The sequence below is a fragment of the Bacteroides sp. ZJ-18 genome (assembly GCF_011038705.2).
GTDB lineage: Bacteria > Bacteroidota > Bacteroidia > Bacteroidales > Bacteroidaceae > Bacteroides > Bacteroides hominis.
Genome location: NZ_CP072198.1, coordinates 4498380 through 4613722 on the forward strand (window position 1 = coordinate 4498380; position 115343 = coordinate 4613722).

Below are 115343 nucleotides of genomic sequence, written 5' to 3' on the forward strand. Positions count from 1 at the left end.
TGAGTATATTCAACCCGACTACGTGTGTCCGTTTGCGGTACGGGTACCATTAAGATTAAGTTTAGCGGATTTTCTTGGGAGTATGTTTACACGCACTATTACCGTTTTCCGAGGAAATTGGTATACTATCAGGTTCGACTCTTATCCCGGATTTGCCTGGGACAATCAACATCTACACCCTTTAACGGACTATTCCGTCAGTCCGCGGCGTTGTCACTCCTCCGTCTCCACGTCACTCTTAATGCTAGTACAGGAATATTAACCTGTTCTGCCATCGGCATCACCGTTCGGCTGAGCCTTAGGACCCGACTAACCCTGATCCGATTAGCGTTGATCAGGAAACCTTAGTCTTGCGGCGAGGGGGTTTCTCACCCCCTTTATCGTTACTTATACCTACATTTGCTTTTCCACACGCTCCAGTAAAGCTCACGCTTCGCCTTCAACGCAGAGTGGAATGCTCCCCTACCGATACTTACGTATCCCATAGCTTCGGTAAAACACTTAATGCCCGATTATTATCCACGCCAAACTCCTCGACTAGTGAGCTGTTACGCACTCTTTAAATGAATGGCTGCTTCCAAGCCAACATCCTAGCTGTCTTAGCAATCTGACTTCGTTAGTTCAACTTAGTGTTTATTTGGGGACCTTAGCTGATGGTCTGGATTCTTCTCCTTTAGGACATGGACCTTAGCACCCATGCCCTCACTCCTGAGATCGAACTAATGCGCATTCGGAGTTTATCAAGACTTGATAGGCGGTGAAGCCCTCGCATCTTATCAGTCGCTCTACCTCACATTAGTAATTCTCAAGGCTGCACCTAAATGCATTTCGGGGAGTACGAGCTATCTCCAAGTTTGATTAGCCTTTCACCCCCACCCTCAGGTCATCCGGAAGCTTTTCAACGCTTATCGGTTCGGTCCTCCAGTTAGTGTTACCTAACCTTCAACCTGCCCAAGGGTAGATCACTTGGTTTCGCGTCTACTCCTTCCGACTATCCGCCCTGTTCAGACTCGCTTTCGCTTCGGATCCACATCTCAAGATGCTTAACCTTGCCGGAAAAAGTAACTCGTAGGTTCATTATGCAAAAGGCACGCCGTCACAGCATAAGCTGCTCCGACCGCTTGTAGGCGCATGGTTTCAGGGACTATTTCACTCTTCTATTCGAAGTGCTTTTCACCTTTCCTTCACAGTACTGGTTCGCTATCGGTCTCTCGGGAGTATTTAGCCTTACCGGATGGTCCCGGCTGGTTCACGCAGAATTCCTCGTGCTCCGCGCTACTCAGGATACCACTACGCTTCAGTTACCTTAGAATACCGGGCTATCACCGTCTATGGCGCGACTTTCCAGTCGCTTCTTCTCAATAACTTTCTTGCGAGAGCGTGGTCCTACAACCCCACACATGCCGTAACATGGGTGGTTTGGGCTATTCCCCGTTCGCTCGCCACTACTAGGGGAATCATTATTTATTTTCTTTTCCTGCAGGTACTAAGATGTTTCAGTTCCCTGCGTTAGCCTCCAACTTGGTTGGATGACATTCCTTCAGAATGCCGGGTTGTCCCATTCGGAAATCTTCGGATCAAAGGTTATTTGCACCTACCCGAAGCTTATCGCAGCTTATCACGTCCTTCATCGCCTCCGAGAGCCAAGGCATCCGCCATGCGCCCTTATTTACTTTCTTTTATCGCCAGGGTCATCTCCTTTTCTTAAAAAGGATCTGAACCAAATGGTTCGATATATACTTTTAGCTCTTACTAAATTTACTTTTTTTTGTACATCATGTCAAAGATCGTATGATAACATTCGGCAACTTGTGTTGCCAGAGTATCAATGGTGGAGAATAACGGATTCGAACCGTTGACCCTCTGCGTGCAAGGCAGATGCTCTAGCCAGCTGAGCTAATCCCCCAATCATACAAGATATCAATCTCGTCTTGGTAGTCCCAGGCAGAGTTGAACTGCCGACCTCTACATTATCAGTGTAGCGCTCTAACCAACTGAGCTATAGGACTAGTTCAACCGTGTCCTGTCTTTAGACTCGGCTTCTGTTTTCTCTTGTTTATCTCTATCTATATTGCTATAGACGGTCGATCTATATTCTATAAATAAACAAGTACCAGTAGTACAATTTTAGAACCGATGAACGTCGTTTTCAACATCGCTCCAGAAAGGAGGTGTTCCAGCCGCACCTTCCGGTACGGCTACCTTGTTACGACTTAGCCCCAGTCACCAGTTTTACCCTAGGACGCTCCTTGCGGTTACGTACTTCAGGTACCCCCGGCTCCCATGGCTTGACGGGCGGTGTGTACAAGGCCCGGGAACGTATTCACCGCGCCGTGGCTGATGCGCGATTACTAGCGAATCCAGCTTCACGAAGTCGGGTTGCAGACTTCGATCCGAACTGAGAGAGGCTTTTGGGATTAGCATCCTGTCACCAGGTAGCTGCCTTCTGTACCCCCCATTGTAACACGTGTGTAGCCCCGGACGTAAGGGCCGTGCTGATTTGACGTCATCCCCACCTTCCTCACATCTTACGACGGCAGTCTCTCCAGAGTCCTCAGCATGACCTGTTAGTAACTGAAGATAAGGGTTGCGCTCGTTATGGCACTTAAGCCGACACCTCACGGCACGAGCTGACGACAACCATGCAGCACCTTCACAGCGGTGATTGCTCACTGACATGTTTCCACATCATTCCACTGCAATTTAAGCCCGGGTAAGGTTCCTCGCGTATCATCGAATTAAACCACATGTTCCTCCGCTTGTGCGGGCCCCCGTCAATTCCTTTGAGTTTCACCGTTGCCGGCGTACTCCCCAGGTGGAATACTTAATGCTTTCGCTTGGCCGCTTACTGTATATCGCAAACAGCGAGTATTCATCGTTTACTGTGTGGACTACCAGGGTATCTAATCCTGTTTGATACCCACACTTTCGAGCATCAGTGTCAGTTGCAGTCCAGTGAGCTGCCTTCGCAATCGGAGTTCTTCGTGATATCTAAGCATTTCACCGCTACACCACGAATTCCGCCCACCTCTACTGTACTCAAGACTGACAGTATCAACTGCAATTTTACGGTTGAGCCGCAAACTTTCACAACTGACTTACCAGTCCACCTACGCTCCCTTTAAACCCAATAAATCCGGATAACGCTCGGATCCTCCGTATTACCGCGGCTGCTGGCACGGAGTTAGCCGATCCTTATTCATATTATACATACAAAACAGTATACATACTGCACTTTATTCTAATATAAAAGAAGTTTACAACCCATAGGGCAGTCATCCTTCACGCTACTTGGCTGGTTCAGGCTCGCGCCCATTGACCAATATTCCTCACTGCTGCCTCCCGTAGGAGTTTGGACCGTGTCTCAGTTCCAATGTGGGGGACCTTCCTCTCAGAACCCCTATCCATCGAAGGCTTGGTGAGCCGTTACCTCACCAACAACCTAATGGAACGCATCCCCATCCTTTACCGGAATCCTTTAATAATCAAACCATGCGGAATAATTATCCCATCGGGTATTAATCTTTCTTTCGAAAGGCTATCCCCGAGTAAAGGGCAGGTTGGATACGTGTTACTCACCCGTGCGCCGGTCGCCAGCAAAGAAAGCAAGCTTTCTTCCTGATGCCCCTCGACTTGCATGTGTTAAGCCTGTAGCTAGCGTTCATCCTGAGCCAGGATCAAACTCTTCATTGTAAAAGTATTGTTATATATCCCAATAAGGGACAATATTAGCTCTGTTCAGGATGTCGAAAATTTATTGACGGTCATTTTTTCATATACCTATATAATAAGTATTGACGGTTCTAAATTTACTTGTACTACTTGTATTGTTTATCAATTTTTCAAAGAACTCTTCTTTTCGATTGTGCTTCGTTTCAAAAGCGGGTGCAAAGGTAAAAGGTTTATTTTAAAACACCAAATGTTTTGGAAGTTTTTTTTTAAAATGTTCTCCCGGTCTGTTCTCTGGCTCTCTTAGCGAAAGGGAAAGGCACCGGAATAAACGCCTTTTATCGCGAATCGGACTGCAAAGATAACGAATTTTAATATTAAACTCCAAAGAAAAAGGAAATTATTTTTGTTGTTCGTTAAGGCAATCAATACGCGGCTGCAACATGTCAATTTCAATCGGCTCTCCCTCTCTTGGAAAGCGGGTGCAAAAGTACGCGATTTACCAATACAAGGCAAATATATAAGGAAGTTTTTTTGAATAAAAATATAAATTCAGATGTAAATGGCTGAGGGAGAGGTAGGTTTTAGAGCATACTTTTAAAAGAAGGAAAAAGGGAGGGCCAAGGGGACACATTATTATAATATATAGAGGGGGAATTTTCAGGAGATAAAGGAAAGGATATGTGCTACGAAAGGGAGGAGAACGAGTGTTTTGGGGTGGAATTGCGGAGAAAAATAGGGGATTTAACGGGAGCTTGACGGAATTTAAACGGGAGTTAAACAGAAAATACGGCGGGATTTTGACGGGAATTGAATGGGAATTGAACGGAATCCAAACGTTAACATTGTTAATGCAGTTGGGGAGACATTTATTTCAGGGGCGGAAATAACAAAGCTTTTGCTTCGAAAAGACTTGTTATTTGAAGACAAAAGGCTTGATTTAACTCCCTGTTAAATCAAGTGACGGGAGGAGAAGAAACGAAAGAGAGAAAAGGATTGAGAATGAATACAATAGAGAGACAAGGGGTTATTTTTTAGAAAAAGAGATAAGTAGTGGGCCGAAAGGGATAGTTGCGATTAGAACAAGTATGGGTGCAGCGGATTTTCAAAAGTAAGGTTTGGAGCGGAAGCGGGAGGAGTGCAATTACAAAAGACAAGAGAATAGCAGGACAGGCACAAGTTAAAGAAAGAAAGTATCAAAGATTGGATCATAGATTAAGAATCGGACATAAAAAGAAAGCACGTCTTCAAATATCCCTAAAGCAAATGTCTTCCTGTTAAAATCACCCTTTCAGGAAACAAAATCCCCTGCCCCATGTTACTTAACCAACTTAATTTTTATAACCTAAACCAAAAGAATTATGGCTAAAGAAAGTGTAAAAATCCTGCAAGGAAAGCTCGATGTAAAAAGTTTGATTGATCAGCTGAATGCTGCATTATCTGAAGAATGGTTGGCATACTATCAATATTGGGTAGGTGCATTGGTAGTGGAAGGTGCTATGCGCGCAGACGTACAAGGTGAGTTCGAAGAACATGCTGAAGAAGAACGTCACCACGCACAATTGATAGCAGACCGAATCATCGAATTGGAAGGTGTTCCGGTACTCGATCCGAAAAAATGGTTTGAACTGGCCCGCTGCAAATACGATTCTCCAACAGCATTCGACTCTGTCAGCCTACTGAACCAAAACGTTTCTTCAGAGCGTTGCGCCATTCTCCGTTATCAGGAGATTGCCAACTTTACAAACGGTAAAGATTACACCACATGTGACATCGCCAAACATATCCTGGCTGAAGAAGAAGAACATGAACAGGACTTACAGGATTATCTGACTGATATTGCCAGAATGAAAGAATCGTTTCTTAAGAAATAAATAATGGTTTCTTCAAGAATGGAAAGAGGGAATACTCCGTCCGGGGTAGTTTCCTCTTTTTATTGTTACTCCTCACTGTAATAATCACCTTTCCTCTACTCCGCAGACATACCTAAATAATCATATTTTATGCACTCCAACCGTGACAAAACAAAAAACTATGCGACTTATGGGATGAATTTCAACTCAATTATTTATCTTTGTTAGCTTTAAAAAAGCTGGCATAAAAACAATATGTACAATGAAAGATTTCTTTAAATTTACGCTTGCTACATTGACCGGTATCGTACTATCGGGCATTGTTTTGTTTATCATCGGAATTGCGACGCTTGTCGGCATCATTTCGTCATCGGATACCGAAACAGTAGTGAAAAAAAATTCCGTAATGATGCTCGACTTAAAAGGCACATTGGTAGAGCGCACTCAAGAGAGTTTAGAAGGGCTATTGGGAAAATTCACCGGTGAAGCGGGCAACACATACGGACTGGACGACATATTAGCTTCAATCAAAAAAGCTAAAGAAAATGATAATATAAAAGGCATTTATATACAGGCTTCATGGCTGGATGCCCCTTATGCCTCATTACAGGCAATACGGACCGCTTTGGAAGATTTCAAGGAAAGTGGCAAATTCGTTGTAGCATACAGTGACAATTATACGCAGGGGCTTTATTACCTATCGAGTGTTGCCGACAAAGTAATGCTTAACCCTAAAGGCATGATTGAATGGCGAGGACTCGCTTCAGCTCCCATTTTCTACAAAGACCTATTACAGAAATTGGGAATTGAAATGCAGGTATTCAAGGTAGGTACTTACAAATCGGCTGTAGAACCGTTCACTTCAACCGAAATGTCTCCGGCCAATAAAGAGCAAGTTACGGCATTCATCGGTTCAACCTGGAACCAAATACTGGATGGTGTTTCGGCTTCACGCAAAATAGAAAAAGACTCACTGAATGCGTATGCAGATCGCATGCTTATGTTTTACCCATCGGACGAAAGCGTGAAATGCGGATTGGCCGATACCCTGATTTATCAGAATAACGTACGCAGCTATCTGAAAACACTTGTAAAAATCAACGAAGACGACCGCCTGCCGATATTAGGGCTCGATGATATGATCAACATCAAAAAGAGTGTACCTAAAGATAAAAGCGGTGATATTCTGGCTGTCTACTATGCATCCGGTGAAATAACTGACTATGACGGATCGGCGACATCCGACGAAGGAATTGTAGGGAGCAAAATGATTCGTGACCTGCGTAAGCTAAAAGAGGATGATAACGTAAAGGCAGTCGTACTGCGTGTTAATTCTCCGGGAGGAAGCGCATTTGCATCCGAACAGATCTGGCATGCCGTAAAAGAATTAAAAGCTAACAAACCAGTAATTGTTTCGATGGGTGACTATGCCGCATCCGGCGGATATTACATCTCTTGCGCAGCCGACAGCATCATAGCCGAGCCAACTACCTTAACCGGTTCTATCGGAATTTTCGGCATGATCCCGAACGTCAAAGGATTGACGGAAAAGATCGGACTAACATTTGACGTGGTAAAAACCAATAAATTTTCAGATTTCGGTAACCTGATGCGTCCTGTGAACGGTGATGAAAGAGCATTACTGCAAATGATGATCAGCCAGGGATATAACCTGTTTGTAAGTCGTTGTGCCGAAGGTCGCCATATGACCAAAGAAGGTATTGAAAAAATAGCTGAAGGACGCGTATGGACCGGAGAAATGGCCAAAGGAATCGGACTGGTAGACGAACTGGGTGGAATCGACAAAGCACTGGAAATTGCAGCACGGAAAGCCGAATTGAAAGGCTATACCATTGTATCTTATCCTACCAAAAAGGATATTCTATCCACATTACTCGATGTCCAACCCAATAACTATGTAGAATCCCAAGTGCTGAAAAGCCAGTTAGGAGACTATTACAAGGATTTCAATCTATTAAGAAATATAAAAGAACGCGCCATGATTCAGGCACGTGTCCCGTTTGAACTGAATGTGAAATAGCGAACTACATGGAAGAAAGCTCTATTAAGATACATAAATGGCTATATCCCGTTTCATGGCTCTATGGAATGGGAGTAGCACTGAGAAATAAACTCTTTGACTGGGGTAAACTTCAGTCAAAGAGTTTTGACATTCCCGTGATTTGTATCGGGAATATCGCCGTGGGCGGCACAGGCAAAACACCGCACACAGAGTATCTGATAAAGCTGCTCCATCGCAACTTCCGGGTAGCCGTACTGAGCCGTGGATACAAGCGCCATACGAAAGGATTCATACTTTCAACAGCAGAGAGCAATGCTCGTAGCATTGGTGACGAACCCTATCAAATAAAATCGAAGTTTTCCGACATACGAGTTGCAGTGGACGAAGACCGTTGTCATGGTATCGAAAAATTGCTCACATTGCAAGAGCCTTCTATCGAAGTTATCTTACTGGATGATGCATTCCAACACCGATATGTGAAAGCGGGACTGAATATTCTTCTGACAGATTATCATCGCCTGTTCTGTGACGATGCTTTAATGCCTGCCGGACGTTTACGGGAATCTACCCGGGGGAAAAACAGGGCACAAATAGTCATTGTAACCAAATGTCCGCCGGATATCAAGCCTATCGATCATAATATCATCGCAAAACGGTTGAATCTATTCCCCTATCAACAACTTTATTTCTCGTCATTCCGATACGGCAAATTACAAGCGGTCTTTCCTGTTTGTACTGCCGTAAGAGAAAGGGAACTATCGTCCTTGCAAGCAGATGAACAGATACTAGTGATAACCGGAATCGCGTCTCCGGATGCTATCATCCGGGAACTGGAAATGTATACACGGAACATCGACCTACTCGCTTTTGACGATCACCATAGCTTCAGCCAGCGAGACATGTCGCTAATTAAAGAGAAGTTCGGTAATTTGAAAGAAGGACGGCGTCTGATTATCACTACCGAGAAAGATGCCACCCGTCTGATAGACCATCGGGCACTGGATGCAGAACTAAAACCATTTATTTATGCCCTGCCCATCGAAGTAGAAATATTACAAAATCAACAAGATAATTTTAACCAACACATTATTGGCTATGTTAGAGAAAATACAAGAAACGGCAGCCTTCCTGAAAGGGAAGATGCACACAAGCCCTGAGACAGCAATCATTCTGGGAACCGGACTTGGCAGTTTGGCAAACGAAATTACTGAAAAGTATGAAATAAAGTATGAGGATATTCCCAACTTTCCTGTGTCTACCGTAGAAGGGCACAGCGGAAAACTGATTTTCGGTAAACTCGGCAATAAAGAAATCATGGCGATGCAAGGCCGCTTCCATTACTACGAGGGGTACTCCATGAAAGAAGTGACTTTCCCGGTACGTGTGATGCGTGAGCTGGGCATCAAAACTTTATTTGTATCCAATGCCAGTGGCGGTACTAATCCCGACTTCGAAATCGGAGATCTGATGATTATTACCGACCACATAAATTATTTCCCCGAACATCCCCTACGGGGTAAAAACATTCCGTATGGGCCGCGTTTTCCGGATATGAGTGAAGCCTACGACAAAGAACTGATACGCAAGGCAGATGCTATTGCAGCAGAAAAAGGTATTAAAGTGCAACATGGCATATACATCGGTACACAGGGTCCAACATTCGAAACACCGGCTGAATACAAGTTGTTTCATATCTTGGGTGCCGATGCAGTAGGTATGTCTACTGTCCCCGAAGTAATTGTTGCCAACCATTGTGGCATTAAGGTATTCGGTATATCAGTAGTGACTGATCTCGGAGTAGAAGGCAAGATTGTAGAAGTATCACACGAAGAGGTTCAGAAAGCAGCCGACGCTGCCCAACCGAAAATGACCACCATTATGCGTGAGCTGATAAACCGTGCATAGATACTTTTTTTCATAAACTAAGATATATGAGAACAGAAATAGCAACCTTGGGTGAGTTCGGTCTGATCAAGCACCTCACCGAAGGAATTAAATTAGAAAACGAATCGAGCAAATATGGTGTGGGTGACGATGCCGCCGTCCTCTCCTATCCTGCCGATAAGCAGGTATTGGTCACCACCGACCTGTTAATGGAAGGGGTACATTTTGACTTGACTTACACACCGTTGAAACATTTGGGTTACAAAGCCGCTGTTGTCAACTTCTCCGACATCTATGCGATGAACGGGACACCGAAGCAGATCACAGTTTCACTTGCCCTCTCCAAACGCTTCAGCGTGGAAGATATGGATGAATTTTATGCCGGTCTCCGTTTGGCGTGTCAGCAATACAAGGTGGATATCGTAGGTGGTGACACTACTTCTTCCTTGACAGGATTTGCAATCAGCATCACCTGCATTGGTGAGTCAGATAAGGATAAAGTAGTTTACCGCAACGGTGCTAAGGACACCGATCTGATTTGCGTCAGTGGTGACTTAGGTGCGGCCTATATGGGGTTGCAACTGTTAGAGCGTGAAAAAGCGGTCTTTAAAGGTGAACAGGATGCTCAGCCGGATTTCTCCGGAAAAGAGTATTTGTTGGAACGTCAGCTCAAACCCGAAGCCCGCAAAGACATTATTGAGAAACTGGCTACTGCAAATATCGTCCCGACTTCAATGATGGACATTTCTGACGGTCTTTCCTCGGAACTATTGCATATTTGCACTCAAAGTAAGGCAGGTTGCCGCGTCTACGAGGAACACATCCCCATTGATTATCAAACAGCTGTTATGGCAGAAGAGTTCAACATGAATCTCACCACATGTGCCATGAATGGCGGTGAAGATTATGAACTGCTTTTCACCGTTCCTATTGCCGATCACGAAAAGATATCGGAAATGGAAGGTGTTCGTTTGATCGGTCACATCACAAAGCCCGAATTAGGCTGTGCACTTATCACACGCGATGGCCAGGAATTCGAGCTAAAAGCTCAGGGATGGAATCCGCTACAAGAGAATAAATAAAAAAGTTCAGTAATAAGAACACTGATAATAAGCAATATAGCTTTTTATCAGTGTTTTTTATTGTGCTAAGATTTGCAGAATTAAAAACTTTCACTACCTTTGCAACCGCAAACAAGAAAGGTGCCATAGCTCAGTTGGTAGAGCAAAGGACTGAAAATCCTTGTGTCCCCGGTTCGATTCCTGGTGGCACCACTTTTTAAGAAAAAAAACGATGTAAATCCTTGAATTTCAAAGAAGTTCAGGGATTTTTCATTTCCAAGAATAGGAAAATAAATGGGATTAGAGCGGATCAAGGCGCATGGTAATACGGGATTATGGCAGATAGGATTAGATAATGCCTGGATTCTGGTGAATCCTATTGCTAATATAAAGAATACAGAGGTAATTGTAGAGAAAGACACGTTAACGCCTAACAAAATCATCAAAATCTATAAAAAGAATTTGAGATAGAGCGGCTACTGGTTTATCGGGATATCTTTGTTTCCTGTTATTTCACAGAATTAGCTTTCATAAATGTATTTAACCCGAAACCAAGCCATATTATGGCTGACAGCGAAGGCAATCAGTGGATACAAAAGAAAAGAGAAAAGACTGATATTAAAGCAAATACTCCATTAAACATACTAAAGAAATATGAAGAACATCCTAAATGCCTGGAAATAGAGAAACTTTTGTCTTGTACCTGCAATCAAAAACCTCACAGTCAGACATCCACAAAATGTTTCATGGAAAGAAAACGGTAATTTTACGCTTGTCATTCCAGACCCAAGATATGAAAAGGATCCGGAAACATACAAATATCTGGGACATGATAGTATAGTCATCATCGAAGAGGAGATAGAAATTATGCTAAAAACTGAACTACACAGCATGATGCAAAAATATCATATAGATGAAAAGCATGAAGATACTTTCATGAAATCGTTCCAGAAGTATAAAAAGAGAGTGGAGGAGGAAAGAAAAGGTAAAATATTTACATATATAAATTTTCATTACCCATGCTTGCAACAAAAAGCATTCAGGGCATGGGCTCTTTAAAACGTATGATTTCTGTCAGTCAGGATTGTCTCCCCTATTTAAACAGTACAAGGGTGATGAGGGGCAGATCAACAACCTAACCTTTAGTACATACAATGAATAAAATTACCATTGCATTTATTTTATCTTTAAAACCGAGAATCAAAATGTAACTACTGATTCATAAAAATATTGAATTTTTATTTAAATACTTGGAGCGATTAGGACATTCAATTAGTTTTGTACCCCATGCAAAAGTACCATATTAGTGGTAAATTCATGCAATGTGTAACATAAACGTTAAAAACATCAAGAAGAAGCCGTCCGTTTTTAAAGCAGATTGGGCGGAACGGAAAAAGTGAACATTGCTGTTATTTTTATACCTGAGAATTTGGACATTACAAAGTTCTCTATATTCACACACCGATATATTTATGCTAATAATATACCTGGAAATCATTAAATTAGAACATTCTCCCCCACCCACACTAAAAAGAGGAATAATTTTGTTTGGGGGAGATCTTGTGTTTAAATTCCCCGCATCATGAATAAAACAAAATTTTATACAGTGGCCGGGCACACTTTCCGCATAACGATGGCGGAGAGTGAAAATGTATGGCAGGGCATGGCTCCTGCTTATTCTCCGTTCGAGATATTGCCAGACCGCCAAGTTCTTTTCGTATTAACGGTAGGCGACTTTATCTCCCCAAAAGAAGCAGACCTTATTCTCAGAGATTCCAACCTAAGAGAAGAAGAAGCAAAGCTGGATGTGTATCGTACTACTTGTGGCTACCTATTCGAAATGCGCACTCCTTTTACCAACAAACTGAACAGCCGATTACAAATAAGCGATGATTTCCACACAGCCGAAGTAAACCTTTCGGGCCATGACATGCAGCGGTTATACGGTTTGAACAGTGCCTTGATGCTTTGCTACATGCTTTCCACCACCTCTCTGGACACACTATTGATGCATGCCTCGGCAGTGGTGAATGAGGGCAAAGCCTATCTCTTCCTAGGGCGTAGCGGCACAGGAAAGAGTACCCATAGCCGCCTGTGGCTTCAAGGCATTAGTGGAACGAAGCATCTCAACGATGACCATCCCGTCATACGTATAGACCCACAAGGAAATGCCATCGCTTATGGCAGTCCGTGGAGTGGGAAAACATCTTGCTACCACAACGAAAGCGCCCCCATCGGTGCTATCGTGAGAATAAAACAAGCTCCTGCCAACTCTATCAGAATTCTTTCCCCCATTGAGTCGTATGCCTCACTGTTCACAAGTAGCACAGGCATCGCATGGGAAAAAACACTGGCTGACGGAAAAGACCGCACCTTACAAAAGATCATTTCCCGCGTATCTTGCCTGCGGCTGGAATGCCTGCCCGATAAAGCAGCAGCCCGGCTCTGCGCATCGGTGGTCAGAAAGGAGAAACAATGCAAAGAGTGACTTTACCCAACAATGTGCTGTTGCCCGAAATTATCCACCTGCTAAAAGAGGGTGACACCGTAATCATAAAAGTAAAAGGAAACAGTATGCTACCCTTTATTACGGGCGAACACGACAGCGTGGTGCTGCAAGCGGCAAACATATCGAAATTAACGATAGGAGACATCGTACTGGCAACACTGGATGACAGCCGGTATGTACTTCACCGCATCATCGCTATGCGCCATGGCTATATCACCCTGATGGGCGACGGCAATCTGTGCGACAAAGAAATATGTACCGAAGAAGCCATTGCAGGACAGGCCATCCGGATTATAAAAAGGGAAAAAATAATAGACTGCACCGCCCCTGCCCAACGAAGGAAAGCAGCAGTCTGGAAAGCATTACTACCCATCAGAAGATATCTGTTGGGCATATATAAACAAATAAACTGAAAAACAAATCGATATGAGAATTATAGAAGGATTCAGGCTGCGCCAGGTGATGGGACAAGCCACCATCATAGGCGAAGGCATTGGACAGATTGACTTTAACAAGCTCATCACGCTTAATACCACGGCAGCCTATTTGTGGCAATCGGTAGAAGGCAAAGTGTTTTCGATAGATGATTTAGCCGTTTTACTAACGGAACGCTTCCGCATTGATCCAGCTATAGCTCAAAGGGATGCCTTTGCTATTGCCCGCGAGTGGATAGCAATCGGAATCGTACAAGAGTAGGCCAATGAACAGCGAACAACAAAAATTTCTGGCATTGCTGCGTGCCGGATTATGGAATACACCCGCAGACGTAGCATTGTTTTCCGGTCAGACCGACTGGGAAACTATTTTTATACATGCTGCCCGACAAACTGTATTGGGGCTTGTAGCTACAGGAACAGGGATGCTGCCCTGTTGTTGCTCCCCCCCTGTATCGGTTGCAAAGAGGTTGCGTGATGTAACAACTGTGACTGTCCGTAGCCATGCTCTTCTAAACCGGACATTGGCTGTAGCCGTGAAGCTACTCAGACAAAACGGTATCCACCCGGTATTGCTCAAAGGGCAAGGAGTTGCCACCAACTATATAGAACCCTATCTCCGCATGTGCGGAGATATTGATCTGTATATCGGGCAAAGAGATTACGACAAGGCCTGTGAAGTCGTCCGGCAGTGGACAGGGACTAAAGAAGGTATAGAAAGCGAAAAGCATTATCATTTCAAACACGGGGACGTAACGGTGGAGTTACACCGCATAGCCGAACGCCTTGTTCTACCATGCCAAAATACCCGTTTCCAGCGTTGGACTCACAAGCATTTACACAACGACCATTTGCGTAGCGTCGAGATAGAAGGCACAGCCATATCGCTTCCACCGGTAAATTTCGACGCACTCTATATTTTCAATCATGCCTGGCATCACTTTTCGCAAGGAGAAGGGATCGGATTGAGGCAGTTATGTGACTGGGTCCGCTACCTGCATATCTTTCGTAGCGAGATAAACCGTATAGAAATGGAAAGAGATCTGAAATCTTTCGGTTTATGGTATCCTTGGCAAATATTCGGGCCTATTGCCGTCGATATGCTGGGACTTCCCCGTGAAGAATATCCTTTCTACACCGATCGCTATGCAAGGCAGGCTGCACGGGTTATCAGTATGATTGAGGTAGACGGTAATTTCGGTTTTTTCGCTCCGTCACGAATGAAGCGTCCCGAAGGGTATATAGCCGGTAAAGTGCATTCGTTCAGACGAATGAGCAATCGTTTCGGAAAGCTCTTTCTCATTAGTCCTAAAGAAGCCGTATCCGCATGGAGTAATTACGTGTATATAGGTATAAAACAGGTAATTACCGATACGTTAAATCCTCTCAAGACATGAGAACCGCATTGTGCATCAGCTGGCTTTGGGGTACTTCCAACGGAATTCGTTCCCATATTGTCCTGAGCAGCATTTCAGGAATGGGATATGTATGTGCCTCACTCGCCTTTGTCTGGGTGAGCAAGCGTCTGGTAGACATCGCCACCTTCAAAGCCGGAGGTGGGCTTTGGAGTTACGCCGCATTGATGGGATGCTGTATCGTAGTTCAGCTCTTTTGTTCGGCGATAGGCTCCCGAATCGATTTACTGAACTCCGTGCGGTTGAAAAACACGCTTCGCCATCGCCTTTTTGCACGTATTATGGAAAGCCCACTGGCCGATAAGAAGCAACTCCATACGGGCGAAATGCTCAACCGCATGGAGGAAGATACCCGCATCGTGACCGATGTGCTGTGTACAGCATTACCCTCGGTTATTGGAATCGTGGTACAACTTGTGGCAGCTTTCTGTTTTCTGGCAGTGCTCAACCTCTCGCTGGCCTGGATACTGGTCGGTATCATGCCTGTGGCATTGCTACTAAGCAAAATCTACCTGAGGCGCATACGCCACTTTACAGGCGAAATACGTTCCACCGAAGAGCACATACAATCGTATGTGCAAGAGGGGCTGCAACACCGTACGCTTATCCGCTGTCTGGAGCACATACCACATACCACTACTGCTCTTAGTGGTTTGCAAACCACCCTTTACCAGCAAGTAATGCGCCGCACGGACTTTACGCTCTTTTCACGTACTGTGGTACAAGCAGGTTTTGCCATCGGATATGCTACCACTTTTCTATGGAGCATTCAAGGATTGTTCAGTGGGGCGGTCACTTTCGGTATGATGACCGCTTTCCTGCAACTGGTGGCGCAAGTACAACGTCCTGTGGTCGAACTGAGCCGTTACATCCCTTCTTTCCTCCAGTCAGTCACTTCGGTGGAGCGGCTGGAAGAACTTGATGCGTTACCGCCGGAAAAACAGGGTAAGCCCATACTTCTGCCGGGTAGTGTGGGTGTTCGTTTGGAGGAGGTCAGCTTTAGTTATCCAGATGGATCTCATAAGGTTATCAATAACTTTACATACAATTTCACTCCCGGGAGCTTCACCGCCCTTGTGGGGGAAACAGGAGCCGGGAAAAGTACACTAATTCGATTGATACTGGCATTATTTACTCCCGAAAAGGGGTACATTACACTTTATAACGACACAGAAGAAGTGGCTGCCTCCACACTTTCCCGTTGCAATCTGGTGTATGTACCGCAAGGCAATACCTTGTTGAGCGGAACGATACGTGAGAATCTGTTGTTAGGTAATCCTCATGCTACGGAAGCCGAACTAAAGGAAGTACTTTACGCAGCAGTCGCAGAGTTTGTGTTCGATCTGAAAGACGGGTTCGATACCCATTTAGGTGAGGGAGGTGCTGGGTTGAGCGAGGGACAGGCACAACGACTTGCCATTGCCCGAGGCTTACTTCGTCCAGGTGGCATTTTGTTGCTGGATGAGCCCACTTCGTCTCTCGATGGTAAAACAGAACGTACATTACTTAAGCGGCTGGCTACGAGAATGACTGGAAAAACCGTTATACTGATCACGCATCGCAATCAGGCAGCAAGTAGCTGCGCTGCTACTATTACAATAGAAAGAAACCAATAATGGTTCTTATTTTTTTTATTAACTTTTAAAAAACAAAGAGAATGAAACAAGAATTTGAAAATGGTACGCAAGACGTACATATGGAACAGTATGAAACTCCTCGTATGGAGGTGATTGAGATGGAAATCGAAGGTCCCATCCTACAGATGTCGGGTGAACATGGCGGCCGCCAGGACTGGTAATAATTAAAGTAAAAAAACGAGAATGAAAACAAAACTCTTTGCGGCAGGAGCCGCTTTATGTATGCTCGGAATGACCGGGTGCAACAAAGACATGATGGAGGATACCAATGTGCAGGTAGGCCAACAGATAACGATGGACATGCAGGCCTCCGGACCGCAAACTCGTGCGGACTATACTGATGACGGCAGTACGATGAACTTCTCCTGGAGCGATGGTGATGCAATCAGTGTAGTGGTGAACAGTGTAGCTGGCAATGGGAACTGTAGGTTGACCACCTCTACTGCCGGCAAAAGCGTACCCTTTAGTGGCAAGGTAGTCGGATGGGCAGAAGGTGATAAAACAATCTATGCTTTTTATCCCTATAACTCAACACCATATACCGTTACCGGAGGCGATAACCCAGCAACAGCCACTACTCTTTTGACTCTGCCTAATCCGCAAATGTACACGGTGGGTGGTGCCATCGGCAACAGTTTTATGGTAGGAGCGGGTGCGGCTACCGCCACTAACACGACCATCAATGCCTTGGCAAGCATGAAGCAGGTGATGAGCATCGTGAACCTGAATATCACTAAAGCACCCGGCAAGGTGAAGGGCGTGAAACTGAGTTGTACAGAGGCCGTTTTCCCTACTACGGCAACCGTCACACTTAGTACTGCTGAAGTTTCGGCATCCGGCACTTTGGCTAATGAACTCTCCATGACTGTGACCGATAATACAACGGAAGCAACTAAGGTAGTCTCTTTCGCTATGTTTCCTGCGGACCTGAGCGCTAAGAAAATCCACATTGAAATTACGTTTGAGGGTGGTAAATCGAAAATCATTGAGAAAGACGGAACTAAATTTTTGCGCAACACGCATTACGTGATGGGGTTCGATGGGACCCCCAAGCCTGAACCTGTGGGAGATGTCGTCCTTTTTGCTGAAGGAGTGGGTCTCGAATCGGGATGGTATGATCAAAATAAGTCACGCGTGGGCGATAGTCAGCTATGCTGGGCTTGTACCGAAAGTAATATGATTCAGTGGTGGCAGGACCGCTATATTGCTGCGGGAAAAACACTTCCGTCTGACGCCCCAAATGGAGTTATACCAGGTCGCGAAAATGCAGTATCCAGAAGACTGGCAATATTTGAAGATTTCCATATGCGTGAATTTGAAAACAGAGGGGGTGCTATCTTAAGGGGAATCCCTCAATACTTCACGACCTATTATCCTGAAATATTCTCAGACTTTAAACCTTTTTTTTCTGAAGGCACATATGCCAGCAGTAAATCCTTTCGGAGTTTGAAAGAATTCTCTGATTTTGTAGTGACCGGACTAAAAGAACATGGGATTGTTGGCTTAGGACTTACCGGGCATGCAACGACTCTTTGGGGAGTCACATACAATACTGAAACAGGACTTGTAAAAGATATATTTATGACTGATTCGGACGATAGGGATAACGGTAAGATTTATCATGGGTTATGGGAAAATCGATCTGTCAAAGAGCGAGCTGATGGCAGACCTATATTGGGAGGAAGAGGTAAACTGATTGAAGACGCAACTATACTGTATGCATATCCCGGAAAAGCTGATTAAGGATATTTTCCGGGGCTAAACTTTGAAACAGCTCAGCAGAGAATAAGTCTCTTTTCGCTTTTCCTTCTTGGGAATCATAATTAGAATAACGAGTAGCTTTTTATGATTCCCAATCTTTCTAATATACTGATTTTATAAAAGATTAAAAAGCAAACAAAACAAATAACTGAATAACAAGACTTTAACCCAAACAAAAAACAGTCATTTATTTCAACAACAGATTCGTATCAACTTAAAAAAACAAAGAAAATGAAATAAGAATTTGAAAATGGTACGCAAGACGTGCATATGGAGCAATATGAAGCTCTTCGTTTAGAAGTGATTGAAATAATTGAGGGTTCCATCCCACAGATGTCTGGTGAAAATGGCAACCGTCAGAACTGGTAATAATTAAAATAAAAAAACAAGAATGAAAACAAAACTCTTCGCAGCAGGAATCGCTGTATGTATGCTCGGAATGACAGGGTGTAACAAAAACATAACGGAAGATATTGATGTGCAGGCAGGCCATCAGGTAGTAATGACCATGCAAGTCATCGGACCACAAACTCGTGCGGACTATACTGACGATGGCAGTAGGATGAACTTCTCGTGGCGCGATGGTGATGCAATCAGTGTAATGGTGAACAGTGTAGCCGGCAATGAAAATTGCCGGTTGACCACCTCTACTGCCGGCAAAAGTGTACCCTTTAATGCCAAAGTAATCGGATGGACGGAAGGTATCAAAACAGTCTATGCTTTCTACCCGTATAATTCAACATCCTATACTGTTACCGGAGGCGATACCCCGACAACAGCCACGACTTTGTTGACTTTACCCAATCCGCAAACGTACACAGTGGGTGGAGCCATCAGCAACAGTTTTATGGTAGGAGTGGGTACAGCTACTGCCATCGGCGAAGCCATCAATGCCTCGGCAAGCATGAAGCAGGTGATGAGCGTCGTGAACCTGAATATCACCAAAGCTCCCGGCAAGGTAAAGAGCGTGAGGCTGAGTTGTACAGAAGCCGTTTTTCCTACTACGGCAACCGTAGGGCTCAATACTGCTGAAATTTCTACATCCGGCACTTTGGTTAATGAGCTCTCTATGAGCGTGACCGATAATACAACAGAAACAACTAAGGTAGTCTCTTTCGCAATGTTTCCTGCGGATCTGAGCTCTAAAAAGATTCGTGCCGAAGTTACGTTTGAGGGTGGTAAATCGAAAGTCATTGAAAAAGAAGGAGTTAACTTTGCACGCAACATGCACTATGTGATGGAGTTCGATGGTTCACCGCCTTATTATACGGAAATCAACGGTTTAAAGGTGGCGCTTGGTAACTTGGTAGCCGACGGGGATAATGGCGCAAAAATTGGCGCACCTACCGATAGCGGTTTGTTCTTCCAATTTGGTTCACTCATTGGTTGGAGTTCAACAGCCCCCCTTTCTATCGTTGTAAAACCAGCCAATTTTAACGGTAGTGCGGATTGGAAAGATACAAAAAAGATTTGGCAAGGTACAACGGGCACTGTTCCATTTACAGCTACTGGCTCTGATAATGAGAAAGCAGGGGTTGGTGATCCATGTCGCTACTACCTAAAGGGCAGCTGGAGATTGCCGACCAAAGAAGAATTCACGAAGTTATTCAAAGGCTCTAATTATCCTAATCCCGGCCCTTGGACTTGGGCTGGCTCTTTTGCTTCTCATACGTCTGGCGCGATACTCCAGGCTTCCGGCAGACGTCACTACGCCAATGGTAACCTGGAAAATGTTAAAGTAGAAGGTTACTACTGGAGTACGTCGTCCCTCAATCATCCCGTAGGATATGGGGTTAGCCTATTTTTCTACAACACCTACTTAGCATTAAATAGTAGCCGTAATCGAGCGTACGGGTTTCCTGTTCGTTGTGTACAAGAATGAGCAAGTAACAAACTTGGAGATTTTATAAAGGGACAGCGAAAAAGGTCCGCTAAGTTTTTGTATCTTTCTTTAATTGAGATTTGCACATGCAAAGAATGAAGAAATCATAGTGATAATTTGCAGAAGAAATAATCTTTAATAGAATGATCAGAGGGAGATTATTCGGGTTAAAAAGGAGTTTGAGCCTATGTCGTAATACTTTATTATATTGAACTCAAATTAAATAATAACAAAAAAGATGTAATTGAAATAGAGAAATTCAGAGAATAAAATAAATTAAGCCAACTTACTCATTTGAAAGCAGTTGGCTTATTTTATATATTTAATCCTTTTCGTTTTTCTGTTTTGTGATTAAATCTCTCAAATTCTTCTATGCCATCTCTTTTTCTACTATTTAATTATTTTCCACGGTTTTTAAATTCATTTTACAACTCTTTAGCTATATCTCTTTTGCTGGAGAAATTAGAATTTTATTATCCAATTTAGTGGATAAAAAGTTATAAATTCAACGCACCGGAAACACAATCCAAGTGAATGCCAATGGTTTGAAGGAATCAATTTTGATATTTCTGAAACATGATGGACTGCAAGCATTAATAGCATGACGGAATATATCAAGACTACGAAAATATGGAGTATGCTTCCGGCAAAATCATATAAAAATCCAATTGGGTACATTTTGACTATTTACCCACGCTACAGAGACTTGTAACGTGGATAAAATTATCTGTTTCAAAAAAACATCCAATAAAAGTAAGTGCATCTCCCTATCCACCGATAAAAAGATGCACTAACACAAACAAAACAAACAATAAGCGACCTTCACAGGCAGCGAAAAATCCATTATTAATCATTTTTCATAGGTTAAAATGACAGGGAAAATGGATCCTTTAGGAAACAAGCAGCTTCACAGCAACTTGAAAATTATAAATAATTTAATTAATCATCCCATTCCAAATGTTCAAAAAAGGTCTTGGCCAATATATTATCATATAAAATCATATTCAATCAATAAACAGTGTCATACATTCAGTTATTTCCTGTTCAATTCCAGTCATCTTCCTCTTCCTTAAAAAGTCCGTATTTCCTCACCAGTTCCGAGAGTTCTGGATCGAGGTTCGCCCGGAATTTCATTTGGGCGTTCATATCCACCGCACCGAGCAAGAGCCGTACCGCTTGTTCTTCATTCCCCAAGCGTGCCTGAAGGATGGCCTGCATGTACTTGTTATCGGCCGTCTGGGGCGATTTCTCAAATATTCGCAAAGCAGCCTTGTCATATCCTAAAGACATGTAAGCAATGGCCGTATTCACATCATCATACGGGCGCAGCATTTCCAATGCCTGTTCGTATTTACGTTTCTCCAGATATTCCACAGCCCGGGCATAGGTCGTATCCGGTTCGTTGGTATAGATTGTATCCTGCTTCATTCCCCTGCGCGAGAGACTGAATCGGAAATCTACCGCACGTATTATCGGATAGAGTTTCTCTAACATATAAGCGTATTCCGATTTATATTGGCTTTTTATCAGCCATTCGCGCCGGTCGGGTTCCTGTTCACGGTCAATAATCCTCAATATAGCGTCTTTATGGCCTTTGAAGTCTGCATCACTCACAATCAGGCTGCGTAACTTGTTCCAATCCTCGGGGATGGTGCGTATCTTTATCAGGTTCGGTAAATCCGGAATCTCGTCTTTCACTTCACGGTGAATCAGGTTACCCGCCTCGTCCATCTCAACGTTGACACCGACAGACAATGAATCGTACAGCGCGGTAAACTCCCTTACCAGAACGTCACGGATGGATTTTGCACGCTTCTGGGCTATTTCTCCGTTGACGCGCCAACTGCCTTCGGGCGATGAAGAAGCGAAGAGTGTCAGACTGTCTATCCTGTACACAGGATCGGTCATCAGTGCCAGAGTAAGATCTTTCACTTTCTTTACTCCTTTGCGGTTCACGGCAATGGTTTCGTTCAGGTTGAAGTCGTTTTGCGGAAAGTAAAAATTCACGCTTGTATTGGCTTCCGCATCCCGGGCAATGATTTTTCGCACATAACGCGGAGTCTTGTCAATGAATTTAGTCATAGAACTCACCAGATAAGTCAGTGTATCCGACTTCGGAAGCGGATATTTGCTTCCGTTGCCGCTTAACACATTACCTACCACATACACCTTCATACGTGCCGAGTTTTCATCTGCGGGCACCTTCTGCGAATAGAGAAATTTCACCTGATCGGCAGCATAAATCACCGTATCGAGTTCCGCATCCGGATTGAACGGGAAACGCACGATATCATGGTATTTCTCGTCTTTCATCGCTTTGCGCGCCTCGTTACGGGCTATTTTCTGCGTGTTATAGAACTTTTTCACCAGGTCGGTGGAGTCGAGCGAATTGATATGCGCTATCCAGTTTCCGTATTTTTCCTGCAGAGCGGCATGCCGCACGGCGGGCGGATGTATGTTATACAATTCGCGTATCAAATGGTATTGCGGGTAGACTGACCGTAGACTCTCGTAACAGTGGATATAATGCTTTACCGTTGTCACCGAGTCGAACCGGCTGAGTTCGAGTTCCCTGGACGCTTTACGACTGGGCAGGTGCAGTTGTAGCGAATCGGACAGGTTGCGGTGATAGGCGTACAATGGCAACTTGCTACGGGTAAACCCTGTTTGTTCATCACCCAAACCATAGTATGCGAATATGCTCTCCTCCGAAAAGTTTGCCAATGACTTCTGCCTTGTCTGTACCGTATCCAGCCTTTCAGCCGTCAACCACAAGGGAGGCACGGTGTCCACACCCCGGACATAATAGAGCCTGTGTTCCGCCTGCCGCAAGGGTTCAAACGATACCCTGTCATAAAAATATTTCTTACGGGTAACCAGTTCTCCTGCCTGATAGTTGGTACGAAGTTCCCATTTGTGGTTGAAGTAACGGAAGCGCTCCCGCAAACCGGACCACTGGGGTTGTAAAGTGTCATTCACCCGCTCCAGTGCACGGTCATACTGCCATTGTTGGCGCTCTATCATCAGCCGGGAGTTCTTCAGCATATACTCTTTCAACAGGCTGTCCCGCCGGATTACCTGCCGGTTGAACATCTCAAAACGCAGTAAAAGCGGATCCGGACGGCGTTTTTTAGCATCCTGTATCGCCCATAGCTTTTCCAGTCTACGTTTATACCATTTCAGACGTTCCAGATAGCGTTCAAAAGAACGGTAGTTTACGTAAGTGCGGTAAAAATTGGCGGAATCCGGAATTATTTTCTCTACATAACGGTCGTATCGCCGGTAGTCCCGCTCCTGCAACTCCCGGAAGCGCTGTCCCGTGAAGCGGAGTTCTTTCAGCGAGTCGGGCACGTCGCCCCTCATAAGCACCGGACGGACGTTCACCATCCAGTTCTCCTGTTGCAGAACTTTGGGAACTGTCACTACAAACTCTACATTAATCAGCCCGTTCCGCTCTGCTGTATTACGCGTGGAACCGGCTGATACCACCACTTCATCAAGCGCCACCGTGGTCAGGTTCTCTTTATGGATACTATCCCATTCCACCGACATGCCCACGGGGATGCTGTCACCTTTCGCACTGATGAATGTAAAGTTCAGAACCGGGGGCTGATTGGCGGAATCGCGTTTTGCTATCTCCACCGGCTCACTCCGCCGGTTGGCAGGCAAAGCAAGTGTCACCCTCGACTGCTCCTTGTAGAGCCTGCCAAAGGGGGAACATGCTGTGATAACTATTATCAGAAACAGAATATAGAAAATTTTAGAATGCTTCATGCTTCCTTGCGCCAACTGAAGGGCCGGTCTTAGAACAAATAAACAAGATTAAACGCCACTTTAGGTATCGGCAGGAAATAAGTGCCCGATTTCACCTTACCACCGCAATGCTCGCAACGATATTTCGTGTAGGGGGTAACAAGCAGCCCCAGTCCCGCTTCCACTTCCATGTTCCAGCGCTTACTGAGTAACCAAGAGCGGCCATAGGTCATTCCTGCGCCATAGCCCCATCCTTGGTAGCGGTAATCGAGTACCTTATCCCATGCCACGTTGAAGCGTGCGCCCATGGCATACATGCTGATGAAGTTTCCGGCGTAGGGTTGCCAGAACCAGTAGCGTGTACCGGGTTCTATCAGGAAATGCTTGACCTTTTTAGTGTCACTAAAATTCCACGGATTATAAGAAACACTCATATTCAGCGTCCAGTGTTTATCCAGAAGCATACTGCCTTCAACGTTGAATGTGGTGGTGGCCAGTTTCAGCGTATTGGTTTGTACTGAGTAAAACTGGGCATGCAGACGAGTCGTAAGAGCGCCCGCAAACAGCAGGAAGGAGAATACCAAGCAATATCGTACGAATTGTTTCATGGATGTTTCAATATAGAAAGTTTATGTTAATTTACTGTTAGCTGTTCAGACCATTCGCCGTAACCGGGCCGATAGCAATAGGCGGTGGGTGGCGCTTCAACCTGTATATAGTTGTCTGAAACTAATGTGCTGTAAAATTCAGAGAGTCTGACCAGAAAGCTGTCGGGCACATGTACGCATGGTATGCCTCCTTCATGCTCAGGATCGGTTTTGTTGGTGGCCACTAATACCGGATATATAATACTCAAATAATAAGCGGAGTATCCGAAAGCACACCACTTATCTTCCACATAGAACAAGTAAATGTAATACAGGTTTTGGGACTCCTTATCAATTGCCAAGTTCGGAATTTCCATATTTATCTTTATTATCGGTTAATAATCACTCACACATCTCACCATACCGTTCGCCATACTTTTAGCCTGGGTATCACAGTAGGGCATACCCGGCGCAAAGTCAAAAAACCAGGCTTGGTCCGTACCCTTTTCTGTGGAAGACCAGTATCTTTTCGTCTTACCGGGTTCTTCCATAGGTTTGTCCTTATATACCAAGCCGATGGGTTCACGAAACATCCACATCAGCTGCAACTCGCGTTGAGTGGGAACACGCCATTTCCGCCCTGCACCCGGTGCACCGGCAGCACCATACCAACGGCACCCTGTATCTGCAGTGGTGGTAAAATCCGGATTCTGATTCTGCCCGCCATCATTTACTCCTTGCATTGTCATCCAATTCTTATTATTGTCCCCCACATCTTCGGTTGCCACGATAAAACGAAACGGTATTCTGTCATTGACACTCAAATTCCCACCGTTTCCTTTGGAAACCTGATGCCGGATAGTAGCGCCGTTCCTCATCATCTTTACCCCGGTCCCCCATTGGGCAGCTCCTGCCAATCCGTCCGCATAAATAACGGCATACGTTTTTCCATCGACAGTCTCTTTTCGAATATACTGCCCGGAAACTTCCGAAGGAAAGCCTAAGCAGAATAAAACGATCCATAAAATGGGATAGATTTTGAAACTCTTCATCTTTATTTCTTATTAAGTTGCATTTCGTTTACTTATCGACGTCGCCCACATGGGCGGCTTTATCAGGATCCTGCGAAGCTCTGACGGCATGCGTATTGCCGACGGCATCGGAGTACACTTTCCCTTCATTCGTAACAACAAAGGCTTTATCGGCATTCGGATCGGCAGTAGACGACCAATAGCTGCCCGCCAACTGTTTTTGCGTACTTGAAGAAGAAATCCAGGTTCCTATCAGCTCGCTGACAGAAGGGAGATACCACAGAATATCCTTTGCTGCTACTCCCTGGTCATATCCGTTCGTTCCCCGATAGCAGGTGTAAGCAGCCGCATACTCTTCCCAAGGAACACCGATCGCTTGCAACAGTTCGGTATTCTTATGCCCGTCTGTCATCGAAGTGGCTCCCCTTTTGTCGAACCCTGCTCCTGCATACCATTTCAGGTCTTTCGCTCCCGGCGTTGTGGTGCCGGAGGAGCTTCCCACCGGATAGTATCCATCCGAAAAATGAAGCTCTATCTTGTTCGGGTACTTCCATCTAACGGCATTCACATCATTTACTGACGATAAGGCAATACCATTTGCATCGTATGCCGCAAGTTCTCCCGAGAAATAGCCCGGTATCAACCGGATGACATTGGTATCATCCGGACTGTTTCCTTTCAGGGTAATGTTGTAAGTCAGATCGTAATTGGCGGACACACTGAAATCGGTCGTGAAGTTCTTTCCCAAAAACAACTGATAAATAGAGAAATCTCTTACAATATTCAAATTACCGGAGCCAGGAACCGTAGCATTCTCCAGCCCTATTATCTGAAGGTAAGTCCCGCCCGTCGGCGCGTTATCGCGACGGGTACTCTGTGTAGAGGTGGGCACCGCCTGCTGGAGATTGATCGGGATATATATAGGGTCCGTATTAATCACCGGATTTGCGGCGGTTACTGTTTTGAGTGATTTAGTCCAGAAAAGACCGGTTTTGTCTATCGAACTCTCTGAGGGGAAAATAGCTTTTCTTCCGATTATATTATAGTAACTCTGTGTGGGAATATTCATCAAAGTCACATTCCACGTATGTTCTACATCTATAAAATGTTGATAAGTTGTTTTTATATTAAATGTTACTCTTGCCACCGTACGCTTCAAAGAGACATATAACTGTTTGCCAGCACTGATTTCAGCGGCAGTCTGGCCGCACATGACGATTCCGGTTTTCTCTCCACCGCCATTTGGCAGAGTCACCTTGCTCCTGGGAAAAGTCCCGTCATCGGTCGCCAACGTCATACAAAACTGCTGTAAATCCTCATAGGTCGAACTGCCTACCGTCATAGTTGCAAACTCACTCTCATTGACGTTGGTTAAAATCACAACCATGTTTTTTTGCCCCGCCGGTGTAGGCATGATCTCCACCTCATCTGTCCTGATGGAACCATCCGGAGAAGTAAAAAATTTCTTTTCTACCAGTTTCCCATCCGGTTTTGTCCCGTCAAACTGGAAACCCATATACGAATAAACGGCATTATCTTCAGTGATAACCGCAGACGGAGTTGCCCTTGTGACGGAAGGTGTCGCCACAAGTTCCACATCCATATCCGGAGAGGACATCGAAAGGACGGGAGGCATTTCTTCCATGCGTGTTCTCCCTGCAGACAAAGTATTATAATCGTCTATGCCCAAGGTCAGCTTCACGGTAACCGGCTCTGTGGATAAAGACGTCCCGGAGTCGGGCAACAGGCTATCCTCCGTACATCCTCCCAAGGCCAAGCAGGCGATGCATATCGAAGCTATTGTTTTTTTTATCATGATAATATCGGTCATATTTTGTTATCATACCATTACTTATGAAGCATCACGGACACAGCGCACAGAAGCCGTCATTTTCTTGTCATACGGAGATAGCACCAACTTAGTTGTTACAGTTAGTCCTGTATAATCAATATACATACCCCATGCTTCGTTTTCGTTTACTTCAGTACCGGTCCAATATGGTTTATTTCGATTCGCATCTTGATTAAAGTTCAAATCGGAAAGATTACTTCCATTAGCCGATACCAGTACTAATACTGTCCGCAACTCAGAGGCTCTCGGAAGTCTCCAGTTATGAAAACCGCCCCCGTTATATTTTCTGCAAAGCTCTTTTGCAACCAGCTGCCCGTTTGCATCTTCCCACGGGACAAGTACAGTGGAGATATCGTTTCTGGTTATCTGAATTACAGGATAAGCTTTTTCGTTCTTGTACACGTTTATATCATCCGTTATTTTTAGACCATCGGTGGGCTGTTTGGTGGGATCCGGTGTATTAACAGATACATAAGCTCCGTTACCGCCATAGGCCACAGTAGTAAGATAGTCTTCGAACGGATGCACTCCGGTAGCTAAATAGGTAGTTTTTGGGGGATATGTAGTCTGCCACGAATCACCCGGCTTAGTGGCTGAAGGCCAATAATATTGATTTAAATTCATCCACTTATAGTCCCCGTTCCCGGGAGGCACTATATTGCCTCCAAAATCACCGTCAATTACCTCTGAACTCCAGTTCTGAATACTCAGGCTCAAAGCAGAGTTATTATAGACCAGGTCATATGTATTTTTATATCCCTGCCTGAAACCAAATGACTTACCATCGTCACTGCGGTTAAGATAGATCCTATCGAGCGTAAACAACTCATTAATTCCATTGACATTCAATACGAGGACTATATCGCCGTCACTTACTTTGGTATCCATAAACGATGGAACCAGAAACTCGTAGGTGAGAACTTGCGTAGTAGACAATGCTGCAGCAGGGGCTACTGTTATGCCTATCGGACCGGCGGTAGCTCCATCCTTTGCCAAACCTGTTTCCGGGTCAATTGCTCCTTGGTTCTTAATCCAGCTACCCCCAAGGTTATCCAGGGAGACACTGCTCAACGTGAACTCCGGCCCTTTATCCACGTATTTCGTGATGTTAAGAACGATCCACGTATAGGCATGCCGGAAGTTTAAAGGAATAGTTGCCACAGGGTCACCGGATGGAACGAACGGATAGATGGTGCTGGTATTGTAAAGCAGATCCGTCTGTTTGAGATCAGTCTTGGAGGAGAAATCAAACGGGATACCGTCCGTATAGACATCTTTCGTAGCGGATAAGACGGGCGGATAGTAGGCAACCACCTTTAATGCCTTACCTTCCGGACCCGCGGGTGTGACAGTTGCATTATCGGAATTGTCAGTAAAATACCAATTCCACTGCGTGGAGGAGTTAGGGCGTTCCATAGTCGCTGTCATGTCTGACGATCCTTTGAATATCTCACTCCCGTTCTCACTTTTAGTGAGGGACATGCCAAAGGAATAGGAATTTCCGGTAAAATCGGTTGTGGGCGTTATAATAGTCCTTGATTGGGTGGTCCCCGTCTTTTCTATGGACGCGTTGAAATTCAGAGGGACTTCCTCTGCCGGGGTATCCGGGCCCGGACCGTCATAGTTGTCACAAGCTACTGCCAATAGTAAAGGGCACACTGCCAGGATGATTGCCCGGGGTAAGGTATATTTCTTATTTATATCCATATTCATCTTTATATATCGTTTCAATTACTTATCATTCGATCTCTGCCTTACGCAACGAATTTTCAGTTTTTCCGTTTTCTTATAATGTAATGCATATCCGGGATTAGTGTTAAAATCCACAGCCCATGCCGAACCGGACTTTTTCCTTAGCTCATCTGTTGTACCTTCCAGATACTCACTCCCGCACCAATAAGTACCGGACAGCGGTGTAAACCCGCGCATTTTTTCCAAACTTCCCTGATTCACATAAATAAATGCCAGTTCCGAAAGTCGCGGAAGTCTCCAGTCGTTGTATCCGTTTTCTTCCAAATTGCGACATAAGTCAAAGGCTGTCAACGTAGTTCCGGTCTTCCACTGAACGTTCTCGCTGCCCGATTCATCCACCATATCATCGCCGGAAACCATCAGATTGGGAAAGGTACCTTCATTATCAAAGGCATCTGCCACCGTAGCATATAAGATCCCGTTTTGTCCTCCCGAAATATTCGGAGAGTAAAAGCTATTCCCTTCCTTATAAAATTTATTGTAGTCAAATGAAAGATATATATTAGTACCCCAATAAGATTTTTTCTTGGGAATTTTCTGTGAAGAACCTGCAGCATAACTCCAGTCTACAACCTCTCCATTAAATCCCTGATAAGTCAGGTAGTATCCCGAAATGGAAGGTACGGAGGCCACTTGACCCGTAGTCCATGGTTCAATAATGGCATCGAAGCCTAAATTCTTCGGCATGCTCTTGTACGCAAGTTCGGCAGTGGCATAACCCGCAGCTGCCACGCTCTTGATAGTAAACTGGTATACGTGGTTGCGCAGGATATTCATCTTTTCACCGGAATTGTCGTTAGTAAAGTCCACACGATAGTAGGACATATCCGGAGAGTTATTATAATAGCCTCCTACGATAATTGCCAAGCGGTTGCTATGCTGACCATCATAGACGTTGCCCCACTGCAAGTCAGCTTCGGGCAGGTAGATTTTTTCCTCACAATAAGTCCCGTTCGTTATGTATGAAGTGTCATAAGTCTTTGTGGATGTTGTTCCGGAAGCGGTGGAAGGGTTGTCTATCACTATTTTGTTTGAAGTGATGCCGCCAGTGGTAGCAGTGGTCCAGTGGTAGTTCGCCAGTGCCGGCATATAGGTATATTTCTGCCCTGCTTTCCATACTTGCACCTCAGTCATAACGAAAGGTTGTTTGCCGGTGCCTGTATTGGTCCATGAGACAGTACCGTCCACATTTGTTTTCTTGGTGCCGATACCGATGTCCACACGTGCCACGGCACGGATCAACTCTGTATTGCCGCTATAAGCGGTACCTTCCTGCACCTGTACGGAAGCGCCACCATTCACCACTCCGAACATGGGGTACGGATGAGTGTCATCGAAAACAAGGGGGGCGTCTGTTGCCGTGCTCAGGCTGGCTTGTTGTACTTCCGCGTAGCTCTTGCCGTACAGTCCGTACAGAAAGCCATAGTCAGGGAGATTGGCAAGAATAACAAGCTTGTAGTTATCATTGCTGTTCGCACTCTGCAACAAGGTAGCGGTATAGGTTCCACCGGTATTCTTTTTTCCTTCCGCCACGTAACGCAGAGCCCCGTAAGAGTCACCGTCAGCATTGAACTGAAGAATATAAATTGAAGTGATCTGCGCGTCTGTTCCCGTACCGTTTCCTGAAGCCGTGCCGGCATCGGTAGCAGATACGGAGAGCTTGACAAGGACGGGACCGTCCTGCTGTATGCCGTATCTGTCCTCGTTCTGGCAAGCTCCCAGCAGAATGATTATCCAAAGGAATTTTACCAGTCCGTTCAGTCTTAATATGTATCTATTATTTATCTTCATATTATATTCTTAACCTTTATATCTCTTCAAGGATAAAAGAATCAATTGTATTCTTTCCAGACAACAGTTTCCCCCCAACCTGTAATCTCGATCTCTACACCCACAGAACCTTCAAAATTTAATAAAAGATTAGTGGTTTTTCCAACGATGGGGACAATCGGGCTGCCGCTGCCGTCAGTCGTTACGCTTTTAAGCAAAGACCGATTGTGGTAAATGTCTATCGTAATTCCCTTACTGTTTATTGTAGGGAAAAGCCGGCACATGGAAACCTCAAAGTCTTTGTTCGCGGCAAGAGTCATCGGCGGGGAATAAGAAGCGGGATCGCCTCCGTAATTGCCGCTAAAATCCATCCGGCTGCTTGTTTCACGGATAACGAGCGAGTAATTTCCATCTTCCGCACCTGTGAGTTTTTGCAATCCGCGCAGGGTTATATTCATTGACGCCGTCATACGGGAGATATCCATAATTCGTTCTTCGACATGATCGGACGCTGTATTATTTTCTATTTTAAGCTCTCCATAAAACAAATCGGAGGGAGAGGTGAATATGCTCTGTTCTGCCCTTGTAGATGCAGAAGGTTTCAGTGATATGAAACCGTCGGAGCATGGATCGCCCTTTTTCAGGGGGCTGACGAGCATCGTACCGTCCTGCGTGTTGCACAAGGTTATGCAATGAAGGATGGGAATACCCGGATAATTCAGGGTAACAGGTTCCATACTGTTCACAGGGAGTATGTCAAGCAACAAGTCTTTGTCATCAAATACATAGAGGCTCATATCTTTTATCGTTTCCTGCGGTATGTCTGCAGGCAGATTCACCTTCAGCGGGATACCCTTGAAACAATCATCGGTATTCTCGGCTATACACCCCGATAACAACAGCAGTGTGAACATAAGGTATAATATACCCGGGATGAACCGGAATTTGCAGGCACCTGTCATAATAGAGATTCTTTCTTATTTTATTTCTTTTGTAGTTTAAAATATCTGCCACGGAGACTGCCGTGGCAGATATTTATTAATAAGTATGCATGCCCTGCAGAAGGGACATATCAATCATAATAATCAATGCGGGAATTAGTTCCATTCTTTGTTGATTTCCGGTGCCAGGACCCATGTTGCAGGAGTAACGGTTACCTCTACGGAACTGTTTACTGTCGGTTTAGTCGGGTCCTCGGTACCACCACCACCGCTACCACCTTGGTTGGTAGGTTTAAAATTGCCATTCAATTTTAGGCTTACAGTATACGCCTTACCCGCTTCAAGTTCATTCTTGTCTCCGCCTCCGAAGTAGGTGGTGAAATACATGGTCTGGTTTTCTTCACTGACATTACTATCGGCTTTTACCTTTCTCCATTCCACCTCAACCACAAGTGCTGTCGGATGATTGGCAATGTCCGAAACACCGGTGTTTGCGAAGGTATACCAATGTCCTATATCCGAAATTGTATTCTGTGCAGCACCGCTCCCGGGGATAAATTTGTCAGTACCGGCCTCTATGGTGTACTCATTATTGGGTTTGAACTGATTAGGTGCCTGGCCTGTCCATGGAGCAGCCCATTCTACACCACCGGTATACCGTTTCAAGTCTTGTGTGATATAGTCAGTGCCGCCTGTGGTAGCAGGAAGAAAATGTGTCAATCTCTGTGCGTTCATCAGGTAAACGCGCGTGATGGTAAAGTTAGCATCGGCATTCGTGGCAAAATCATTTGCCTGGGCATATACATTGTCCGTAACAGTTCCACCATTGAATGTAATCTCCTTAAGTTGTATTCTGGCTGACAGAAAGCGCAACGGCACTGTTACAGTAGCTTTCTGACCACCATTACCGTCATCACTGAACGCGCCCAAATCATTTATCCCCGACATATAGAGATTCGCATCCGTATGGGTTACCGCACCGGTTTTATCATCCGGATTGACAAGCATATCTGATAGGACAGCTTTCAGGGCATCCTCGCTTGCAACAGAGGCAAACGCCCCACCTGAAATCGTCAAGTCTCCAGTATTGGCTACAACTGCCACTTTCTTGGCGTCCGTCGTGGTGGATATCGAATTGGTACCACTTGCCGGAGTACCGATATACTGCTTCGTTATAACGAGTCCGCTCTGGTTGAAGACAAACACTGTAAGATTACTTACCGTACCATTTTTTGCATCCAGATCGCCGGGTATCCCCGCTGCCCTGCTGGTTGCCTGTACGCCGGTTCCTTCTAATTTAAGGATAACTTTCGCTTTCGGAGCATCGCTTCCAGTTCCGCCGGGAATTTCATCGTCGCTTTGTGAGCAACTTGCCAATGCCGCTATCGCACACATGGACAATAATAAACTTTTCACTTTCATTGGTTGATGTTTAATTAATAAATATTATAATGTTTACATATTTCAAACTATTTTTCTCGTTTGTTTTTAAAGTTCTATTCTATAATAAAGACTTATTTCCGATAAAAACAATTCTAAGACTATGATTAACAGTTTGTTACAGGTTCCCTATTATGAAGGAATATTAAGTAATTATAGAGATATACTTTAATAAAAAATAGAATTAGCAGTGTTTCAATATTATATGAATTTATTATCGACATGATGTTGAAACATTGCTGAAACAAAACGAAAAAAAACAATAAAAAGAAAAGTCTATGAATAAGAAAACATCACTGAACAAATTGCTCTATATACAAGAACATTTGTCATGTAGAAATTACCGTGAGAAATTGGAAAATGGATTCAAATATATTGAGTTTAAAAAAGATGAAGTCATACTGGAAAAGGAGACTATATGGAATCATATCGTATTCATGCTTGAAGGAGAATGTGTCATCAACTATAATCAGTTCAAAGACCGAAAATTCCAGGCAGGATCAATCATTTTGTTACCTAAAATGGCCACGATAAAAATGGAGGTAAGGGCGGGAAGCCGCTTGCTCTCGTTGTCGTTTGGCATTCCTTTAAATCTTTGTGATAAGTTTACGCTACAGTCGTTGACAGGACTCTGTGATAAGCTCAATTATAATTTTGAACCGGTCGAAATACGTTATCCGCTTCCTCCTTTTCTGGAGCTTGTAACGCATTGTCTGAAGCAGAAAATGGATTGCGGACATTTTCATGGCTTGTTACAACAAGAGCTATTTTTTTTACTTCGCTGTTTTTATACCAAAGAAGAATTGACACTTTTATTTTACCCGATTTTAGCAACAGAGTTATCATTCAAAGATTTTATCATCGGGAACTGTGCCAAAGTAAATAATGTGAATGAACTTATTTCCCTTTCAAACATGGGAAAATGTAATTTTCACTGTAAATTTAAGCAGGTATTCGGAACAACTGCCAAACAATGGTTGCTGAAACAACGTAATCAGCGTATTTTAAATAAGGTAATGGAATCGGAAACTACGATTGGAGAGTTAATGGAAGAGTTCAATTTTGATTCTCAGGCTCATTTTACGCATTACTGCAAACGGCATTTTGATTGTACACCACGAGAATTGATTATAAAGTATCAGACTATGGATCAGTAGTTTTTTGCCTGAATTACGCCTATAAGTACAAAATGTGAAAAAAAACATTCTTTTTGGCAATAAATACAAATAGTGGATGGTCTATCTTTGCATCATAAAACATACAGAATCCATGATTTTGTAGCCTGCATCTCTATTATAGAATAGAGTGTTATAAAAGACACCTTTTTAAAATAAGATGACTCTGCATTATAATAGGCTGTTGATCAAACCATTGATTCTCTTAAGATTACTCCGATCGAGCTCTTTAAGATATACCAAGGTCATTTCTTCTTTCGTGTGTCCTAAACCGGTGCTGATTGTAGCAACGGGTGCGCCATATTCCCTCGCCAATGTTGCCCAAGTATGACGGGCGGTGTATGTTGTCAGTGACGGAGCAATCCCCAATTTTTCGGATATGGTTTTCAGGTGTCTGTTTGTCCGCCCCAAAGCTACGCGGTATTGTTCATATTCGTTTTTATCCGTTTGAGGGTTAATCACAGGTTGGATTATAGGGAATATATAGCCATCCACATTCTCTTTATTAATCCCGTATTCATCCAGAATGGCTTGAATCTGGGGAGTAATTGTTATCTGAATAGTCTGTTTTGATTTATGCCTCCTATAGCTTATTGAATTTCCACAAATATTTTTCCATCTTAAAAAAATAATATCTACAAAAGCCATTCCTTGGGCATAGAAGCCAAATAAAAAGAGAGCCCGGGATTGCATCAGTTCCGGATTGGCTCCAAGATCGGATTGCGTTAACCGTAACATCTGCTCTTTATCCAAGGCCCGTTTTACGGTTTTGCACGGTTTGGTGCAAATGTCTTTGAACGGATAAGTGCATTTAGGCACGAAGCCGTCTTTTACAGCCAGGTTATATAGGGTCCGGAAGTTACGCATATAATATGCCTCTGTATTCTCACTGACTCCATTGCAAGACAAAAAGTCTTTGTAACAGGTTACGAATCGTTGGTTGATCTGGGACATTTTCACCTGCTTTGAGCCGACAAATTTTGCCAGGGAGGAACGTGTGCTACGATAGGCTGCCGCAATACCATCTTTTTTCATTGACTTTTTCCAGGCTATCTGTGAGTCAATAAAATCTAATAAGATGTATTTCCCCGCAGATTTGTGAGCAACAGCGGAAGCTATGTCCTTCACGGTATATTCATCTCCAGTCGCTTCAAGCCGCTTTATCTGCAGATAGAACGATCTGGTCATCTTATGTAGTTCCCGGCTGATCTTGCAATCGGCGTAATTGTTGGAACTGACCTTTTCTAAAACTGGTATAAATTCATTTTCCTTCATACGGTATTTAGTATATACAATCTCTTTTTTTCTCTGGTGAAGAAGTTGGAATACCACAGGGTAACTTCCGTCTTTCAATGCTCTCGATTTGTTTAGCTTTAATTTTACTGTTGCCATAAATTTTAATTTGAGTATAACATAATTAATTTTTCGGCAACAAAGAAAGGTGATTTCGACAAATACGCACAGTACAAGCATCGTCCTTTTTTTATGCTTTAACACCGAGAAAAAAAATATGTCACAAATGTTCTGAACAAGCGCTTTCGGAAACTCTGTTAGGACAGGCGCTGTTCAAAAGGTAATGGCCTGAAATTGGATCCTATCACACCGGTTTTTGCTCATGGATCGAGCAAAACCATCATTGCAGAGTTGCTAATTTGCAACAATCTTCCCAATCGTTTAAGATCACTTCTTAAATTGTTGCAAATATAACCCTATAGATCCACATATAGACTACCAATCAGCGCAGAAATACTGCGAATCAACAACGGGTAATCTATTTAGATATAAGATTGTCTTTATGTCCGTTTCTTACCTGCATCGGAGTCCCCCCTAAATGCTTCTTGCAATAGAAATTAAAGTGTGAGGAGGTGTTAAACTTAAATTCGTACATGATTTGCTTTAATGGAATATCGGGATCCTTTAGTTTCTGAAGGATTTGCTTGACTTTACGTTCTTGCATCCATTTATAAGGGGTTTCATCAAAGTTTTCTTTAAAAAGCTTCTCAAATTGTCTCATACTGTATCCCAACAAGTGAGCTAATTCTTTTGAGGTTTTCACTTTTGAGTAATTACCTAAAATTATTTCGACAAAAAGCGGACTGTTACCCAATGACATATAAAATATCTGTGCTATTTCTTCCTGAGTATAAAAATGCTTGAACAACAGTTGCATTTCTTTGTATTTTAGAAGGTATAGATGGTGACAGTTTATTCCAATATCTACATAGTTTTTAATTTGATAAACCAGACTTTTCATTTCCTCTTTCATAGGAATACCCCGGCATAGGAATTTCACTGTACTTTTCCTCTTGAAAAGTATTTTATTTTTCACATTCGAACATGGAAAAACCGATGCATTGTACCCTGTAAGCATCAGGGTTGTTTTAGTAATTGCTTTCCATTTAAATTTATTATTCTTGGGTAAGAAGAACATTTCATTTTCAGATATAGGACGGTTGATATAGTGATTAAAATCAATGATAATACCTCCCGTAAATAAGAAAACAAAATAATTACTTGTTTTACTGCATAGTTCCAGAGATTCCCCGGCTTTCATTTCGATGTACTGAGGTATAACCTTATAATCCGGAGAATAATAAGGGCATATTAGTTGGTTGGGGCTTAAGTTTTGCATTTATTATATATATATGGGTATATCGCAAGTACATTTACAGTCAGCATACATCTTTTTTCAATAAGGTGCACTCGATATGCTTTTAAAGACAAGCAGCCAATTATCAGAGCTACTGTTTTGTTTGTTTTTCAAGTACTACACATAGCTCCATTATGAAAGGGTCCATCTGATTTATGAACGCAAATATAGATAATAATATTTAATATAAAGAGCTTATAATGACGTTTTTTTCAGAAGCAGTTTCCTTTGACACACACATGATACATTCATTATTAGAATCATAAATTCTCTCTACATTATCTAAATTATGTATTGTTTAGTTTAGAGGTTCTTCTTCAAATTTGGTGGTAAATTCTTTATTTCTTTATTTTCAAGTTGATAATTGTCCTTTTTGCTTGCTTAAAAAAAATAGACACCGGCTGAATAAGATAACTCAAGTTTCAGAAGTGAATTTGTGCCGTCTGAACCGATATCTTCATCCTTATACCTTTCTTCAATTAACATTGTTAACGCCTTTTGCAGGTTGTCAGGTTCTTATGTGCAAATAATAAGGCTTTTGCATTTAAAGAACTTGTTATTCACATCCAAAGAACAAGCTTTAACTCTGTGTTAAAACAAAGCTTTTGAGGATAGAAATCTTACTTTTTAAAGATATTGATTTTCAGATGGTTTATTCTAAAATTCGCTTCTTCACCTCATGGATGGACTCTTCGGGGGAAAGCCGGGATACTTGTTTTTTTGTCAACTATAAACGAGGGCTTACACTTCCGAAATTGAATCCATTGTTTTTCCGGATTTTCCGCCAAAGATATGGTAAATCGGATAATAAAAAAGAGATAGACCGTGCAAGGTTAGAAATAAAAATACCATCTTTGCAGAAGAATCCAATTTCACTGTACTCCAAATATGAATTATAATCTTATGGACACCATCACTTTAGAAACCGAACGCCTCCTTCTCCGCCCTTTCCGGGAAACGGACTTACAGGAACTCTTTGAATGCTGCCAGAACCCGAATCTGGGAAATAACGCCGGTTGGGAACCTCACAAAAGTATCGAAGACTCCAAAGAAATCCTGCATACGGTATTTATGGGGAATGAAGGAGTCTTTGCTATGATTCTGAAAGAGAATAATTCTCTGGTGGGTTCTATCGGCATTATTCCCGATCCCAAACGGGAGAATCCCCGGACACGCATGTTAGGATACTGGCTGAAGGAGTGCCATTGGGGAAAAGGAATAGCTTCGGAAGCAGCACATGCCGTATTGGATTATGGATTTAACGTACTGGGGCTGCATTTGATCTCGGCAAACTGCTATCCGCATAATACCCGCTCCCGACATTTGCTGGAACGGCACGGATTTGTATACGAAGGTATCCTCCACGAAGCGGAAACGACTTATGACGGCCATATATACGATCATTTATGCTTCTACCTGAAAAAGGAAATGTTACGATGACGCCCGCAAATAAAGGACGGACTGGATAGCCAACAAAATCACGAAAAGATATTCCGCCATCAGATAGACAGCCAAAGGGACCCCGGCATATCGGCTCAGCAGATATAAATAGGCCAGATAGACAGCAATCGTTGTCAACTGAAACAGAAAGGCAGTACGGGTTTTTCCCGTACCCGTCACCGCATTGATATACACATATCCCGGCAAGGCAAACACATAATTAAACAGCATCACTATAAAAGGGACGGCTGACATTTCTATCAGTCGGGTACTATCCGTATAAAGCCCGGCAATCTGCCGATGAAAACACGCAGCCAATACTATCAGAGGAAAACCAATTGCATAACCTAACTTCACAATTTTCCGGCAGAGCGGAAACAACAATCGCCTCTCCCCCGCTCCAATCAGGTTACTGACCAGTGCCCCCGTAGTAGCGGCAAACGAATTGACAATAACAAAGAAGACGGTAGAAACGCTCCTTATAATATTGGAAACAGCAAGTTGCACCTCCCCCAACCGTTCAATTGCTACAAAAAACAGAAACCACGGAGCAACGCTGATAAAAGCGTGTAACATGCTCCATAGGGAGAGACGCAGCAGTTCGGCCAACAACCGTTTGTCATATAGTGGTTTAAGTCCGAACTCTCTCCCGTCCACTTTCACCCAAGCATAAACGGCAACGATCAGGAGGGAAGCAGCCTCAGACAGAGAAGAGGCTAAGGCCGCACCTGCTATTCCCTTACCCCAAACAAAAATAAACAGATAGTTGCAGAGGATGTTGACTGAAACAGCCGTCATCGCCGCCCACGACAAAGCATTGGTCCGGGTGATGCCAACATAAAAAGAACGGAAGGCCAGAAACGGGAAAGAGAACAGCAGGCCGAAACATCTCCAATCCAGGTAATCGGTCACGGCACGATAGATCTCAGGCGAGTGAATGAAACACTTCAGGATAAATGGTGAAAAGAAATAAGAAGAGAAGCTCAGAAGGACAGCCAGCGCACTTAAGAAAAACAACCCTTGAAAGAAGGTCCTGCCTGTTCCGGCATAACGCCTCTCACCGTTACGGCGGGCGATCATCACTTGCAGACCCAGACTGAAACCGAATCCCAACATGTAAACAGCGAGATAATAGATGCTGGCAAGAGCGGAAGCTCCCAATTCCACTTCACCGACATGTCCTAAAAAAATAGCATCGGTTATATTGATTAACTGTTCCATCAGGATGCTCAGCATCACAGGATAATTGATAAGTCCTATTTGTCGATAAGTATAATTCATTGCTCAATTGAATGAAAACGGCACATTCAGGTATCAAACAGACATACGAGTCCGGTTGTACCTATATGTACGTAACGGGTAAATAAACGGATATAAAAAACTCGGGGAAAGACGCCGGAGCATCTGTCCGATAGCTGAATAGCTTTATAAATCGGGAGCTATTCGTTGAGCGTAGCTATATGCAGAGTTTCATTCGGAAGATCAATGACTTAATAATGAATATGCGGCAAAGGTAGAAAAAAGAAACAGATAAACAATCTTTTTCTTCAAACGTTCTATCTTCGTATCTACTCAAAAAACAATATTGAATATGGAACAGTCTTTTAAAAAGGGAGCCGTACTCCACCTGCCTTCATTAGTGGAATATTCCGAAGGAGGAATTATCAGTAAACAGTTGATCAAGAGTCCTGCCGGGAATATCACTCTATTCTCGTTCGACAAAGGAGAAGGACTTAGTGAGCATCGTGCCCCGTTCGATGCTTTGGTACAAATATTGGAAGGAAGTGCGAATATGATAGTAAACGGTCAGGAGTTTACGGTGAAAGCCGGAGAAAGTATCGTGTTTCCGGCCAACGCGCCGCATGCACTGACAGCTATTGAAAGGTTTAAGATGTTGCTGACAATGATCAAAGAGTAACATCTGGAGGCAAGGCAGCTGTATACTAATCCATCTTATGAATACTTCGGATATTCCCATATCAAATCATTTTTTGTAAGATGGGCTTATTTGTTTATTTTTCAGAAAGGTCCAAAAGCTTCAAAAAAGGCAGGAGGAGGCTGAATCGTAAATTATTAAATAGGATATCATTCTGCCCCGAATTCTGAAGTATTAGAAGAAAACTTGTTAAAAGAAGCAATTAAACTGTATCTTGGCTGGCAAGATACATATCTTAGCCGCCAAGATGTATATCTTGCCTGCCAAGATGCACATCTTAGCCGCTAAGATGAAGAGTTCGACGGGGAGACAACAATTTATCCAAGAGACAAAAGAAACTTTAGTAAGGTACGTCCGGGGGTTGGGGGTTAACTTCCGGGCAAGTGAATCCAAGGCCATTTGTCCTGTTTTTTTAGGATGTAAATCCGAGTATACATATCCAATCTTTTATATCAAACTTTTAAACTTAAAACATCCCGTTGACGTATCCTATCGGATTTATTCCCGATTCTTTTTATATCTCTTAAAACCAATTCTGCTCCAAGCCTATGAATACCCGAATAGAAAGTAACCGGCAGCCGCGCTCCCTAAATGAATCCGGCAAGCCCTGTTCCCGAATAAGACCAATCGCATTTTTATTTGTATTCCGCAACATCGGACAAGTCCTTTCTCTCTTTTCACCCTATCTTTGCAGCATTGAAATACCAATTGAATCATGGAAGGAAAAAAGACAACGCAAGAAGAGTATCAGAAGTGTGTGAACGCAGTGGTAGATTATATCAATCTCCACTTAGGTGAAGAAATTGACCTGAGATCACTGGCCAGGATTTCCCATTTCTCTCCTTTTTATTTTCACCGCATCATGAAAGCTTTTTTAGGCGAGCCCGTCGGTACTTTTATCGTCCGGACACGCACCGAGGCCGCAGCCCGCCTATTACGCTACTCATCCGCTCCGATAGCTGATATTGCCTATCGGATCGGATATGCTTCTCCATCCTCTTTCTCCAAAATATTCAAACAGATGTATGGTATTTCACCAACAGAATATCGTAATAATAAAAACTTTGTAATTATGAAACCAGCCATTATCAAACCGGATCTGGAATTGAAAAAGGAAATCAGGGAACTTCCCCAACGAAATGCAATTTACATCCGTCTCTTCGGTGACTATAAACTCAATGACTATGCAGGCACCTGGATACGTCTGATTCAGTTTGTGAAAGAACAGAAGCTTCCGATGGGAGATCCTTCACCTCTCTGCATCTACCATGATGATCCTAAAGTGACTCCCGCCGGAAAACTTCGGACGGATGTATGTATGTTGTTACCAACAAGCGCAACTCCAAAAGGAAATGTCGGATTCAAACAATTGCCTGCGGGACGTTATGCAACCTTCCTCTACCAGGGGCCATACGATCAGTTACAAGCTGTATATGATACAATTTACGGCAAATATTTACCCGAAATGGAGTGTACCCTGAGAGATGAACCCAGTGCCGAAAGATACCTTAATGATCCTTCATGTACTCTTCCCGAAGAATTATTAACCGAAATCTACATTCCGGTCGAATAAATTCCAAAGAATACAGGTTGGCAAAACGTGATGCTACTTTGCCAACCTGTTCACAATCTGGAAATGCCATAAGAAAAGTCAGAACAAGCAAGACACTATAAACCTAAAAACCTAACTATCAACCTCATGATTATCCCAATCTCCCTTAAAGCAATAATGTAAGAATCTTATAAATGCTTCGATAGCATACTGCCTTGGGTAACAAGTTTATTATATTGTTGGCAAGCTTTCTCTGATATACTTTTCGTTTTAGGACGATATCAATCAGCTAAACGATAAAACTCATTTTTAAACAAGTCTCTCTCTCGCTGATGCGAATCTGCAGCATATAGGATAATATCATACATATATATATCAGATTGTCTTTTCCTGCACTGCGTAAGATTCATGAGATGGGTTGAACCCACACCATAAACACTACCAGTTATACTTTGCAATTCATCCACAACAACACCTGTAAATCAATGTCCGGAAACATGATTTCACACAATGTTTCTCAAAAGTATTTTTCACTTGCTTTCCTATGACAGAAAAACGCACTATCTTTGCATTCGTTCAGCGAAGAAAAAGAAGGGCAAAACGGACTTTTCTACCATTTAAGTTTCAAACTATTGGTAATCAATTAGTCCAATATGCAGCATCGGTGCAAATAAACAACCTAAGAATCATTACCCTATACCCAATTTGAATACCTAAATATTATGGCAGACAATTATATCGAAAGACAATACGAGCAATACGAAGCCAGAAAAGCGGCTTGGGAAAAAGCACGCAAATATGGCAAAAAGAAAACGAATATCACTCACTCTGCTAAAACGGAACAAGCGGCTCAAACGACAACAGAGCCCTATAATCATAAAAGAGTATTTGTAACGGGAGGAGCCAATGGAATTGGTAAAGCTATTGTAGAAATATTCTGTAAAAATGGGTACCGGGTGGCATTTTGTGACAAAGACGAAATAGCAGGAAAGCGTACTGCAGAAGAAACAGGAGCCATTTTCCATCAAGTTGACATAAGTGACAAGGATATGCTTGAACACTGCATGCAACGCATCATTGAGGAATGGGATGACATTGATGTCTTGATCAATAACGCAGGCATCAGTGACTTCTCTCCTATCACTGAAACAAGCGTAGAAGATTTCGACAGGATTCTATCCATTAATCTACGCCCGGTATTTATTACTTCACACTTCATGGCTGTCCACCGTCAATCACAAACAACGCCCAATCCGTACGGAAGAATCATCAACATCTGCTCTACCAGATATTTAATGAGTGAATCCGGCAGCGAGGGGTATGCAGCCTCTAAAGGGGGAATCTATTCACTAACACATGCGTTAGCCTTGTCACTTGCTCAATTTCATATCACAGTCAATTCTATTGCGCCGGGCTGGATACAAACCCATGACTACGATTGTCTCCGTCCGGAGGATCATGCACAACACCCTTCAAGAAGAGTCGGTAAACCGGAAGATATAGCCCGCATGTGTAGATTCCTTTGTGAAGAAGGAAATGACTTTATCAACGGTGAAAATATCACGATTGACGGAGGGATGACTAAAAAGATGATTTACACGGAATAATATAGTTCCAAACCAAACATACAGAAGTAAAATGGAATATGGTATAATGTACTAAAACCGTCTCCACTTTCCTGCTTCATGATACACTTTATTTTCAAAACAAAGATCGGTCCTTGTCCCTAATTTAAATGATACTCCAAATAAAAAGCTGCCCCCGAAAATCTTCAGGGCACTGAAAAAGCACCCTCGTAAGGATCAGGTTCTTGATTTGTCCAAAGATCTGCTGATCCTTCTAACTAATCGGCAAGACTGTGTCCATAGCAATCGAGAAAGGCATTATGAAATCGAAAGCCATCATAGTTGATGCTACTCATACGGGGGCTCGCAGTTGATCTTTCAAGATATGGAAGACCTTAAAGCCAAGTCCCGTATAAGGTATAAAACAGAAGCGAAAAACACGGAACTAAAGCAGGTATTCGGATACGACAAGGTATTGTCGTACGGGATCTCTTGTATGCAACCGCAAGGCGCTATGGTCATCTTTGCAGCAAATATCAAGAGGATCTTCAAATTAATTTAAGGGAAGCTGCTTTTTTACATAATTAATCAAGATAAGTGTTTGCCTGTCCATACGGACGAGGCTATCAAGCGTTTCAAGAGCTTGCTTTAAAAAAAATAGAAAAGTCGCCAAGTTAGTATTTCTAACTTGGCGACTCTCACTTTTGCTCTTCAAGAAGGCTGATCTGAAAAAACAGATGGTTTTTCAGTACCGAGATGCTTTTCTTTTTTTGAGCCTCTTGTCGGATTCGAACCAACGACCCCGAGATTACAAATCACGTGCTCTGGCCAACTGAGCTAAAGAGGCAAGTGGGTAAGCTTACTATATCGCGCCGCTACAACCAACTACCTTTGCTGCGATCAAGCCCTGGAGGATTCGAAGGGAGCTGGCCGTATAGGACTTACCCGGGTGCAAAGGTAGGTATTTTTATTAAACCTGCAATAGGGAGCTTGCATTTTTTTGTAAGGTTCATCAGTAAGCACCTACTTTTCAGAGATTTAAAATCGAAAAAAAAATGTTTTTTTTCTGTCCGGATAGCTTTATTAACTTTAACAGGCATAAATTCCATACCAACCAATATTATTTGTACCTTTGTGCGCTATTTATTAATAAAATGACAGAGAGCAGAAGTAACTTACAAAAATATGCCATGCATTTTGGCACCTATATGGGAGTATACTGGATACTTAAGTTCATTCTATTCCCACTGGGATTATCTATTCCATTTCTTTTATTCCTGTTTTTCGGACTGACTTTAGGAGTTCCGTTTATGGGATATTATTACGCACGTACCTATCGCGACAAAGTATGTGGCGGTTCCATCCGTTTTCTGCAAGCATGGGTATTTATTGTCTTTATGTATATGTTTGCGGCACTCCTTACGGCAGTAGCTCATTATATTTATTTCCGGTTCATCGACCATGGTTTTATTGTAAACACCTATATGGGAATGTTTGACGAATTGACTAATAAAGATGTACCAGGCGTAGAAGGTTATATCGGACAACTCAAAGAAGTGATGGAAATGATCAGTACATTGACACCGATAGACATTACCATGCAACTGATGTCGCAAAATGTGTTCTATGGCAGCATATTAGCCGTCCCCACTGCCTTATTTGTAATGCGAAAGCCTAAATCACCGGAGGTACAACCTCTATAATTTATAATATCTAATTCACATAAAAAATGGATATATCTGTTGTAGTACCGTTGTTCAATGAAGAAGAATCCATCCCGGAACTTTATGCCTGGATTGAGAAAGTGATGAAAGCCAATGGCTTTTCGTACGAAGTTATCTTTGTAAATGATGGTAGTACCGACCGTTCATGGGAGATTATCGAATCACTCCAAAAACAGTCGAGCACAGTAAAAGGTATCAAATTCCGACGAAATTACGGAAAATCACCTGCTCTATATTGCGGATTCGAACGAGCCGAAGGCGATGTAGTAATCACTATGGATGCTGATTTGCAAGATAGTCCCGACGAAATACCGGAACTATATCGCATGATTACCGAAGAAGGGTATGACCTTGTCTCAGGATATAAACAAAAAAGATATGATCCGCTATCGAAAACTTTGCCTACCAAATTATTTAATGCGACTGCACGCAAAGTTTCGGGAATACATAACCTCCACGACTTTAATTGTGGACTGAAAGCTTATCGTAAAGCCGTAGTGAAGAACATCGAGGTATATGGAGAAATGCACCGCTATATCCCTTATCTGGCAAAAAATGCCGGATTTCAGAAGATCGGCGAAAAGGTGGTACATCACCAAGCACGTAAATTCGGAAAGACCAAATTTGGCGGGTGGAACCGTTTCTTCAACGGGTATCTTGACTTAATCTCTCTCTGGTTCCTTTCCAAATTCGGCATTAAGCCGATGCACTTTTTCGGATTGTTAGGTTCACTGATGTTCATACTGGGATTCATCTCAGTGGTTATTGTAGGAGTCAGTAAGTTATACAATATGAATCACGGCATGCCTTACCGCCTGGTAACAGACTCCCCTTATTTTTATCTGTCACTGACTGCCATGATTATCGGAACACAGCTATTCCTGGCTGGTTTCCTTGGTGAACTGATCTCACGAAACGCTCCGGAACGTAACAATTACCTGATAGAAAAAATAATATAATGAATGATAAATGAAACCTGTACGATGAAAAAATTAATAAAACTGATACTCTTCCTGATGATAGCTTACCCACTGACCGGTGCTATCTTTTCTGCTTGCTCGGAAGAGAGCGACTGCTCCATGACCGGACGTCCGATGGTTTATGCCAATATGTATACCATCAATCCGGAAACAAAAGCCGTACTGAACGACACTCTTGACTCTCTGACCGTAACAGCGTTCGGAACTGACTCAATTATCATCAATAATCAAAAAAAGGTTCATGATATCGCCCTTCCTCTACGCTACACAAGTGACTCTACCATTCTTGTGTTTCATTATACCCCCCTGTTAAGAGATACAATGGTTATCCGACAAACCAATACTCCCTACTTCCAATCTATGGATTGTGGATACAGTATGAAACAAAACATTATCAGTATTCATCCGATCGATTATACAGATACCAATAAAAAGAAATATCATAGCATAGACTCCATATATATCAAATCAAATGCAGCTAACATTAATGGAACAGAAAATCTTAAAATATTCTACCGCTACAATCGTTAGTCTGCTGTGTCTTGCATTCAGTCTTCCGCTCCATGCACAACAACAAAGACCGAATGCACGTCCCTCCACTAAAGAGAAAGCTAAAGAGGAGATAAAAGTGGATACGATTCCATTTTATAATGGTACGTATGTAGGTGTAGACTTATTTGGGTTAGGCAGTAAACTACTTGGAGGGGATTTTCTAAGTTCCGAAGTAAATGTACGGGTGAACTTAAAAAGGAAATTTATCCCCACAGCAGAAATAGGTTTCGGACAGACAGATACTTGGAGCGATAATGGTATCCATTACAAAAGTGCAGCCCCTTACTTCCGTATCGGAGTAGATTATAATGTCGTTAAAGAATATTTGTATGTGGGACTGCGTTATGGATTCAGCAGTTTCAAATACGACATCTCAAGTACACCCTTTTCCGACCCTATTTATGGCGGAAGTATGGCCAATCCAGGATTAATAGACGGTATCTGGGGAGGAAGTGTACCTTATCATTACAATGGACTAAAATCCAATATGCAATGGCTTGAGTTAGTAGCCGGAGTAAACGTTCAAATCTATAAAAGATTCTATATGGGATGGACCTTACGCTTTAAGTTCAAGACCTCGGCTTCAGTCAACGAACATGGAAATCCATGGTATGTACCGGGTTTCGGTGAATATGACTCTTCAAACATAGGTATCACATATACCCTGATTTATAAACTACCATTTTAACGACATGACAGGATTAGAAATTTGGCTGCTTGCAATTGGTTTAGCGATGGACTGTCTCGCTGTCTCTATTGCAAGCGGTATTATTTTAAAACGTATCCAATGGCGGCCTATGCTCGTCATGGCATTCTTTTTTGGACTTTTTCAAGCTATAATGCCTCTATTAGGGTGGCTGGGAGCAAGTACATTCAGTCATCTTATCGAATCGGTTGATCATTGGATCGCCTTTGCGATCTTGGCTTTCCTGGGAGGACGGATGATTAAAGAATCCTTTAAAGAAGAAGATTGTTGCCAAAGATTTAATCCGGCAAGCTTGAAAGTTGTGATAACAATGGCTATAGCAACCAGCATTGACGCATTGGCTATAGGAGTGTCTTTCGCTTTTCTCGGTATTAAGAGTTGCTCGTCCATCCTTTACCCGGTGGGCATTATCGGATTTGTCTCCTTTCTGATGTCTCTTATAGGACTCATCTTCGGCATCCGCTTTGGATGTGGTATTGCCCGAAAGCTCCGTGCTGAATTATGGGGAGGGATTATACTGATCCTTATCGGAACCAAAATATTAATAGAACACTTATTCTTTAATAATTAGCTATCAACCACAAGCCACAAGACTCTGGAAAATCATAAACAGGTTTGTCGCTTGCATACTTTTATTCATTATGGAAAAGAAAACAAGAAAAAGCTTTATTTGGCTGGCTATCCTTCTGTTGGGAACGATCTGGATATTAGCTCAACGCAATAAACAGGTACCTTACAACAGTATCAACGGCCTTGTATTCGGTACTGTATATAATATTACTTATCAATATGACGGTAATCTGAAAACAGAAATTGACGCTGAATTAAAGAGGTTCGACGGTTCCCTCTCCCCTTTCAATGACACGTCTGTTATTACCCGTGTCAACCGTAACGAAGAAATTGTAACGGATAGTTTCTTCCAAACCTGTTTCAACAGATCCATGGAAATCTCAGCCGAAACCCAAGGAGCTTTCGATATTACAGTAGCTCCATTGGCCAACGCATGGGGATTCGGTTTCAAGAAAGGTGCCTTCCCTGACTCAACCATGATAGACAGCCTGCTCCAAATCACAGGCTACCAAAAAGTGAAACTGGAAGATGGCAAAGTAATAAAAGAAGACCCCCGAGTGATGTTAAGTTGCAGTGCAGTGGCCAAAGGTTATTCAGTAGATGTGGTAGCGCGGTATCTGGATAGCAAAGGTATTAAGAACTACATGATCGATATAGGTGGAGAACTGGTCGTAAAGGGACTGAATCCCAAAGATGAAGCATGGAGAATCGGCATTAACAAACCGGTAGACGATTCGTTATCCCTCAATCAAGAGATACAAACAACGCTCAAGTTGACAGATGTCGGCATTGCTACTTCCGGAAACTATCGTAACTTTTATTATAAAGATGGCAAAAAGTATGCCCATACCATCGATCCCCGTACCGGATATCCGGTACAACACAACATTCTTTCGGCAACCGTAGTTGCAGAGGATTGCATGACTGCCGACGCATTGGCTACAGCCTTTATGGTAATGGGATTGGATGAAGCGGAGGCATTTACAAAATCACACCCAAACATAGGTGCTTATTTTATCTACAGTGATGAAAAAGGGGAGTTGAAAAGCTATTTCACAAAAAACATGGAACAATATCTTGATAAATAAAAAGAATATCCCCGGAGAAATATGTATATCCTTTCTCCGGAGATATTCTTTCGGGAGATACCGACGCAAACTGCCTACTTCATAAACACGAAATATACAGCCGCTATCAAACAGACAAAAGCAGCCACATGATTCCAATGTAATGACTCTCCTTTAAACAGTAAAGTAGAAAAGACAGTAAATATGATCAAAGTGATCACTTCTTGTATTATTTTGAGTTGCATTAATGAAAATGGTCCCCCGTTCCCACTAAACCCCAATCTATTGGCCGGAACCTGACAAGAATATTCTGCCAGCGCAATGACCCATGAAAACAAAACCACGCCATACAGAGGCCAATTACTGATCATTTTTGTCTCCTGCAGTTTCAGATGCCCATACCAGGCAAAAGTCATAAAAATATTGGAAACAATCAATAACGAAATTGCATAAACACCTTTCATACTTATATTTGAAATTAAAATTCTACTTCTTTAGGCAGTAACTCTTCCTGTACATTCGTCATGCTTCCCCAAAGGCTATATCGGGCTTCCGGATTCATCTTTTCCAATTGGCGGAGTATTCCTTTCATATCACTACGGCTCGACTGCGATTCATATGGACAGTTTTTTACTTGCTTCCTGTATCCACGTATCTGCGCGAGTTCCAGCAGATCTGCTTCGTGCACCAGACACATCGGACGAATAATAGTCATATCAAACTTATTCATTACTAACCGTGGAGGCATTGTGCTGAATGCTCCTTGATATGTAATATTCATCAATAGTGTTTCCAGAATATCGTCCATGTGATGTCCGAGAGCAATCTTATTGCACCCCTGTTCTTTGGCAACTGTAAACAAGGCTTTTCTCCGATTCCACGAACAAAGAAAGCAAGGAGATTTGCGGGTATCAGTAGAAGGATCAAATGAGGTTTCATAAACAACCAACGGGACTCCATAACTTTCAGCATGTGCACGAAGATAATCCAAATCACTCTGATAGGGAATATTCTTCATAACCACATGTACTGCCACCACCGAAAAACGAGGTTTGAAAATACGTGAACGCTTACCTAATAATTCCACCAATGCCAAAGAATCTTTCCCTCCCGAAAGACCGACAAGCACTTTATCTCCCTCTTCTATCAGTCCATATTGAACTATCCCTTTATTAAACCGTTTTTCGATACGCCGAATGGTTTTCTCTTCTTCCGTAATCTGTGCCATAACTCTTTTAAAAATCGGCTGCAAAAGTAAGAGAAAAGAATGATTTAAAGAAGAATTAACATAATAGAAGAAGAGAAAAAAGGTTTATTTCCAATTAATTTGTATTTTTGAACTTCCGAATAATAACCCGAGACCATTTATGAAGAAAAAAAATATTCTATTCTTTCTATTATGCTTTCTCCTGACAAGCGTATCGGCACAAACCTTGGAACAAGCAAGGGCCATGTACGGTAAAGGACAATATGCTGAAGCCAAACCCGTTTTCCAGAAATATGTTAAATCGCAACCGGCAAACGGTAATTATAATCTATGGTATGGCGTATGTTGTCTTAAAACCGGTGATGCAGCCGAAGCGTTGAAGTATCTGGAAACTGCAGTAAAAAAGCGAATTCCGAGCGGGCAGCTGTACCTTGCGCAAACTTACAATGATCTATACCGGTTTCAGGATGCGGTAGACTGCTATGAAACATACATAGCTGACCTATCAAAACGGAAGAAACCCACAGAAGAAGCGGAACAACTGCTGGAAAAGGCAAAAGGAAATCTTCGCATGCTGAAAGGAGTAGAAGACGTATGTGTCATCGATAGCTTTGTAGTAGACAAGGTCGACTTCTTGAAAGCTTATAAAATAAGTGAAGAGGCAGGTAAACTTTTCACTTACAATGATTATTTCAAAACCAAAGGTTATCATCCGGGAACGGTTTATGAAACAGAAATCGGAAATCGCATTTATTACAGCGAACAAGGAGAAGAAAACCTGAATATCCTGTCCAAGACCAAAATGTTGGATGAATGGAGTCAAGGGAAACCACTTCCGGGAAGTATTAATGCCTCGGGAAACGCCAATTACCCATACGTATTATCGGATGGAGTGACTATCTATTATGCTTCCGACGGTGATGGTTCTATGGGAGGATACGATATTTTTGTGACCCGATATAACACTAATACTGATACCTATCTGGTTCCGGAAAATGTAGGAATGCCTTTCAACTCTCCTTACAACGATTATATGTATGTCATCGATGAATACAATAATCTGGGATGGTTCGCTTCCGACCGTCACCAACCCGAGGACAAGGTTTGTATATACGTTTTCGTACCCAATGAATCCAAACGGACTTATAATTACGAAGCAATGAATCCGGAAGAAATAATCGGGTTAGCTCAACTCCATTCTTTGGAGAGTACCTGGAAAGATCAGAAAATAGTGGATAATGCCCGCCAACGCCTTGAAGCAGCTATTAACCACAAACCTGACATACAACAAAACTTCGATTTTGAGTTTGTTATTGACGACCATTCTACCTACCATCATTTGACGGACTTCAAATCTCCTAAAGCCAAACAACTGTATTTGAAATACGAACAGATGGAGAAAGACTACCGTCAGCAAACTAACAAACTAACTAACCAACGTGAGGGATTTGCACGGTCTAACAAAGACGAACAAACGAAAATGGCTCCGGCTATCCGTGATCTTGAGAAAAGGATATTCCAAATGTCGAAAGAACTGGATAAACAGGCTATCGAAGTCCGGAACGCAGAAAAACAAAATTTAAAATAACCCAATTATGGATGTACTGATCATCATTGCATTGATTGTTGCAGCAGTAATACTCTTTTTAGTTGAACTGTTTGTGATTCCGGGTATCAGCCTTGCCGGTATTTCGGCTTTGGTTTGCATCATCTATGCCAACTATTACGCTTTTGTCAATCTGGGGACAGGGGCGGGATTCACAACACTTATCATTTCAGGAGTTGCCTGCATCGGTTCGCTTGTCTGGTTTATGCGATCGAAAACTCTGGATAAGCTCGCATTGAAGAAAGATATAACATCCAAAATAGACCGAAGTGCCGCCGAAAAAGTAAAAGTGGGCGATACGGGTATCACAATTACCCGCCTGGCTCAGATTGGCAATGCTGAAATCAATGGGAATATCATAGAAGTAAAATCAATGGACGGTTTACTGAATGAAAAAACTCCGATTATAGTCAATCGGATCACTGATGGAATAATCTTTGTCGAAAAACTAAAATCCTAATATTCATTTAAAATCAAGCACAATTATGAATGTCGAACCCATGTATCTGACTATCTTCTTGATAGCAGGAGGTATTATCTTCCTGGTTCTCTTCTTTCATTATGTACCTTTCTTCCTGTGGTTGTCAGCCAAAGTATCGGGAGTTAATATTTCACTGGTACAACTTTTCCTGATGCGTATCCGTAATGTTCCGCCCTACATCATCGTACCCGGTATGATCGAAGCACATAAAGCGGGATTGAGTAACATAACCCGTGACGAACTTGAAGCACACTATCTGGCAGGCGGTCATGTGGAACGGGTAGTTCATGCGCTGGTATCGGCATCAAAAGCCAATATTGAACTTCCATTCCAGATGGCTACTGCTATTGACCTCGCAGGTCGTGATGTCTTCGAAGCCGTACAGATGTCAGTTAATCCGAAAGTTATTGATACACCTCCCGTAACAGCTGTTGCCAAAGACGGTATCCAGTTGATAGCCAAAGCACGTGTGACGGTACGCGCCAATATCCGCCAATTGGTGGGTGGTGCCGGTGAAGATACAATCCTGGCACGTGTAGGCGAAGGTATCGTTTCATCAATCGGTTCCTCTGAAAACCATAAGTCAGTACTTGAGAATCCTGATTCTATCTCAAAACTGGTACTACGCAAAGGACTCGATGCAGGTACTGCCTTTGAGATCCTCTCTATTGATATCGCCGATATCGATATAGGTAAGAATATTGGTGCTGCTCTACAGATAGACCAGGCAAATGCCGATAAGAATATTGCGCAAGCCAAAGCAGAAGAGCGTCGCGCAATGGCTGTGGCTACCGAACAGGAAATGAAAGCCAAAGCAGAAGAAGCCCGAGCTAATGTGATTCAAGCAGAAGCAGAAGTCCCCAAAGCCATGGCTGAAGCTTTCCGCAATGGAAATCTTGGTATTATGGATTATTACAAGATGAAAAACATCCAGGCTGACACCTCAATGCGTGAAAATATAGCTAAGCCGATTGGCGGATCTACCAGCAAACCACTGGGTGATTAAAGAGAAATCATTCACCACAAACTACACAGCATACCACAACTGACTGGAGAAGAATAATCTCTTAAAAAGAGTGGTTAATCTATGTAATTTGTGGTGAACTTATTTATAAAACTAAAACCTTTCAATAACATGAAAAAGTATTTTCCTTCCTCCGAATTAATCATTAATGAAGATGGTTCGGTATTTCATTTGCATGTAAAGCCGGAATGGTTGGCAGACAAAGTTATATTGGTAGGTGATCCCGGACGGGTGGCTCTCGTAGCTTCTCACTTCGAAAACAAAGAATGCGAGGTGGAAAGCCGCGAATTTAAGACTATAACCGGAACTTACAAAGGCAAGCGAATAACGGTCGTATCTACAGGTATCGGTTGCGACAACATCGACATTGTGATTAATGAACTGGATGCTCTGGCAAATATCGACTTTCAGACACGGGAAGAAAAAAAGCACCTTCGGTCATTGGAATTAGTCCGTATCGGTACTTGTGGGGGACTGCAACCCAATACACCGGTTGGAACTTTTGTCTGTTCCGAAAAATCAATCGGTTTTGATGGTCTGTTGAATTTTTATGCCGGACGCAATGCCGTTTGCGATCTTCCTTTTGAGCGGGCATTTCTGAACCACATGGGTTGGTCTGGCAATATATGCGCTCCTGCCCCTTATGTGATTGATGCCAATGTTGAATTGATTGACCGTATTGCTCAAGATGATATGGTACGTGGAGTTACCATTGCAGCGGGAGGTTTTTTCGGACCGCAAGGACGTGAACTTCGTGTTCCTTTGGCAGATCCCAACCAAAATGACAAAATCGAAAAGTTTGAATACAAGGGTTATAAAATAACTAACTTTGAAATGGAGAGTTCCGCTCTTGCCGGCCTCGGCAAGCTGATGGGACACAAGGCCATGACAGTCTGTATGGTTATAGCCAACCGTTTGATCAAAGAAGCGAATACGGGCTATAAAAATACCATCGATACATTAATAAAAACTGTTCTTGACCGAATCTGATGAATCTATCATTTGCCGCCATCGATTTCGAAACAGCCACAGGATACATGGAAAGTGCCTGTGCCGTAGGTATTGTCACCGTTACCGACGGAGAAATTACGGATGAATATTACAGCCTGATTCAACCACCGGAGAATGAATACTGGCGTGCAAATATCCTCGTACATGGAATAACCCCGGAAATGACGGAATCACTTCCGGGGTTTCATGCCATTTATCCTGAAATAAAAAAGCGGTTGCAAGGAAAAGTAATAGTTGCACATAATGAGCAATTCGACCGTAATGTACTAAAACGCACCATGCAGATGTACAGACTGGACTATGACGAACTATTACTTCCGGAACATTGGGAATGTACCTGCCGAATCTACCGTTCTTTGGGATATAAACCAGTCAATCTGAGTGCTTGCTGCGAACGGGAGGGAATTGAACTTAAGCACCACGAAGCCCTTTCCGACGCCCGGGGATGTGCAATACTTTATCTTAATTATCTTGAGAGATACCGTCCGTTTAATACCCTATGGTGAAACGTTCCTGATGATGCTCCGGCTTTTCAAGTTCATCAACCATGGCAGCGGCATAATCTTCTACGGAAATATGACTGTCACCCACAATATCTACAATCATATCATCCTTACCCAGACGGTATCTTCCGGTACGTACTCCCGGAGCCATATCCGCTGCCGGTGAGAAGAAGACCCAATCAATCTCTTTTTCCTTTTTCAAAAAATCAAGGTAGAAATCACTTAAAGCCCTCACGCCGGGCAATATTTTTTCGGGAACTTCTCCCGAATCAACGAGACGAATACCCGGAGCAATAAACAATGAACCGGCCCCTCCCACCATTAAAAAACGGTTGACTCCGGCCTTTTTCACACCATCAATAATCGTTAGATAGACCTCAATGGTTTCCTTATATATATTAGGATTATTCCAACCCGGATTAAAAGCACTAATCACGGCATCGGCACCTTGACAAACTTCACAAACTTCATCTAATGAAGAGACATCGGCTCTCTTCACTTCCAGATTTTCATTCTCAATCTTAATTTTTTCAGGATGACGAACTACCGCCGTCACATGAAATCCACGGTTCAAAGCTTCATTTAGAATAGCCGAACCCACGAAGCCGCTGGCTCCGATTATCACAACTTTCTTCATAATTCAATTTATCTATATAGTATTATTTGTTTTCTACATAACACTCTATATCATAAATTGTTGCATCGAAAAACAGGCTTATCTTCCCTCCTGCAAATAAGCTCCGATAGTTTCTCTCAGCTTTTCCAGAGGATAAGGTTTCGCAATCACTTCGTTACACCCTGCTTCAATAGCCTGCTCCCCTTCCGGACAGAATGCATATGCTGTAACCGCAATAATCGGTACCTCTTGCGAAATTGCACGAATTTTAGCTGTCGCCTGAATACCATTCATCACCGGCATTCGGATATCCATCAGAATCAGATCGGGCTTCTCACGCATGAAACTTTTTACTGCTTCCTCTCCATTTGGCACCCAAAAATTGTATATTCTTTCTTCAAAAAGGCATTAATCTGCAGATAACCGGACTCCACATCTTCGGCTATCAGTATCTTCTTCTGCCGGTTGCTCAGTCCCACAGTAACGGTTGCATTTCCTCTTTCCGCAACCGTAACTTTTTGCTCTTGCTTATTGGGCAGATAAAGAGTGAAAGTGCTCCCCTTCTCAAGCTCGGATTCCACTTCGATCCGACCTCCTAACCGTTCCACAATACTTTTACAGATAGGTAACCCCAATCCTGTACCTTGTACAAAATCATTCAACTTCTCAAAACGGGTAAATATCAAAGGGAGCTTATCTTTAGAAATACCACAACCGGTATCTGCCACATAAAATTTCACCCATTCTTCCTCTTTTACAAGTCCAAAGGTGATGCTCCCCTCAATCGTATTTTTAATTGCATTCGATAAGAAATTAAACAATACCTGTGTTACACGATTTCTGTCCGTCGAAATCCAGATTTCATCTGATGGACGAATCACATTTAGTTGGACCCCTTTCTTCATTTTAAGACGGTGTACCTTATACACTTCATCTACCAGCCCGCTTATTTCTGTCAACTGACAGTGCATTTCCGATTTACCAGACTCTATGCGTGACAAATCAAGAATATCATTGATCAGTTGCAGCAATAGATTACTATTCTGCTGGATAATCCCTAAATACTCCTCTTTCTCCTTTTCATCCTCAGTCAGAGCTATTATCTCCGAGAAACCGACAATCGCATTCAAAGGAGTACGTATTTCATGGCTCATATTAGCAAGGAACAGCGATTTCATCCGGTCCGCCTCTTCTGCCCGCCGTTTAGCATCAAGCAATTCTTGCGAGCGCCGTATCCGGTCACCTATATCATGAATCAGAGCTAATACCTTATTCCCCTCAAACGGAGCAATACGCGCCTGAAAATAATGCCTGCCGGTTTCTACATCTAAAGGATATTCTATTTCTTTCAGTTTTCCACTTTTCAGACATTCACGTATACTACTGATAAACAATTCGCTGACCTCCGCTGAATAAATAGATCTCCCATCTGCTCCTTTCAAGACTTCTACCGGATGTAATAGTTCCGTACCGGGTGCCATCAATACATCCGTGATAAAGAAATTATCATCAAAAATAAATATAAACTCAGGGAGTGCCTCAATGATTTTCCGGTTTCGCTCTTCAAGCTGTCTGATCTGCACTTCTTTTTCACAGCGTGAAGTAATATTGGCAGTATATGCTATAATTTTATCAGAACCATTCTCCTTATTCTTCTTATACGCAATGAAATTATCTTCAAGCCAAATTGTTTCTCCATGCTCTCCCAAGCAACGCACTACTATTTGAGAAGTCTTTGTATCCGACTCAAGCATGCGGTTAAAAGCTGTTTGATAAGAATTAACATCATCCGGATGAGCGAACCGATAAAAGTCATTAATTTCTCTGAAAACAATTCCTGCTTCCTTTAAACCCAAGATACTAAGATATTCATCTGTAAAATTACATTCGCCCGTGGGAATATCGTATTCCCAGAATGCAATCTGATGTCCGGCCAAAACAGAAGTGATCTTCTGGTAATCCTCTTTTAATTTTTCAATATTCTCCATCCCCGAAAATGAATCTTTTGCGTGTCCCATAGCCATAAAATTTGTCTTGCTGTATGCGAGCAAAGATAAAATAATAAAGCATAACTTCTATCTGTTTACTCTGTTTTTTACAGAGAAAGCTCTATCTTTGCCACTCAAAATGAAATAGATAATGAATCAAGACACAATTTGCGCCATAGCAACCGCTCAAGGAGGAGCCATCGGAAGCATTCGTGTTTCCGGTCCTGAAGCAATAACCATCACCAGTCGTATTTTTACTCCGGCTAAATCCGGAAAGCTGCTGAGTGAACAAAAGCCTTATACGCTAACTTTCGGCCGAATTTATAACGGAGAAGAACTGATAGACGAGGTTCTCGTCAGCCTTTTCCGGGCCCCACATTCCTATACGGGGGAAGACAGTACTGAAATCACTTGTCACGGCTCATCCTATATTCTACAGCAAGTAATGCAATTGCTGATAAAAAACGGATGCCGTACCGCACAGCCGGGAGAATACACTCAACGAGCTTTCCTCAATGGTAAGATGGATTTAAGTCAGGCCGAAGCTGTAGCCGACCTAATAGCCTCATCTTCTGCCGCCACCCATCGTCTTGCTCTGAGTCAAATGCGTGGCGGATTTAGCAAGGAATTGGCAATATTGCGCGAGAAACTATTGAACTTCACATCAATGATTGAGCTGGAATTGGATTTCAGTGAAGAAGATGTGGAATTTGCCGACCGATCTGCCTTGCGCCAGTTAGCTGACGGAATTGAGAAGGTGATTGCACGCCTGGTAGACTCGTTCAGTGTAGGAAATGCTATAAAGAATGGTGTTCCGGTAGCTATTATCGGAGAAACCAATGCAGGAAAATCTACCTTACTTAATGTTCTGTTGAACGAAGATAAGGCAATTGTCAGTGACATTCACGGCACAACACGCGATGTCATTGAGGATACTGTAAATATAGGTGGTATCACTTTTCGCTTTATCGATACAGCCGGCATTCGGGAAACTAACGATATGATTGAAAGTCTGGGTATCGAACGAACTTTTCAAAAGCTCGATCAGGCAGAGATTGTACTATGGATAATTGATTCAGCAGACGCAATCTCACAGCTAAAACTACTCTCCGATAAGATTCTTCCTCGTTGTGAACACAAACAATTGATTTTAGTCTTTAATAAGGTAGAACTGATAAATGAAACTCAGAAAAATGAACTTACCTCACAACTTTCCGAGCATGTCGGTTCGGAAATAGAATCTATTTTTATTTCTGCGAAACAACGTCAGCATACGGATGAACTCCAACAAAAACTTGTAGCAGCTGCCCATTTACCAACAGTCACACAGAATGATGTTATTGTAACGAATGTCCGTCATTACGAAGCACTGACACGTGCGTTGGATGCAATTCACCGGGTACAAGAAGGATTGGACGCAAATATTTCCGGGGATTTTCTTTCACAAGACATACGTGAATGTATTTTCCATTTATCCGATATAGCAGGGGAAGTGACCAATGATATGGTGCTACAGAATATATTTGCACATTTTTGCATCGGCAAATAGAAGCCGATAAAAAGCAATTAATCCTTATTAGTGACGATAGTTTGAGATTGTACCAAAACTTATGTAGGCTAATTTTTGCCTACATAACAGCTTACATTAGAATAGAGGTTATCCACTATTTTGTTTATTCCAGCCTTTCACCCGGTTAACTTCCTATTCACCAATAGCTTAATAATAAGTATTTTAATGCTAACCGCTTCATATATGGCAATAAAAAAAGGCTATCTATCCCAGACAGCCAATCTTTTGTTAACCTTAAATCTAATACTATGAAAAACACATTGCAAAGATACGGACTTCTGGTAATTTTGCAAATTTACAAAGCAAAACAGGATATCTTATAACATGGTTTAATAGAAGAACCATGACGTTAACATTTAGTCTTTCTTTCGTTAACATTTAACAGACTTATAAAGATTTAGCGAAATAGAAGATACATAGATGCTAAAGTCAGGCAAATGGTGCTAAAGAGGGTTTATTCGGATAACAAATTCCCCAATAAACTGTTTTTGAGGATAATAATCCTCAAAAATAATCCTATATGAACAGATTTGAAAATAAAACAGCCGTTATCACGGGCGCTGCCGGTGGAATTGGCGAAGCAACCACACGCCGCATTGTATCCGAAGGTGGAAAAGTTGTTATAGCCGACCATTCAAAAGAAAGAGCAGAACAACTTGCTGCCGAACTCAATGCTTCAGGAGCAGATGTACGCCCGATCTATTTTTCTGCAACAGAATTGCAGAGTTGCAAAGAGTTGATCGCCTTTGCCATAAAAGAATACGGGCAGGTAGATGTATTGGTAAACAACGTAGGAGGTACAAATCCTAAACGGGATACCGACATTGAGACACTGGACATAGATTACTTCGACGAAGCTTTCCATCTTAATTTATCTTGTACCATGTACCTGTCCCAACTGGTTATCCCCATAATGAACGCACATGGCGGTGGCAATATTGTGAACGTAGCCTCAGTCAGTGGAATTACAGCTGATGCGAACGGCACTCTTTATGGAGCAAGCAAAGCAGGAGTCATCAATCTGACCAAATACATTGCGACACAAACAGGAAAGAAAAACATACGATGCAATGCTGTAGCCCCGGGACTGATTCTCACACCTGCAGCATTAAACAACCTGAATGAAGATATACGGAACGTATTTCTCGGACAATGTGCGACACCATATTTAGGAGAACCGCAAGACATCGCCGCAACAATTGCTTTTCTGGCTTCCGAAGACGCACGATACATTACCGGGCAAACAATAGTAGTAGACGGCGGTCTGACCATACACAATCCAACGGTAAACCTGGCATAAAAGATTCTCCTTTTACCCCAAACATATTATATCCCAAACAGTAGAAAAGTGCTGTTTGGGAAAAATATTTCTCTTTTCCTCTCGATGTTACCGATAAGAAACATATTTTTGTGACCGATCAGTAACAATAATATAAAGTCATGGAAAAAGAGTTTATCAAAAACAGACAGGTAACAGAGCTAACCCTCATCAAAGCAGTAGACGAATTAATCGAAGAGAAAGGTTTCGAAGGATTAGGCATCAATGCAGTAGCAGCAAAAGCCGGAGTATCAAAAATGTTGATCTACCGTTATTTCAACTCTTTAGAAGGTCTGATAGCAGCATATATCGGCCAACATGATTATTGGATTAACTTTGACGGAGCACTACCGGATAAAAACCACCTTGGTGAATTCATCAAAGAGATGTTCCGGAAACAAATCATAATAATGCGAAAAAGCTACACTTTGAAACGGCTATACAGATGGGAACTCACATCAGACAACAATTTTATAAAAGACCTCCGCGAGAAAAGAGAAGCCAAAGGCATTTGGCTGATAGATGCTGTAAGCAAACTGTCAAAACACCCGCAAAAAGAAATAGCAGCCCTTGCCACTATCATTACAGCAGCCATCAGTTATCTCACGTTGCTGGAAGAAAACTGTTCTACCTTCAATGGTCTCAAACTTCAGGAAGAGAGCGGTTGGAAAGAACTGGAAGACGGAATCAACATATTAGTGGACCTATGGTTAGAAAAGCAATAACAAAAAATGAAAAAGATGATAACGTTTGGAATTTGCATACTGGCAATATTACTCAACGGATGCAATAAAGATATAATAGAATACAGCAATAATGATCTCAGATCGACCTATTAATTATGGAAACAATAACAGATGACTATCTATTCATGATAGAACAAGCCACTAAAGCTCCTTCGGGACATAACACCCAACCTTGGTTATTTCGTATCGTAGAAGCAGGTATTGAGATTCATCCGGATAAAACTAAAACACTATCAATTGTAGATGGAAACCGGCGTGAAATGTTCATCTCCCTGGGATGTGCAACTGAAAATTTGTGCCTGGCTGCACAAACTAAAGGATATTCAGCCCAAGTAAACATTGCAGATAATGGAAATATCACAGTAAAACTCCAGCCCAATGCAGGCGTAATTACCCCTTCTTCTATCATTGTACAAATTGGCAAGCGGCAAACCAACAGAAGTATATATACAGGACAACTGATTCCGGAAGAAATGATACACAAGTTGCTTTCAATACCGAAAGCAGCAACAGTACACCTCCATTGCTGGAAAATCGGAACGCCTGAGTTCGACAAAGTTCGTTACTATGTTCTGAGGGGGAATACAATCCAGATGACCGACTTCCACTTCAAGAATGAGTTGAAAAACTGGATGAGGTTCAATAAGAAGCATGCAGAATCGACTAAAGATGGTTTAAGTTATGCTGTTTTTGGTGCACCTAACTTACCACAATGGTTATCTCGCCGCATCATGAATGCTTGTCTGACTCCCAAAATACAAAATAAAAGTGATGAAAAAAAGCTCCGATCGTCTTCACACATCATGCTGTTCTGTGCCGAGAAAGATACTCCGAAAGATTGGATTAATCTGGGAAGATCTTTAGAGTGCTTTCTGCTGAAAACAACGGAAATCGGTGTGTCCACCGCTTTTATCAATCAACCATGCGAAGTGGAAATCCTCTCTGAACAAATGCAAAGAGAACTGCTAAACAATAAAAAAACTGAAATACCGTGTGTTTTACTCCGTATGGGATATAGCAGTCCAATGCCCTACTCGCCAAGAAAAAATCTTCATGAAGTGCTGATGCCCTAAAAACTTCCTTTTATAAAACCTAAACCTTTGGACAATTGTTAGTATCTTCGCCCTACATTTTAAATCTGAAATATCGTTTTACCAATTAAAAAAATCCAATGATTATTCGTACCATACTCGATACAGACCTTTACAAATTCACTACCTCGTATGCTTACATTAAACTATTCCCGTATGCGATGGGCACTTTCAGTTTCAAAGACAGGGATGAAACTGAATACAGCGACGAGTTTGTAGAAAGACTGAAAACTGAAATCAGTCGCTTATCGCATGTAGCACTGACTGGAGAAGAACTGGAGTACATGGTGAAGAACTGCCGTTTCCTCCCCAGAGTCTATTGGGAATGGCTCTCTTCTTTCCGTTTCCAACCGGAAAAAATAGAAGTCCGTTTGGACGAAAATCGACACCTCCACATAGAGATCAGTGATTACCTTTATAAGGCAACGCTTTATGAAGTACCTTTACTTGCCATCGTTTCCGAGATAAAGAATCAATCATCCGGCAATATCGCCAGTATGGGAGATATCTTGTGTAAACTATCCGAAAAGGCAGAACTATCCAACAAGCATCAACTGTTTTTCTCTGAATTCGGAACACGGAGACGCTTCTCATTCGACGTGCAGGATCAAGTCATCGGACACCTGAGACAAACAGCCCGCTATTGCATCGGCACCTCCAACTGCCATTTCGCCATGAAATACGGCATGAAACCCATGGGTACACATCCGCATGAATGGTTCATGTTTCATGGAGCACAATTCGGTTATAAACACGCCAATTACATGGCTCTTGAAAATTGGGTAAATGTATACGACGGGGACCTCGGCATCGCCTTGTCCGACACCTATACATCTGCCATCTTTTTAAGCAACCTGAGTCGCAAACAAGCCAAATTGTTTGATGGTGTAAGATGTGACTCAGGCGATGAATTCAGGTTTATCGACCGATTGACTGCCCGTTACAAAGAGTTAGGCATTGACTCGACTACCAAGACAATCGTATTCAGCAATGCACTGGACTTTGACAAAGCACTGGACATTCAGGAGTATTGCCGGGGAAAAATCCGCTGTTCATTCGGTATCGGCACAAACCTGACTAATGATACCGGATTCAAGCCATCAAACATCGTCATGAAGCTATCGCAGTGCAAGATGAACCTGAATCAGGAATGGCGCGAATGCGTGAAACTATCAGATGACATAGGGAAACATATCGGCAGCCCGGAAGAGGTACGTGCCTGTTTATACGATTTGCGGCTGGAATAAACTCCAACCGCAAATGCATTTTATCATAACAGTGCTTTGATAGCGTCCGTTATCTCTTTATCGGTTTTCTCCATTCCATATCCCTGAATGACTTTTCTGACCACCCGGTCCTGATCTAATATAAAGAAGAAAGGTGCTGCGCCATATGTCCGGTATGACTTGACAATGCCTTCATCACCACATAGGAATCTATAGTTTATCTGGTTCTTATCCGCATAAGTCCGCAGCGAATGAGGTTTGCGTCCCCAGGTTTCTATAGAAACCACTTCAAATTCATCGGCATTGAACTTCTCTTTCAGCCCGTTCAGAAAGGGGATGGATGCATGACAAGCACCGCATCCGATACCGGTCAGATTCACTAAAAGCACTTTACTCTTAAGATTAGATAACGACACCGGATTCTCGTACATATCTTTCAACATCCAGTCGGGAGCTTTCTTCCCTATAAGTTCTCTTGCCGAAAGTTGGGTAGTCTTTCCTTTCTCACCATACTTGCGGATTTCATAGTCTTGGGGCAAATAATCATATAAGTTAAAATCGGCCATTGACAATTGATTCAACACTACATCCGAACATATATTGGCAGAAATCTGATGCGACATTTCCCTGCGGACTTTATAAGGCAAATCATCCGATTTATTAATCCACAGTTCGTAAATCGAGGTCGGGTCCCCCAGGTCAAAAGGAGGTTTCGGTATATAATATGCCTTTCCAAAAAATTCAACCTGTCTGTCTTCATGTATCACCAACTTGAAGTAATACGCTTCTCCTAAATCCTTCCATTCGGTTGTGATGCTATCCCCCGTACTCAAAGCATATCCGATGATATTCCGGCTGTAACAGAAAAACGGAGGACCCACCAACCTGAAAGGAAGTTTTCTGGTCGTGAAATCATCGATCATAATCCCTTTATGCTCATGAAAACTTATCATTTTCACTTTTCCATCATAACCAAATTCAAATCGCGTCGTATCTTTGGCGTTAAGAGCCACATAACTTGCACCGATAGTCGAATCAGAAGGATTAGTGTATTCTTTAATAAACCGAAAAGAATTAGTTATAGCAGTCGTATCACCGGGTTGCCAGGACTGAGATTGTTCATGATAAGAAGCTGATTCTACCTTATCAAGATTACTTAGAACTTTTTTCAAATAAGTTCTCATATCCACATCATTCTTACCACAGACATTCATGACTAATAAGAATGAAATAACAGATAATAAAATGGACTTCATAGTACTTTATATTTTAGACATACACAAATATAGCCAATGAAAGTAGAAATCAACAACCGGCATCTTAACTTTTATACTTAATAATAATATTATAGTATCTACTAACTTTTCATAGAAAGTCAGAGTTTTAAAAGCCTAAAAACAAACAGATGCATATATCTCTATTTTAACATCAAAAAGAAACTATTTTCCCTTTTTGAACAACACACTTTATATTAAAAACCGGTGCAGCAGAAGAATACAACGCATAGATATGACATTTACATACAGAAAGTTGCATCATATTGAGTAAATATGCTATTTCATATAACAAAAGACCTTACTCTTTTCCAAAAAGAAGTAAGTGTTTTCCCGAAAAGAAGTTAGTCTTTTGTTCGGAAGAAGCTAATCTTTTGTCCGAAAGAAGTTAATAACGCAAAAAGAAGGCGTAAAATACAAGTTTCCTGAAATTATCGGAGGCTTCAGAAGGGATATGTGTCAACTATCATTTTAAAGGTTCAATCCGACCTACAACGACAGAAGATGTCTAAAAACAAGGATCACCAACCATATGCTTGATAAAAAGGTAAAATCACATCATTTTGATTCTGTCTGATGGGAAAATAAGAGTCTTTTCGGAAGCAGTCGCAAACGAGGCCGGAAAGAAACGAATACAGACCGTATTGAAAATACAGAATGATACTTCATTGTGTATCTGTCAAAATGCAAATTTTCGCCTCAGCCGTTTTCCTTTCCTCTGCTCTTTACCACTCTTACTTCTTCCGCACCAAAAACTGCCTGATCTTCTCCCTGTCTCCTACCACCCAAACCAAATCTCCCAATTGGAAAACTATAGCCTGATTCACCGGAACCAATTCACCCTCTCGTTCAAGGGCTACGACGAGACTATCATATCTTTTTCCTAACCGGGACTGGGCAATGCTTTTGTTCAGAAACGGAAAATCTTCATCTACCGTGAATGAATGAAGCGTCACATCTTGTTTTATGTTCTTTTCATCCGGCAAATCCTGTCTGTTCTCAAGTTCCGTCCGGAACTCTTGCAGCTGTCCGCCTGTTCCGACCACTACTAACTTATCCTGCGGATAAATTCGTTCGGAACTTTGTGGAATGTATATTCTCCGCTCCCCTCTGACAATACTTACTATATTGACACCAAACTCCCGCCTGAAAGGGAGTTCATCCAATGACTGACCGATATAAGACGAATAAGGAGATACCCAAACGGAAGTCAGCTCAACATCTTTGTCATTAAACTCACTGTTAAAACGACTTTTCAGAGGATAACGTTTGCGGGCAGCTTCTTCCCTTCCGTTCAGATTGGTCAGGAAGTGTGTTTCCAGATGCGAATATTGCGTGAGGTTCTCCCTGAAAATAAGAATCAATGCCAATACGGCAACGGCTATCACAATGCCTATCCCATAATTGAGGCTGAAGTAACTGATAACGACCCCTGCAATGAAAAAGACGGCAACCGACACACGGAACAAAATCAGCGCGACCAACCGTCCGTGATTGTAATTATCATCATTCCACAACTTAAAAAACACATCCGGGGAATTATACTTATCTGAAACAAGTGCCCACAGGAAAGGTGTCATCAACAGAAGTGTGACCAGACACATCCCTATGTTTACCCATCGCCCGGGAGCATCGAACATCTCGTTTATCGTGGGATAAACGGTTTGCACAGACAATAACCAAATCGCCGTGAGAAGGACACTATAGATAATCACTCTTCCGACAATCGTCTTCAACAACCGCTTCCAATCGCTGTCATGATTGACCGTCTTCTTACCGGAAGCATAGCGATCCAGACTTTTCCTGGTTTTAGGCGGAAGTATTTTATAAAGCCATTCGGCAAACGGATTTGCCAACCGGATGAAATAAGGAGTTGTGAATGTAGTAATCACCGATACCGCAACAATAATCGGAGGGATAAAACTATCCAGTACTTTGAGTGAAGCCCCCAGCCCTGCGATAATGAAAGCGAACTCTCCTATCTGGGCAAGGCTGAATCCTGACTTGACGGAAACCTTCAACGGTTCACCGGATAATAAAACTCCCAATGAAGAAAATATGGATTTACCCACAAGAGTTACCAAAGTAATGATGACCACCGGCCAGGCATACTGCACCAAGACAGCCGGATTGACCAACATACCGACAGAGACAAAGAAAATAGCTCCGAAAAGATCTTTCACCGGCTGGATGATATGTTCTATGTGTTCGGCCTCAACCGTCTCGGCAAGGATAGATCCCATAATGAAAGCACCCAGTGCAGCCGAGAATCCTGTACGGGTAGCCAACACAACCATTCCCAGACAAAGTCCCAGCGAAACGATCAGTAAGGTTTCGTTATTCATCAGCCGTTTTGCTTTTTTCAAAAAGAACGGAAGGATAAATATCCCAATCAGGAACCATAGGATCAGAAAGAAAACAACCTTCAACACACTCATCAACAGCTCTTCACCTACAAACTCCTTACTCACTGCCATTGTAGAAAGGATGACCATCATCAGGATAGCGATCAGATCTTCAACTACCAATGTCCCGAATACAACACCCGTGAAGCGTTGGTTACGTAAGCCGAGATCATCAAACGCTTTGATAATAATCGTTGTTGACGACATGGACAACATACCCCCCAGAAAAATAGAATTCATTGTGCTCCAACCTAACAGATGTCCTACCATATAACCGATCAGCAACATGCTGATAACTTCGGTGGTTGCCGTGATAAAGGCAGCTGACCCAACATTTATTAATTTCTTAAAACTAAACTCCAACCCAAGGGCGAAAAGTAAAAAAACAACTCCTATCTCAGCCCAGATATTGATGTTCTCAATATCACCTACAGTCGGGAAAATCTGCACGTAAGGTCCCGCCAATAATCCGGCGACGATATATCCCAGTACCAAGGGTTGTTTCAACCATTTGAACAAAAGGGTAATGATACTTGCGGACATCAGTATTAGGGCAAGGTCGGCAATTAAGGTAGGTAAGTGTGACATGGCATGTATATTTCGTTAGTAATTCATTCCGTTTATGCTCTTTTATTTGTAAAAAAGAACAATCGACAGTCTATTTGTGTTTCGTCTATATGACATTTATTTTGAAACAAAGCGCCGTTGGTCATTGCACAAAATTGAACTTTTCGTGCAAAAAGTATCCACTCTATCCAATATTTCTCTATATTTGTCCCCGAATTGGTTCGGAATCCGTGGTCAACGGACGAAGATTAAAAGGGAATCGGGTGTAAATCCCGGACAGTCCCGCTGCTGTGAAGCTCTATATAACATCTTATCAATAAACCAATTACAAACCACTGACGGAAAAGGAAACGTCGGGAAGGTCCGATAAGATGTAGAGTCAGTCAGAAGACCTGCCATTCAATGAATAAGAGCTTTTTTACCTCGTGGGTTAGGAAAGAAAGCATCGTTGTTAAGCCCCAAATCGTAGAAATACTGTGTTTTCATCGGGTGGACTCATGTCCGCAGGGTGGAAAGCATGAATATGTGTATTCCATTTAATTGAGAAATGAATATGATTAAAAGAATCTTAGTCGCCAACCGCGGCGAAATAGCCGTGAGGGTGATGCGCTCCTGCCGGGAGATGGAAATAACGAGCATTGCCGTTTTCTCGGAAGCGGACCGAACAGCGAAGCATGTGCTCTATGCCGACGAAGCTTACTGCATCGGCCCGGCAGCATCGAAAGAGAGTTATCTGAATATAGAAAAGATTATCGAAGTGGCAAAGTCGTGCCGCGCAGACGCCATCCACCCGGGATACGGGTTCTTGTCCGAAAATGCAACCTTTGCCCGTCGTTGTCGTGAAGAGGGGATCATCTTCATCGGTCCGGACCCGGAAACCATGGAGGCGATGGGAGATAAGATTTCGGCACGTATCAAGATGATAGAAGCCGGTGTACCGGTGGTTCCGGGTACTCAAGAAAACCTGAAGAGCCTTGAAGAAGCGGTAGAACTCTGCAATCAAATCGGTTATCCGGTAATGCTGAAAGCCTCGATGGGAGGTGGTGGAAAGGGTATGCGGCTGATTCATCGTGCAGATGAAGTGGAAGAGGCCTACACAACCGCCAAGAGCGAATCACTTTCGTCATTCGGCGACGACACGGTTTACCTGGAGAAATTTGTAGAAGAACCGCATCACATTGAGTTCCAGATTCTGGGCGACAAGCATGGCAACGTGATTCATCTGTGCGAACGTGAATGTTCGGTGCAACGCCGCAACCAGAAGATTGTGGAAGAGAGCCCTTCGGTGTTCGTCACTCCTGAACTACGCCGGGATATGGGAGAAAAAGCAGTGGCCGCCGCCAAAGCCGTGAACTATGTCGGAGCGGGAACCATCGAATTTCTGGTGGACAAGCACCGCAACTATTACTTCCTGGAAATGAACACGCGCCTGCAAGTGGAACATCCGATTACCGAAGAGGTAGTCGGCGTAGATTTAGTGAAAGAGCAGATTAAAGTGGCCGAAGGACAGGTGTTGCAACTGAAACAGGAAGATATCCAGCAACGCGGACATGCCATCGAATGCCGCATCTGCGCAGAAGATACAGAAATGAACTTCATGCCCAGCCCGGGTGTCATCAAGCAGATTACGGAGCCAAACGGCATCGGGGTGCGCATCGACAGCTATGTATACGAAGGTTACGAGATTCCGATTTATTATGACCCGATGATCGGCAAGCTGATTGTATGGGCAACCACACGCGAATACGCCATCGAACGGATGCGCCGTGTACTCCACGAATATAAGCTGACAGGAGTAAAGAACAACATCAGTTATCTGCGCGCCATCATGGATACTCCCGACTTTGTGGAAGGGCATTACGATACGGGATTCATCAGCAAAAACGGGGAAGTGCTCCAACACTGCATCGCCCGTACCAGCGAACGTGCAGAGAACATCGCACTGATCGCCGCTTACATGGATTACCTGATGAACCTGGAGGAGAATAACAGCGGACTGGCTGCGGACAACCGCCCGATCAGCAAATGGAAAGAATTCGGACTGCACAAAGGAGTATTAAGAATATAGAAGAGTATGGAAATACATATAGGAAATCGCGTGGCCGAGATAGAACTGGTCAGCAAAGAAGATAACAAAGTGGTACTCACCATCGACGGAAAAACGTTCGAAGCGGACGTTGTCATGGCAGAGAACGGGAATTGCAACATCCTGATGGACGGACGCAGCTCCAACGCCCAACTGATTCGCAAAGAGAACGGAAAGAGTTACAAAGTGAATACACACTACAGCAGTTTCAATGTCGAGATTGTGGACAGTCAGGCAAAATATCTGCGGATGCGCAAGAAAGGTGAAGAAACACAGAACGACCGCATCATTTCGCCCATGCCGGGCAAGGTAGTGAAAATCCCCGTCAGTGTGGGACAGGAGATGAAAGCCGGAGAAACTGTCATCGTCATCGAAGCGATGAAGATGCAGAGTAACTACAAGGTGACTTCAGACTGTCGGATTAAAGAGATTCTGGTACAGGAAGGTGATAATATCGCCGGAGACCAGACGCTGATAACGTTAGAATAACGAATAATAGAAAGACAATGGAAGAAGTAAATAAAGCCTATGCCACGTTCGAAGAGCGTGACCGTATCGCTTCCCAAGGCGGAGGCGCTGCCAAGATTGAAATACAACATGCGAGCGGAAAGATGACTGCCCGCGAACGCATCGATATGTTACTGGACAAGGGAACATTTGTGGAACTTGACAAGCTGATGGTGCACCGCTGCACCAACTATGGCATGGACCGTAACAAGGTTCCGGGCGACGGTGTGGTGTCGGGTTACGGAAAGATCGACGGCCGTCAAGTGTTTGTCTACGCTTACGACTTCACCGTTTACGGTGGTTCACTCTCGGCATCGAATGCCAAGAAGATAGTCAAGGTACAACAACTGGCTTTGAAGAATGGCGCGCCGATCATCGCACTGAACGACTCGGGCGGTGCACGTATCCAGGAAGGAATCGAAAGCCTGTCGGGCTATGCCGACATCTTTTACCAGAACACGATGGCAAGCGGCGTGATCCCGCAGATTTCGGCTATCCTCGGTCCATGCGCCGGAGGTGCCTGCTACTCTCCGGCACTGACGGATTTCATCTTTATGGTGAAGGAGAAAAGCCATATGTTCGTCACCGGACCGGATGTGGTAAAGACGGTGATCCACGAAGAAGTCAGCAAAGAAGAACTGGGCGGTGCCATGACGCACAGCAGCAAGAGTGGTGTAACGCATTTCATAGCAAACACCGAGGAAGAATTGCTGATGTCGATCCGCGAGCTGCTCTCCTTCCTCCCGCAAAACAATATGGACGAAACGCGCAAGCAGAACTGCACCGATGACATCAACCGCGAAGATGCATCACTCGGCAGCATTATCCCCGCCGACCCGAACATACCGTATGATATGAAAGAGATCATCGAACGGGTTGTTGACGAGGGCTACTTCTTTGAAGTGATGCAGAACTTTGCCAAAAACATCATCATCGGTTTTGCCCGCTTAGCCGGACGCTCGGTAGGTATCGTGGCCAACCAGCCGGCATACCTGGCGGGTGTGCTCGACATCGATGCCAGCGACAAGGCAAGCCGTTTCATCCGCTTCTGCGACTGTTTCAACATTCCTCTGATTACGTTCGAAGACGTTCCGGGCTTCCTGCCGGGATATACGCAGGAGAACAACGGCATCATCCGCCACGGTGCCAAAATAGTGTATGCCTTTGCCGAGGCCACAGTGCCCAAGCTGACTGTGATCACCCGCAAGGCCTATGGTGGCGCTTACATCGTGATGAACTCCAAGCAGACGGGGGCGGACGTGAACTTTGCCTACCCGAGTGCGGAAATTGCCGTGATGGGTGCCGAGGGAGCCGTAAACATCCTGTTCCGCAAGGCGGACGCAGAGAGCAAAGCCAAAGAACTGGATGCCTACAAAGAGAAGTTTGCCACTCCATACCAGGCTGCCGAACTGGGATTCATCGACGAGATCATCCTGCCGAAACAAACCCGTAAACGCTTGATACAGGCATTGGAGATGACGGAAAACAAAATGCAGACGAATCCGCCGAAGAAACACGGAAACATGCCGCTGTAGGCACAGCAGGCGGACCAAGCAGAGAGAGGGTATATGCGCGGGGGCAAGGCGACCGGAACAAGATTTCGCACGTCTCCCCGCATTTTTCAGGAAGTTTTATCCTATATTTGCGTCAGCTAACTCCAAAACCTTTCATCTTATGCCCACTAAGCGCCTTTTCGTCCCCGATGACATTCTCCGTCCGGCACAGCCGGGTGAAAACAAGAACATACGCCTGCTCCAATACGTCAACTCTACCACACAGGAAAACTTCGACGCTTTCCTGACGCACCATGCCCTGGTATACATCCTCTCCGGGGTGAAGCAGATCAAGGTAGGGAGCAATCAGTTTGACATCCGCCCCGGAGAACTGTTTCTGATACCAAGGGGAGAGTACGTGATGTCGGAATACATTACCGGCGAACATGGGTTCCGCAGCCTGATGTTGTTTTTCAGCAAACGGGTTGCGCAAGGACTGGCCGAACAACTGAGCGGATGTTTGCCGGAACGTATATCGGAAAGGATGCCGACAAAAAGAGAAGCCATAAAGATCATTCCCCACAACCGGGAAATAGAGAAACTGTTTTCTTCGTTGGAGGAATACAGCAAGAGTAAGAGTCCGTTTATGTGCGAACTGATCCGGCTGAAATTTACCGAACTGGTATACCTGCTTCTGGACAGTCCTTACCGGCAACTAATAGCTTCCTTCCTCCTGGATGCGGCACGAAGCGAAAGCCCGGCACTGTCAGCCGTGCTCGACCGGCATTTGTATTCCCCGGCCACCGTCAACGAACTGGCTATGCTTTCCGGCAGAAGCCTGTCGAACTTTAAGCGGGAGTTTGCCCAGGAATATGGTGAAGCTCCCCGCGGATGGATACGCAGAAAAAAACTGGAACGCGCTGCTTATCTGCTCGACACGTCGGACAAAACGATCGAAGAAGTAACGGACGCGAGCGGATTTGTAAGTGCGGCACACTTTGCCCGGCTCTTTAAAGAGCAATATCAGATGACACCTACTGAATATAGGGGGAGGAATGATGAATGATGGGCGAAAAGCGATGAACGATGGACGAGAAGTGAGAAATGGAGATGATCGAAGACCTATATATAAGGTGTGGGAAGCTGCCGGAACGAAGCATTCGTAAACGTACCCTGAACCAAACAGACTGGAGACTGAACCAAACGGGCAACAACCCGTTCTCTATTTGCCTGTATCTTTGCTGCATGAAATTCATCTTATGAAATACAAGATCAGCTTATGAAAACTAAATTCTTTACTCCCATCCTATTGATCACCTTCTCGGCTACCGCTCTGTGTTGCCAAAGCAAAAAACAAAACCAGCCGACGGAAAAGGCACAGCAACCGGAAACAACGATCATCAGTGACAGCATTCGTTTCTGCGAAAGCACGTACCCCTATCAGGGAGGTATCCTGATCGCCAACTTCGGAACGGAGCAGCTCAATCCACTCAACACGGAAGGCAGGGGATACATCGCCTACCATAAAGATAACCGGACAGAAATCCTGATTCCTGCCGACGGCAACCTCTCCGGACCGAAAGGAATGTTTGTTCGTGACGAGCACCTGTTCATCTGCGACGTCAACAAAATCGTAGTCTACAACCTACAAGCACCGGAGAAAGCACCGCAAGTCGTCCTGCTGCCCGAAGGCAACCTTTTCGTAAACGACCTCGTGGCGGAAGGGAATACACTTTATGCTTCTGTCACCAATACAGGAAAAATCTTCAGCATCGACATCAGTGACCCGGGCGCAGTAGGGATTCCTGCCGAATGGGTGAGCATCGCCGGACCTAACGGGCTGATTATCGAAAACGGAACCATGTACGTCGCCTCTTATCCCGCTGACGGGAAGACAACGGACAACAATGTCATCTATCAGATTACCGACCTGAGCAAACCCGTTCCGGAGAAGTTCATCACCACCCCGGGACAATATGACGGTATCGCCCTCTCTGCCGACAAGAAAACGATGTACATCACCAACTGGACACCCGCACAAGTTTGTGCCGTCGACATGAATACCCGAAAGATCACGCCACTCGACATTAACCCGGAGAAACCGCTGTCCGGCCCGGCAGATATCACGGTAGCCTCCGGAACGATGTATATTCCGGACCTGCCCAACAGCAGGGTCATCGTTTATCCAATGTAAGATTCGGTTCATAATCCGTCATTACTTATACTAAGAATTCCCTTATCCCAGCTTTTCCCATCCATTGAGAAAGTTGAGATAAGGGAATCTTCCGTCTATCGGAAGGCCGTTTTCGGGATGATTATCCTTTCAGGAACTCCGCTCAGAGAGCCCCCCCGATTAACGGTCTATATAACCCCGTGCTCACCGCTCCCGCATCTCTGCCACGAACTCGTCGGTGGTGTAGACCTTCTCCGCCAGCAGGGTGAAGTTGATGAACGCTGCCGTATCGGCGTCCAGTCCGGGGAGCTTGGCAGAGGCCGTAGCGTCAAAGATGACGGCTGCCTCGAATCCGCGTTCCTGCAACTCGCGCAAATGGGACTCCGCGCAGAGGTTGCCGGACATGCCGCACACCACTACCTTGTTCACCCCACGCTTGCGGAGTTGAAGAATCAGGTCATTGTTTTCCGGCCCGTACAGTTTGTGGGGTGCCGTGACGATGATATTCGTGCCCCCGTCGATATAGGGTTTGTAGAGTTCCAGCCAGTCGGCACCCGAACCTTCGAAACCCTCGCCGGTCAACTGTCCCCGGCGTTCGAACATGCCCGTGTCGTGCATCAGTTTCTCGATGGGACCTTCGAAAAGCCATTGGTGATCATGCTTATAGTAATAGTGCGGGGAGATGAATACCAGCATGCCTTTTGCGGCTGCCACCTCGAAGATGCGGCGGAGGTTCTCCACCGTACCATTCTTCTGTATGTTCTCTCCGAAAGCGCCCCAGCCCAGACCGTTCTCGCTCAGGAAATCGTTCTGCGGGTCTGTCATTACAATCGCTGTGTATTCGTCGATGACGAACGGGGTGTTGATACCTTCCATAATCTTTTTTTGTTTTTAGATGTTTATACTCCTTTTAGCTCAGGGTGCGGCGTCGGTGTACCGCTTGTTTTCCGACTTTGCAAAGATCGGCATTCCACACAGGACAGGAAAGGGCCATATGGCCGGATAAGTTAGCAATTCTTCCCGAATAAGAAGAAAATCATGCTATCTTACCCTATGAGGAAAGGAAATGGATCAGAAGAGGGAACGGAGACACCTATTTATATATAAAAGGCTTATAACAAACAGGTTTTAGAGAGTGGAAACGCCACTCTTCCCCGCCTTCGGGAACAATTGCCTATTCAATGTGTGATATCGCTCTTTCCCGAGCAGCGATAAGCACCGATCTTTGCAACATCAGATTTAAACAACTAAAACAATCCCGCGAACGTTATGAAAAAGAATTTATTAATTTTAGTCGCACTGCTGACTTCGGCAACGATCTCGGCACAGAACGGAGGAACCATTATGAAGAAGTATGAGAACCAATTGCCGCAAGCCGGCAGGGGAAATGTGCACGTTGCCTACCAGGGCAAGGCCATCGACCAGATGATTTACGATTTTATGGAAGAACAGGGAATACCGGGCATGACGCTTGCCATCGTACAGGCGCCTTACATCCCCCGGGTGGTGGGCTACGGAGTGACTGATTTCACGAAAGGAAACCTCGCCGCCGCCAAGACGCTCTGGCCCATCGGCCCCATCTCGCAAGGATATGCTGCCGTGGCGGTGATGCAACTCTACGAACGGGGCAAACTCGACCTGAACGACCCCGTCGGCAAGTACCTGAAGGATGTGCCGGAAAGCTGGAAACCGGTCAGCATCCTCCAGTTGATGCAGCACAGCTCGGGCATCGCCGATTACCGCGCGCAGAAGGGTTTCGACGTCTCTGCCGATTATCGTCCGGAACAGTTGATCGAGACCGTAGCCGCACTGCCACTGGCCTTCGAACCGGGAACGGATGTGAAGCAGAGCGCCACGAACTTCCTGCTGCTGACTTCCATCATCGAGAAGGCGGGCAAAATGCCTTACCACGATTTCGTGAAGAAGTATCAGATTGACTACCTGGGACTGCGGCAGACTTTCTTCGGAGAAGACCTGGCGAAAGTAAAACAGGAGGACGTGACCACTACGGGCAACGTGCACCAGACATTCAAGAAGGACCGGGACTATATCAACCCCTCGGAAACAACGACCGGATACGTTGAAAAAGACGGCCGGCTCGTCGCAGCGCCTGCTGTCAGCCCTACGGCACTGAAAGGTTTCTCCGACATCTGGGCATCGGCGGAGAACGTTTCCCATTGGGACATCGGACTGGCGGGAAGCGCCTTGATCGAGAAACCGGAAAACCGTGACATCGTGTACAAACCCACCCGGCTGGCCAACGGCAAGGTGGTCCCCGCCATGGCAGGCTGGCAGTTCTATAACCACAACGGGCTGATGGACATCAAAGGCGACGTGTCAGGACATTCGGCTTTCCTGAGCCGTTTCACCGACGCTTCGGAACTGGTATGCGTCACCCTGCTCGCCAACAAGGAGGGAGTGGATCTGACGAACCTGGGACGGCGCATCGCCGCCGCTTTCGACAGCGCCAAGATGGGCACGGGAGCCAACGACAACCTGCTGTACACCTACGAGAGCCAGTTCAGCGTAGACGAAACCATGGGACGCATCGAGCAGACGCTCCGGGCAATGGGAATCCCTGTCTTCGCCAAATTCGACCACGGAAAGAATGCGGAAGAGGTAGGCTTGACGCTTCGCCCGAACCAGGTGATCGTCTTCGGTTCGCCGAAAGTGGGCACAAAGCTGATGCAGGACAATCCGAGCATCTCGATCGAATTGCCGCTGAAGATCTCCGTTTGGGAGGATAAGAACGGCAGTGTATGGGCCACTTTCCCACAGATGCAGGTGATGGCGGCCGAATACGGGCTGGAAGCGGAACCGGTGATCGGAAAGATGCAGGAATTGCTGGAAAAGATCGTGATTAAGGGGGCAAGCGTGTATTGACTCCATGCCCGAGGGCATTCTTAAAATAAACACAGAAACGGGGAAATCACAAGCGGTTATGGGACAACGCGCAACGTGACTTTCCCCGTTTCATTCGGGTACCCCCCCGTTTCTATTTTCTTCCTATCGGCAGGCAGACTTCAAACCTCGCCCCCTCACCCACTTCGGACTCCGCACGGATCTCTCCGCCGAAATGTTCCACAATCGTCTTACAGATGGCAAGTCCCAACCCCGTTCCTTGAACAAAAGAATCTCCTTTATAAAAGCGCTCAAAAACATGCGCGATCACCTCCTCCGACATTCCTTTCCCGGTGTCTTCGACAAACAGCTCTACATCCTTCTCCCCCCTCCGGCGATAGCCTATCCGGATGCTGCCCCGGCTCGTAAACTTTATCGCGTTATTGATCAGATTATTCACCACCTGCTCCAGCCTTACCGGGTCCGCAGTAATCGACACATCCTCTGCGGGCAGATCCGCAATCAGTTCTACACCGGGCTTCACGTTCAGACGCTGCATGCGGGCTATGTCGGCAAACATCTTGTTCAGTGAGAAAACCGAAACGTTAAACTCCATGGTGTTCGATTCAATCTTCGAAAGATCCAGAATATCCGAAATCAGGAACATCAGCAACTGCCCGTTCTTCTCTATCAACGCAGCATACTCCTCGATGTCCTCCGGCCTTAAATCGGACTGCTCGCTCACCAGCAGTGTGGAAAAGCCCACGATGGCATTCAGCGGAGTACGGATCTCGTGACTCATATTGGCCAGGAAAGCACTCTTCAACCGGTCGCTCCGCTGTGCCTTCCGGAGGGCATCGTTCAGCCTGTCCTCTATATCTTTATGCCGCTGCGTACTCATGCAGATACCTACAATACGGAACGGCAGATCTGACAGTTGCCCCACATAAGTAGACTGCCCCTCGAACCACTCCCAGCCCCCGTCTCCCCGGCGCAGACGATAAGGTACGGGTGCCTCGTACAAGTTTCCCGTCAACTGCCCGGCAAGGGCGTCGAAAAGTACCTTCCGGTCATCGGGATGCACCAAGTCGGAAAACTGTTCCATGGTCAGCGTATAATCTTGAGTCGGAATCTTCAGGTAGTCGAAATAACGCGGGTCAATCACCATCAGGTTCCGCTCCATGTCGAACGACCAGGAAAAGATATGTGTTTTGCTCAGGGCGATATTCAGCACATGCCGTTGCGTCCGTTCTTCAAGCACATTGCGCAGGTAGACGATCATCTTGATCAAGCGCCCGCTTTCATAAATCCCCACAATGCCGCCTTGAATCAGGAAGCTGATATTGGAACGGGGTTCGCGAATGAAGCAATTGGTAGAAAACAAAATGTTGCGCTTTCCGCTCTGTATCTCTTCCAGAAACCGGGGCAAAAGGTTCTCCTTGTCCTGGATCAGTTCGATGATGTCAACTGCCTGCCGCCCGGCAACCTGCCTCAAATCCAGTTGCAGTTCTTCCAGCAACAACTTGTTCATCCGTTCTATCTTCCCGTCAGCACCGAGGACAAGAATGCTCAGCGGCCACACATCAAACAGTTGCCTGCATACGGCATCTCCCACCAGCGCCTTTTTGAGCGCCCGCCTCTGCCCGTAGAGGCACTTCACCGCCACACACAAGGCAAACACGACAATAAGCAGCAAAACAATAACCGTAATCAGACTATTGTCCCCAATGGCCAAAGAAGAAAAAAAGACAGGAAAAACAAAGGTGTTGAATGAAGATCGGTTCATATAAATTCAGTTGTGTCAAGGCACAAAGATCGTACTAATATCAGTTATCGGCAACGGATCGGGTTGGAAATAATATTCTATTATTCTCACAAAATATTCCATCGTGTACGGATTGACCACTTTTAACTATGACAGGAAAAGCCCCGTACAGAATTAACAAGTCATTAACTATATTAGACCGTAATATAATGACTTTTGCAACCAAAAAGGGATCTCAGCGTTATAGCAAACAAAAGAACATGCTTACTCCAGAATTAAATATATCGGCCAATTTCACCACTGCCGACCGCATCAGCAGCGAAACACTGTGGGCATATTGTGCCGAACTCAAAAAGACAAAAGCCGTCATATTTGCCCTCTGCATACGGGGGCGTGTCAAGGCAATGATCAACCTGGTGCAATACAATATCGGTCCCGGTACGATGATCGCTATCCCCTCAGAAAGTTTCGTACAAGTGCTGAAGACATCGGACGATGTGCAGCTGCATGCGGTACTCTTTTCACTTGCGTTCATCCACGAAACCCACTTGGACAGATCGATCATCCATACGTTCTACATCATCAACGAACACCCCTTGCTCCCATTGTCCCCGAAAATTTTCGGCATCTACGTCCAGACTTTCGCGCTTTTGACACACATCCATAAAGACGCTCCGTTCCTTTTCAGTCATGCCACACTGAAGTCTATGCTTGAAGCACTCCTACAGGGGTTCACAGAGCTCAGTCAGCGAAAAGCGTTGTCGCAGGTAGCGCCCGCCAACAAACATTCCGCCGTCTTTCGCCAGTTTGTCCGACTGGTACAGGAGAATCATGCCCGCCAACATCAGGTACAGTTTTATGCGGCCGAAATGGGAATGAAATCGACTACCCTCTGCCACATCATAAAGAAAGAATCGGGCGGACAGACAGCAATGGAAATCATCAACAGTATCCTGATCCTGGCTGCCCGAACCCTGCTGCGAACCACACCCACTCCGGTGAAAGACATTGCCTTGAACCTGGGATTCAACAACGCGGCGTTCTTCAATAAGTTTTTCAAGAAGCAAGTGGGGATGACCCCACAGAAGTTCCGGAACGCAGAGAAATAAGGTCAAACCTACGAAACAGGCGGACCGAAACGAGTTTCAACAACTATACAGTCATCTCAAACCCCGTATCCGTCCGCCTGTCCTATATTATTCGCACTTATTGGATGGCCTGTGTGCGGATAGTGAAAAGTTTATTATCCTTTTTCCTTCAGAATCACGTCGTGTGCCCCGCCTTCTACGATACTGGTAGACGAAACCAATGTAATCTTGGCGTTTTGCTGCAAATCGGGAATGGTAACGGCACCGCAACTGCACATCGTAGCTTTGATCTTGCTCAGTGTGGCAGCCAGATTATCTTTCATCTTACCGGCATAAGGCACGTAACTATCGACTCCCTCTTCGAACTTCAAAGATTCCGTTCCGCCCATATCATAGCGCTGCCAGTTCTGGGCACGGTTCGAACCTTCTCCCCAGTACTCTTTCACATAATTGTTCTTGATGCAGAGCTTCTTTGTAGGCGATTCGTCGAAACGGGCAAAGTAACGGCCCATCATCAGGAAATCGGCCCCCATGGCAAGGGCAAGCACCATATGATAGTCGTGCACCAGTCCGCCGTCGCTGCAAATAGGCACATAGATGCCTGTGCGTGCCTGATATTCGTCACGGGCACGAGCCACGTCCTGCAAGGCAGTCGCCTGTCCGCGTCCGATACCTTTCTGTTCACGGGTGATGCAGATAGATCCACCGCCAATGCCCACTTTCACGAAGTCCGCACCGGCTTCCGCCAGATAGAGGAAGCCTTCTTTATCTACCACGTTACCGGCACCTACCAGTACTTTATCCCCATACTGCTGCTTGATCCATTGCAGAGTCTCATATTGCCATTCCGAATAGCCGTCCGAAGAATCGATGCAAAGCACATCCACTCCTGCTTCTACCAGAGCAGGTACACGTTCCTGATAGTCACGGGTATTGATACCGGCACCCACCAGCAATTTCTTATCGGGGCTTGACACCTCGTTAGGGTTTTCCTTGTGGCTGTCGTAATCTTTGCGGAAAACGAAATAAGCCAGACGGCCGTCCTTGTCGATGATGGGAAGAGTGTTGAGTTTGTGGTCCCAGATAATCTGGTTCGCTTCGCTCAGTGTCAGTCCCACTTCGCCTACAATCAGCTTGTCGAAAGGGGTCATGAAGTCTTTGATCTTTTTGTCCAGCGGATCTCTGGAAAGGCGATAGTCGCGGCTGGTTACCAATCCCAGAAGATGTCCGTTCGGTGTGCCGTCATCCGTGATTCCGATGGTAGAGTGTCCGGTCTGACGAAGCAGGCGAAGTACATCATCCAACGTATGTTCCGGTGTCAGGTTCGAGTCACTGGTCACGAAACCGGCTTTAAATTTCTTCACTTTCCGCACCATTTCCGCCTGACTGGCGATGGGTTGCGAGCCGAAGATAAACGAGAGTCCTCCGTTGCGTGCCAGCTCGATAGCCAGTTCGGGACCGGAAACCGACTGCATGATTGCCGAAACGAAAGGAATGTTCAATTCGATTGCTGCTTGTGTGCCTGCCGCATGTTTCACCAGCGGGGTGCGTAAAGATACATTGGAAGGTACACACTGTTTGGTGGTAAGACCGGGAATAAGTAAATATTCACCGAAAGTTCTTGATACTTCTTCTACGTAAACTGCCATAAGATAAGTTGTTTTTTGGCATGCAAAATTACATCTTTCTTTTTAATTATGTGACAGGGACAGGGGTATTTTTTTCAATTATCCCTTCACAGCATCCTATTCTTCTGCCGTCCGTCCATTCAGGCACGGATATTATTGATAAGTCTCAAACGTATGTCCCTCTTTCCGGAGTTGGCCGGCATATTGCTGCAAGGCGGTATCGGATATGCCCAAAGGTTCTGACAATACAGACATAGCCTGATTTCTTTAGTTCACCGGCAAAGGTAATACAAACCGGACTACGTCATGCTTTCCTTATAGATTTAATCCGAAACCGGCATCCCTGCTTTTAAATTAACAGAAAACAACGCCATTTAGCAAACACTTTCGTACCTCCGGTGTTATTCATTACCATACTATAAATAACTACCGCTTATGTCACAAGAAATGAAAGCATTCTCCGGAATGAAAACTACACGGAATTTCAGTTTCAGTCATTCCGAAGTCATTATCAACAGCACACCGGGCAGAAAAGTTGTTCTGGAATCGACTCTGTTGGAACAGTCGCCAATTGAAAAAGGATGTGGAGATGCCTCTTCACAGGCATGGAAGGCGACTCCGGCAGAAAGCCGGACAAGGCCTGTGTATAACGAGATCTGGTATACATAAGCAACCGCCTTTCCTGTTTTTATTCAATCACACACAAGAGCCGGATACTTCGGTTCCATCCGGAGAATGCGTCGTTTGGATACGCATCCTACAGGGGGACATCTGTTACCTTAAATGCCGACTTCATTTACGTGCCGGGATAACCGGTTTTACGTGCCGGGGTAAATGGTTTTACATACCGGGGTAAACGGTTTTACGTGCCGGGGTAAATGGCTTTACGTGCCGGGGTAAACGGTTTTACGTGCCGGGGTAAATGGCTTTACGTGCCGGGGTAAACGGTTTTACATTGAAAGAAAAATATAGGTAAATACAATCTGCTGATTATCAAGATTACCGGGACGGATGTCGCAACTACGCATTTCCCAGAGAACTCCTATTTTATACCCGCCAACCTCGCCCTGTACTCCATCGGCGAAACCCCTTCGTGACGTTTGAAATACCGGCCAAGATAAGATTGGTCGGGGAAGCTCAGGCGGTCGGCTATCTCCTGGATACTGAGATCGGTGGACTGGAGGAGGACTTTGATCTCCAAGGCCGTGAAATCATCAATCACTTTTTTGGCTGAGCCGCCCATAAGGGAGCGGCAGATGCTCGTCAGGTATTTGGTAGAAATGCAGAGACGGTCAGCGTAGAACACAACGTCGCGCTGCGAACAACAATGCTCGTGCACCAAGGTGACGAACTTATGAAAAAGCTCGTTCGGACGGTTGCCGCCTTCGATCTCTTTATGGGTGAAAAGGCGGTGCACTTTGTCGTATACATCGAGCAGGAAGCTTTGCAGGTGGTTGCGGGCTATCTGGTTGCGGAAGCGGTGGTCGGTGTCGGCGAAGATGGCGCCGGTGGCGTGCAGAAGACCATTGATGGGGGCGGTAAATTCGGGAGGGAGCGTATAGCAGGGCTTCTCCTTGAGGAAGCGGAAGAAGGAGGGTTCGAAGCGGATGCAGGCTTCACGGAACATCTCGATGTGGGAGGCGAAAAAGGAGATCTGCAGGTCTTCGCTCTTCTCTTCAAGGGTGATGACGGAGCCGGGCAGGAGGACAACCTGGGTATTGGGGGTGATCTCGTATTTCTTCAGGTCGATGGCAAGCGTGGCATGACCGCTGCGGCAGTAGAGAATGATGGCACAGTTGAGCTTGTGCAACCGGTTGTAGAAAGGGGCGAAGTCGTCGGTTCCTGCCACGAAGGGCTGGTCGAGAGTGAGAGTGAGCAGATTACTTTTTTCCATATCGTGTTCTTTATTTCGCCTGCAAAGGTAGGTCTTTTTAGTGAATTAGGCGAAAAGTTGTTCCGATTATGAACAATAGTGGGGCGGGTATGAAAAGCTGCCGAAGGGGAAAACGCTCTACCTTTGCCGCGACAAAATTAAATAGGAACTATGATTGAAAAGGTAAGTAAAGTGAAACAGGCCGTGATACTGGCCTGCTGTCTGGCCGTCGGGGGATGCAAGCAAGCACCGCAGGCAAACGTGGAGTCGGGATACAAAGTGATGACCCTCGCGCCTGCCGACCGGACGCTATCGAGTACGTATTCGGCAACGATACGCGGACGACAAGACATCGAGATCTATCCGCAGGTAGGCGGTACGCTGACGCAGGTGTGTGTCAGCGAGGGGGAACGGGTGAAACGGGGACAGTCGCTGTTCGTCATCGACCAAGTGCCTTACGAAGCTGCCTTGCAGACTGCCCTGGCAAACGTGGAGGCGGCAAAGGCGTCGCTGGCCACAGCACAACTGACGTATGACAGCAAGCAGGAATTGTACAGGCAGAACGTGGTGTCCGCCTTCGACCTGAGCACGGCAAAGAACTCTCTCCTGGCAGCGCAGGCGCAACTGGCGCAGATGAAGGCACAGGAGGTGAACGCACGCAACAACTTATCGTATACGCTGGTGAAGAGTCCGGCGGACGGAGTAGTGGGCACGCTGCCCTACCGGGTGGGAGCACTGGTGAGCGCCAGCCTGCCGGAACCGCTGACTACCGTTTCGGACAACTCGGACATGTACGTCTACTTCTCAATGACGGAGAACCAGCTCTTAGGACTGATCCGCCGTTACGGATCGAAGGAGGAAGCCTTGAAACAGATGCCGGAAATCGGCCTGCAACTGAACGACCGTTCGGACTATCCGCAGGCGGGACGGATCGAGACGATCAGCGGGGTGATAGACCGCACGACGGGAACGGTGAGCCTGCGGGCGGTGTTTCCCAACCGGGAAGGGCTGCTGCATAGCGGCGGCGCCGGAAACGTGATCGTGCCGACGGAGAAGACGGGAGCGCTGGTGATTCCGCAAGCGGCCACATTCGAAGTACAGGACAAGGTATTTGTATATAAGGTAGTGGACGGCAAGGCGCAATCGGCTCCGGTACAGGTGACGCGCGTCAACGGCGGACAGGAGTACATCGTGGAGAGCGGGCTACAGACCGGTGACGTGATCGTGGCCGAAGGCGTCGGACTGCTCCGGGAAGGAACGGAGATCAAAGCGGTGAACGAGGAACGGTGAACGCTCATCGTATGCAATAAAACAAAGAACAAGGCTCACTACAGAGTGGCACAAAGGAAACATATAACCCTATAATTATGAACTTACGAACATTCATCGAACGGCCCGTCCTATCGGCCGTTATCTCCATCACCATCGTCGTGGTCGGGATCATCGGGCTGTTTACGTTGCCCGTCGAACAATACCCGGATATCGCCCCGCCAACCATCATGGTCTCCACCAGCTACTTCGGAGCCAGCGCGGAGACGTTGCAAAAGAGTGTCATCGCCCCGCTCGAAGAGGCCATCAACGGAGTGGAGGACATGACGTATATGACCTCCAGCGCCACCAACGCCGGAACGGTCTCCATCACTGTCTACTTTAAACAGGGAACCGACCCGGACATGGCGGCGGTGAACGTGCAGAACCGGGTCTCCAAAGCCACGGGACAGCTCCCCTCGGAGGTGAACCAGGTGGGTGTCACCACCTCGAAGCGGCAGACGAGTATCCTGCAAATGTTCTCGCTCCACAGCCCGGACGACTCTTACGACGAGGCTTTCCTGGCCAACTACATCAGTATCAACCTCAAGCCGGAGATTCTCCGCATCTCGGGCGTGGGCGACATGATGATCATGGGAGGCGACTACAGCCTGCGCATCTGGATGAAACCGGACGTGATGGCGCAATACCGCCTGATCCCCTCGGACGTTTCGGCGGTGCTGGCGGAACAGAACATCGAGTCTGCCACCGGATCGTTCGGCGAGAACTCCGACGAGACGTACCAATACACCATGAAGTACAAAGGCCGCCGCATCACCCCGGAGGAGTTCGGCGAGATCGTGATCCGCTCCACCGACGACGGGCAGGTGCTGAAACTGAAGGACATCGCCACCATCGAGTTAGGACAGGAAAGCTACGCCTACAGCGGAACGACGGACGGGCACAACGGTATCTCGTGCATGCTCTTCCAGACTGCAGGCTCCAACGCCACGGAGGTGAACAACCGCATCAACGACTTCCTTGAAGAGGCGCGCAAAGACCTCCCCCGTGGAGTGGAACTGACGCAACTGATGTCCAGCAACGACTTCCTCTACGCCTCCATCCACGAGGTGGTGAAGACGCTGCTCGAAGCCATCCTGCTCGTGATCCTCGTCGTATACATCTTCTTGCAGGACATCCGCTCGACGCTGATCCCGCTGGTGGGCATCATCGTGTCGCTCGTCGGTACGTTCGCCTTCATGGCGATGGCGGGATTCAGTATCAACCTGATCACGCTGTTCGCGCTGGTACTGGTCATCGGTACGGTGGTGGACGACGCCATCGTGGTGGTCGAGGCCGTGCAGGCACGGTTCGACGTGGGCTACAAATCGTCCTACATGGCGAGCATCGACGCCATGAAAGGCATTTCGAACGCCGTCATCACCTCGTCGCTGGTATTCATGGCGGTGTTCATCCCCGTATCGTTCATGTCCGGCACATCGGGGACGTTCTACACGCAGTTCGGACTGACGATGGCCGTAGCGGTAGGCATCTCCGCCGTGAACGCTCTGACACTGAGCCCCGCCCTCTGCGCGCTGCTGCTGAAACCGTACATCAACGAGGACGGCACGCAGAAGCAGAACTTCGCCGCCCGCTTCCGCAAAGCGTTCAACGCGGCGTTCGACGTGGTGATAGACCGTTACAAGGGCATCGTGCTCTTCTTCATCAAGCACCGTTGGCTGACGGGCGGACTCCTCGTGGCAAGTATCGCCCTGCTGGTGGTGCTGATGAATACGACGAAGACCAGCCTCGTGCCCGACGAAGACCAGGGCGTAGTGTTTGTCAACGTCAGCACCGCCGCCGGCAGTTCGCTGCGCACGACGGACGAGGTGATGAAGCGCATCGAGCAGCGCATGGAACAGATCCCGCAAGTGGAACACGTGCAGAAAGTGGCGGGCTACGGACTGCTGGCGGGCCAGGGAAGCTCGTTCGGTATGTTGATCCTGAAACTGAAACCGTGGGACGAACGCCCCGGAAAGGAAGACAACGTGCAGTCGGTCATCGGCCAGGTATACGGACGGACGGGCGACATCAAGGACGCCACCGTATTTGCCATCTCACCGGGAATGATCCCCGGATACGGTATGGGTAACGCCCTCGAACTGCACATGCAGGACAAGACGGGAGGCGACGTGAACACCTTCTTCCAGACCACGCAGCAGTATCTGGGCGCGCTGAACCAGCGTCCGGAGATCGCCATGGCCTACTCCACGTTCGACGTCCGCTACCCGCAATGGCTGGTTGAGATAGATCCGTCGAAATGCAAGCGCTCGGGCATCACCCCCGACCAGGTGTTGAGCACCCTCTCGGGCTACTACGGCGGGCAGTACGTGTCCAACTTCAACCGCTTCTCGAAAGTATATAAGGTGATGATCCAATCCGACCCGCAATACCGCCTCGACGAAGCTTCGCTGGGCAACACCTTCGTGCGGATGTCGAACGGCGAGATGGCGCCTCTGAGCCAGTTCGTGACGCTAACCCGCACGTACGGAGCCGAGTCGCTGAGCCGCTTCAACATGTACAACTCCATCGCCGTGAACGCCATGCCGGCGGACGGTTACAGTACGGGTGACGCCATCCGTGCCGTACAGGAGACAGCCTCCACCGCCCTGCCCAAGGGCTACGGCTACGACTACGGAGGCATCACCCGTGAGGAGACGGAGCAGAGCGGCACGACGGCGATCATCTTCGGCATCTGCTTCCTGATGATCTACCTGATTCTGAGCGCGCTCTACGAGAGCTTCCTGATCCCCTTCGCGGTGCTCCTGAGCGTGCCGTGCGGACTGATGGGTTCGTTCCTCTTCGCCCGCCTGTTCGGTCTGGAGAACAACATCTACCTGCAAACGGGACTGATCATGCTGATCGGCCTGCTTGCCAAAACGGCGATCCTGCTCACCGAGTATGCCGCCGAACGCCGCAAAGCGGGCATGGGGCTGATAGCCTCCGCGCTGAGCGCCGCCAAAGCCCGTTTGCGCCCGATATTGATGACGGCACTGACGATGATCTTCGGGTTGTTCCCGTTGATGGTGGCGAGTGGCGTAGGGGCAAACGGTAACCGTTCGTTGGGAACGGGCGCCGTGGGCGGTATGGTCATCGGCACGCTGGCACTGCTGTTCATCGTGCCGTCGCTCTTCATCGCTTTCCAGTGGTTGCAGGAACGCATTCGTCCGGTACAGGCCGAACCGACGCACGACTGGCAGATCGAGGAAGAGATCGCAGTGAGCGACCGGGAAAAGAAGGAAGCGAAAGGAGGGGCTTTGAAGGAATAAAGGGTTCTTTTCACCACAGAGGAACACAGAGTGACACAGAGGAAGACAGGTTATTGGTATGAACGATCAAAGGAGCAAGATTCACCCGGTGATACTCTACCCGGTGATACTCTGTACTACTCCGCGATACTTTACTTCGTATCGCTCTGTATGACTCCGTACCACTCCATATCACTCTGTGATACTCTGTGTTACTCTGTGGTGAAAAGAGTTCTTCCCCCGTTCAACCCTATTTATCATTAGCAGCCCCCTCCCCTCCTCTTTCACTGGAGGAACCGGGGGAGGGAGGCTCCCATAAAACAAGCAATCATGAAAAAGTTAATCATATCCCTTGCCGCCACGCTGGCACTCAGCAGTTGCGGCATTTACTCCAAATACAAACCCGCTACCGAGGTTCCCGACGGCCTTTACGGCCAAGAAGGCGCGAATCCTTCCGACTCCGCCTCCAACCTCGGCAGCCTCCCCTGGCAGGAGGTCTTCACCGATCCTTGCCTCCGCACGCTGATCGACACCGCCCTCGTGCGCAACACCGACCTGCGTACGGCCCACCTCCGCGTGAAAGAGGCCGAAGCCACCTTGCTCTCCGCCCGACTCTCCTATCTGCCCGCCTTCTCCCTCTCTCCGCAGGGAACGGCCAGCAGCTTCGACGGCGGGAAAGCCTCGCAAACCTACTCACTGCCCGTCAGCGCCAGTTGGGAGATCGACATCTTCGGCCGGCTGACGAACGCCAAGCGGCGTGCACAAGCTGTCGTGGCGCAGAGCCGTGACTATGAACAGGCGGTACAGACGCAACTGATTGCCGCCGTCGCCAACAACTACTATACGTTGCTGATGCTCGACGCCCAGATCGAGATCTCCACCGCCACCGAAGCCGCCTGGAAAGAGAGCGTCGCCACCACCCGCGCCATGAAAGCTGCCGGAATGGTGACCGAAGCCGCCCTCTCGCAGACTGAGGCCACATACTACAATATATGTACCACCCTGCTCGACCTGCGCGAACAGCTCAACCAGGTGGAGAACGCCCTTTCGCTCCTCCTTGCCGACGTCCCCCGCACCCTTCCCCGCGGACGCCTCGCCGAGCAGCGCCTGCCGGAGAACCTTTCGGTGGGCGTGCCCTTGCAGATGCTTGCCAACCGCCCCGACGTGCGCAGTGCCGAACAGGCGTTGGCACAGGCATTCTACACTACCAACGCCGCCCGTTCCGCCTTCTACCCCTCGATCACGCTGAGCGGCAGCGCCGGCTGGACAAACTCGGCAGGTGCGATGATCGTCAACCCGGGCAAGTTCCTTGCCACCGCCGTGGCCTCGCTGACGCAGCCTTTGTTCAACCGGGGAGCGAACATCGCCCAGCTCCGCATAGCCAAAGCGCAACAGGAGGAGGCACGCCTCAGCTTCGAACAGACGTTGCTCAACGCCGGAAGCGAGGTCAACAATGCCCTGGTGCAATATCAGACGGCACGGGACAAGGCAAACTACTTCGAGAAGCAGGTGGCTTCCCTCGAAAACGCCGCCCGCAGCACACAACTGCTGATGAAGCATGGCAACACGACTTATCTGGAAGTGCTCACCGCACAGCAGACGTTGCTCAATGCGCAACTCTCGCAAGTGGCCAACCGGTTTACTGAAATCCAGGGGGTCATCACCTTGTATCAGGCATTGGGGGGAGGAAGAGAGAGAAGTTAAGAAGAGGAACTCACGAAAAAAATACGGGAAAAACAAGAACGAGGGAAAGAAGCTGATGGAGCCGGGCCATGCGAGAGGAAATAGACCGCAACGTTCCTGTCCCACGACAGACCAAACCAGATGAACGCGGCTTTCGTCCCTCTCAGCCCTTTGCCCCACCTTTACAAATCGACACGTACTTCAGTCGCTTCTTCCCTCGTCTCTCTTTCCGCTCGCTCGCTTCAATTAACTATATCATTATTAATACTTGTCTCCATAGGCTCGCGCAGGTACTTGCCCAGCACCTTGTTCAAGGCTTTCTCGTTGATGGGCTTCACCAGATAGCCGTCGCAACCGGCGGCTATCGCCAGTTCCTTGTCGGCGTTGAAGGCATGGGCCGTGAGGGCGACGATAGGCACTTCCCGGTTGGTCTTCCTGATTTCACGGGTAGCTTCCAAACCGTCGAGCCGGGGCATCTTGATGTCCATCAGCACCAGGTCGAAGTGTTCCGACAGCACCTTTTCCACTGCCTCGACGCCATCTGCCGCACGGTAGCACCGGTAGCCCTTACCTTTCAGCAGGATCTGCATCAGCAGGTAATTGCTTTCTATATCTTCCACTATCAGGATCCGCTTTTCACTTGCGGGCGAGGGCTCGCGGACAAGTTCCGGACATTCCGGAACGTCCACCGGCTCCGGAAGCGCCGGCTGCTGTCCGCTCACGATGGCAGATGCCCGCATACTTTCCGGCATCGCCATCTCCTCCTCGTTGAGTTCGGCGGACATGCAGGAAGCAGCGTCGGTAGTTGCACCGGCCGCTTTCTCCACCTCTTCCGGACGTTTGTATTCGCAGGGAACCCATGACCAGAAGGTCGATCCCACGCCCTCCTCGGACTCGAAGCCTACCTGTCCGCCGGAGGCTTCGGTGACCACCTTGCAGATGACCAGCCCCAGCCCCGTGCCCTGGGCAAACTCGTTGAGCTTCTCGAAACGCTGATAGAGGCGGGGCTTGTTCGCCTCCGAGATGCCGATGCCGGTATCCGAGACGTAGAAGCGGATGCCCTCTCCCTCGCAGCGGTAGCCCATGTGTATGGTCCCCTGCCGGGTGCATTTGATGGCGTTCGTGGCGTAATTGAGCATCACTTGCGCCAGCCGGTTGTTGTCCAGCAGCACCATGAAACGCTTGTAGGGGTTGTCGCAAACTAACTTTACTTCGGGGCGGACTACGAGCGGGCGGATGGAGTTGCACAACTCCTCAAAGTAGATGGCCAGGTCGAACTCGGCCAGTTTAACGTCGATGGTGCCGGACTCGATCTTCGACAGGTCGAGCACGTCGTTCACCAGCCGGAGCAGCAAGTCGGTGTTCGACGTGATGATCTGCTTGTATTCGTCCATCTCCTCCTTCTGGTCCGTATTCATCAGCAGGCTTGAGAAGCCGATGATGGCGTTGAGCGGTGTGCGTATCTCGTGGCTGATGTTGGCCAGGAAAGCGGATTTGAGCTTGTCCGACTCTTCGGCGCGCTCCTTGGCGTCGCTCAGCTCTTTGAGCAGTTTTTTAGTAGGCGTGACATTGCGGCGGAAGCCGGTGTAGAGCACCACCTTGCCCGTTTCGTCGCGCAGGAAAGGGGTGGCGTTGACGACGCAGTCCTGCCAGTCGTCGTCATAGTCCGATTTCATGCGCACCGAGGTTTCGTCGACAAAGTCGGCTCCCTCCTCCATCATCCGGATGTAGCGGCGGATGCACTCCAGGTCGTCCGGATGGATGGCTTGGGTATAATCGGCCGGGCTGACCAGGAGGTTGTCGTCGTAATGGGTCAGCGGCTCGTTGTGCGAGGTGAAGAGATGGGTGCGGTTGTCGTACCGCCAGTGCACCAGGTCGGCGGCCTGTATGGCCTGCCGCGCCAGTTGGATGTTCTCCTTCAGTTGCAGTTCCTGCTCGTGCTCACGGGTGATGTCGTTCATGATGAAGACATAGTTTTGCATGGCTCCGTCAGGGTCGAAAATGGGCGCTCCTTTGCTGCTGATCCGCTTCATCGCCGTGCCGCAGGTGGTCTTGTAGAATCCCGTCTGCCGCACGACGGAGAAATCGTAGTAGGACTCCGCCTCCACCTCCTCTTGCTGTTCGAAGGCCTCCTTCAATTCTTCCGGGATGACGGGATTCTCCCTGATGGAAGCCGCTCCGATCACCTCTTGGCGGTCCACCACGCCGAAGATCCGGCAGGCACAGTCGTTGATCCCTACCAGGATTCCTTCTTTTGAGTAAATCTCTATACCGACGGGGAGGTTGCCGAGGATGGTATCGGTGCGGAGTTTTTCCAGGTTCATTGCGTTCCGGGCTTGCGCCAGGGTACGGACCATATTCCGCCGGCATCTGACCATCAGCACCAGGAAGACAGCCAGGATCAATACGAGGCTGAGAATAATAAAAGCATATAGGGGGGATAAGTGTATCATGTTTCTATTAGTGGTTTCATATAAAGATAATTAATGCCAGTGCTTCGCATACCCGGACGAGGGTGCTTCGCATACTCGGACGAGGGTACTTCGTATACTCGGACGAGGGTGCTTCGTATACTCGGACGAGGGTGCTTCGTATAAGAAGACCGGTACTCCCCGGCATCCGCCTACGGGAGGAAAGACTAAAATACCATTTTGAGGGAGTACCGGATTCCCGCCAGAGAGTTGAGCGGTCATTATGCTGTCGGATCATCTACAATGCCCCCATCTCCACTGTCGCCTATCGTGATGGGATGTGGCAACTCAAAGGTACGTGGAGTTTTTGTCAGAACCTTGCCGCCTTTGCTATACTGGGTGGTCACCTTCACCCGCCAATCGCCGTCCGTTATTCCGGCGGGAAGGACGAATTGCAGCTTCTTTGCCGTGTTCGGGCTGATATCCCCCGGCGCGATGGCGAACGATTTCGACGGGGTGGAGACGGAAGTCAGCGTGATGCCCACCGACGGGTCTGTGCCCACCACCTTCAATCCCTCTCCGGTGATGACCGCCATCTTTCCGGCTGCCATCGGCGCGCGCGTGGTGGCGGCGGCATCCGTATAGGCGGTGCTCGTCATGCCGGCAATGTACGGCCCGGTCACTGCCGGCTGGGTGAAGAGGGTGATATGCGCCTGAGCCATCGCCTCCTTCATGGCGGAACCCTGGCTAAAGCTGGCGTAGACTTTCACCTTCTCCCGGTCTACCGGAAGCGAGAGTTCCTCTTCCATCACCACGCCGCTCGCCATGGGGCGCACGTAGCAGAGGGGGGTGGAGACGCAATAGCCGCTTGCCACCGCTTGCGCCATGGCTTCGAAGCCCATCTCAAAAAGGCTCTTCACCTCCGAAGCCTCAAATTTTCCGGAACGGGCGGCCACGTCCGCCGCTATCTCTTCCAACGTCAGGCTCTGGCTCTGGGTGTTCACTTTCACGATATAATCCGTATCGATATCGGGAGTCAGTTCGTTGGGATAGGCCATCAGGGCCAGGTCCATCTTGTAGTTTCTTGTCTTCATAAGCTTCAGTAGTTCTTTAAATGTTCATATATTAATAAGATGTGCGTATGTCAGAATTCAGCCGGAGGGGGGGGAGGTAGGCACCGATGGAATGCAGGGGGACGATACCGGCAAGCGGTTATGTTGATAGACTGTTTGATCTGGTTCATGATTCTAAATCTTTGACCGTTCCGGAAAATTACTTTCTAAGTAACGGCAGTCGGGGAGGCCGTCGTGCGGGAAAAAGCGTTTTCCGGTGGCACGAATGAAGCAGAAATGAAGAGGGATGTATCGAAAATACCGTGCATCCGGAACCGGTGCCGGTTCATCTCCACAATAAGGTAGCTATCCGTTTTTAAGTACTGAAAATGGAAGGAAGTGTCTACGTGCTTTCGCAGGATAGGTGTTGTGTCAATATGTGTTTGTATAATCTTAAGGTTGTCTTTTCCAATAAATTTTAGTGGTTCGTGGCAAAAACTGTCGATAATATTTGTGTATCTGCAATAATCTTAGCACTTTTGCGGTCAATATCTGCCGTTACTTAGAAAGTAATTTTTGTCCAATCCGTTGCTTTACAAAGCACTGCGGGTCTCTCTTCCTTTCTCTTTCCACCGGACAACAGAAGAAATTAATTTATTATTCTCCCTGTCGATGCGCTTGTTCCCGAAAGGTTTCAGATACGTCTCCGTCACCCGGACGGAAGAGTGCCCCATCGCCTCACTGATGATCCCCACCGGCGTGCCCTGATAGTAAGCTAACGTCGCCCACGTATGCCGGGCGGTGTACGAACTGACCTTCGTCCCCGGCAGCAACTCCGCCGCCAGCCTCGCCAATCCCTTGTTGAACTCCCTCAGCGCCAGCAGATAGCTCCGGTAAAGCTCCCTGCCCTCCTCCTTCGCTCCCGGCAGTATCGGGAACAGGTAGACCGACTCGTCCCCCGTCCCCCGGAACCTCTTCATCAGCGGCACGGCCTCCTTCGGTATCCTCACCGTTATCTGCCGCCCCGTCTTGTGCCGTTGGTAGATGATCACGCCCCCTCGCACATCCTTTTTCCGTAAGTGCGCCAGGTCGATGAACGGCATCCCCCGGAAGAGGAACATCAGCAAGAAATAAGCCAGCACGCGGCGCTGCTCCTCCGTCAACGTCTCAAAGTCGGCATTCATCAGCGCATGTGCCTGCCGCCCCGTCAGTGCCCGCTTCGTCCTCGACTCCACCTTCGTATGTACGTCGGCAAACAGCTTCGGGTCGTGCCCCGCGCTTCCCGGCGGCGAAATCCGGTTGTACACCGCCCTCAGCGTCCGCATATACGTCGACACCGTGTTCCAGCTCCGCTCGTTCACCCTCACCAGCCACTCCTCGTAGCCCTTCAGCCGCCCTGCGCTGAATACTTCTTCCATCGGCATCGGCGTCCCCTCCCCGCCCGCAAAGCGGGTATAAGAGTTCAGCGTGCACTGGTACGTGTGCACCGCCGCATACTTCTTCTTCTCCTCCAATCCCTCGATCACCGCTTGCATGTAAACCGGCAGGTCGGTTACTCCCGCTGCCGGGAGCGTGCAAACCTCCGGGGCAATGCTCCTCGCTCCCGTTCGCGCGGCAAACGCTTCCGCCTGGCCAACCTCCGGCGACAAGCCCTTCTCTGGGGAAACAACCTTCCCCTCTTCTCCATTCTTCTTCATTGCATTCATAAATCAATTATGTTTTTTTAGTCACCACGCCATGTGTTCTCAGAACAACGGCACTGAGATAAGAATGTTTGTAAAGACCCGATAAAGAAAGTGAGAAAGCAGTAAAAAGGAAAAGGAAAGAGAAGAAGAAACAAAAACATCCTGCTTCATCGGACAGGGATAAAACAGGATGTAAAAAAAGACGAGGGAAAGGGGTTATGCGTTCAGTGCCTGTTCGATATCCGCTATAATGTCATCCGCATTTTCGATTCCTACGGACAGACGGATCAGGTCCGGACGGACACCGGCTTCGATCAACTGCTCGTCTGTCAGCTGCCGGTGCGTATGGCTGGCGGGATGGAGCACACAGGTACGCGCATCGGCCACGTGGGTGACGATGGCGGCCAGTTTCAACGAGTCCATGAACTTGATGGACAACTCGCGTCCGCCTTTCAACCCGAAAGAGATCACGCCGCAAGAACCATTCGGCATGTACTTCTGCGCCAGTTCGTAGTATTTATTACCCGGAAGACCGCAATAGTTCACCCAAGCCACCTTATCGTTCTGTGCAAGGTATTCGGCCACCTTCTGTGCATTGCCGCAGTGCTGAGGCATACGCAGGTGCAGCGTCTCCAGACCCAAATTCAGCAAGAAAGCATTCTGCGGACTCTGTATACTGCCAAGGTCACGCATCAGTTGAGCGGTTGCCTTGGTCATGTAGGCACCCTTGCCGAAAGCCTTTGTATAAGTCAGTCCGTGATACGATTCATCCGGTGTGCAAAGTCCCGGGAACTTATCGGCATGGGCTTCCCAATCAAAGTTTCCGCTGTCCACGATACAGCCGCCTACGCTGGTGGCGTGCCCGTCCATATACTTGGTGGTAGAGTGCACCACGATATCCGCTCCCCATTCGAACGGACGGCAGTTGATCGGTGTCGGGAAGGTATTATCAACGATCAGGGGCACTCCGTGGCTGTGGGCAATGCGGGCAAACTTCTCAATGTCGAGCACTTCGAGCGACGGATTGGAGATTGTCTCACCAAACAGCGCTTTCGTGTTCGGGCGGAAAGCAGCCGAAATCTCTTCTTCATCGGCATCGGGGCTGACGAATGTGACGTCGATGCCCAGTTTTTTCATTGTCACCCCAAAGAGGTTGAACGTTCCGCCATAGATGGCCGACGAACAGACGAAGTGATCGCCTGCCTGGCAGATATTGAATATGGCATAGAAATTGGCAGCCTGGCCGCTGGAAGTCAGCATGGCTCCCACACCTCCTTCAAGGGCGGCAATCTTGGCAGCTACGGCATCGTTCGTCGGATTTTGCAGGCGGGTATAGAAGTAACCGCTCTCTTCAAGATCGAACAGACGGGCCATCTGCTCACTGGTTTCGTATTTAAAAGTAGTACTTTGATAGATGGGCAGCACGCGCGGCTCGCCCTTTTTCGGAGTCCATCCTGCTTGTACACACAGGGTTTCGGGCTTGAATTGTTTTGCCATAATGTTATTGAGTTTACGATTATATTGCCTTAAAAAAGTTATATCGACGCAAAAGTAGAGAAAATTATTGGTTTAAAAGGCTATCTTTGCGGGCGAAAAAGCAAAAATTCACCATAGAAGTCAAACAATTAGGTACAGCAGCCAAGCCTGCATCTTTTATACGTAGCAATATGAAAAGGAAACTCTGTCTTCTCCTGTTCTTCTGTTCCTTATTTACTGCCCCTGCTTTATGGGCACAGCAGAAAGCCACTCCTAAATCCGGTGAGGGAATCTCTTCCTTCCTCCTGCGCCACAACCGTGCTCCAAAGAAATATTATGATGACTTTATCGAACTCAACAAAACCCGATTAGGCAAAAGCAGAACTCTGAAGATGGGTGTCACTTATCTGATTCCTCCCGTCAAAAAGGCATCGGACACCACCCCTGAGAAAGAATCCGAAACGGGGTCTGCACACCGGTCCAAACGTACGGAAGTCAACGAACCGCTGTTCGGGAAATGGCTGGCTAATGTCAAGGTAACCTCCGACCGCCTTGCCGGTGCCTGTTTCTATGTGGTCAGCGGACACGGCGGCCCCGACCCCGGTGCCATAGGCCGTGTTGGTAAACACGAACTTCACGAAGACGAATATGCCTATGACATCGCCCTGCGCCTGGCACGCAACCTGATGCAGGAAGGTGCCGAGGTACGCATCATCATTCAGGATGCCAAAGACGGTATCCGCGACGAGGCCTACCTGTCCAACAGCAAACGGGAAACCTGCATGGGCTCTCCCATCCCTCTGAACCAGGTACAACGCCTTCAGCAGCGTTGCGATAAAATCAACACCCTCTACCGGAAGGATCGCAAGAAATTCAAGTACTGCCGGGCCATCTTCATCCATGTAGACAGCCGCAGCAAAGGCACCCAAACCGACGTCTTTTTCTATCACTCCAACCGCAAGGCCGAAAGCAAACGTCTCGCCAGGAATATGAAAGCAACTTTCGAATCCAAATACGGCAAGCACCAGCCCAACCGTGGCTTCTCGGGCACCGTAAGCGGACGCAACCTGTATGTTCTGGCACACACCACACCCGCCTCTGTATTCGTTGAGCTGGGCAACATCCAGAATACTCTCGACCAGCGTCGTCTGGTGATCCCTTCCAATCGGCAGGCACTTGCCAAATGGTTGATGGAAGGGTTTATAAAGGACTATAAATAAAGCCGAGTCTCTTGTTTTTCTGAAAGATTACAAAAGGATGTGAACACAGCAGGAACAGATAACCGGAATGAGCTGATTAATCCTATATTTGTCTCCGGATGTAAAGTAAAACTTCTAAAGTCATTCTTATGGATCAGCTATCTTTTGTAGAATCATTCCGGACTTCTCCTTTCATTCTCACCGAAGGCGCTATTGTAGAACGTTTGCGTCACGAATTCCAGATCCCATTGGACAAACATATCGTCCATGCCGCCCTGATTTACAATGACTCTTACCGTGAGACACTGGCGGAAATCTATCGCCAGTATCTGCAAATTGCCGCAGACTTCCGCCTGCCGCTGATGCTGATGACTCCTACCCGCAGAGCCAATATCGAACAAATCGCAGAATCGGACTACCGGCATAAGAATGTATTGGCAGATAACGTATCTTTCCTTTCCAGGTTCCGCACCGGAACTTCCATTCCGGTTTACATCGGTGGGTTAGCCGGATGCCGCGGCGACGCGTACGACGGCCGTTATTGCCTGTCCGTTGAAGAAGCGATGGAATTTCATTTTCCGGCAGTCCGCACGATGGCGGAGTCAGGAGTAGACTATCTGTTTGCCGGCATCATGCCTCAGCTGACAGAAGCCATCGGAATGGCCAACGCCATGGCGGCAACCGGGTTACCTTATATTATCAGTTTTATGGTATGCCGTGACGGACGCCTGATAGACGGAACCTTTATCCATGACGCCATTGATGCTATCGAAAAGGAGACTTCCACCCGGCCTCTATGTTATATGGCCAACTGTATACACCCCGATATCCTGCATCAGGCATTGCTCCATCCCCGGAATGACACTCCTCTGGTGCGTCAGCGCTTCCAAGGTATCCAGGCCAATGCGGCCAACCTCAGTCCGGAAGAACTGAACGGGTGTGAGCATCTGATTTCCTCTCCGCCGGAAGAACTGGCAGACAGGCTGATGACACTTTTGTGGGATTTCCCGTTAAAAATCTGCGGGGGCTGCTGCGGCACTAACCAGCAACATATGCGTCGTTTTGCCGAAATGCTGGCTTGCCGCCGTGACAAGATGGGGCGATAATTGTCCGTACCGGGCCTGCAATACCCCCATCACCCCTTCCTTCTGCGGTTCAGATACCTCCGCAACAGGGTAGGTGTAAAGCAAAACACTAACTGAGCCTTGCTCCATTTATAACACTGCTGAAAGACAAGCATGCCAATAGTAATAAACAAAGCGGCACCTATGGCAGCCTGCAAAGGTAACCAACGTATTCCCTCCTGTGGGATAATCAACGGTATCAGTGCCAACGCACCGGCAGGGGCAAAATACTTTCCGGTCCATTCGAAGATGGCAAACAAACAACAGATGACAGACAAGGCGACAATTGTTTCGGGCAAATGCAAATAAGAGTGTCCGACGATCTGAAAGGCAGTACCCAGACTGGCTCCGGTCACCAAAAACAGAAACACCTGCATGGGACGGTTTCTGAAGCCCGCTTTGGAATTGACAATCTCGGTAAAGGTGACAATCAACGGAGGAATAATGAAATAAGCATATCCGCAGAAAAGCGAAAAGGCAGCGACCAGAGAAACAAAAAACAGCAAAGCTCCCCAACGACAACTCTCTTTTTTCCACTCACGCTCCGGTACGGCATAATTGGTTTCTTTACGCAAACCAGCTTTTTCCATAAGTCTCTGCCCGCTGACAAGAATCACGGTAAGGAAAAATACAGCTGTCGGATAGATCCATGTCTCAGTATGCAGCAACACAGGCAGCATGCAAGCCGAAATCAATGGGATCAATGTGGTCCGGCTGAACATCAGGCAACAGGCAGCAAAGGTAAAAGCCATACATAAATTGCAGAGCAACGGCAAAGGAGAATAACGCACGATACAAACTCCTGCAACGGCTCCTGCCGTCATCATCCATATTATTTGCCAACGCCTGACTTTCCAAACTCTCTTATCAATCACCCACATCCCTATAGTGAGTGCTGCCATCTCCGGAAAAATAATTTCTTTCTCCCCTGCCCATTCCGCCAGGCCTACCATCAGAATAACCATGAAGGCAGAGAAAACGTATCTGATCTTTTTCGCTTTGTCCATAATGAAGTCTAATAAAGAACCGCAAAGATAGTGATTTTCAGAGTTAACGGTTGCAGACATAGTAAATTAACCGTAAATCCCGACCTCTATGTAATCATAATCCTCTCTTTTTTGTTACTATCTCTAAGTTTAACATCAAATCCTTATTATTATGTCCAATTTCATCCGAAAGCCGTCCGATAAGCTGACGAGCAATGAACGTAAAGAGTTAGATACTTCTGAGTTCGGTATTCCTGAGTTGAGGGAGTTTCCTATCCATGACGCTGCGCATGTACGTGCGGCAGAAGCTTATTTCAGGTATGCACCCGAAGAATATAAAGCGCAATTGGCACGGAATATTCTCGCCAAAGCACACCTGTTCGGGGTGAATGTAAAGAGTCCGACCATTCTGGAGTGGGCGGAGAAATAACAGGAGACAACAGAGATTTGGGTATTAAAGAATGATAAGCAGTAGAAGCAGGAGATTTAAAAAGCAAGAGAGCTTAAATTAAAAAGGTAATAGGGCTAAAAGACAGCCGAACCTTAAAAAGACAGCAAGATTTAAAAAGGACTAAAAAGCAATAGGTTACGGATAAGCAAAGAGAATCCCGAATTATTTTCTATTTTTGTATTCGTAATGCTAATTCACTAATAAAAACTGCTGTATATGAGCTTCTCGGGATTTGTTTTTGATATGATCAGGCGCAATAAGGAAAACAGGGATCTGCTTACTTTGCGCCGGGAACGGATGAAGGACCTCCAAGGTAAAATGTACCGGAAAGGAACGCTTCAGAATCCGAATATTACTGTTGAGGAGCTGGAAAAGATAGAAAAAGCCACCCGGGAAAAAGAAAAGGCGGAAACGCAATACTATCTCCGCTCCACACTGATCTTTCTGGCTGTGTTGGCAGTACTGGCGCTCCTGCTCTGGTGGATCTTTTAATGTCCCAGCCGCATGGGACAAATGGTCCGGCATCGGTTACAATCCACCGTATTATATCCCCGCTTGGTTTTGCCATAAGTATTTTTCCGGCAAGTAACTTTCTTATTTCTTCTTTCATATCCTTTATGCGGGGAGCAGGGTTTGTTTTATGGATGTATTCCTGTTGTACGGCACAAAAGTAACGAAGTTCTTTCGAATCACAGATTTATTTGTACTTTTGTTGCACCTTGACTTTACAAAGCACAAAAGGAATGGAAATCAAAAAGTTAACGCAATCGGAAAAAAGGATGGCAATGGACCTTGCCTGGGAAGTATTTATCGAATTTGAAGGACCGGACTATCCGCAGGAAGGGACAGATCATTTCCGAAGTTTTATCGACAACACAGAAATGGTGGGAGAAATGGAAGTATACGGTGCCTTCGATGGCAACATACTTGCGGGAATGATCGCTCTCCGCAGTTCCGGCAGTCACATTTCCCTCTTTTTTGTGCGCAAAACGTATCAGCAGCGAGGCATCGGCAAGCGGCTGTTCAAGACTGCGATACGAAGCGGGCACGCAGAGACGATTACCGTCAACTCTTCTCCCTACGCCATCGGGATTTATCGCAGGCTGGGCTTCACCGCCGTCACCGGAGAGAAAACTGAGAACGGCATCCGGTTTACACCTATGGAATACAAATCAGAACTAAAATCATGAATGCCAAAACTTATCCACGCACCAATGACTCCCAGACAATCTATCTGAATACGGTCATCCGGAATCCTAACATCACGGTTGGGGACTATACCATATATAACGATTTTGTCAACGACCCTACCCTGTTCGAAAAGAACAATGTGCTGTATCACTACCCGATCAACGGAGACCGCCTGATAATCGGCAAGTTTTGTTCCATCGCCTGTGGAGCTAAGTTCCTTTTCAACAGTGCTAACCACAGTCTGAAATCATTGTCGGGCTACACCTTCCCCCTCTTTTTCGAGGAATGGGATTTGGACAAGAAAGATGTCGCTTCCGCCTGGGACAACAAGGGGGACATCGTCATCGGCAACGATGTCTGGATCGGTTATGAAGCCGTCATCATGGCAGGCGTACACATCGGCGACGGAGCCATCATCGCTTCCCGGGCAGTCGTAACCAAAGACGTGCCTCCTTATACAATTGTAGGCGGCACTCCGGCAAAAGAAATACGTCCGCGTTTCGACCGGGAGACCATCCTCCGGTTGCAAAGCTTACGATGGTGGGACTGGGAAGTTGAGAAGATCCGCCAAGCCCTGCCTGCCATTATGAAAGGAGATATAGAGGGGCTTGCGGCTGTGGCCGGATAATGCTTAGAGATCATAAAAGAAAGAAAAAGAAACAGTATCCAGACGGCACACGAACTTATAAAAAGAAGTATCATTACCAAACTTTCCCACCATCGGAAAAACAACCATAAGATATAAATGTTAGTTTGAATACAGCATATAAAAGAATAAAATGAAAACAGTATTTATCCTTATCTCCATGCTTTTCCCTGTCGCAGTTATGGCACAGAAAAGCGTAAAAATATCCGATGATATCAGTATCACCCAACTCTCGGACAAAGTGTACACTTATGTATCCCTCGCCGAAATCGAAGGATGGGGTATGGTACCTTCCAACGGGATGATTGTTATCAACAACCACCAGGCAGCGTTGCTGGACACACCGATCAATGACGCACAAACGGAAATGCTGGTCAACTGGGTGACAGACTCTTTGCATGCCAAAGTCACCACGTTTATCCCGAACCACTGGCACGGCGATTGTATTGGCGGACTGGGTTACCTGCAAAGGAAAGGTGTCCAATCATACGCGAACCAGATGACGATAGACCTCGCCAAGGAAAAAGGGTTGCCCGTACCGGAACATGGATTCACCGATTCACTGACCGTCAGCTTGGACGGCATGCCTCTCCAATGCTATTATTTAGGAGGCGGGCATGCGACCGACAATATCGTGGTTTGGCTGCCGACAGAGAATATCCTTTTTGGCGGATGTATGCTTAAAGACAACCAGGCGACAAGCATCGGCAACATCTCGGACGCAGACGTGACGGCATGGCCGAAAACTCTCGATAAGGTAAAAGCCAAGTTCCCCTCGGCCCGCTACGTCGTGCCCGGACATGGCGACTATGGCGGAACCGAACTGATAGAGCATACCAAGCAGATCGTGAACCAATATATAGAAAGCACCTCAAAGCCATAGCCCGAATTGTAGGCATCTACCCGGTATTCTATGAACGAAGAGGCGAGAACTTTTATCTCGTCCACAGAATGTAACGCTGGCCACAAACGAGACATAAAAATATCAATTGAACAACACAACAGATCCTTGTTTCATCTACGGCGTAGCACGGTTAAGTCTTTTTTTATCAATTGTTAAGCGTTTCTTCCCGATTATTAGCGATCTTTGCCATCAAAAAACAAACGATATGAATTGGATTATCCTAACGATTGCCGGATGCTTTGAGGTGCTGTTCACTTTCTGCATGGGGAAAGTGAAAGAAACAACCGGAACGGAAATGTACCTGTGGTTCACCGGATTCCTGATCGCAACTTTTATAAGTATGCTACTACTGGTGAAAGCCACCCAGAATCTGCCCATCGGCACAGCTTATGCCGTGTGGACAGGGATAGGCGCTGTGGGTACGGTGCTCGTAGGTATCCTTGTGTTCAGGGAACCCGCCAGTTTTTGGAGGCTCTTCTTTATAGTGATGCTGATCAGTTCAATAATCGGGCTGAAGATGGTTTCGCATTGAGGGGGAAGTTCATCCCCTCAGCACCTCCGGCAATTCCGCCAACGAACGGATCATCAGATACTCCTTCCCCGACGGATGAATCTCCTCGTGTTTCCACATCGCCTCAGCCGGCACGTGAATGGCCTGCCCACCCAATGACAGAACCGGGAGCACATCCGATTTCAACGAATTGCCCACCATCAGGAAGGATTGCGGAGCGACGTCCAGTGAAGAGATCAACCGCTGATAATCCTCCGGCGCTTTGTCGGTCATAATCTCCGTATGGTCAAAGTAATGGGCAATGCCCGAACGCTGTAGCTTCCGTTCCTGATCGAGCAAATCGCCTTTGGTTGCCACGACCAGTTTATAATCGTCTTTCAAGGTTTCGAGCGCTTCCGTCACCCCGCCAAGCAGACGGATGGGCATCTCCAACAGCTCTTTTCCCATCTCCACAATGCGTCCGATCACTTCGGCCGGCACCCGGTTGCGGCTGATCGTCACGGCTGCCTCCACCATCGAAAGGGTAAACGGCTTAGCGCCATATTTATAGATATCCATATTCTCCATCTCTATGTCGAACAGGCGGGAGGAGACCTCTTCCGTCGTTCCATATTCACTCAGCAACCGGCAGAACTCACTCTCCACCTCGTCATAAAACACCTGGTTGTCCCATAACGTATCGTCCGCATCGAATGCGATCACTTTTATCTCCTGCATGTCTCTCTTTTTTTTTAATCCCTGCAAAAATACGCTTATAAAACGAATAAACGGCCAAAGGCTTGCATTTCTCCCCACATTTAACGAATATTGCAACCGAACTTATGAATAACCTCTTAACGAGAAAGACATGACTTATACACACTTCGGAAAGCAGGCGGATGTGCTGAAACATCTCCTTTTGTGTGAACTGCTACGCATCGAAAAGCCGCAGGTCTACGTAGAAACCAATGCTGCCTGCGCGCAATACGCCTTGGAAAGAACGCCTGAACAGGAGTACGGCATCTACCACTTTCTGAAGAAAGCCGGAGCCGCAGAAAAAGAATGTATACCCGAGCGTACTGAATATTATCACCCCCAAGAAGCGCTCCGCCGATCTTTCTATTATCAGCAGGAGAGCGAAGCAATGCAGGCAAACCGCTACATCGGCTCACCCGGACTGGCAATGAATATCTTAGGGGATACGGCACGCTATATTTTCTTCGATATCGAATCGGAACCCTTGGAGAACGTAAGCCAGTATGCTGGCACAAAGGAATTGAAAGAATGCATAAACTTGTTCAATCGTGATTCCATCGAGGGGACTCTTGAACTGCTTTCTTCCCTCCCCGCATCGTCGTTCCTCCACATCGATCCTTACGAGATAGACAAGCCCGGCAGAAACGGCCGTACTTATCTGGATGTGTTCATAGAAGCGGCCAAGGCAGGGATGCGATGTTTCCTTTGGTACGGCTACATGACGTTGAAGGATAAACGGCATCTGGAGGAATTAATCGCCCAAAGCTTACCGGAAGCGGGTATCAGAAACGCGACAGGAGTAGAACTGACCCTGAAGATGATAAAAGAAGACATCGCAGAGAGCAACCCGGGCGTATTGGGGAGCGGCATTTTAGGAGCGAACCTGTCTGAAGAATCGAATGCGGTAATCCAAAAATATGCCGCATGGCTGGAAGAGATCTACAAAGACGCAAAGTACAAGAATCTGGATGGATCGGTGTATCTGACCCAACGATAAACAATCGGATTCATACCCGCATCGCTCCGGACGCTAAGAGCGATGAACCGGATATATACCTTTCCGGCCTGTCTTAAATTATCTTGTGCCAATTTCGAGAACCAACCCCTACCTCTTTTGTTATTACCGCATTATCTTAGATGTTTAATTTCTAAATAGTAAATTCTAATGTGTGATAACCTAAAACAACAGAAGTATGAAAAAGTTAATGTTTGCTGTAATAGCTTGCGCGATGGCCCTGTCGGGCTGCTCCTCGGAGGATGATTGTGCCACCGTAAATCCCCAGCCTGAAGAAAATGCCACGGAGATCAAATTAAATGCCGGCATCCTGGGCGTGGCAACCCGTGCACCGGTGTCGACGAATGATAACATTACAGCCTCGTTCGTGGCATCCACCACCGATGGAGACTATACGACGAACGCATGGAACTCTACCGTGACATTCGTAGCCTCCCCCACACCGACGTCCGCGCTCTCTTTCAGTCCGGCACGTTATTATCCGGTGAATAGTTCGACCATCTATATCAAAGGTTACTATCCGGCAGGAACACTCGCAGGAAAGAGCGTGACATTCGCAGCCGACGGAACAGAGGATGTGATGATCACCGCCCAGGCTTCCGGAACGAAAGCGACTGCCACCCCCTTGTCGTTCATCTTCAACCACCTGCTGACGCAATTGCAGTTCAAGTTCGTATCCGGCACGGGATATCCCGCATCGGGCGTCAACGTGACCAGCCTCGTAATCAAACAACAGAAGGCACCTGCCACGTTGGACCTGAATACGGCCGCCATGACGTACACCACCAAAGATCTTACGCTTTCGGGAACCTTCCCCATCACAACGGCCGGGGCAACGGTAAGCAATTATCCGATGGTGAAAAGCGGTGAAGCCCTGTCAGTTGCCGTTACCACAAGCGACGGAGTGACCTATCCCGAAACTACCATCTCCATAACCACCGAGGCCGGAAAGTCGCACCTGATTACGCTGACCTTCACGCCTAAAGAAATCACAGCCGCCATCAGCGTGACAGCCTGGCAGGTAGGAGGACAAGGATCATCCTCGTTACAATAATATACTTTCATAATACGCAGATTGCACAGTATAAGGTTTACGCAGGAGACTGTGGAACATGCCTGAACCGTACAGCCGAAGCCTTGCAGAACATAAGAGTTTACGCACGTGAATGTAAAGCATACCTGAACCGTACAGCCAAAGCCTTGCAGGACATAAGAATTTACACAGGAGACTGTAGAATATACCTGTCTACGCAATCTGTGCCACGCCAAAAAAGAAAGGACGATGAAACGGGCTATCCTCACTCTGATGGGTTGGATGCTGCTCTCGCAAGGGTGCAGCTATGGAGTAGCAGACGACTGTCTGCCACCTGAAGAACCCGTGCCCATACGGATGGCAATCGCGGAAGAAAAACTGCCCACACGGGCACCTGTCACCACGATCGACGCTTCCAATCTGTCGAGTGTCGGCATTTACGCAGTCAGGGAAGGAAGTACTGCCGGGCAATATCCCTGGACACCCACGCCTTTCGCCTTAAACCTGACACCCAGTGGCATCAGCGGCAACCAGATCTCCTTCAACCCCAAGCTTTATTATCCGTTGGGAGGAAAGCGGGTCATCTTCTACGGTTACTATCCCCGCACAACGGCAACCACCGGCAACAATTACATCACCGCACCGGACAACGGCATCGCCCCCACCTACCATTTCACACTGACAGGAGCGGAGGATGTGATGTATGCCGTCAGCACTCCCACGGGAAGCACCAGCACTTCGCCCGTCAGCCTCACGTTCAACCATATGCTGACCCAGCTCCGGCTGAACACTTCCCTTCTGGGTTCGCTGTCCAGCATCAAACTGGTAGGGGTATCCAATAAAGGAACGCTTAACATCGGCAGCGGAGGTGTCACTTATGACAGCTCCGTAACAGACATTGCACTGACTATTCCTCTATTGGGGTCAGTGACCGATGCCGTGATGGTTCCCGCCGGCGTGGCAAGTTATAAGGTGGAAGTCGTCCTATTGCTTTCGCTGCTAAAACGGACGTACCTGGTGAAGCCCACTTCCGGCACTTTCCAGCCGGGAGTGATTTATACGATTAGTCTGTAAGAAGCAGAGCAACCCTGAAAGGAAGTTTGCGTTTCATTCTCCAAGACTTTTTATATCCCAACGATTAGAATCCAATTCACCATAGAGTAACACGGAATCTCACAGAGTTTTAACCAATATAGTCAAGCAAGAGAAAGAAAGCCTCTATGTACCCTGTGGGGAGTCAAGCAATACGATTTCACAACAGAAGGCACAGAATTCTAATTTACTACTTATCCGGATATGTAAGAAAGAAAAGTTTCTTTGTGAGACTCTATGTTACTCTGTGGTAAAAAAAGTTCAGAACAACCCTGAAAAGAAGTCAGTCCTTCATTCTCCAAAGCTTTTTGTGTCCTTTTCATTACGAGAAGAGCAACGACAGAAAGTTAGCCTCCTGCTCCCCGTCTTCGGAGTTGTGGATACAACCGTTTTCCGCCAGCAAGTCGCGATACATCAGGCAGAGCCGCATAGGTGAATGATAAGGTTCATACGTACTGGCGGGAAGTTGTGATACCGTATGCAACGCATCGGCCATCTTCATAGCCGCCCGTTTACTCTCCTGTATCTGTCGGAAGCACTCTTCCCGTTCTTCCCGGCTTCCGGCATTCACTATCCGCGACGCAAGCTCTTCCATCGCCTGAAGAGGTCCCCGAAGTTCCCGGCTGACATGGGAAAAAAAAGCGGAACGCAACCGATCCGCCTGTTCGGTACGTTCTTTCCCGATATGCAGTCGATTCATCTCCATCACCTGTGCGGTAATATTCTTGACATATCCTTTGAGGTAATAAAACCCGTTGCCGAGCGGTTGGCAGGTCACGACATGATTTTCGAGATAGAAGTCCTCTCCATTACCATGCACCTTATAGCGAATACCCTCCTGAGGAGGACGTCCGGCATGGAGGGCAGCCATAAATTGAGTGACTATTTGTGCATCTTCCCCATTCATCAGTTTCAGATAATCCAATGGATCCACATACTGTAATTCGTCGTGCCGGTGTATCGTATCGGCAAATCCAATGTAACGCAATTTCCCCGTTTCGGTACTGTACGTCCACATACCGACCCCTGCCACTTTCAGCATTTCCAGTAATACCTTCTCCCTAAAAAGGGCATCAAGGCTCTCTTTCCGATGTTTTTTCGTCATTCCGTAATGATTATGAATAAGATGGTTTTGAGTTGTTTTATAATTAAATCTATTATATAGGTCTATTATCCGATCAATTGCATAGTACTACATCTGGAAGATGTTTGCTGGATTACAACAATTGGGAAAAGAAAAAGTTCGGCATATATTAAGTTAAAGGCATCTTATAAAAAGAATGGGTGTGTGTCGAAACTCACCACAGAATGACACAGAGTGAATTTCAAGTCATTAATTATCCATATTGATAATCTGTGAAAATCCGTGCAATCTGTGGTGAAAAGACTTTCGACACAGCCCCATCCGTTCTTTACTTTAAGAGAGTATCACTTATCCCGGTATTTACAGCAACCGGGCAAGGTATCATAAACAGCCTTATCGGCTTTGTATTTATCGGTATCATGACCAACTATAGCAATAGCTTTGGCTACGGCATCTGCAGAGGTTTTAGATGGATCAAACTGTAAGTGAATCATTTGTTTTTCCTGATCCCAGTCTGCGGTCCGGACACCGGGAACACGTTTAGCAGCTGTTTCAATACGCTCCTTGCACATACCGCAGGAACCATGAACAGTGAACATAGTATGCTCATTGTTCTGAGAGCCGGCATGACTGTCATGCGTACCAGACATATTATGTCCTCCATGTCCGACCATCGGAGCAGTACCCGAACCGTTCTCATTCATCATGGAGCGTTTGCCCTCAAGCTGCGCACTGGCATCAATAGAGAAAACTCCGTTAGTAACAATCTCTTCACCATCAGAAAGTCCATCGAGAACCACATAAGCTCCACCAAGGGAAGGACCAAGAGTTATCTCACGCATCAGGAAGGTGGGAATATCCGTACCAGGCTGACGTACATAGACCACAGCACGCTTACCAGTCCAGAGAATGGCAGTTTGGGGAACAATAATCTGATCTTTATAACCTTTCAAAGGGGCAGAAACCCGGGCAGTGGCATACATTTCAGGTTTCATCTCCTGAGCGGAATTAGCTACATCCACACGAACACGGGCAGTACGGGTGGTAGCATTGATGATAGGATCTATGAAGGAGATGCGACCGGAAAACTTCTTACCGGGAAAAGCAGAAAGAGTGAATTCCACGAGGTCCCCCTTGGTAAGGAACGGAAGGTCTGCCTCAAAAGCATCGAAAACAGCCCATACACGGGAGAGATTAGCTATGTCAAAAAGTACACTGCCTTGTGAAACATAGTCCCCCTGATTGATACGCTTAGCTATGACGATACCACTCGTATTAGATTTGATTTCTACCATAGGAGATGCCTGACCGGAATCGCGGATGGCATCGATCTGGGCATCTGTCAGATTCCAAAGACGAAGTTTCTCACGCGCAGCCTGCACAAGGGCAGGTTGCTGCATGTGGATGGCCTCAAGTAATTCCTGCTGGGCAGTAAATAACTCAGGCGAATAGAGAGTTGCAAGGGTTTGTCCCGCACGTACAGTCTCACCGGTAAACTCAATATTAAGTCGCTCGATACGCCCGCCAACATAAGCAGTCTGTGACTGAAGACTACGTTCGTCAGGAATAATCTTACCGTACAAACGAACCTGTTTCACAGGATTACTCCGGCTGACACGGGTGGTCTGGACATCAGCAAGTGCCATAGCCTCTTCGGACATCCGAATGGCATTGGGATCGATAGCGTCATCACTTCCGGAGGCTACATTCTTCTTGAGAGGGATCAGATCCATACCGCAGATAGGACATTTACCCGGTTTATCCTGACGAATCTGAGGATGCATGGAACAGGTCCAGACACCGGATTCGTCCTGTACAAGGTCATGGGATGATCCGTGAGTGTCGTGAATAGGAGGTTCAGACAGTATCCCTTCGGTAGTTCCCGATGAAGAGGAAGGACTGAACAAAAGCCCCCCCAAGATAAAGCCGGCAAAGGCTATCAATGGATAAAGTACTTGCTTTTTACGAAGAATATCTGATATCTTTTTCATATGGTTATCTTTTTTAGTGGTTCTATATCTATATTATCAGCGGGCTATTAGCTTTTCCATAGCCGCTACCATAGTATTATAAGCCGCTATAGCTTCACTTTTTTTCAGTTTATAATCAAGCATCTGACGTTCCACCTGGATGACGTCAGTCAGCGACTGACGCCCGGCGGAAAATTCACGTACCATCAGCTGCCACGTGGAAAGTGACAAAGAGTACTGCTGTTCGTAGAGCAACACTTTACGGGCAGCATCATCAAGTTGCTGACGGACATTTATATATTCGGCCTGCAACTGGTTTTGTATATTGTCACGCTTCAATTCACTTGCCACGCGGTAATTATGGCTCTCCCGTTGTTGTGCATTGTATTTACGTCGGAACAAAGGAAGGCTGATTTTTAACATCGGCATTACCATATCCTTACCATTCATGTCGGGCATCCCCATGGGATCGGCCACCTTGTTGACCAAAGAGTATTGCAGTCCGATACCGATCATAGGATAACTCATACGACGCTCCATTTTTGCTTTGGCACGAAAAGCTTCACCTTCTGCCTCGAGCATAGTAATCATAGGGTTATGTGTAAGAATGCTGTCGATCAGAATATGCTCATCTATGCGGTAGAAACGCTGCGTCAAAGAGTCAGGTACATGGACAGGAACATCAGACGGCCGGTTGAGCAGGGCATTAAAGCGAGCCTCAGCAGTCAGACGGGCGGACTGAAGAGTGGCAAGGTTATCTTCCAGTTCTGCACGTTCCATCTGGATACGAAGAACATCGGACATGCTACCGGTAGCAACACTCCCCATCGATCCTCCACCCATACCAGACATACCACCGGAAGAAGTACCGATTGAAGTTCCAGAAGCGATGGCAGACGCCGCATTTCCCATTCCTCCCATACCGGTCATGTCGTTACCGGAAGCTGACGCAAGTGGCATCGAGGAAATCGATTTAGCAGCAGCAGAAGAAGAAGAAGAAGATGAGACAGACAAAGAGGTTGCCTGTGCCGACGAAGCGGAAAAACGATTCAGCGCCAATTGTTCAAGCTGACGGAGAAGATGAATATTAGTCTTCATCGTGCGATATTGCTCATTGAGGTTACAGAGCTGATACCACTGGGCTTTGACCTCATACCAAAGGTTGTTGCGAGTATCACGAAACTGTTCATAGGCCATACGTGCCATCTCGGAAGCCTCACCACGGGCTGCTTTACGGGTACCGAACCAAGGGAACATTTGCATCAAGGTGAAGTCGGCCACCTGTTTACCCATCAAGGTTTCCATGGGTTTGATAAAAAGGCCGATCTCTAATTCGGGATCGGAAAAGGCACCTGCCTGAGGAATCTTCTCCAATGAAGCTTTATAGAGCATGAAGTCCGCATTTACTTGCGGATTATTGCGGGCAGCCTGTTCCAGATAAACCGACAAGCTGTCGACCGGTTGCTGTCCTTCGGTAAGTGAAGCGAATTGCCGCGCAGAAACGGGAATAACAGCGGGACAAAGCAAAATATTAATTGCTATGACCAATGGATATTTATATTTTCTGTTCATTATTATATGATCGTTTACTTATGAAATACTATTATGCAAAAAGGTGAGACTTACCCGGGGGGTATATAGCCCCCATATGTGGGGAGTATACGGACCCCATATGCGAGGGGTACTCAGCCCCTATATATTATGGGGGGATACTACTCACCGTATGCTCCTTTCCGTTTCTTCTCCCGTCTACGCTCCACCGCCTCACGCCACCAGCATTGCAGCACCGGAACCACAAACATCGTCATCGACTGTATCAGCATCCCCCCAAACGTCGGGATAGCCATCGGAACCATGATATCCGCCCCTTTTCCGGTGGATGTCAGCACGGGAAGCAGCGCGATCAGCGTCGTCGCCGTTGTCATCGCCGCAGGGCGGACACGCTTCAATCCGGCCTCGACCACCGCCTCACGGATATCGTGCCGGGTTCTCGGGTCACGCTCCAGAAAGACGTGATGGATGTACGTCCCCATCAGCACCCCGTCGTCCGTAGCCACGCCGAAGAGGGCGATGAAGCCCACCCAGACCGCCACGCTGAGGTTGATGGGGTGCATCTGGAAGAGATCCCGCATGTTCTCACCGGCGATGCTGAAATTCATGAACCACGGTTGCCCGTAGAGCCACAGCAAGATGAACCCGCCCGCGAAGGCGACAAACACGCCGGAGAAATGGATCAGCGAAGCCGTCACCGTGCGGAACTGGAAGTAGAGCACCAGCAACACGATGAGCAGCGCCAGCGGGACGACAATCATCAGCCTGTCCGTAGCACGCTGCTGCTGCTCGTAGTTCCCGGCAAACTTATACGAGACGCCCTTGGGCAGCACCAGTTCGCCGCTCTTCACCTTGGCGTCGAGCATCGCCCCCGCCTCGTGCACCACGTCCACCTCGGCACGGCCGGAGAGCTTGTCGAAGATGACGTAGCCCACCAGGAACGTGTTTTCGCTCTGGATCATCTGCGCGCCGCGCGAATATTCGATGTCCGCCAACTCCTTGAGCGGCACTTGCGCCCCGGTGGCGGTGGGAACGAGCAGCATCGAGAGCGCCTCCGGACTGTCGCGCAGCTCACGGGCATAGCGCAGCCGGATGGGGAAACGCTCGCGGCCTTCCACCGTGCGGGTGAGCGCCATCCCTCCCACGGCAGCTCCGAGCACCTCTTGCAGGTCACCTACCGCTACACCGTAGCGTGCCATTGACTCCCGGTTGAGCTTAATCTCGAGGTAAGGAGCGCCCACCGCCCGGTCGTAGAACACGGACGAGGGGATGACGGACGGAGACGACTTCAATGCCTGTTCGATCAGCTTACCCCCCTGCTCGATGTCCTCCAGCGTGGGGCCATACACCTTCACCCCCATCGGCGCCCGCATGCCTGTGGAGAGCATCACGAGCCGCGCCTCGATGGGTTGTAGCTTCGGCGCCGAAGTCAGCCCCGGCAGGTGGGTGACGTTGACAATCTGTTGCCAGATGTCGTTGGCGTTCTTGATCTCCGGCCGCCACTGGCGGAAATAGTCGCCCCGGGGGTCGGCCACCAGGCTGTCGGCAGGCAAGAGGCGGAAACCGTCGGCAGGATTATACGTGCCCCCGTCCTTCAACACGAACGCCCCGTCCCCGTCCACCCGGAAACGTGCCCGCCGCCCGTCCTCGTCGAGGATATATTCGGGACGGTAGTTGATCGTATTCTCGAACATCTGCACCGGCGCCGGGTCGAGGGCGGAGTTCACCCGCCCCCACTTGCCGATGGCCGTCTCCACCTCCGGGATGGCGGCCAGGCGCTTGTCGAGTTTCTCCACATAGTCCAGGTTCTGCTCGATGCCCGCATGCGGCATGCTGGTAGGCATCAGCAGGAAAGAGCCTTCGTTCAGGCTCGGCATGAACTCCTGCCCGACGCCCCGCCAGATGAAGAACCCGCAGACAACTGTCGCCACGGGGATCATCATAAACTTCCAACGGTTGGCCAGGCACCAGCGCAGGATGCGTTCGTAGAAGATGACCAGCGCCCAGAGCATCGCCAGGATGATAGCCACGCAACCGGCCACGAAGAGCACGTTCACCGTCAGCCCCCGCCCCGGTCCCATAGGCAACCACTCTTCGGAGAGGTAGAAGAGCGCCACGAGCAGGGCGATGGCGATGTTGACGTAGTTGGCTATCTTCGGATTCTTCCAGCGCCCCGCCAGCAGATTGTTCACCCCTACCGCCGTCAGCCCCAGCGCGGGGATGCTGCCGTAGATAGAGCACAGCGCAACGCCCATCCCGATCAGCACGTAATTCATCCCCCGCCGGATCATCTTCGAGTCGATCCGCACCGAGAAGAGGAAATAAGCCAGTGTCGGCAACAGGATCAGCCCCAGCACGAAAGCCGAAGCCAGCGCGTACGTCTTGGTGTAAGCCAACGGCGAAAACATCTTCCCCTCCTGCGCCTGCATGGCAAACACGGGCAGGAAACTGACAATCGTCGTAATCATCGCCGTAGCGATTGCCCCCGACACCTCGCTCACCGCCTTGTATATCAGTCCAGCCAGCGCCTTCCCCTTCGTAATCCCCCGGTTCTCCGGCATCTCCATATACCGGATGATGCTCTCGACGAACACCACCCCCACGTCCACCATCACCCCGATGGCGATGGCGATACCGGACAGAGCCACGATGTTCGCCTCAATCCCCGTGTACCGCATCAATATAAATGTAGCCAGCACCGCGATGGGCAGCATGCTCGCAATCACCACCGACGCCCGCAGGTTGAGCACCAGCACGATAATCACGATGATACAGATCAGTATCTCGTGCGAAAGGCTCGACTCCAGCGTGCCGATCGTCTCCTTGATCAGTCCCGTCCGGTCGTAGAAGGGGACGACGGTCACCTTCGATACCGTCCCGTCCGCCAGCGTCTTTTGCGGCAGACCGGCATCCATCTCACGAATCTTCTCCTTCACGTTGTCGATCACTTCCAGTGGGTTCGACCCGTAGCGGGCAATCACCACGCCGCCCACGGCCTCCACACCTTCCTTGTCCAGTCCGCCGCGCCTCGTGCCCGGCCCGATGTTCACGAAAGCGATATCGGAAATGCGCACCGGCACCCCCTCCCGGACGGTGACGACGGTGTTCTCGATGTCCGCCACATTCTTCACGTAACCCAGCCCACGGATCAGGTATTCCACCTTGTTCACCTCCATCGTCTCGGCGCCGATGTCGAGGTTGCTCTTCTTCACGGCGTTCATCACGTCCATCACCGACACGTTGAACGAGTACATCGCGTCTGGGTTCAGCTCTATCTGGTACTCCTTGACAAACCCGCCCGCGGATGCTACTTCGGACACGCCCGCGGCGGCGGACAGGGAGTACTTCACATAAAAGTCCTGTATCGTCCGCAGTTCCTCGGCGTTCCAGCCTCCGGTGGGTCGTCCCGTTTTCGGGTCGCGCCCCTCCAGCGTGTACCAGTAGATTTGCCCCAGCGCCGTAGCGTCCGGGCCCAGCGTAGGCTGCACGTCCTCGGGCAGCGTGCCCGGCGGCAACGAATTCAGTTTCTCCAGGATGCGCGAACGGCTCCAGTAGAACTCGATATCATCCTCAAAGATGATGTAGATAAACGACATCCCGAACATGGACGAGCTACGGATGGTTTTCACCCCCGGTATGCCCAGCAGCGAGGTGGTAAGCGGGTATGTAATCTGGTCTTGGATGTCCTTGGGCGAACGTCCCATCCATTCCGTGGCCACAATCTGCTGGT

The 115343-nt window shown here is 46.6% G+C and carries 88 protein-coding genes, 4 tRNA genes, 2 rRNA genes, 2 pseudogenes and 1 riboswitch (2 of these 97 cut by a window edge); of the genes and pseudogenes, 59 read left to right on the forward strand and 37 right to left on the reverse strand.

The annotated features are described in order from the left end of the window. From G7Y45_RS18150 to G7Y45_RS18165, 4 genes are all read right to left on the reverse strand, one after another. Window positions 1-1679 (reverse strand): 23S ribosomal RNA (locus G7Y45_RS18150); it reaches 1209 nt to the left of the window's first position. A gap of 150 nt (window positions 1680-1829) precedes the next feature. Beyond that, window positions 1830-1906 (reverse strand) — tRNA-Ala (locus G7Y45_RS18155). Between the two features lie 26 nt (window positions 1907-1932). Next, window positions 1933-2009 (reverse strand) — tRNA-Ile (locus G7Y45_RS18160). Window positions 2010-2164: 155 nt separating this feature from the next. Further along, window positions 2165-3693, reverse strand: a 16S ribosomal RNA gene (locus G7Y45_RS18165). The 16S and 23S rRNA genes sit together here with 2 tRNA genes alongside, the layout of an rRNA operon. Window positions 3694-5030: 1337 nt before the next feature. Here G7Y45_RS18165 and G7Y45_RS18170 point away from each other — a divergent pair. The 15 genes from G7Y45_RS18170 to G7Y45_RS18240 all read left to right on the forward strand — a co-directional run bounded on the left by G7Y45_RS18170 (window position 5031) and on the right by G7Y45_RS18240 (window position 20128). Next, on the forward strand, window positions 5031-5543 hold the full coding sequence (locus tag G7Y45_RS18170) for a ferritin-like domain-containing protein (RefSeq protein WP_005782541.1): 513 nt from the start codon (window positions 5031-5033) through the stop codon (window positions 5541-5543). Window positions 5544-5784: 241 nt separating this feature from the next. Then, the gene (gene sppA, locus G7Y45_RS18175; protein WP_165016728.1) at window positions 5785-7563 is read left to right on the forward strand and encodes a signal peptide peptidase SppA; all 1779 of its coding nucleotides are present in this window, start codon (window positions 5785-5787) and stop codon (window positions 7561-7563) included. 8 nt (window positions 7564-7571) lie between these two features. Then, on the forward strand, window positions 7572-8702 hold the full coding sequence (gene lpxK / locus G7Y45_RS18180) for a tetraacyldisaccharide 4'-kinase (protein WP_005821381.1): 1131 nt from the start codon (window positions 7572-7574) through the stop codon (window positions 8700-8702). Then, window positions 8641-9450: a purine-nucleoside phosphorylase gene (locus G7Y45_RS18185; protein ID WP_005782547.1), complete on the forward strand. Its 810-nt coding sequence runs from the start codon at window positions 8641-8643 to the stop codon at window positions 9448-9450. Before lpxK ends, G7Y45_RS18185 begins: the two co-directional genes overlap by 62 nt. Before the next feature lie 26 nt (window positions 9451-9476). Continuing rightward, window positions 9477-10511, forward strand: a complete 1035-nt coding sequence (gene thiL, locus G7Y45_RS18190; RefSeq protein ID WP_005782550.1) for a thiamine-phosphate kinase — start codon at window positions 9477-9479, stop codon at window positions 10509-10511. A 119-nt stretch (window positions 10512-10630) separates the two neighbouring features. Further along, a tRNA-Phe gene (locus G7Y45_RS18195) sits at window positions 10631-10703 on the forward strand. A gap of 81 nt (window positions 10704-10784) precedes the next feature. After that, entirely contained in the window at window positions 10785-10961 is a 177-nt protein-coding gene (locus G7Y45_RS18200; RefSeq protein WP_158298301.1) for a hypothetical protein, read from the forward strand. Between the two features lie 1111 nt (window positions 10962-12072). After that, window positions 12073-12978: a hypothetical protein gene (locus tag G7Y45_RS18205; protein WP_165016725.1), complete on the forward strand. Its 906-nt coding sequence runs from the start codon at window positions 12073-12075 to the stop codon at window positions 12976-12978. Beyond that, window positions 12966-13412, forward strand: coding sequence for a S24/S26 family peptidase (locus tag G7Y45_RS18210; RefSeq protein WP_165016723.1), 447 nt, complete (start codon window positions 12966-12968; stop codon window positions 13410-13412). Before G7Y45_RS18205 ends, G7Y45_RS18210 begins: the two co-directional genes overlap by 13 nt. Window positions 13413-13425: 13 nt before the next feature. Continuing rightward, on the forward strand, window positions 13426-13695 hold the full coding sequence (locus tag G7Y45_RS18215) for a PqqD family protein (RefSeq protein ID WP_022011344.1): 270 nt from the start codon (window positions 13426-13428) through the stop codon (window positions 13693-13695). A 4-nt stretch (window positions 13696-13699) separates the two neighbouring features. After that, window positions 13700-14830: a nucleotidyltransferase family protein gene (locus G7Y45_RS18220; RefSeq protein ID WP_165016720.1), complete on the forward strand. Its 1131-nt coding sequence runs from the start codon at window positions 13700-13702 to the stop codon at window positions 14828-14830. Continuing rightward, window positions 14827-16464: an ABC transporter ATP-binding protein gene (locus G7Y45_RS18225; RefSeq protein ID WP_165016717.1), complete on the forward strand. Its 1638-nt coding sequence runs from the start codon at window positions 14827-14829 to the stop codon at window positions 16462-16464. The genes G7Y45_RS18220 and G7Y45_RS18225 overlap by 4 nt, the downstream gene beginning before the upstream one ends. Window positions 16465-16505: 41 nt before the next feature. Beyond that, on the forward strand, window positions 16506-16646 hold the full coding sequence (locus tag G7Y45_RS18230) for a hypothetical protein (RefSeq protein ID WP_005782564.1): 141 nt from the start codon (window positions 16506-16508) through the stop codon (window positions 16644-16646). Between the two features lie 22 nt (window positions 16647-16668). After that, window positions 16669-18228, forward strand: coding sequence for an IdeS/Mac family cysteine endopeptidase (locus G7Y45_RS18235; protein ID WP_165016714.1), 1560 nt, complete (start codon window positions 16669-16671; stop codon window positions 18226-18228). 409 nt (window positions 18229-18637) lie between these two features. Continuing rightward, window positions 18638-20128: a hypothetical protein gene (locus tag G7Y45_RS18240; RefSeq protein WP_165016711.1), complete on the forward strand. Its 1491-nt coding sequence runs from the start codon at window positions 18638-18640 to the stop codon at window positions 20126-20128. Between the two features lie 1044 nt (window positions 20129-21172). On the opposite strand, the gene G7Y45_RS18245 is transcribed toward G7Y45_RS18240, so the two are convergent. The 9 genes from G7Y45_RS18245 to G7Y45_RS18285 form a co-directional block, all read right to left on the reverse strand. Beyond that, a complete protein-coding gene (locus G7Y45_RS18245; RefSeq protein WP_165016708.1) occupies window positions 21173-23902 on the reverse strand; it encodes a lipopolysaccharide assembly protein LapB in 2730 nt (909 codons plus the stop codon). A 29-nt stretch (window positions 23903-23931) separates the two neighbouring features. After that, window positions 23932-24489, reverse strand: a complete 558-nt coding sequence (locus G7Y45_RS18250; RefSeq protein WP_165016704.1) for a DUF3575 domain-containing protein — start codon at window positions 24487-24489, stop codon at window positions 23932-23934. A gap of 26 nt (window positions 24490-24515) precedes the next feature. Continuing rightward, window positions 24516-24845, reverse strand: coding sequence for a hypothetical protein (locus tag G7Y45_RS18255; protein ID WP_165016701.1), 330 nt, complete (start codon window positions 24843-24845; stop codon window positions 24516-24518). Window positions 24846-24863: 18 nt separating this feature from the next. Beyond that, window positions 24864-25520, reverse strand: coding sequence for a DUF1566 domain-containing protein (locus tag G7Y45_RS18260; RefSeq protein WP_165016699.1), 657 nt, complete (start codon window positions 25518-25520; stop codon window positions 24864-24866). Window positions 25521-25548: 28 nt separating this feature from the next. Further along, complete coding sequence (locus G7Y45_RS18265; protein ID WP_241159033.1) at window positions 25549-27315, reverse strand: DUF4906 domain-containing protein; 1767 nt, start codon at window positions 27313-27315, stop codon at window positions 25549-25551. A 36-nt stretch (window positions 27316-27351) separates the two neighbouring features. After that, complete coding sequence (locus G7Y45_RS18270) at window positions 27352-29064, reverse strand: fimbrillin family protein (protein ID WP_241159031.1); 1713 nt, start codon at window positions 29062-29064, stop codon at window positions 27352-27354. An 18-nt stretch (window positions 29065-29082) separates the two neighbouring features. Continuing rightward, window positions 29083-30894, reverse strand: coding sequence for a DUF1566 domain-containing protein (locus G7Y45_RS18275; RefSeq protein ID WP_165016695.1), 1812 nt, complete (start codon window positions 30892-30894; stop codon window positions 29083-29085). Window positions 30895-30935: 41 nt separating this feature from the next. Beyond that, complete coding sequence (locus G7Y45_RS18280; protein WP_165016693.1) at window positions 30936-31835, reverse strand: FimB/Mfa2 family fimbrial subunit; 900 nt, start codon at window positions 31833-31835, stop codon at window positions 30936-30938. 135 nt (window positions 31836-31970) lie between these two features. Continuing rightward, complete coding sequence (locus tag G7Y45_RS18285) at window positions 31971-33236, reverse strand: fimbrial protein (protein ID WP_165016691.1); 1266 nt, start codon at window positions 33234-33236, stop codon at window positions 31971-31973. Between the two features lie 296 nt (window positions 33237-33532). On the opposite strand from G7Y45_RS18285, the gene G7Y45_RS18290 reads away from it, so the two are divergent. Further along, the gene (locus G7Y45_RS18290) at window positions 33533-34411 is read left to right on the forward strand and encodes an AraC family transcriptional regulator (protein WP_005782589.1); all 879 of its coding nucleotides are present in this window, start codon (window positions 33533-33535) and stop codon (window positions 34409-34411) included. A 189-nt stretch (window positions 34412-34600) separates the two neighbouring features. Here G7Y45_RS18290 and G7Y45_RS18295 read toward each other — a convergent pair whose 3' ends face one another. Beyond that, on the reverse strand, window positions 34601-35821 hold the full coding sequence (locus G7Y45_RS18295) for a site-specific integrase (protein ID WP_032530327.1): 1221 nt from the start codon (window positions 35819-35821) through the stop codon (window positions 34601-34603). Window positions 35822-36200: 379 nt separating this feature from the next. Further along, the gene (locus G7Y45_RS18300) at window positions 36201-37061 is read right to left on the reverse strand and encodes an AraC family transcriptional regulator (RefSeq protein ID WP_005821405.1); all 861 of its coding nucleotides are present in this window, start codon (window positions 37059-37061) and stop codon (window positions 36201-36203) included. A gap of 921 nt (window positions 37062-37982) precedes the next feature. Between G7Y45_RS18300 and G7Y45_RS18305 the strand changes: the two genes are divergently transcribed. Further along, window positions 37983-38519, forward strand: coding sequence for a GNAT family N-acetyltransferase (locus tag G7Y45_RS18305; protein WP_165016737.1), 537 nt, complete (start codon window positions 37983-37985; stop codon window positions 38517-38519). On the opposite strand, the gene G7Y45_RS18310 is transcribed toward G7Y45_RS18305, so the two are convergent. Beyond that, entirely contained in the window at window positions 38511-39800 is a 1290-nt protein-coding gene (locus tag G7Y45_RS18310; protein ID WP_165016689.1) for an MATE family efflux transporter, read from the reverse strand. The genes G7Y45_RS18305 and G7Y45_RS18310 overlap by 9 nt on opposite strands. 310 nt (window positions 39801-40110) lie before the next feature. On the opposite strand from G7Y45_RS18310, the gene G7Y45_RS18315 reads away from it, so the two are divergent. From G7Y45_RS18315 to G7Y45_RS20015, 4 genes and pseudogenes are all read left to right on the forward strand, one after another. Continuing rightward, on the forward strand, window positions 40111-40437 hold the full coding sequence (locus G7Y45_RS18315; RefSeq protein WP_005807889.1) for a cupin domain-containing protein: 327 nt from the start codon (window positions 40111-40113) through the stop codon (window positions 40435-40437). Window positions 40438-41170: 733 nt separating this feature from the next. Next, on the forward strand, window positions 41171-42028 hold the full coding sequence (locus G7Y45_RS18320) for a GyrI-like domain-containing protein (RefSeq protein ID WP_005782608.1): 858 nt from the start codon (window positions 41171-41173) through the stop codon (window positions 42026-42028). Window positions 42029-42729: 701 nt separating this feature from the next. After that, window positions 42730-43614 carry an SDR family NAD(P)-dependent oxidoreductase gene (locus G7Y45_RS18325; RefSeq protein WP_032542703.1) on the forward strand — a complete coding sequence of 295 codons (885 nt, stop codon included), beginning with the start codon at window positions 42730-42732 and terminating at the stop codon, window positions 43612-43614. A gap of 367 nt (window positions 43615-43981) precedes the next feature. Continuing rightward, a pseudogene (locus tag G7Y45_RS20015) lies at window positions 43982-44134 on the forward strand (IS5/IS1182 family transposase); the annotation flags it as partial. Between the two features lie 211 nt (window positions 44135-44345). Here G7Y45_RS20015 and G7Y45_RS18330 read toward each other — a convergent pair. Next, window positions 44346-44419 (reverse strand) — tRNA-Thr (locus G7Y45_RS18330). Between the two features lie 307 nt (window positions 44420-44726). On the opposite strand from G7Y45_RS18330, the gene G7Y45_RS18335 reads away from it, so the two are divergent. The 6 genes from G7Y45_RS18335 to G7Y45_RS18360 all read left to right on the forward strand — a co-directional run bounded on the left by G7Y45_RS18335 (window position 44727) and on the right by G7Y45_RS18360 (window position 49192). After that, the gene (locus G7Y45_RS18335) at window positions 44727-45275 is read left to right on the forward strand and encodes a DUF4199 domain-containing protein (protein ID WP_032530334.1); all 549 of its coding nucleotides are present in this window, start codon (window positions 44727-44729) and stop codon (window positions 45273-45275) included. 26 nt (window positions 45276-45301) lie between these two features. Further along, window positions 45302-46255 carry a glycosyltransferase family 2 protein gene (locus tag G7Y45_RS18340; protein WP_165016687.1) on the forward strand — a complete coding sequence of 318 codons (954 nt, stop codon included), beginning with the start codon at window positions 45302-45304 and terminating at the stop codon, window positions 46253-46255. A gap of 24 nt (window positions 46256-46279) precedes the next feature. Next, entirely contained in the window at window positions 46280-46807 is a 528-nt protein-coding gene (locus tag G7Y45_RS18345; RefSeq protein WP_005807901.1) for a DUF6452 family protein, read from the forward strand. Beyond that, complete coding sequence (locus tag G7Y45_RS18350; RefSeq protein WP_005782620.1) at window positions 46764-47516, forward strand: DUF6048 family protein; 753 nt, start codon at window positions 46764-46766, stop codon at window positions 47514-47516. The genes G7Y45_RS18345 and G7Y45_RS18350 overlap by 44 nt, the downstream gene beginning before the upstream one ends. 4 nt (window positions 47517-47520) lie before the next feature. Continuing rightward, window positions 47521-48105, forward strand: coding sequence for a manganese efflux pump MntP family protein (locus G7Y45_RS18355; RefSeq protein WP_005782622.1), 585 nt, complete (start codon window positions 47521-47523; stop codon window positions 48103-48105). A gap of 70 nt (window positions 48106-48175) precedes the next feature. After that, on the forward strand, window positions 48176-49192 hold the full coding sequence (locus tag G7Y45_RS18360; protein WP_005807904.1) for an FAD:protein FMN transferase: 1017 nt from the start codon (window positions 48176-48178) through the stop codon (window positions 49190-49192). Between the two features lie 74 nt (window positions 49193-49266). Here the strand turns inward: G7Y45_RS18360 and G7Y45_RS18365 are convergent, their stop codons facing one another. Together G7Y45_RS18365 and G7Y45_RS18370 are read right to left on the reverse strand one after the other, a co-directional pair. Beyond that, complete coding sequence (locus tag G7Y45_RS18365; RefSeq protein WP_005782624.1) at window positions 49267-49635, reverse strand: DMT family protein; 369 nt, start codon at window positions 49633-49635, stop codon at window positions 49267-49269. Between the two features lie 14 nt (window positions 49636-49649). After that, a complete protein-coding gene (locus G7Y45_RS18370) occupies window positions 49650-50399 on the reverse strand; it encodes an ATP-binding protein (RefSeq protein WP_005782625.1) in 750 nt (249 codons plus the stop codon). A 139-nt stretch (window positions 50400-50538) separates the two neighbouring features. On the opposite strand from G7Y45_RS18370, the gene G7Y45_RS18375 reads away from it, so the two are divergent. The 5 genes from G7Y45_RS18375 (at window position 50539) to G7Y45_RS18395 (ending at window position 55006) form a co-directional block, all read left to right on the forward strand. After that, window positions 50539-51966 carry a tetratricopeptide repeat protein gene (locus tag G7Y45_RS18375; RefSeq protein WP_165016685.1) on the forward strand — a complete coding sequence of 476 codons (1428 nt, stop codon included), beginning with the start codon at window positions 50539-50541 and terminating at the stop codon, window positions 51964-51966. 7 nt (window positions 51967-51973) lie between these two features. Continuing rightward, window positions 51974-52444: an NfeD family protein gene (locus G7Y45_RS18380; protein WP_022011354.1), complete on the forward strand. Its 471-nt coding sequence runs from the start codon at window positions 51974-51976 to the stop codon at window positions 52442-52444. Between the two features lie 25 nt (window positions 52445-52469). Then, window positions 52470-53471 carry a flotillin-like protein FloA gene (gene floA, locus G7Y45_RS18385; RefSeq protein ID WP_005807912.1) on the forward strand — a complete coding sequence of 334 codons (1002 nt, stop codon included), beginning with the start codon at window positions 52470-52472 and terminating at the stop codon, window positions 53469-53471. A 129-nt stretch (window positions 53472-53600) separates the two neighbouring features. Next, window positions 53601-54479 carry a nucleoside phosphorylase gene (locus G7Y45_RS18390; RefSeq protein ID WP_165016683.1) on the forward strand — a complete coding sequence of 293 codons (879 nt, stop codon included), beginning with the start codon at window positions 53601-53603 and terminating at the stop codon, window positions 54477-54479. Next, complete coding sequence (locus tag G7Y45_RS18395) at window positions 54479-55006, forward strand: 3'-5' exonuclease (RefSeq protein ID WP_165016681.1); 528 nt, start codon at window positions 54479-54481, stop codon at window positions 55004-55006. Before G7Y45_RS18390 ends, G7Y45_RS18395 begins: the two co-directional genes overlap by 1 nt. On the opposite strand, the gene G7Y45_RS18400 is transcribed toward G7Y45_RS18395, so the two are convergent. Together G7Y45_RS18400 and G7Y45_RS18405 are read right to left on the reverse strand one after the other, a co-directional pair. Beyond that, window positions 54990-55640 (reverse strand): NAD(P)-dependent oxidoreductase, encoded by a 651-nt coding sequence (locus tag G7Y45_RS18400; protein ID WP_165016679.1) that lies wholly within the window; start codon window positions 55638-55640, stop codon window positions 54990-54992. The genes G7Y45_RS18395 and G7Y45_RS18400 overlap by 17 nt on opposite strands. Before the next feature lie 78 nt (window positions 55641-55718). Beyond that, window positions 55719-57637 (reverse strand): annotated as a pseudogene (locus tag G7Y45_RS18405) (ATP-binding protein). 121 nt (window positions 57638-57758) lie between these two features. On the opposite strand from G7Y45_RS18405, the gene mnmE reads away from it, so the two are divergent. The 5 genes from mnmE to pncB all read left to right on the forward strand — a co-directional run bounded on the left by mnmE (window position 57759) and on the right by pncB (window position 63579). Next, complete coding sequence (mnmE, locus tag G7Y45_RS18410) at window positions 57759-59156, forward strand: tRNA uridine-5-carboxymethylaminomethyl(34) synthesis GTPase MnmE (RefSeq protein WP_022011350.1); 1398 nt, start codon at window positions 57759-57761, stop codon at window positions 59154-59156. Between the two features lie 541 nt (window positions 59157-59697). Beyond that, a complete protein-coding gene (locus G7Y45_RS18415; RefSeq protein WP_005807996.1) occupies window positions 59698-60477 on the forward strand; it encodes an SDR family NAD(P)-dependent oxidoreductase in 780 nt (259 codons plus the stop codon). Between the two features lie 140 nt (window positions 60478-60617). Then, window positions 60618-61220, forward strand: a complete 603-nt coding sequence (locus G7Y45_RS18420) for a TetR/AcrR family transcriptional regulator (protein WP_022011573.1) — start codon at window positions 60618-60620, stop codon at window positions 61218-61220. Between the two features lie 116 nt (window positions 61221-61336). Then, complete coding sequence (locus tag G7Y45_RS18425; protein ID WP_165016677.1) at window positions 61337-62314, forward strand: nitroreductase; 978 nt, start codon at window positions 61337-61339, stop codon at window positions 62312-62314. 98 nt (window positions 62315-62412) lie between these two features. Next, window positions 62413-63579, forward strand: coding sequence for a nicotinate phosphoribosyltransferase (pncB, locus tag G7Y45_RS18430; RefSeq protein WP_005782737.1), 1167 nt, complete (start codon window positions 62413-62415; stop codon window positions 63577-63579). Between the two features lie 23 nt (window positions 63580-63602). On the opposite strand, the gene G7Y45_RS18435 is transcribed toward pncB, so the two are convergent. Further along, window positions 63603-64814, reverse strand: coding sequence for a peroxiredoxin (locus G7Y45_RS18435; RefSeq protein WP_005782739.1), 1212 nt, complete (start codon window positions 64812-64814; stop codon window positions 63603-63605). Between the two features lie 752 nt (window positions 64815-65566). Beyond that, window positions 65567-67825 carry a cation:proton antiporter gene (locus G7Y45_RS18440; protein WP_165016675.1) on the reverse strand — a complete coding sequence of 753 codons (2259 nt, stop codon included), beginning with the start codon at window positions 67823-67825 and terminating at the stop codon, window positions 65567-65569. Window positions 67826-68004: 179 nt separating this feature from the next. Further along, window positions 68005-68219: riboswitch (cobalamin riboswitch) on the forward strand. Between the two features lie 138 nt (window positions 68220-68357). Between G7Y45_RS18440 and accC the strand changes: the two genes are divergently transcribed. The 5 genes from accC to G7Y45_RS18465 all read left to right on the forward strand — a co-directional run bounded on the left by accC (window position 68358) and on the right by G7Y45_RS18465 (window position 74084). Continuing rightward, window positions 68358-69872, forward strand: a complete 1515-nt coding sequence (accC, locus tag G7Y45_RS18445; RefSeq protein ID WP_165016672.1) for an acetyl-CoA carboxylase biotin carboxylase subunit — start codon at window positions 68358-68360, stop codon at window positions 69870-69872. A 6-nt stretch (window positions 69873-69878) separates the two neighbouring features. Then, window positions 69879-70379, forward strand: coding sequence for an acetyl-CoA carboxylase biotin carboxyl carrier protein subunit (locus tag G7Y45_RS18450; RefSeq protein ID WP_005782744.1), 501 nt, complete (start codon window positions 69879-69881; stop codon window positions 70377-70379). A 17-nt stretch (window positions 70380-70396) separates the two neighbouring features. After that, window positions 70397-71932, forward strand: a complete 1536-nt coding sequence (locus G7Y45_RS18455) for an acyl-CoA carboxylase subunit beta (RefSeq protein WP_005782746.1) — start codon at window positions 70397-70399, stop codon at window positions 71930-71932. Window positions 71933-72071: 139 nt separating this feature from the next. Then, window positions 72072-72956 (forward strand): AraC family transcriptional regulator, encoded by an 885-nt coding sequence (locus tag G7Y45_RS18460; RefSeq protein ID WP_165016670.1) that lies wholly within the window; start codon window positions 72072-72074, stop codon window positions 72954-72956. 213 nt (window positions 72957-73169) lie between these two features. Continuing rightward, window positions 73170-74084 carry a YncE family protein gene (locus tag G7Y45_RS18465; protein ID WP_005782752.1) on the forward strand — a complete coding sequence of 305 codons (915 nt, stop codon included), beginning with the start codon at window positions 73170-73172 and terminating at the stop codon, window positions 74082-74084. Window positions 74085-74267: 183 nt separating this feature from the next. On the opposite strand, the gene G7Y45_RS18470 is transcribed toward G7Y45_RS18465, so the two are convergent. Continuing rightward, window positions 74268-74939, reverse strand: a complete 672-nt coding sequence (locus tag G7Y45_RS18470) for an isochorismatase family protein (RefSeq protein ID WP_165016668.1) — start codon at window positions 74937-74939, stop codon at window positions 74268-74270. A 393-nt stretch (window positions 74940-75332) separates the two neighbouring features. Between G7Y45_RS18470 and G7Y45_RS18475 the strand changes: the two genes are divergently transcribed. Continuing rightward, window positions 75333-76946, forward strand: coding sequence for a serine hydrolase (locus G7Y45_RS18475; protein ID WP_005821486.1), 1614 nt, complete (start codon window positions 75333-75335; stop codon window positions 76944-76946). A gap of 112 nt (window positions 76947-77058) precedes the next feature. On the opposite strand, the gene G7Y45_RS18480 is transcribed toward G7Y45_RS18475, so the two are convergent. Then, window positions 77059-78690 (reverse strand): PAS domain-containing sensor histidine kinase, encoded by a 1632-nt coding sequence (locus tag G7Y45_RS18480; RefSeq protein ID WP_234059036.1) that lies wholly within the window; start codon window positions 78688-78690, stop codon window positions 77059-77061. Between the two features lie 239 nt (window positions 78691-78929). Between G7Y45_RS18480 and G7Y45_RS18485 the strand changes: the two genes are divergently transcribed. Continuing rightward, window positions 78930-79778 (forward strand): AraC family transcriptional regulator, encoded by an 849-nt coding sequence (locus G7Y45_RS18485; protein WP_032531656.1) that lies wholly within the window; start codon window positions 78930-78932, stop codon window positions 79776-79778. Between the two features lie 134 nt (window positions 79779-79912). Here the strand turns inward: G7Y45_RS18485 and G7Y45_RS18490 are convergent, their stop codons facing one another. Beyond that, window positions 79913-81406, reverse strand: coding sequence for an IMP dehydrogenase (locus tag G7Y45_RS18490; RefSeq protein WP_022011579.1), 1494 nt, complete (start codon window positions 81404-81406; stop codon window positions 79913-79915). A 414-nt stretch (window positions 81407-81820) separates the two neighbouring features. Between G7Y45_RS18490 and G7Y45_RS18495 the strand changes: the two genes are divergently transcribed. Continuing rightward, entirely contained in the window at window positions 81821-82054 is a 234-nt protein-coding gene (locus G7Y45_RS18495; protein ID WP_005808025.1) for a hypothetical protein, read from the forward strand. Between the two features lie 373 nt (window positions 82055-82427). Here the strand turns inward: G7Y45_RS18495 and G7Y45_RS18500 are convergent, their stop codons facing one another. Further along, on the reverse strand, window positions 82428-83279 hold the full coding sequence (locus tag G7Y45_RS18500) for a helix-turn-helix domain-containing protein (protein WP_005808028.1): 852 nt from the start codon (window positions 83277-83279) through the stop codon (window positions 82428-82430). Window positions 83280-83429: 150 nt separating this feature from the next. Here G7Y45_RS18500 and G7Y45_RS18505 point away from each other — a divergent pair, with 150 nt between their 5' ends. The 3 genes from G7Y45_RS18505 to G7Y45_RS18515 all read left to right on the forward strand — a co-directional run bounded on the left by G7Y45_RS18505 (window position 83430) and on the right by G7Y45_RS18515 (window position 89518). Then, entirely contained in the window at window positions 83430-84548 is a 1119-nt protein-coding gene (locus G7Y45_RS18505; protein ID WP_005821491.1) for an efflux RND transporter periplasmic adaptor subunit, read from the forward strand. Between the two features lie 77 nt (window positions 84549-84625). After that, on the forward strand, window positions 84626-87835 hold the full coding sequence (locus G7Y45_RS18510) for an efflux RND transporter permease subunit (RefSeq protein WP_005808032.1): 3210 nt from the start codon (window positions 84626-84628) through the stop codon (window positions 87833-87835). Window positions 87836-88144: 309 nt separating this feature from the next. Next, window positions 88145-89518: a TolC family protein gene (locus G7Y45_RS18515; RefSeq protein WP_032543200.1), complete on the forward strand. Its 1374-nt coding sequence runs from the start codon at window positions 88145-88147 to the stop codon at window positions 89516-89518. Between the two features lie 221 nt (window positions 89519-89739). Here the strand turns inward: G7Y45_RS18515 and G7Y45_RS18520 are convergent, their stop codons facing one another. The 4 genes from G7Y45_RS18520 to G7Y45_RS18535 form a co-directional block, all read right to left on the reverse strand. Further along, window positions 89740-91821, reverse strand: a complete 2082-nt coding sequence (locus G7Y45_RS18520) for a PAS domain-containing hybrid sensor histidine kinase/response regulator (RefSeq protein WP_241159028.1) — start codon at window positions 91819-91821, stop codon at window positions 89740-89742. 368 nt (window positions 91822-92189) lie between these two features. Further along, on the reverse strand, window positions 92190-93002 hold the full coding sequence (locus G7Y45_RS18525; protein WP_005808041.1) for a DUF4469 domain-containing protein: 813 nt from the start codon (window positions 93000-93002) through the stop codon (window positions 92190-92192). A gap of 551 nt (window positions 93003-93553) precedes the next feature. Next, complete coding sequence (locus G7Y45_RS18530) at window positions 93554-94495, reverse strand: tyrosine-type recombinase/integrase (RefSeq protein ID WP_371729400.1); 942 nt, start codon at window positions 94493-94495, stop codon at window positions 93554-93556. 366 nt (window positions 94496-94861) lie between these two features. Then, entirely contained in the window at window positions 94862-96142 is a 1281-nt protein-coding gene (locus G7Y45_RS18535) for an O-acetylhomoserine aminocarboxypropyltransferase/cysteine synthase family protein (RefSeq protein WP_005782776.1), read from the reverse strand. A gap of 170 nt (window positions 96143-96312) precedes the next feature. Between G7Y45_RS18535 and G7Y45_RS18540 the strand changes: the two genes are divergently transcribed. After that, window positions 96313-97341 carry an N-acetylmuramoyl-L-alanine amidase gene (locus G7Y45_RS18540; protein WP_032537684.1) on the forward strand — a complete coding sequence of 343 codons (1029 nt, stop codon included), beginning with the start codon at window positions 96313-96315 and terminating at the stop codon, window positions 97339-97341. A gap of 128 nt (window positions 97342-97469) precedes the next feature. Continuing rightward, window positions 97470-98426 carry a homocysteine S-methyltransferase family protein gene (locus G7Y45_RS18545; protein ID WP_165016662.1) on the forward strand — a complete coding sequence of 319 codons (957 nt, stop codon included), beginning with the start codon at window positions 97470-97472 and terminating at the stop codon, window positions 98424-98426. A gap of 29 nt (window positions 98427-98455) precedes the next feature. Here G7Y45_RS18545 and G7Y45_RS18550 read toward each other — a convergent pair whose 3' ends face one another. Then, complete coding sequence (locus G7Y45_RS18550) at window positions 98456-99451, reverse strand: hypothetical protein (RefSeq protein ID WP_032539508.1); 996 nt, start codon at window positions 99449-99451, stop codon at window positions 98456-98458. A gap of 151 nt (window positions 99452-99602) precedes the next feature. Here G7Y45_RS18550 and G7Y45_RS18555 point away from each other — a divergent pair, with 151 nt between their 5' ends. From G7Y45_RS18555 to G7Y45_RS18580, 6 genes are all read left to right on the forward strand, one after another. Beyond that, window positions 99603-99860, forward strand: coding sequence for a hypothetical protein (locus tag G7Y45_RS18555; RefSeq protein WP_022011586.1), 258 nt, complete (start codon window positions 99603-99605; stop codon window positions 99858-99860). Window positions 99861-100097: 237 nt separating this feature from the next. Beyond that, entirely contained in the window at window positions 100098-100373 is a 276-nt protein-coding gene (locus tag G7Y45_RS18560; RefSeq protein ID WP_005780965.1) for a hypothetical protein, read from the forward strand. Window positions 100374-100624: 251 nt separating this feature from the next. Further along, complete coding sequence (locus tag G7Y45_RS18565) at window positions 100625-101071, forward strand: GNAT family N-acetyltransferase (protein WP_165016660.1); 447 nt, start codon at window positions 100625-100627, stop codon at window positions 101069-101071. After that, window positions 101068-101700: a CatB-related O-acetyltransferase gene (locus G7Y45_RS18570; RefSeq protein WP_005808058.1), complete on the forward strand. Its 633-nt coding sequence runs from the start codon at window positions 101068-101070 to the stop codon at window positions 101698-101700. The genes G7Y45_RS18565 and G7Y45_RS18570 overlap by 4 nt, the downstream gene beginning before the upstream one ends. Before the next feature lie 151 nt (window positions 101701-101851). Continuing rightward, window positions 101852-102601, forward strand: coding sequence for a subclass B1 metallo-beta-lactamase CfiA/CcrA (locus tag G7Y45_RS18575; RefSeq protein ID WP_005808062.1), 750 nt, complete (start codon window positions 101852-101854; stop codon window positions 102599-102601). 226 nt (window positions 102602-102827) lie between these two features. After that, window positions 102828-103154, forward strand: coding sequence for a multidrug efflux SMR transporter (locus tag G7Y45_RS18580; protein WP_005780971.1), 327 nt, complete (start codon window positions 102828-102830; stop codon window positions 103152-103154). Between the two features lie 9 nt (window positions 103155-103163). On the opposite strand, the gene G7Y45_RS18585 is transcribed toward G7Y45_RS18580, so the two are convergent. After that, the gene (locus G7Y45_RS18585) at window positions 103164-103850 is read right to left on the reverse strand and encodes an HAD family hydrolase (protein WP_165016658.1); all 687 of its coding nucleotides are present in this window, start codon (window positions 103848-103850) and stop codon (window positions 103164-103166) included. Window positions 103851-103980: 130 nt separating this feature from the next. On the opposite strand from G7Y45_RS18585, the gene G7Y45_RS18590 reads away from it, so the two are divergent. The 3 genes from G7Y45_RS18590 to G7Y45_RS18600 all read left to right on the forward strand — a co-directional run bounded on the left by G7Y45_RS18590 (window position 103981) and on the right by G7Y45_RS18600 (window position 106990). Next, window positions 103981-104865, forward strand: a complete 885-nt coding sequence (locus G7Y45_RS18590; RefSeq protein ID WP_165016656.1) for a hypothetical protein — start codon at window positions 103981-103983, stop codon at window positions 104863-104865. A 196-nt stretch (window positions 104866-105061) separates the two neighbouring features. Continuing rightward, window positions 105062-105937 carry a fimbrillin family protein gene (locus G7Y45_RS18595; protein WP_165016654.1) on the forward strand — a complete coding sequence of 292 codons (876 nt, stop codon included), beginning with the start codon at window positions 105062-105064 and terminating at the stop codon, window positions 105935-105937. 228 nt (window positions 105938-106165) lie between these two features. Continuing rightward, the gene (locus G7Y45_RS18600) at window positions 106166-106990 is read left to right on the forward strand and encodes a fimbrillin family protein (protein ID WP_165016652.1); all 825 of its coding nucleotides are present in this window, start codon (window positions 106166-106168) and stop codon (window positions 106988-106990) included. A 340-nt stretch (window positions 106991-107330) separates the two neighbouring features. Here the strand turns inward: G7Y45_RS18600 and G7Y45_RS18605 are convergent, their stop codons facing one another. From G7Y45_RS18605 to G7Y45_RS18620, 4 genes are all read right to left on the reverse strand, one after another. After that, window positions 107331-108113: a sensor histidine kinase gene (locus G7Y45_RS18605; RefSeq protein WP_165016650.1), complete on the reverse strand. Its 783-nt coding sequence runs from the start codon at window positions 108111-108113 to the stop codon at window positions 107331-107333. Window positions 108114-108436: 323 nt separating this feature from the next. Further along, window positions 108437-110083, reverse strand: a complete 1647-nt coding sequence (locus tag G7Y45_RS18610) for an efflux RND transporter periplasmic adaptor subunit (protein WP_165016648.1) — start codon at window positions 110081-110083, stop codon at window positions 108437-108439. Window positions 110084-110119: 36 nt separating this feature from the next. Beyond that, the gene (locus tag G7Y45_RS18615) at window positions 110120-111634 is read right to left on the reverse strand and encodes a TolC family protein (RefSeq protein WP_371729399.1); all 1515 of its coding nucleotides are present in this window, start codon (window positions 111632-111634) and stop codon (window positions 110120-110122) included. Window positions 111635-111774: 140 nt separating this feature from the next. Next, window positions 111775-115343, reverse strand: partial view of an efflux RND transporter permease subunit gene (locus G7Y45_RS18620; RefSeq protein ID WP_032539513.1) — the 3' portion only. The gene runs 166 nt beyond the window's last position; the window shows 3569 of its 3735 coding nt (coding positions 167-3735); its start codon lies off the right edge, out of view — the gene reads right to left on this strand; its stop codon occupies window positions 111775-111777.

Coding starts and splice junctions, on each gene's coding strand:
- floA (WP_005807912.1), top strand. CDS start 52,470: ATGAATGTCGAACCCATGTATCTGACTATCTTCTTGATAGCAGGAGGT.
- G7Y45_RS18495 (WP_005808025.1), top strand. CDS start 81,821: ATGTCACAAGAAATGAAAGCATTCTCCGGAATGAAAACTACACGGAAT.
- G7Y45_RS18455 (WP_005782746.1), top strand. CDS start 70,397: ATGGAAGAAGTAAATAAAGCCTATGCCACGTTCGAAGAGCGTGACCGT.
- G7Y45_RS18520 (WP_241159028.1), bottom strand. CDS start 91,821: ATGAACCTGGAAAAACTCCGCACCGATACCATCCTCGGCAACCTCCCC.
- G7Y45_RS18580 (WP_005780971.1), top strand. CDS start 102,828: ATGAATTGGATTATCCTAACGATTGCCGGATGCTTTGAGGTGCTGTTC.
- G7Y45_RS18245 (WP_165016708.1), bottom strand. CDS start 23,902: ATGAAGCATTCTAAAATTTTCTATATTCTGTTTCTGATAATAGTTATC.
- G7Y45_RS18320 (WP_005782608.1), top strand. CDS start 41,171: ATGGAAGGAAAAAAGACAACGCAAGAAGAGTATCAGAAGTGTGTGAAC.
- G7Y45_RS18315 (WP_005807889.1), top strand. CDS start 40,111: ATGGAACAGTCTTTTAAAAAGGGAGCCGTACTCCACCTGCCTTCATTA.
- G7Y45_RS18375 (WP_165016685.1), top strand. CDS start 50,539: ATGAAGAAAAAAAATATTCTATTCTTTCTATTATGCTTTCTCCTGACA.
- G7Y45_RS18265 (WP_241159033.1), bottom strand. CDS start 27,315: ATGATAAAAAAAACAATAGCTTCGATATGCATCGCCTGCTTGGCCTTG.
- G7Y45_RS18560 (WP_005780965.1), top strand. CDS start 100,098: ATGAGCTTCTCGGGATTTGTTTTTGATATGATCAGGCGCAATAAGGAA.
- G7Y45_RS18500 (WP_005808028.1), bottom strand. CDS start 83,279: ATGGAAAAAAGTAATCTGCTCACTCTCACTCTCGACCAGCCCTTCGTG.
- G7Y45_RS18235 (WP_165016714.1), top strand. CDS start 16,669: ATGAAAACAAAACTCTTTGCGGCAGGAGCCGCTTTATGTATGCTCGGA.
- G7Y45_RS18270 (WP_241159031.1), bottom strand. CDS start 29,064: ATGAATATGGATATAAATAAGAAATATACCTTACCCCGGGCAATCATC.
- G7Y45_RS18200 (WP_158298301.1), top strand. CDS start 10,785: ATGGGATTAGAGCGGATCAAGGCGCATGGTAATACGGGATTATGGCAG.
- G7Y45_RS18260 (WP_165016699.1), bottom strand. CDS start 25,520: ATGAAGAGTTTCAAAATCTATCCCATTTTATGGATCGTTTTATTCTGC.
- G7Y45_RS18205 (WP_165016725.1), top strand. CDS start 12,073: ATGAATAAAACAAAATTTTATACAGTGGCCGGGCACACTTTCCGCATA.
- G7Y45_RS18550 (WP_032539508.1), bottom strand. CDS start 99,451: ATGGACAAAGCGAAAAAGATCAGATACGTTTTCTCTGCCTTCATGGTT.
- G7Y45_RS18565 (WP_165016660.1), top strand. CDS start 100,625: ATGGAAATCAAAAAGTTAACGCAATCGGAAAAAAGGATGGCAATGGAC.
- accC (WP_165016672.1), top strand. CDS start 68,358: ATGATTAAAAGAATCTTAGTCGCCAACCGCGGCGAAATAGCCGTGAGG.
- G7Y45_RS18220 (WP_165016720.1), top strand. CDS start 13,700: ATGAACAGCGAACAACAAAAATTTCTGGCATTGCTGCGTGCCGGATTA.
- lpxK (WP_005821381.1), top strand. CDS start 7,572: ATGGAAGAAAGCTCTATTAAGATACATAAATGGCTATATCCCGTTTCA.
- G7Y45_RS18230 (WP_005782564.1), top strand. CDS start 16,506: ATGAAACAAGAATTTGAAAATGGTACGCAAGACGTACATATGGAACAG.
- G7Y45_RS18350 (WP_005782620.1), top strand. CDS start 46,764: ATGGAACAGAAAATCTTAAAATATTCTACCGCTACAATCGTTAGTCTG.
- G7Y45_RS18480 (WP_234059036.1), bottom strand. CDS start 78,690: ATGAACCGATCTTCATTCAACACCTTTGTTTTTCCTGTCTTTTTTTCT.
- G7Y45_RS18585 (WP_165016658.1), bottom strand. CDS start 103,850: ATGCAGGAGATAAAAGTGATCGCATTCGATGCGGACGATACGTTATGG.
- G7Y45_RS18485 (WP_032531656.1), top strand. CDS start 78,930: ATGCTTACTCCAGAATTAAATATATCGGCCAATTTCACCACTGCCGAC.
- G7Y45_RS18465 (WP_005782752.1), top strand. CDS start 73,170: ATGAAAACTAAATTCTTTACTCCCATCCTATTGATCACCTTCTCGGCT.
- G7Y45_RS18415 (WP_005807996.1), top strand. CDS start 59,698: ATGAACAGATTTGAAAATAAAACAGCCGTTATCACGGGCGCTGCCGGT.
- mnmE (WP_022011350.1), top strand. CDS start 57,759: ATGAATCAAGACACAATTTGCGCCATAGCAACCGCTCAAGGAGGAGCC.
- G7Y45_RS18365 (WP_005782624.1), bottom strand. CDS start 49,635: ATGAAAGGTGTTTATGCAATTTCGTTATTGATTGTTTCCAATATTTTT.
- G7Y45_RS18250 (WP_165016704.1), bottom strand. CDS start 24,489: ATGAAACAATTCGTACGATATTGCTTGGTATTCTCCTTCCTGCTGTTT.
- G7Y45_RS18285 (WP_165016691.1), bottom strand. CDS start 33,236: ATGAAAGTGAAAAGTTTATTATTGTCCATGTGTGCGATAGCGGCATTG.
- G7Y45_RS18295 (WP_032530327.1), bottom strand. CDS start 35,821: ATGGCAACAGTAAAATTAAAGCTAAACAAATCGAGAGCATTGAAAGAC.
- G7Y45_RS18595 (WP_165016654.1), top strand. CDS start 105,062: ATGAAAAAGTTAATGTTTGCTGTAATAGCTTGCGCGATGGCCCTGTCG.
- G7Y45_RS18470 (WP_165016668.1), bottom strand. CDS start 74,939: ATGGAAGGTATCAACACCCCGTTCGTCATCGACGAATACACAGCGATT.
- G7Y45_RS18305 (WP_165016737.1), top strand. CDS start 37,983: ATGGACACCATCACTTTAGAAACCGAACGCCTCCTTCTCCGCCCTTTC.
- G7Y45_RS18535 (WP_005782776.1), bottom strand. CDS start 96,142: ATGGCAAAACAATTCAAGCCCGAAACCCTGTGTGTACAAGCAGGATGG.
- G7Y45_RS18515 (WP_032543200.1), top strand. CDS start 88,145: ATGAAAAAGTTAATCATATCCCTTGCCGCCACGCTGGCACTCAGCAGT.
- G7Y45_RS18600 (WP_165016652.1), top strand. CDS start 106,166: ATGAAACGGGCTATCCTCACTCTGATGGGTTGGATGCTGCTCTCGCAA.
- G7Y45_RS18215 (WP_022011344.1), top strand. CDS start 13,426: ATGAGAATTATAGAAGGATTCAGGCTGCGCCAGGTGATGGGACAAGCC.
- thiL (WP_005782550.1), top strand. CDS start 9,477: ATGAGAACAGAAATAGCAACCTTGGGTGAGTTCGGTCTGATCAAGCAC.
- G7Y45_RS18325 (WP_032542703.1), top strand. CDS start 42,730: ATGGCAGACAATTATATCGAAAGACAATACGAGCAATACGAAGCCAGA.
- G7Y45_RS18555 (WP_022011586.1), top strand. CDS start 99,603: ATGTCCAATTTCATCCGAAAGCCGTCCGATAAGCTGACGAGCAATGAA.
- G7Y45_RS18340 (WP_165016687.1), top strand. CDS start 45,302: ATGGATATATCTGTTGTAGTACCGTTGTTCAATGAAGAAGAATCCATC.
- G7Y45_RS18545 (WP_165016662.1), top strand. CDS start 97,470: ATGGATCAGCTATCTTTTGTAGAATCATTCCGGACTTCTCCTTTCATT.
- G7Y45_RS18450 (WP_005782744.1), top strand. CDS start 69,879: ATGGAAATACATATAGGAAATCGCGTGGCCGAGATAGAACTGGTCAGC.
- G7Y45_RS18335 (WP_032530334.1), top strand. CDS start 44,727: ATGACAGAGAGCAGAAGTAACTTACAAAAATATGCCATGCATTTTGGC.
- G7Y45_RS18290 (WP_005782589.1), top strand. CDS start 33,533: ATGAATAAGAAAACATCACTGAACAAATTGCTCTATATACAAGAACAT.
- G7Y45_RS18615 (WP_371729399.1), bottom strand. CDS start 111,634: ATGAACAGAAAATATAAATATCCATTGGTCATAGCAATTAATATTTTG.
- G7Y45_RS18240 (WP_165016711.1), top strand. CDS start 18,638: ATGAAAACAAAACTCTTCGCAGCAGGAATCGCTGTATGTATGCTCGGA.
- G7Y45_RS18540 (WP_032537684.1), top strand. CDS start 96,313: ATGAAAAGGAAACTCTGTCTTCTCCTGTTCTTCTGTTCCTTATTTACT.
- G7Y45_RS18440 (WP_165016675.1), bottom strand. CDS start 67,825: ATGTCACACTTACCTACCTTAATTGCCGACCTTGCCCTAATACTGATG.
- G7Y45_RS18435 (WP_005782739.1), bottom strand. CDS start 64,814: ATGAAGTCCATTTTATTATCTGTTATTTCATTCTTATTAGTCATGAAT.
- G7Y45_RS18510 (WP_005808032.1), top strand. CDS start 84,626: ATGAACTTACGAACATTCATCGAACGGCCCGTCCTATCGGCCGTTATC.
- G7Y45_RS18300 (WP_005821405.1), bottom strand. CDS start 37,061: ATGCAAAACTTAAGCCCCAACCAACTAATATGCCCTTATTATTCTCCG.
- G7Y45_RS18575 (WP_005808062.1), top strand. CDS start 101,852: ATGAAAACAGTATTTATCCTTATCTCCATGCTTTTCCCTGTCGCAGTT.
- G7Y45_RS18255 (WP_165016701.1), bottom strand. CDS start 24,845: ATGGAAATTCCGAACTTGGCAATTGATAAGGAGTCCCAAAACCTGTAT.
- G7Y45_RS18170 (WP_005782541.1), top strand. CDS start 5,031: ATGGCTAAAGAAAGTGTAAAAATCCTGCAAGGAAAGCTCGATGTAAAA.
- G7Y45_RS18490 (WP_022011579.1), bottom strand. CDS start 81,406: ATGGCAGTTTACGTAGAAGAAGTATCAAGAACTTTCGGTGAATATTTA.
- G7Y45_RS18395 (WP_165016681.1), top strand. CDS start 54,479: ATGAATCTATCATTTGCCGCCATCGATTTCGAAACAGCCACAGGATAC.
- G7Y45_RS18400 (WP_165016679.1), bottom strand. CDS start 55,640: ATGAAGAAAGTTGTGATAATCGGAGCCAGCGGCTTCGTGGGTTCGGCT.
- G7Y45_RS18210 (WP_165016723.1), top strand. CDS start 12,966: ATGCAAAGAGTGACTTTACCCAACAATGTGCTGTTGCCCGAAATTATC.
- G7Y45_RS18310 (WP_165016689.1), bottom strand. CDS start 39,800: ATGAATTATACTTATCGACAAATAGGACTTATCAATTATCCTGTGATG.
- G7Y45_RS18425 (WP_165016677.1), top strand. CDS start 61,337: ATGGAAACAATAACAGATGACTATCTATTCATGATAGAACAAGCCACT.
- G7Y45_RS18275 (WP_165016695.1), bottom strand. CDS start 30,894: ATGAAGATAAATAATAGATACATATTAAGACTGAACGGACTGGTAAAA.
- G7Y45_RS18590 (WP_165016656.1), top strand. CDS start 103,981: ATGACTTATACACACTTCGGAAAGCAGGCGGATGTGCTGAAACATCTC.
- G7Y45_RS18475 (WP_005821486.1), top strand. CDS start 75,333: ATGAAAAAGAATTTATTAATTTTAGTCGCACTGCTGACTTCGGCAACG.
- G7Y45_RS18370 (WP_005782625.1), bottom strand. CDS start 50,399: ATGGCACAGATTACGGAAGAAGAGAAAACCATTCGGCGTATCGAAAAA.
- G7Y45_RS18280 (WP_165016693.1), bottom strand. CDS start 31,835: ATGACAGGTGCCTGCAAATTCCGGTTCATCCCGGGTATATTATACCTT.
- G7Y45_RS18505 (WP_005821491.1), top strand. CDS start 83,430: ATGATTGAAAAGGTAAGTAAAGTGAAACAGGCCGTGATACTGGCCTGC.
- pncB (WP_005782737.1), top strand. CDS start 62,413: ATGATTATTCGTACCATACTCGATACAGACCTTTACAAATTCACTACC.
- G7Y45_RS18605 (WP_165016650.1), bottom strand. CDS start 108,113: ATGACGAAAAAACATCGGAAAGAGAGCCTTGATGCCCTTTTTAGGGAG.
- G7Y45_RS18185 (WP_005782547.1), top strand. CDS start 8,641: ATGTTAGAGAAAATACAAGAAACGGCAGCCTTCCTGAAAGGGAAGATG.
- G7Y45_RS18610 (WP_165016648.1), bottom strand. CDS start 110,083: ATGAAAAAGATATCAGATATTCTTCGTAAAAAGCAAGTACTTTATCCA.
- G7Y45_RS18420 (WP_022011573.1), top strand. CDS start 60,618: ATGGAAAAAGAGTTTATCAAAAACAGACAGGTAACAGAGCTAACCCTC.
- G7Y45_RS18390 (WP_165016683.1), top strand. CDS start 53,601: ATGAAAAAGTATTTTCCTTCCTCCGAATTAATCATTAATGAAGATGGT.
- G7Y45_RS18225 (WP_165016717.1), top strand. CDS start 14,827: ATGAGAACCGCATTGTGCATCAGCTGGCTTTGGGGTACTTCCAACGGA.
- G7Y45_RS18525 (WP_005808041.1), bottom strand. CDS start 93,002: ATGAAGACAAGAAACTACAAGATGGACCTGGCCCTGATGGCCTATCCC.
- G7Y45_RS18570 (WP_005808058.1), top strand. CDS start 101,068: ATGAATGCCAAAACTTATCCACGCACCAATGACTCCCAGACAATCTAT.
- G7Y45_RS18360 (WP_005807904.1), top strand. CDS start 48,176: ATGGAAAAGAAAACAAGAAAAAGCTTTATTTGGCTGGCTATCCTTCTG.
- G7Y45_RS18355 (WP_005782622.1), top strand. CDS start 47,521: ATGACAGGATTAGAAATTTGGCTGCTTGCAATTGGTTTAGCGATGGAC.
- sppA (WP_165016728.1), top strand. CDS start 5,785: ATGAAAGATTTCTTTAAATTTACGCTTGCTACATTGACCGGTATCGTA.
- G7Y45_RS18380 (WP_022011354.1), top strand. CDS start 51,974: ATGGATGTACTGATCATCATTGCATTGATTGTTGCAGCAGTAATACTC.
- G7Y45_RS18345 (WP_005807901.1), top strand. CDS start 46,280: ATGAAAAAATTAATAAAACTGATACTCTTCCTGATGATAGCTTACCCA.
- G7Y45_RS18530 (WP_371729400.1), bottom strand. CDS start 94,495: ATGCAAGCGGTGATCGAGGGATTGGAGGAGAAGAAGAAGTATGCGGCG.
- G7Y45_RS18460 (WP_165016670.1), top strand. CDS start 72,072: ATGCCCACTAAGCGCCTTTTCGTCCCCGATGACATTCTCCGTCCGGCA.